The following is a 113,618-nucleotide window of genomic DNA, read 5'->3' as shown; positions in this document are numbered from 1 at the left end:
ACCACCTCGACCCTGCAGCAGGAAGCCGCGCGCAAGCTGGGCTTCACCGCCCAGCGCACCATGCAGGCGGCCCAGAAGCTGTATGAGGGCGTCGACGAGACCGGCGGCCTGATCACCTATATGCGGACCGACGGCGTCTCGGTCAGCCCCGAGGGCCTGGCCCAGGCGCGTGAGGTCATCGGCAAGGAATACGGCCCCGCCTACGTTCCCTCGGAACCGCGCTATTACAAGGTGAAGGCCAAGAACGCTCAGGAAGCGCACGAAGCGATCCGGCCGACCAACATCGCCCGCCACCCCGATTCCGTGCGCCTCGATTCCGATCTGCAGCGCCTCTACGAACTAATCTGGAAGCGCATGGTAGCCTCCCAGATGGAGGCGGCGCGCCTGGACCGCACCACGGTCGAGATCGAGACCTCCGACGGCCAGACGGGCCTGCGCGCCACCGGCCAGGTGGTCACCTTCGACGGCTTCCTGGCCGTCTATGAGGAAGGCCGCGACGAGAAGCAGAAGGGGGCGGAAGGCGACGAGGGCGAAGACGACGCCCGCCGCCTGCCGGCGCTGAAGGAAGGCGCGCGCGCCAAGGTCGACGCCATCCGCACCGACCAGCATTTCACCGAACCGCCCCCGCGCTATTCGGAAGCCACTCTGGTCAAGAAGCTGGAAGAGCTGGGCATCGGCCGCCCCTCGACCTACGCCTCGACCCTGTCGACCCTGCGCGACCGCGAATATGTCCGCGTCGACAAAAACCGCTTCTACCCCGAGGACAAGGGCCGCCTGGTCACGGCCTTCCTGGAGCAGTTCTTCAGGAAGTGGGTCGAATACGACTTCACCGCCGCCCTGGAGACCCAGCTGGACGAGGTGTCGGCCGGCGACCTGAACTGGAAGGTGCTGCTGCGCAACTTCTGGCAGGACTTCCACGCCGCGACCCAGGCCGCCGGGGAACTGCGCACCACCGCCATCCTGGACGCCCTGAACGAAAGCCTGGGCGCCCATATCTTCCCGGACAAGGGCGACGGCTCTGACCCGCGCGAATGCCCCCTGTGCCACCAGGGCCAGCTCAGCCTGAAGACCAGCCGCTTCGGCGCCTTCATCGGCTGTTCGCGCTATCCCGACTGCAAATACACCCGCCCGGTCGCCAGCCCGTCGGCCGAGGACGGTTCGGCCGAGAGCGGCGACCGCGAACTGGGAATCGACCCGGCGACGGGCCAGCCGGTGCAGCTGAAGATCGGCCGCTTCGGCCCCTATGTCGAAATCACGCCGCCGGATGGCGAAAAGCCGAAACGCTCGTCCCTGCCCAAGGGCTGGTCCCCCGCCTCGCTGACACTGGACCAGGCGCTGCGTCTGCTGGCCCTGCCGCGCGAGGTCGGGGTCCACCCCGAGGACGGCAAGCCGATCACGGCCGGCCTGGGCCGCTACGGGCCGTTCGTCCTACACGCCGGCACATACGCCAACGTCTCGGACATCGAGGAGGTGTTCGAGGTCGGCCTGAACCGCGCCGTGGCCCTGCTGGCCGAAAAGCGCGCCGGCCGGGCCGGTCGCGGCGCCGCGGCGGCCCCGCTCAAGGACCTGGGCGCCCATCCCGAGACGGGCGAGCCGATCCACGTCATGGCCGGCCGCTTCGGCCCCTATGTGAAGTCCGGCAAGATCAACGCCACTTTGCCCAAGGGCGCGGCGCCGGAAGACCTGACGCTGGAAGACGCCCTGCCGCTACTCGCAGCCAAGGCCGCCGCCGCGCCCAAGAAGAAGGCCCCCGCCAAGAAGGCGGCCGCGCCCAAGAAGGCGCCGGCCAAGAAGGCCGCGACGGCCAAGAAGGCGGCCCCGAAGAAGGCTGAGGACTAACCCCGCAGGATCTGCAGCCGGTTCGCGCCGGAGCGGACAAAGCCGTGGCGCGCCTCCGCCGCCAGCGCCGCCTCGTCCACGGCCTGGGGCCGCGCCAGGGTGACGCACAGCCGCCCGGCCTTGGTCTCGGCCGCCGTGACATTGGACCGTCCGCCCAAGGCCCGCGTAAGGCGCTCCGACAGGGCCACCTCGGTCGCGCGCGGCGGCGTCGCGGCGGTCGCGGCCAGAGCGGCTCCGCCCATGTGGTCGCGCATCTCCTGGGCCACGGCGTCGGCGATGGGGCCCAGCACCACCTGCAGGCTGCCCGGCGCCGGGGCGATCACGCCGCGTGCGCCCAACCGCTTCAGCGCCGCCTCGTCCACCGCCTCGCGTTGGGCAATCCCCAGCCTCAGCCGCGTGGTGCAGGCCGCCACCGCCGTCAGATTGCCCGCCCCGCCCAGGGCGACGACGAAATCCTCGCCCCGCCCCCCGGCGGCCTTCGGGGCCGCCGACGCCTCGACCGGCTCGTCCTCGCGACCGGGGGTCTTCAGGTTCAGCACCCGGATGAACAGTCGAAACAGGCCGTAATAGAGGCTGAAATAGACCAGGCCGACGGGGATCAGCAGCCACGGCCGCGTCGACTTGCCGAAGTTCAGCACATAGTCGAACAGCCCCGCCGAAAAGGTGAAGCCCAGCCGCACCCCCAGCAGGTCCATCACCACCATGGCTGCGCCCGTCAGCACCGCATGGATGGCGTAGAGCACCGGCGCCAGGAACATGAAGGTGAACTCGATCGGCTCGGTCACCCCGGTCAGGAAGGCGGTCAGGGCCAGGGACGCCAGCATGCCGCCGACGGCCTTCCTGCGCTCGGGCCGGGCGGCGTGATACATGGCCAGGCAGGCGGCCGGCAGGCCGAACATCATCACCGGGAAGAAGCCGCTCATGAAGACGCCCGCCGTCGGGTCGCCGGCGAAGAAGCGGTTCAGGTCGCCCGTTGCCCCTTGATAGTCGCCGACGATGAACCAGGCGACATTGTTCAGGATGTGATGCAGGCCGGTGATGATCAGCAGACGGTTCAGCAGGCCATAGACGAACAGGCCGATCTCGCCCGATCCGACGACCGCCCGGCTGAACACGTCGATGGCGTGGTCGATGGCGGTGAACGACAGCCCCACGATCGCCGCCAGCGCCAGCGCCGCCAGCCCAGAGGCGATCGGCACGAACCGCCGCCCGCCGAAGAAGGCCAGGTAGTCGGGCAGCTTCAAGGTCGAGAAGCGATTGTAGAAGTCGCCCGCGATCAGGCCCGAGACGATGCCGATCGGCACCCCCAGGCGCGCCATCGCCTGATCCTTGAACGCGGTCCCGGCCGCCCCGAGCGCGTCGCCCGTCAGCCCGGCCGTGATCTCCTGCGGCACGGTCAGCAGCACCTTGGACGCCTCGACCGCGATCAGATAGCCGACCACGCCCGCCAGGCCCGCCGCGCCGTTGTTGTCGCGCGCCAGGCCCACAGCCACGCCCACGGCGAACAGCAGGCCCAGGTTGGAGAACACCGCCTGCCCCGCCGCCGAGATGAAGGCGATGTCCAAAAGGTCCGGCTGGCCCAGCCGCAGAAGCAGCCCCGCGATGGGCAGCACGGCGATGGGCAGCATCAGGGCGCGGCCCAGCGGCTGCAGGCTGGACAGACCGATCTTCATGCCACGGCTCCCACGGCGCGGGGTTGGAGAAGCGCGGCCAGCCGCTCGCCGGCCAGGGCGCGCACCGCCTCGGCGCCGTCCTGCGCCAGGGCCTCGGCGGCCAGCGCGCGGCAGTCGTCCAGGGTCAGGCCGCGCACCACAGCCTTGACCTCCGCGACCATCGACGGCGTCGCCGACAGTTCGCGCACGCCCAGGCCGATCAGGATGGGAACGGCCGTCAGGTCCGACGCCAGTCCGCCGCAGACGCCGATCCATTTCAGCGCGCCCGCCCCTTCCACCGACCGGGCGATCAGGCGCAGCACGGCGGGATGCAGCCCGTCTAGCTGCGCCGCCAGCCCCGCGTTCTGGCGATCCATCGCCAGGGCGTATTGCGTCAGGTCATTGGTGCCGAAGGAGATGAAGTCGATGGCCGGGGCCAGCCGGTCCGTGGTCATGGCGGCCGCCGGGGTCTCGATCATCACCCCCAGCAGGGGCGCCGCGCCGCCGGTCTCGGCGACCGCGACGTCCAGCATGGCGCGCGCCTGTCGCACCTCGGCGACCGAGGCGATCATCGGCAGCATCACCGCGACCGCGCCTCTGGATCGCACGCGGCAGATCGCCCGCAGCTGGGTTAGCAGGATGTCGGGCCGGTGCAGGCCGGACCGCACGCCGCGCAGGCCCAGCGCTGGGTTCTCCTCGGGCGGGGTCGGCAGATAGGGCAAGGGCTTGTCGCCGCCCGCGTCCAGCGTGCGCACGATCAGGGGCCGCCCGTCCAGGGCGTCGGCGATGGCCTGATACTCGGCCAGTTGCTCGTCCTCGTCGGGCGCCGTCTCGCGCTCCAGGAACAGGAATTCGGTCCGCAGCAGGCCGCAGCCCTCGGCGCCGCCCGCGACGGCCGGCGCGGCTTCAGCCGCGTCGCCCAGATTGGCGAACACCTCGATGCGGACCCCGTCGGCCGTGCGGCAGTCCTCGCCCGCCAGGGCGCGGGCGTCGGCGCGTCGACGCTCTCGCGCGGCCGCGGCGCTCTGGGCGCGGGCCTGCCGCGCAGCGGACGGGGCGGCGATCATCTGGCGGCCGTCGGCGTCCAGCACCACCAGAACGCCGTCCTCGACCCGCTCCAGCCCGTCGCCCACCGCGACCAGGGCCGGCACGCCCATGGCCGCGGCCAGGATGGCGACGTGCGATGTCGGCCCGCCGCGCACCGTGCAGATCCCCGCCAGCCGCGCGGCGTCCAGCGCCATCAGCTGCGACGGCAACAGGTCGTCGGCCACCACGATCGAACCCGGCCCGATGGCGACGGGCGCCGGCGCCGCTTCGCCCGACAGCGCGATCAGCACCTGGCGTTCCAGGTCCAGCAGGTCGTCGGCCCGCTCGGCCATGCGTGGATCGTCCATGGCGCGGAACAGGGCCGCGCCCGCCCGCGTCGCCTCGCGCCAGGCGAAGCCGGCCCCGCGCCCCTCCGCCACATGGCGCTCGGCCGTCTCGATCAGGCCGGGATCGTCCAGGAAAGCCAGGTGGGCGGCCAGGATGGCGCGGCGATGCGCCCCGCCCCCGGCCGCGGCCCGCTCGATCTGGGAACGCACGGCGGACAAGGCCTGATGCAGCGCCGTCGTCTCGGCCGCCACGCCCCGGCCGGCCTCGGCCACGACGATCTCGCTCTGGCGCAAGCGCACGGCCCGACCGACGACCAGGCCCGGCGCCGCCGTGACCCCGCTCAGGATCAGTTCGCCATCCTCGCCGATGATGGGCGCGGCCTTCACCGACGCGACGACCGTCGCCGTGTGGCCCTGCCCCTCTTCCAGACCCGACAGGATCAACGCCCGCACCGCCTCCAGCGCCTCAGCCGCCTGACGCCCCGACGCCTCCAGCTTCAGTTCGTCGCCGTCCCGGACGCCCAACCCCATCAGGGCGACCAGACTGGCCGCGTCGGCCCGGCGCTCGCCCAGCCTCAAGGTCACCCGTGCATCGAAACCCTTGGCGCAGGCCGCAATCCGGGCCGCGGGGCGCGCGTGCAGGCCATGCGGCAGCGGCGCCCTGACCATCGTCGTCAACGTCTCGCCCTGGCCCTGCACGGCCGCGCCGTCCTCGATCACGACGGTCAGGATCGCCTCCCCCGCCCTGACGCTGCGCCCCGGATCGATCGCCGTCGCCGCGCCGCCGCCGACCACGATCACCGGCGACAGCAGGCTTTTCGCCCCGTCGGCGATGACGTCCAGATCCAGCGTCAGCAGCGGATCGCCCGCCTTCACTTTCGCGCCCTCGGCTGCATGGACCGTGAATCCGGCCCCGTTCAGCGCCACCGTCTCCAGCCCGACATGAATCAGCACCTCAACGCCCTCGGCCGAGCGCACCGTCACCGCGTGGCGACTGGCCGGCAGGCCGACGACGACCCCGTCGAACGGCGCGCGCACCACGGGCTCGGTGGGATCGATCGCGACCCCGTCGCCCACCAAGCCCTCGGCGAAGGCGGCGTCGGGAACCTCGCCCAGCGGCGCCAGCCAGCCCGCCATGGGCGCATGGACGACGACGGATGTCACTGCGCGCCTCCGATCCGCACCCAATCGACGCCCCACATCGGGTCCAGCCCCTGCTGGGCGAAGCGCAGGCACAGGTCGGTTCGCCCGTCCCTCGCCGGCAGGTCGCCGCTCAGAACCGTCACGCCCGGATCGGCCGAGGCCGCCTTCAGCGGCAGCACCAGCGCCGGCTGGCCGTCGCAGGCCTTGCCGACGAACACCTTCAGCTCGCCCTCGGGCGTGGCCGGCGTCGCCAGCCGGATGTTGTCCCTGGCCGCCCCGATCTGGAAGTTGAAGGGGACTTGCCCCACCGCGACCTCGATCCGCTTGCCGCCGCTCAGGTCGGCGCCTTCATAGGTCCAGCACGGGTTCATGATGTCCATCATGAAGACAGAACGGTCACCGCTCACCGGCGCGTCGTCGATCAGCGACAGCACCAGCCCGTCCGAGCAGGTCGTCAGCTGGTGGCTGTAGCGCCGCTCGCCCTCGCCCGGAACGGGCGGCGCGGGCTCCAGCCCGCTTGTCGCATAGTCGATGCCCAGCGTCCGATAGCGCGCCAACTGCGGCTCCAGCCGCGCCCGGAACGCGTCCCAGTCCATCCGGTCGTGCGCGGTCCAGGCCACCTCGGCCAGGGCCGCCACGCGCGGGAAGGCCATGTATTCGACCCGGTCCTCGGTGCGCATGTGCTCGGTGAAGATGTTGGCCTGGACGCCGATCACCCGCTGCGCCTGTTCCGGCGTCAGTTCGTCCGGCGTCGGATCGAAGCGATAGACGTCCTCCAGCGAGGAGACGATCTTGCGCCCCGGCGCGCCGTCGGTCGGGCTCTGGCGATAGTCGAAATACAGCACCGGCCCCGGCGTCATCACCGCGTCGTGGCCCAGCCGCGCCGCCTCGATCGCGCCGTCCACGCCGCGCCACGACATGACGGTGGCGTTCGGCGCCAGCCCGCCCTCGAGGATCTCGTCCCAGCCGATCAGCCGTCGACCGCGCGCGTTCAGATGCTTCTCAAGCCGCCCGATGAACCTGCTCTGCAGTTCTTCCTCGTTCGCCAGGCCCAGCTCGCGCATCCGCGCCTGCGTCCGGGGCGAGGCCTTCCACTGGTCCTTGACCGCCTCGTCGCCGCCGACGTGGACGTATTCGCCGGGGAACAGGTCCATCACCTCGTCGAACACCTGCTCGAAGAAGGCGATGGTGGACTCCTCGGTGTTGAACAGGGTCGGATAGACGCCCCAGTCGGCCGGCACCGCAGGCACGGCCGCGCCCGGCGCATCGGTCACGCCCAGCTCGGGATAGGCGGCCACGGCCGCGCTGGCGTGGCCCGGCACGTCGACCTCGGGCACGATGGTGATGTTTCGCGCGGCCGCATAGGCCACGATGTCGCGCACCGTCTCCTGGGTGTAGAAGCCGCCGTACAGCCGCGGCTGCCCGGTCGCCGGATCGAGGTCGGCGTGCGGCCCGGCTCCGGCCTCGACCCGCCAGGCCCCGACCTCGGTCAGGCGCGGATGCCGCTTGATCTCCAGCCGCCAGGCCTGGTCGTCGGTCAGGTGCCAGTGAAAGACGTTCAGCTTGTGCAGCGCCATCCAGTCGATGAAGCCCTTGATGAACTCGGGCGACTGAAAGTGCCGCGCCGAGTCCAGCATCAGGCCGCGCCAGCCGAAGCGCGGCGCGTCCTCGATGGCGACGGCGGCGATGCGCGCCGGGCCCTGCCCCGCCTCGGCCGTGGCCAGCTGCCACAGGCTGATCCCGCCATACAGGAAGCCGCCGAAACCGCCGGCGGTGATGGTCGCGCCCTGGTCGGTGACCGACAGGCCGTAGGCGTCCTGCGCCTTGTCCGCGCGCCGAAGGGCGATGACGCCGGCGCCGGCCACGCCCTCGCGCACGGCCAGGTCCAGCCCGCGCGTGCGCTTCATCAGATCGGCGAAATAGGTCGCGGCGCGTCGCGCCTCCGCATCACCCGCCGGGACGGACAGCACCGTCGCATTCTCCAGCGTGAAGACGCCGCTCCCCGCCCGCACGCTCTGCGGCTCCGGGATGATCGGCGCTTGCGTCTGGGCCTGCGTCTGAGCGTGGGCCGGCGCCAGGCCGACGCACAGGGCCAGCAGGGCGGCCGCGGTCGTGCGGACGATCGGCGTCATAGGGGATCTCGCTGAAGGAAAGAGCGCGCGGAGCCGAAGCCCCGCGCCAGTTCGGCCTCAGGAGAAGGCCAAGGGGAAACATCCGTCGAAGCGCTCATGGCCGCATCCTGAATACGGAAGCGCGGCCATGGCAATCGGCTTGCGGGGACGACGCGGCGCCGTCCCCGCTCCATCGATCAGAACTCGACGGCCAGGGTCGCCATCAGCTTGCGGCCCGTCCGGTACACGCCGCGCGGCAGGGCCACGGTGTTGGCGTAGCTGTAGTACTCGCTGTCCAGCAGGTTCTGCCCCGACACCGTCAGGCTGACGTTGTCGTTGAACCGGTAGCCCGCCGTGGCGTCCAGCGTGTCCACATCGCGCACGTACAAGGCGTCGCCGCGATCCAGACCGGTGAAATACTTGGACCGCCAGGTGTAGGTCACCCGCGCCGAGAACGGACCGCTCTCGTAGAAGGGGCTCAGGTTGACCTGGTGTTTGGAGTTGAACGGCAGGTCCTGGCCATTGTCCGCCTCGCCGTCGACAAGGGTGTAGTTGGCCAGCACCCCGAAGCCGTAGCCGAAGGTCTGCTGATAGGCGACCGACAGCCCCTTCAGCTCGGCCGACCCCGCGTTCGTCGGGCGGCTGATCTGATAGGTGGTGACCGCGTTCTGGGCCTGGTTGAAGTGCTGTTCCGGCGCCGTCTGCTGCAAGATGTAATTGGAGATGTCCTTGTAGAAGACCTCTGCCGACAGGATGGCCTCGGGCTGGAAATACCACTCGGCCGCCAGGTTCAGGTTGGTGGATTCGTACGGATCCAAGTCCGGGTTGCCGCCGCCGCCGGTCAGGATCTGATCCGAAAGCCAGAAGTAGTTGGACATGTCGGCATAGTTCGGCCGCGCGATCACCTTGGCCGCCGCCACGCGGATGATGACGTCCTCAGCGGCGTTGATGGCGACGTTCAGGCTGGGCAGGAAGTCGTCATACTCCTTGCTGGTGACGCTCCATTCCCAGTCCGCCGCCGTCGTGCCGCAGCCGCTCGCTGTCTGATTGACGCAGACATAACCGCCGCTGTCCGACTCGGTGCGGACGTAGCGCAGGCCGATGTTGCCGCGCAGCAGGTCGTTCTCGAAGTTGGCCTGGCCATAGAAGGCGTTGATCGTCTCCTGCACGTTCCAGTTCTGGGCCGTGAACTCAGCGTTCCCGAAGATGGTCGGCACCGGCGCGGCCTGCCAGGGTCGCAGGTATTCGCCCGCCTCGATGTAGTCGGCCAGGGCGTCGCCATCGACGCTGAAGCGGTTGCGCATCTGGTCGTTCACGCCGTCGAAGCCGTCCAGATAGTTGCCCGGCACCTGACCGGGACTGAACAGGGAGGCGTTGTCCGGCGCGCCATAGATCTGCACCGTCACGCCCGACATCTTCTGGTCGGTCTCGTGCTTGCGGTATTTGTAGCCGAACTGGAACCGGTCGAAGAAGCCGGCGCGATCAAAGCCTAGGTCGACCTGACCATAGGTCTCCTCGTCCGTCGTGGGCTTGGAGACGATGTTGCCGCCCCAGCCGGCGTTGTATCCGTCGGGCCCGACCGACGGATCGCCCGCGCCCCAGCCGCCGTCGAACGAGAACTTGGCCGGATTGCTCAGCACGTCATTGTTGGCCGGGTCGGTGTAGGTCAGCACGCCCGGAGAGCCCGGCGCGCCGCGGAAATCGACTTCGTAATCGGCCCAGTTCAGGAACTCCCCGAACAGCTGGCGCTGGGTGCCGCCGTCGGCCTTGGAGTAGCCCACGTCGCCGGACAGGTCCCAGCCCTCGCCGCGCCACTTGCCGTCCAGGTGATAGCTGTCGGTCGTCATCTCGGCTTCGCGGTACTGGACGTCGAGCACGCTCAGCGCATTGTTGAAGGCGGCGTAGGTGATGACGCCGTCCTCGACCTCGATGTCGGTCAGGGCGCCCAGGCTGTTCCAGGTGTTGCCCTGGAAGGCGAACAGCGACTGGTTGATGTTGTCGTAGGTCGCATCGACGTGCAGCCAGTCGAAGTTCAGGTCCAGCTGCTCGACCGGCCGCCATTGCAGGGCGACGGTGTAGCTGTCGCGTTCGCGCGTCTGGTTGAAGAAGTGGGTGCCGAACGAGTTCAGACCCCGCGCGTCAGGGTTGGCCAGCAGGGTCGCTGCGCAGTCGCCCACGCAGTTGCCGTTGGCGATGGCGTCGGCGCCGGGATTTTCCGGATTGCCGCCGTTATAGTAGCTGGCCGGAATGGTGCCGTAAGACTCCAGGCCGTCGCGGCGCAGGCTGTCCTTGGCGTGCTGGGCCGAGACCAGGACCCCGAAGGTGCGGTTCTCGTTATGCCAGCCGCCCAGCAGCGAATACTGCAGGTCGCCTTCTTCCGAGCGGTCGTTGTAGAGATAGGTCAGCGCGCCGGACGCAGTCGTGGCGCCCGTCAGGTCCAACGGCCGGCGCGTCAGGACATCGACCGTGCCGCCGATCGAGCCTTCGTCGATCCGGGCTTCGGGCGACTTGAACACTTCCACCCGGCCGACGATCTGCGGCGCCAACAGGGCGTAGTTGAAGGTCCGACCCGGCTGATCCAGGATGAACCAGTCGGCCGAGGCGACCGTCTGGCCGTTCAGCAGGGTGCGGTTCAGCGCGGGATCGGTGCCCAGGATGGAGACCTTCTCGCCCTGGCCGAACGCCCGGTCGACGGTGACACCCGGAATGATGGTGATGGCCTCGGCCACGTTGGAGCTGGGGAACTTGCCCACGTCCTCGGCGGTGACGACGTCGATGATGGCGTCGGCGTTGCGCTTGGTGGTCAGCGACTGCTGCAGCGACGCCCGGATGCCGGTGACGATCACCTCGTCCACGGTGCTGACCGGTTCGTCCGCGGTCTGCGCGAAGGCCTGGCCGGACGCGACCAGCGCCAGGGCGCTGACGGATCCGGCAAGCAAGGCATGACGAATACTCATGACGCCAGTTCTCCCCATCAATGGATCTGCCCCCGCAGATCCTGAAAAGCCCAATGCAAGACCAATGCGGTCTGTCCCTCGACCGCGAATGCTGGATTACGCCGCCGTTGAAGGAGAGACTTTCATCAATCCATCACACCGCGCAAGACCAAAATGCGAATTGGGCCTACTCTTTTTTGTTATTGGTACTTGATTGGTCGCATGACATCGGTTCAGATGGGCGCAACAACAGGCCCGGGGGCGGGCTGATCCAGGACGGGGCGACATGTCGTTTCTTGAAGCCATAGGCGCGCTGGACGCGCAGCGTTCGGCGCCGCTGTATCAGCAGCTTCAGCACGCCGTGCGCGAGGCGATCGAACGCCACGCCCTGAGGCCCGACGAGGCCCTGCCGCCCGAACGCGACCTGGCCCAGGAGCTGTCGGTCTCGCGCATCACCATCAGAAAGGCGTTCGACGGTCTGGTCGCCGAGGGCCTGCTCACCCGCCGCCAGGGGGCCGGCACCTTCGTCGCCGCGCGGGTCGAAAAGAGCTTTTCCAAGCTGACCTCCTTCTCCGAGGACATGGCCGCGCGCGGACGCAAGGCTACCAGCTCCTGGCTGAACCGCAGCGAAGGCGCCGTGACGCCCGAGGAATCGCTCACCCTGGGCCTCAGCCCCGGCACGCCGGTCTATCGCTTCAACCGCATCCGCTACGCTGACGGCCTGCCGATGGCGCTGGAGTATTCGACCATTCCCGCCGCCTGCCTGCCGGGGATCGAGACGGTCACCACCTCCCTCTACCGCGCCCTGGCCGAGGCCGGCTATCGCCCCAATCGCGCCCTTCAGCGGCTGCGCGCCGTGCTGTTCAACGCCGAACAGGCCGAGCTTCTGGGCACGACGGCCGGCGCCGCGGGCCTGCTGATCGAGCGCCGCGCCTTCCACAACGGCCAGGCGGTCGAGGTGACGCAATCCTACTATCGCGGCGACGCCTACGACTTCGTCGCCGAACTGAATGACGGACCGGCCTGATGCGCGCCGAGGACACCAGGATGTTCGCCGAGGCGGCCGAGGCGCCGGCCGTGGTCGCCGCTCAGCTGCGCGACAACGCCGGGATCGTCGCGACGGCGGCGGCCCGTCTGCGCGACCACGTCCCCTCCGCCGCCCTGATCTGCGGGCGCGGCAGCTCCGACAACGCCGGCGTCTTCGCCCGCTATCTGATCGAATCCGGAACCGGCGTCCTGACCAGCCCGATGCCGCTGGCGGTCAGTTCGGTCTATGGCCGCACGCCGCGCATTCCCGGCGGGGTGTGTCTGGCGATCTCCCAGTCCGGCAAGAGTCCGGACCTGGTCGCCGCCGCATCGGCCGCCAAGGCGGGCGGCGCCTTCGTCATCGCCCTGGTCAATGTCGAGGGCTCGCCCCTGTCGCAGGTCGCGGACCTGACCATTCCCCTGCGCGCCGGGCCGGAGCTGTCGGTGGCCGCGACCAAGAGCTTCATCGCCAGCCTGATCGCCGTCGCCCATCTGGTCGCCGAATGGACCCAGGACGACGCCCTGCGCGCGGGCCTTGCCGCCCTGCCCGACCAGCTGGAGGCCGCCTGGCGCCAGGACTGGAGCGCCGCCCTGCCCGTCCTGAAGGCCGCGACCAACCTCTATGTTGTCGGGCGCGGCGGCGGCTTCGGCGTGGCGCGCGAGGCCGCGCTGAAGCTGAAGGAGACCTGCGGCCTGCACGCCGAGGCCTTCTCCACCGCCGAGGTGCGCCACGGCCCGATGGCCCTGGTCAGGTCCGGCTTCCCCGTCCTGATGCTGGCCCAGTCCGACGTCACCCGCGACGACGCCGAGGACCTGGCGACCGACTTCGCGGCGCGTGGGGCGAGGGTCTTCCTGTCGGGCCGCGGCGGCGATCCCCGCGTGACCGCCCTGCCCTCCACGCCCGGCCATCCGGCGCTGGAGCCCATCCTGCTGATCCAGAGCTTCTACGGCCTGGCCGCGCGGCTGTCCGTCGCGCGCGGCTTCGATCCCGACCGCCCGCCCTACCTCAACAAGGTGACCGAGACCGTCTGATGGCCGTGAACCTGATCAACGGCCGGGTGGCGACGGCCGGCGGCGTGCGCGACGGCCTCAGCGTCGTCATCGAGCAGGGTCGAATCGTCGCCGTGACGCCGGATCGCCCGTCCTCGGGCCAGGATCACGACCTGCGCGGCCGCCTGCTGGCGCCCGGCTTCATCGACACCCAGGTCAACGGCGGCGGCGGCGTGCTGTTCAACGACGACCCCAGCCCCGAGGGCGTCGCCGCCATCGCCGCGGCGCACCGCCGGTTCGGCACGACCGGCCTCCTGCCCACCCTGATCAGCGACGACCTGGACGTGATCGACCGCGCCGTCGACGCCGTGGAGGCCGCCATCGCGGCGGGCGTGCCCGGCGTGCTGGGCGTCCACATCGAGGGGCCCTTCCTGAACGTCCGTCGCAAGGGCATCCACGACGCCTCCAAGTTCCGCGTGCTGGACGACGACGCCGTGCGCCGCCTGACGCGGCTGAAGGGCGGCCGCACCCTGATCACCCTGGCGCCCGAGATGACCACGCCCGACATGATCGGTCGCCTGGCCCAGGCCGGCGCGCGCGTCGCGGCGGGCCATACCGACGCCGACTATCCCACGATGCGCGAGGCCTTCGGCGCCGGGATCACCGGCGTCACCCATCTGTTCAACGCCATGTCGCAACTGCAGAACCGCGCCCCCGGCGTGGTCGGCGCCGCGCTGGAGAACCAGGACGCCTGGTGCGGGATCATCGTCGACGGCCACCACGTGGATCCCGTCGCCTTCCGGCTGGCGCTGCGCTGCCGCCCGCACGACCGCTTCATGCTGGTGACGGACGCCATGCCCAGCGTCGGCGCCGACAGCGACCACTTCTTTCTTCAAGGCCGCCGAATCACCGTCAAGGACGGGCTCTGCTACGACGAGAGCGGGGTACTGGCGGGGTCGGACCTGGACATGGCCGCGGCGGTTCGCAATGCGGTCGCCCTGCTGGGACTGGACCTGTCCCAGGTCCTGGCCATGGCGTCGGCCTGCCCGGCGGCCTTCCTGGGACTTTCGGACCAGCGGGGCGCGATCGCGCCGGGCCGGGCCGCCGACCTCGTCGCCCTGGACGACGATCTGAAGGTGGTCGAAACCTGGATCGGCGGCGTCCGCGACGCCGCCTGAAGGGCCGTCAGTCCGGCAGATCTTCGGCCAGGATCGCCATTTCGAACATGAACGAGCCTTCCTCGTCCTCGTCCTCGAAGACGACGCCGATGAATTCGTCGCCGACATAGACTTCGGCGGAATCGTTCTGCTTGGGGCGCGGCTTCAGGATGATGCCGCCGGTGTTGAAGGTGCGCTTGAGGTGGCCCTCGATGCGCTTCAGGTCGGTGTCTTTCACGGCGGGCCTCGATGGTCTGGAGTTGGCCGCGGACCCTAAAGGGGTTGGGTCTTCAGGGAAACCCGTCAGATGACGAAGTCGTACACCACGTCGGCCAGCGTGTGGTCCATGGTCCGCGCCGGCTCGGCGGCGGTGGGGCAGCCGACGACGCGCGCCGGCACGCCCGCCACGGTGCAGCCCGACGGCACGGGCTTCAGCAGCACCGAGCCTGACGCCACCTTGGCGTAGTCGCCGACCTCGATATTGCCCAGCACCTTGGCCCCCGCGCCCAGCAGCACGCCCTTGCCGATCTTGGGATGACGGTCGCCGCGCTCGGCCCCCGTGCCGCCCAGGGTCACATTGTGCAGCATCGAGACATTGTCGCCGACCACCGCCGTCTCGCCGATGACGATGCCGGTCCCGTGGTCGAGGAACAGCCCTTTGCCCATGCGCGCGCCTGGGTGGATGTCCAGCTGGAACAGTTCGGAAATGCGGCTCTGGAAGTGGAAGGCCAGGGTCTCGCGCCCCTGGGTCCACAGCCAGTGCGCCACGCGCCAGCCCTGCAGCGCCTGGAAGCCCTTGAAATACAGGAATGGCTGCAACAGGTTGCGGATCGCCGGATCGCGCTCGGCCACGGCCCTCAGGTCCGCCTCGGCCGCCGCGACGATGGCCGGATCGGCGGCGTAGGCGCTTAGGCACACCTCGCGCACCGACATGGCCCCCATCTCGCCGTCCGCCAGCTTGCGCGCGATCTGAAAGCTCAGCGCCCCGGCCAGGTCGTCGTGCGACAGGATCACCGCGTTCATCTGCGATCCTAGCTGCGGCTCCTCGCGCACCGCCGCCTCGGCCGAGGCGCGCAACTGCCGCCACAGCTCCAGGCCGTCGGCTTCGGGGACAATCTCCAGCTTGGCCATCGCGGGCTCCTTTCCCGGCATCATAGCCGCCCCAGCAAGGCGCGCGCCAGCGCCGGGGGCAGTTGGCCGGTCATGGCCATATGGTAGGTCTTGTAGGCCGTCGCCACGGTCATGGCGTCCCGCACCGTCCCCCGGCCGATCTCGTCCAACAGATCGACGAAGGGGACGCGGACCACGGCGATGATCTCGGTCGGGTCCGGGTCGGTCGGCGCCGGGCTCAAGCCCCAGGCCAGCCAGGTCATGGCGATCTCGTCGGTGATGGAGTTGGACAGCTCCATCGTCAGCGCCGGCCGCCAGTGTTCGGCCCTCAGCCCCGCCTCCTCGGCCAGTTCGCGCCGCACCCCGTCGAACGGATCCTCGTCCAGCGGCGCCCCGCCCTCGGGCATCTCCCAGGAGTAGTTCGCCAGGGCGAACCGCTGCTGGCCCACCAGCACCACCGTGCCGTCGTCGTGGATCGGCAGGACGCCGGTCCCGACGTTCTTCGGCCGCATCACCACATAGTCGGCCGCCGCGCCCGTCGGCGCCGTCGCCGAATGCCGGGTTAGCCGCAGCCACGGGTTCTGAAACAGCGTCTCCTCGCCGTCGCTGCGCCAGGCCGGCGGCTTCGCCAGCCCCGCCGCCCATTTCGGTTCGTTCGCGTCCTTCATCCTGCGGGTATGGCGGACGGCGGAGCGAAAGCCTAGCTAGGCGGCATGGTCGAACTCAATCAGCCCCTGCCCCCGCCCGTCCCCTCGGCCGAGTTGCGCCGACGCCTGGCCGAGCGCCGCTCGGCCCCCGCCCAGGCCCTCATCGCCCCCGGTCCGTCCGACGCCGAGCTCGAGGAGATCCTGACCCTGGGCGCCCGCACGCCGGACCACGGCAAGCTGTTCCCCTGGCGCTTCGTCGTTCTGGGCCCCCAGTCCCGCGCCCGCATCGCCGAGCAGCTGGCCGTCCTGGCCGAGGCGCGCGACAAGCCGGCCAAGGATCAGGCCGTGCTGGCCAAGCTGACCGCCGCGCCCGTCACCATCCTGGTGATCTCGGCGCCCGTCCCCAACGCCAAGCCGGTATGGGAGCAGCAGTTGTCGGCCGGCGCCGTCTGCATGAACCTGGAACACGCGGCCGGCGCCTTGGGCTATTCCGCCAGCTGGATCACCGACTGGTACAGCTACGACCCGCAAGGCGCCGCCCTATTCGGCGTGCAGGAGGGCGAGACCATCGCCGGCTTCATCCACATCGGCGCCCTGTCCGAGCCGGCCCTTGAACGCCCCCGCCCCGATTTGTCGCTGAAGGTCACGCGTTTGCCGTAAGGCGGCGTCATAAGATGGCCCTTGTCGGATTCGCCTCGACCGACACCGCCTTCCTCCCCCAAGGCCGCGACATGGATTCCCTGCTGCAAGCCGCCGGCGACTTCGTCGCCCGCAATCACCTTTGGGCCGGGGTCATCCTGGGGCTGATCACCTTCCTGGAATCGCTGGCGGTGGTCGGCGCCTTCGTGCCGGCGACAGGGCTGCTGGTCGCGGCCGGCGGCCTGATCGCGGCGGGCGTGCTGGACCCGGGCAACGTCGTCGTCGGCTGCGTCGTCGGCGCCGTGCTGGGCGACGCCCTGTCCTACTGGGGCGGTCGGCGGTTGGGCGTGCGCTTCCTGCGCCGGCCGGTGTTCGCCCCGCACCGGCGCCGCATCGCCTGGACCCGCCTTTTTTGCCGACGCTACGGCGTGCTGTCGATCTTCGTCGGCCGCTTCTTCGGCCCCTTGCGCGCCTTCGTGCCGCTGATGCTGGGGATCGTGCGGATGCGGCAACGCGCCTTCCAGTTCGGCAATGTCGCCTCGGCCGTGGTCTGGGTGCTGGCCATGCTCGCGCCCGGCTACCTGGCCGCTCAGGGTCTGGCGCGGCTGGAGCTTCTGACCGAGGCGCACGGCCCGACCCTGCTACTGGGCGTCATCGCGGCCGCCATCCTGGCGGTCGCCATCGTCTATCGACTGGTCAAGACGCGCGTGTCGCGCCGTTCCGTCATTCTGCGCGGCGCCCTCGGCAGCCGTTAGGCGGGCTCCGGCTCGGGCCGGTGCACGATCGACACCAGCACCACCGAAATGATCATCAGCAGGAACCAGCTGCCCAGCTTGCCCAGCGACACCATCTCCCACCCGGCCGCCTGTCCCGGATAGGTCCAGGCCCGCGCGAAGGTGCCCAGGTTCTCGGCGAACCATATGAACAGCGCCACCAGGAAATAGCCCAGCAGCAGCGGCATCCCCCGCCGCCGCCGGTCCGCCGTGAAGTAGAACCACCCCGGCCCGAACAGCAGCGCGGTCGCCACGAACAGCGCGATCCGCACGTCGGGCAGCCAGTGATGGGCGAAGAAGTTGACGTAGATCGCCGCCGCCAGCACCCACGTCGTCCACAGCGGCGGATAACGCCGGACCCGGATGTGGAATATCCGCTGCACCCGCGCGATATAGCTGCCCACCGCCGCATACATGAAGCCCGAGAACAGCGGCACGGCCCCGATGCGCAGCAAGCTGTCCTCGGGATAGATCCACGACCCGTGCGCCGTCTTGAACAGCTCCATGATCGTGCCTGCGACGTGGAACAGGAAGATGACCCGCGCCTCCTCCCAGCTCTCCAGCCGAAACGCCAGCATCGCCGCCTGGATCAGCACCGCCCCCACGACCAGGAAGTCGTAGCGGCTGATCGGCGCCGTCTCGGGCCACCACAGGAAGGTGCCGACGATCAGGGCCAGCATCAGCCCTCCGAACAGGCACGCCCACCCCTGCTTCAGCCCGAACCACAGGAACTCATAAGCGTAGCGACGCAGGCGGGACCGGTCGGCCCAGGCCTCGGCCCGCGTCATCAGACGACGCCCCCAGGTTTCAACAGGCAAGCGGCGGGGGGGCGTCATCGCGCTGTCATAAGCGAATGGGGCCGCGCCAGCGAGTCCTGACGGGGCGTGAGACCCTGGTCAGATTCGACATCGTCCTGTGGTAGGGTGCCGTGTCGTCCACCTTGATCCTCGAACATGATCGTCCAACGTCGAGCACGTCCATCGATCGATTGCGTCACTGTGGTCCGCGGCTATTCCGAACGCCGAGGAGAGCAAACCGGACCAGGTGTGATCTTCCCCCTGCCCGGTCGCCCGGCCCAGTTCCTCGAGGTGTATCTGGAGCAGCCCTATCGGGTCAGCGTCGATGGCGGCTCTTTCGCGACCGCGCCGGACGCGGTCTTGGTGGGACCGTCGTCCAGACACACCACCCGCCTATGGATGCAGGGGCCGGTCTCCACCTTCCATATCGCCTTCCAACCCTCCGGATTTCACCGGCTGTTTGGCCTGAACATGAGCGGCTTGGCGGACCGCGCGGCGGCGGCGATCGATCTCGATTTGCCCCCGCTCGACGACCTGGTCGCCCTAATCCGCGCTCGCCGCTCGTTCGAAGCCCGCGTTTCTTCCGTCGAGACTTGGCTACGCCGTCGCCTCGTCGATGCACGATCCCCGGACGCGATGGATCGGGCTGCGCGACTGCTTCGCCGGGCCCGTGGCGCCCCAGACGTCGGCTGGGCGGCTGAACGTGCCGGTGTTTCCAATCGCCATTTCCAGCGGCTGTTCGTCGAACGCGTGGGACTGTCTCCCAAGCTCTACTGTCGTTCCGTGCGTTTCGAGGCGGTGATGGATGCGCGGGACGCCGAGCCCCGATCGAGTTGGACCGAGTTGGCGCATCGGTTCGGATATTTCGACCAAGCTCACCTTCTTCGGGATGCTCATGCCTTCACGGGCGTCTCAGCCAGTCGCTTTCAGCCACAGTTTCAGGCCTTGTCCGATCCTTCCTAGTGCGGGGACCCGGTGTCGCTTCAGACTCCTCCAGCTTTCAAGGAGCCTCGCCATGAACCGTCGAAACGTGATGACCGCAATCGCAGGAGCGCCGCTCGTGTCCGTACTCGCCGCCCCGGCCTCCACCCTGTCCGACGACGACGTCGCCGCCGTCCGCGCCGTTCTGCAGGAATACCAGGCAGCCTGGGCCGCCAGCGACGCCGACCGGATGTATCTGTTGTTCACCGAGGATACCGAGTGGGTGAACATCGTCGGCATGTTTTGGAAAGGCAGGGCCGAAGGCTTGGCCGCTCACCGCGCCTATCTCGGAACGATGTTTCGTGGCGTTCCCCTGACATTGCAGGAGGTGCAAAGCGTCCGATCGCTTGGAAAGGACGTGATCGTGGCCGTGGTGCGATGGTCCGTCGGCGCCTTCACGACGCCGGGCGGAGATGCGCTGCCTGCTTCCGAAGATCGTATGACATTGGTTCTTGTGCGGACCCCGGACGGCCTTCGCATCGCCCAAGGCGCCAATGTTCAGATCGACCCCTTCGCGGCGCGCTTCGATCCGGTGAAGATGCGGTCGAACGCCGGTTAGAGGGCGTTCATCGACCCCGCCGGCCGCCCCGCCTTCACCCCCGCCCGCGATACGTCGGCACGCCTTGATCCGGCAACCACAGGCCTTCCGGCGCCGGACCAGTCTGCCAGAAGACGTCGATGGGGATGCCGCCGCGCGGGTACCAATAGCCGCCGATGCGCAGCCATTTCGGCTGCAGCAGGCCGGCCAGGCGCTTGCCGATGGCCACGGTACAGTCCTCGTGGAAGGCGCCGTGGTTGCGAAAAGCCGTCAGGTACAGCTTCAGGCTCTTGGACTCGACCAGCCAGTCGCCCGGCGCATAGTCGATAACGATGTGGGCGAAGTCCGGCTGGCCCGTCACCGGGCACAGGCTGGTGAACTCCGGCGCCGTGAACCGCGCCAGATACAGGGTGTCCGCGTGCGGATTGGGCACCCGCTCCAGCACGGCGGTGTCGGGGCTGGTCGGCGCGGCGGTCTGGGCGCCCAGCTGGCTGAGGCCGGAAACATCTGTGGTCATCCCCGCCATGTAGTCGCTTGCGCCGCCCCTGAAAATCCTCCTGCCTCGGGGAAGCGGACTACGAAGCAGCGGCGGGCCGTCGCAACCCAGAACTCCAGCGCAAGGCCCGGTGCTCCGCCCGGTCAGGCTCGGCCAAAGCGCGCCGGTGCGCGCAAAAGAATGTTCTTGCTTTGTTCCAATCCTGTGGCATCTTCCCTGTCATGGAAGCCGCGAAGGGAAGAGGCGCGCGTTCGAATGCGACCGGCCGTTACGAGAGCGACAGGCGTGAGAGTTTCGACGACGGCTGGACCGGCGACGACGCCGAAGTCCAGCCGCTGCGCACCGTGCTCACGCCCGAGCACGCGCGCACCATCATCGCCCGGAACGACAGTCCGGACATCGGTTTCGACCGCTCCATCAACCCCTACAAGGGCTGCGAACATGGCTGCATCTACTGCTACGCCCGTCCATCCCATGCCTGGATGGGCCTATCCCCGGGCCTGGATTTCGAGAGCCGGATCTTCTTCAAGCCCGAGGCGGCAGGTCTGCTGGAACAGAGCTTCCTCGCCCCCCGATACCGCTGCAAGCGCATCCACATAGGCGGCAACACCGACCCCTATCAGCCGGTCGAGCGGACGCTGAACTCCACCCGTTCGATCCTGGAGGTGATGCAGCGGTTCAACCATCCGTTCAGCATCATCACCAAGTCGGTGCTGATCGCGCGTGACGCCGACATCCTGGGGCCGATGGGACGGGAAGGCCTGGCCTCCGCCTTCGTCTCGATCACCACCCTGGACCGAAAGCTGGCCCGCGCCATGGAACCGCGCGCCTCCACCCCGGCCAAGCGGCTGGAGGCCATCCGCCGGCTGGCCGACGCGGGTTGCCCCGTCGGCGTGGGCTTCGCCCCCGTCATTCCGGGCCTCAACGACCACGAACTGGAGGCCGTCCTGGAGGCGGCGGCCAAGGCCGGCGCGACCACCGCCATGTACGTCACCTTGCGCCTGCCGCTGGAGATCAAGGACCTGTTTCGCGAATGGCTGGCCGACGCTCGGCCCGACCGGGCCGCCCGCGTCATGTCCCTGGTCCGCCAGACGCGCGGCGGACGCGACTACGATCCCGACTGGTCGCAACGCATGAAGGGAACCGGCCCGGTCGCCGAATTGATCGGGACGCGCTTCAAGGCGGCGATCAAGCGCTACGGCCTGGACGCGCCCCGCAGGCCGCTGGACGAGACCCGATTCCGCGTGCCGCCCGACGCCCGGCCGCAGATGGACCTGTTCGACCTGCCCTCCGCGACAGTTGCCTGACCGGCAATCATCGCGCTAGCCTCGCCGCAAGCAGGAGAGAAGAGGGTCATGCCGAAGCGTTTCCGGATCGTCGGGCTGGTCCTGGCCGCCGCCCTGCCCTTGTCCGCCTGCCTGACGGCGCAGGTGCCTGAGGGCGCCTTCTTCTATCCGGACGCCCGCGTCGCCGCCGAGAAAATCCGACTGGAGCCCGGCGTCGACCTGCCCGCATCGGCCGAGGCCGTGGCCGTGCCCTATCCCGGCGGAACGGTCGGCGTCACCCGCGTGCGCACCGGCCGGGCGGACGCGCCGCTGATTTTGTTCTGCGGCGGCAACCTGTTCCGCCGCGCGGTCTATGGCGGAAACGCGGCCCGGAAGCTGACGCTGTTCGGCGACGTGCTGATGTTCGACTATCCCGGCTATGGCGACACGTCGGGAACCGCCGACTACGCCGGCTTCCACGCGGCGGGAGAGGCGGTCGCAGCGCTGGCCCGACGCCAGGCCGACGCCGAAGGCCGCCGCGTGATCGCCTGGGGCCATTCGTTGGGCGGGCCCGTCTGCGCGCAGGCGGCGCGGGCGATGAACGCCGACGCCCTGGTGCTGGAGGCGACCACGCCCTCGGCGCGGGCGGCGGTGGACGACATGCTGGGTTGGAAACGGGCTTTCGTCCGCGTGCGCCTGGCCCCGGCGCTTGCGGCCATCGACGTGCCCGCCGCGCTCGACGGCTACCCCGGCAAGGTGGTGGTGCTGGAAGCCGGGCGCGACAAGACCCTGCCGCCCAGCCTCAGCCGCGCCCTGGCGCGCGGGCTGGAGGCGCGGAGCGTGGCGGTGGAGCGGCTGGTCTTCCCCAACGCCGATCACCACGACATTGGCGACCAGCCCGACTTCCAGGCCCGGGTCGCGGCCGCCCTGCCCTAGTCGTCCAGCGCGCCGGGATCGATCGCGTTCGTCACCAGGTCGCGCCAGGTCGGATCGCTGGCGTCCACAAGGTCCACGTCGTCCATCAGCGCCACCGCCCCGCCGCCGTCAGGCAGGATCAGGCCCAGCACCTCCATCGCCTCGCCTTCGGCGTTCAGGTGGCTCTCGGCCTGAACCGCCACGGCCGCCTGTTCGCCGTCTTCGTCCCACCAGATCACCGGTTGCGGCAGGTCCATCGCGATCGGGCGCGGATCATCGGTGTCGGCCAGGGCGAACACCGCACGGCGCGCCTGCACGTCGTCCAGCGTGGCGATCGCGCCCGTGAACGGCGTCAGCCGCGTCCAGTCCTCGGCGTCGAACCCGCCGCTGTCCTCGTCGAAAGCGTCGCCCTGCATCGTCCCTACCGCCTGAATATCCCGACCAGTTCGACATGCGCCGACCACAGGAACTGATCGACCGGGGTCGCGCGCTCCAGTCTGAAACCGGCGTCGATCAACACCCGAGCATCGCGAGCGAAGGTCTGCGGATTGCACGACACCCCCACGACCACCGCCGCCTTGGTCCCGGCGATCTGGGCCGTCTGCTCCACGGCCCCGGCGCGGGGCGGATCGAAGACGACGGCGTCGCAGCCCTTCAGGTCGAACGGGGTCAGGGGCCGGCGGAACAGGTCGCGCGCCTCGGCCGTGATCGCCTTCAGGCCCTTGGCCGACCTCACGCCAGCCTTCAGCGCCTCGATCCCCGCCTTGGACGCATCGGCCGCGATCACCGGCGCGACGGTCGCCAGCGGAAAGGTGAAGGTTCCCGCCCCGCAGAACAGATCGGCGATCTTCCTGGCGCCGCGCACCGCATCGACCGCTCGCGACACCATGGCCGCCTCGGCGTCCGGCACGGCCTGAAGGAAGCCGCCGGCCGGCAGGGGCACGGTGGCCGGGCCGAACGCGACCTGCGGCTGGCGCGCCATGACCAGCGTCTCGCCCGCCAGGCTCAGCCGCGCCAGGTCGGCGCGCCCCGCCGCCGCGATCGCCTTCATCTGAGCGTCGCGCGACAGACCGCCGAAACGGCGCTCCACGCCCGTGACGTCGACGTCCAGCCCGGTCAGCGTCCACGTCACGTGCAGCGTCGGGGCCGACTTGGGATGCTCCAGCAGCGGCTCGGCCAACTCGGCCAGCGCCGGGATCGCCCGCATGATGCGCGGATCGGCGACGGGGCATTCCCGCACCTCGACCAGTCGCCACGACCGTCGCGCCTTGAACCCCAGCATCGCCCGTCCATCGGGGCCGCGTCGGGCGTGCAACGCCAGCCGCCGGCGGCTTCCCGCCGGAACCGCCACGGTCGGCTCGATCTCGGTCTCGATCCGCTCGCGCGCCAGGGCCTGCCGCACCTGCTCGCGCTTCCACGCCAGATAAGGCCGGTTCGCCCAATGCTGCAGAGAACATCCGCCGCAATCGCCGTACTGCGGCGAAACCGCGGCGATCCGGTCCGGGCTGGCCTCGACGATCTCCACGGCCTCGGCGCGCCCTTCGACCACCTGCGCGCGCACCGTCTCGCCCGGCAGGGTCAGCGGCGCGAAGACCGGACCGGACGGCGTGTCGGCGATCCCGTCGCCCTGCCCGCCCATGCGGTCGATCCTCAAGGTCTGCATTGGCCGCTTCTAGCCGCCCGCGCGCCTTCCGCTCAAGCGGCCAGGGGCGAAGATGAACGAAGATGAACGGCGCGCTCAACGGCCGTTCACCTCACAGGCGTTAAACCTATGAAACGGACGCGGCGTCGTTAACGTTACGCCGTTGGCTAAACAGGTTCAGGAGCCCCGCCATGTCCAAACGTCTTTTCGCCCGCGTCTCGCTGGCCGCCCTGGCGGTCGGGGCCGCGGCCCTCGTCCCCGCCGTCGCCTCGGCCCAGGGGTATTACTACGACCGCCCCGGTTATGATCCGCGCTGCGAGCAGTATCGCGACGGCCGCACCGGCGCCGGCGCCCTGATCGGCGGCGCCGCGGGCGCAGTGGCGGGGTCTCAGCTGGCCGCGCGCGGTCGCCGCACCGAAGGCAGCATCCTGGGCGGCGTGCTCGGCGCCGTCGTCGGCGGCGCGGCGGGTCGCTCCAGCGGCAACGACTATTGCCGCGGTTACGTCCGTGACGACCGCTACGACGACCGCCGCTACGACGACCGTTATGCGGATCGCTATGATCGCCGCTACGACGACCGCTATCGCGACGACTATTACCGCGATTACCGAGACGAGCGGTACGATCGCCGCGATCGGTATTATGACGGCGGCTACTACAATCAGGGCGGATACTATCGGCCGCAGGGCTACAGCTACGGCTATTCCAGCAGCTATGTCTATAGCCAGCCTACCTACAGCTACGGCTACAGCTATCGCCCCACGGTCGGCTACTACCCGCCCCGCAACAACCCCTATTATCCGCCGGTCTATACCTACAGCTATTCCTACGGATATTGAGGGAACAGAGATCGCGCCACCGGTTCTTTTTCAGCCCCCCTGTCGATCGGTGTCGTGACGGGAGCCGCCGAGGGAGCAATCCCCCGGCGGTTTCTCTTTGCGGGAAGGGTCAGCCCGAGGCGCGACGCGCCCACAGCAGAAACTCGACGTTGCCGTCGCCGCCGGCGATCGGGCTTTCGGTCACGCCCTGAACCCTCCAGCCGGCGCCCTCCAGCCAATCGCTGACACGCCGGACCGCGGCGGCGCGGGCCTCGGGATCCTTGACCACGCCCTTCTTGCCGATGGCCTTGGGTCCATCCGCCTCGAACTGCGGCTTGATCAGGGTGACCAGATCCGCGCCGGGCGCCGCCAGGGCCAGGGCGGCGGGCAGCACCTTGGCCAGGCTGATGAAGCTGGCGTCGCACACGATCAGGGACGGCGCGTCCGGGATCACGGCGGGCGTCAGATCGCGGGCGTCGGTTCGCTCCAGGTTCACGACGCGCGGGTCGGCGGCCACGCTGGGGTGCATCTGGGCGAATCCCACATCCACGGCGAAGACGCGCGCCGCGCCCCGGTCCAGACAGACCTCGGTGAAGCCGCCGGTCGAGGCGCCGATGTCCAGCACCGTCCGGCCCGCCGCCTCGACGGGCCACAAGGTCAGGGCGTGATCCAGCTTCAGCGCGCCGCGTCCGACCCAGCGGTGAGCGGCTTCGGCCTCCAGCAGGGCGTCTTCCGCGACCAGTTCGGACGGCTTGGCCACCGTGCGGCCGTCAGCCCGGACCCGTCCCGCCTCGATGGCGGCGCGGGCCCGGGCGCGGGTGTCGAACAGGCCCCGCGCGACGAGGAGTTGGTCGACCCGGATTTTCACTCCCGCTCATCCCCGCGAAAGCCGGGACCCCGTTCTTTCATCCGATCCGCGCCTCGGATCGGGCGCGGCGCGACCCGCCGCACGACGGAGCGCCCAAGGCGCGGGGTCCCCGCTTTCGCGGGGATGGGCGGAACGGAAATCATCCGATCTCGCTCAACCGCGCCAGGGCGGCCTGGAGCTTGGCCTTGCCGACCTCGGCGGCGGCCAGCTTCTCGCGCTGCTCGTCCACCACCTCGGGCGCGGCGCGGGCGACGAAGTTGGGATTGCCCAGCTTCTTGTTCACGTGGCCGATGTCGCTGTCGAAGGCGGCGATCTCTTTTTCCAGCCGCGTCTTCTCGGCCGCCAGGTCGATGATGCCCGCCAACGACAGGGCCGCCGTGGCGCCGCCCGAGACGAAGGTAACCGCCCCCTCCGGCGCCGCCTCGGCGGTCGCGATGTCCGAGACGCGCGCCAGGGTCAGGATCAGGTCGCGGTGGCGCGCGATCCGGGCTTCGGTCGCCCCATCCGGCGCGACGAAGGTCAGCGGGGGCTTTGCGGACGGCGGCACGTTCATCTCGCCGCGCAGGCCGCGGATCTCGGTGACCAGGTCGACCAGCCAGCCGATCTCGGCCTCGGCGGCGGCGTCGACGAAGCGGTCCGGCAGATCGGGCCATTGCGCGCCGATCAGCAGGGTCTCGCGCGCCGGCCCCTCCTTGCCCAGTTCGGCCCACAGCTCCTCGGTGATGTAGGGCATGACCGGATGCAACAGCTTCAGGATCTGGTCCAGGGTCCAGGCGGTCATGGCGCGGGTTTCGGCCTTGGCGGCCTCGTCCGAACCGTTGAACACCGGCTTGGCCAGTTCCAGGTACCAGTCGCAGAACACGTTCCAGATGAAGCGATAAAGCGCGCCCGCCGCATCGTCGAACCGGCCGCCCTCGATGGCGTCGGATACGGCGCGCTCGGCCTTGGTCAGTTCGCCCCTGATCCAGCGGTTGATGGTCTGTTCGACGGGGGCGGGATCGAAGCCCTCGACGCGGCGCGCCTCATTCATCTGGCTAAAGCGGGCGGCGTTCCACAGCTTAGTGCCGAAGTTGCGATAGCCCTCGATCCGCTGCTTCGACAGCTTGATGTCGCGCGTTCCCGAAAGGATGGCCATGGTGAAGCGCAAGGGGTCGGCGCCCAGTTCGTCGATGATGCCCAGGGGGTCGATGACGTTCCCCTTGGATTTCGACATCTTCTGGCCCTTCTCGTCGCGGACCAGTCCGTTGATGATGACCCGCTTGAACGGGACCTCGTCCATGAAGTGCAGGCCCATCATCATCATCCGGGCGACCCAGAAGAAGATGATGTCCGCCGCCGTGACCAGGTCGCTGGTCGGATAGAAGCGTTCCAGATCCTCGGTCTTTTCCGGCCAGCCCATGGTCGAGAAGGGCCACAGGGCCGAGGAGAACCAGGTGTCCAGGACGTCCTCGTCCTGGGTCAGGGCGACTTCGGAATCATAGTCCGCCATCGCCTGTTCGCGGGCGTCGTCTTCAGTCTCGGCGGCATAGATCTCGCCGTTCGGGCCGTACCAGGCCGGAATACGGTGGCCCCACCACAGCTGGCGCGAGATGCACCACGGCTCGATGTTACGCAGCCATTCGAAATAGATTTTCTCGTAGGACTTCGGCTCGAACACTGTGTCGCCCTGTTCCACCGCCTTCAGCGCCGGCTGGGCCAGGGCGTGGGCGTCGACGTACCACTGGTCCGTCAGCCACGGCTCGATGACCACGCCCGAGCGATCGCCGTGCGGGACCATGTGCCGGGTCTTTTCGATCTCGCGCAGCCAGCCTTCTTCCTCGGCGCGGGCGACGATGGCCTTGCGCGCGGCGAAGCGGTCGAGGCCTTGAAGTTCTTGGGGAATGGCGAGGAGGGCATCCTCCTCGTTCCAATCCGTCTGCATCCAAGCCGCATCTTCAGGCGATTTGGCAAGATCAAGCCGATCACCGTAACTGAGCTGCGCCGTATCAACGATACTTGCATACTCATCCAAGATATTGATGCGAGGCAAGTTGTGGCGCTTGCCCACGCCGAAGTCGTTGAAATCGTGCGCCGGCGTGATCTTCACCGCGCCCGAACCCTTGGTCGGATCGGCGTAGTCGTCGGCGACGATGGGGATGCGGCGTCCGGTGATCGGCAGGATCACGGACCTGCCGACCAGCCCCCTGTAGCGTTCATCGTCCGGATGAACCGCCACGCCGGTGTCGCCCAGCATGGTTTCCGGCCGGGTCGTGGCGACGACGATGAAGTCGCGCGTCTCCCAATCCGTCGCCTTGCCGTCCTCGTCGAAGGCGACGGGGTGCTGATAGGTCACGCCGTCGGCCAGCGGATAGGCGAAATGCCAATAGGCGCCGTCGACCTCGCGCTGCTCGACCTCCAGGTCCGAGATGGCGGTCTGGAAATGCGGGTCCCAGTTCACCAGCCGCTTGTCGCGGTAGATCAGGCCTTCCTTGTGCAACTGCACGAAGACCTTGCGCACGGCGGCGTTCAGCCCCTCGTCCAGGGTGAAGCGCTCTCTCGACCAGTCGCAGCTGGCGCCCAGGCGGCGCAGCTGGCGCACGATGGTCCCGCCCGACTCGGCCTTCCACTCCCACACCTTCTCGATGAAGTCGTCGCGGCCCATGTCGCGGCGGCCGGCGTTCCCCTCGGCCGCCAGCTTGCGCTCGACCACCATCTGGGTGGCGATGCCGGCGTGGTCCGTGCCGGGCAGCCACAGCACCGCCTTGCCCTTCATCCGGTGATAGCGGGCCAGGATGTCCTGCAGCGTATTGTTCAGCGCATGGCCGATGTGCAGGCTGCCCGTCACGTTCGGCGGCGGAATGACGATCGAATAGGCGCCCGCCGCTCCATCGGTGCGGGGCGCGAACAGGCCGCTCTCCTCCCACTGGGCGTAGAGGCGCGGTTCTGCGGCCTGGGGTTCGAAGGTCTTCTCAAGCATCTTGGCTCTTTGTCTTGTCGCTCTTGGGGCGCGGCGCCGGGGCGGATCGAATGCGAAAGGGCGGCCCCGCCGGAGCCGCCCTCGAAATAGTCTCGGATGAGGCGAAGGGCTAGCCGGCGCTGCGGGCGATGCGTTCGACTTCCTTGCGTACCTCGGCCTCGACGATGGCGGGCAGGTTGGCGTCCAGCCAGTCCTTCAGCATCGGGCGCAGCATTTCGGCGACCATGGCCTCGACAGTGTTGCCGCTGACGAAGGGAATGGCGTTCGACCCGGGCGACGGCGCCGGCTCCGGCTTCTTGAACGAGGCGTGCAGGCCGGCGAAGGCCGAGGCCGCGCTGGCGGCCGCGCTTTCGCCCACCAGGGCGTCATAGGCCGGAGCGGGCGCGGGCTCCGGGGCCGGCGACGGGGCGGCGGCCGCTTGCTCGACCGGCGGCGTGTAAACGGGCTCGTCGACCGCTTCCGAGACGTCGAGATCGCCGATGCTTTCGGCCGGCGCCTCATAGCGGTCGGTCAGTTCCAGGACGTCGTCATCCGCCGCAGCCGTCTCGGCGACCGGCTCGGGCGCGGAGGCGGCGATCGGCGCGGCCTCGGCGGGCACGTCCGGCTGCGGCTCGGGCGCCGGCGCGGCGGCGGGTTCGGCTTCGGGCGTGGCGGGGGTGTCGGCCGGCGCCTCGTCCTCGGAGATGATCCGGCGGATCGACGCCAGGATCTCCTCCATCGTCGGTTCCTGGGGGGACTGGTCGGTCATGAGGCACCCTTGCGCGAAGCCTGGCAAGACTCGCCGCGCCCGGCTTCAGGGCCGCTCGCCGCGAACGATTCGACGCCGGATGAGGTTCTTCCGACTCCGTATGGATTGTCGTCGCATCAACGCCCGTCGGAATCAACGGGCGTTTTGGCGAAGCGGCGCCGGAAGCGACCTCAGTCGCGAGGCGCCGTCTGGACCACCTCGCCCTTCAGCTGACGATCGACGGGCGCGTCGGCGGCGTCCACGGCGGACACGATGGGCGGAGAGGCCACGCGATCCAGCGTCTCGACCAGGCCGTCCCACGGCAGTCCGCCGCGATGCTGGACGCGATCGAAGTTGGCGGCCGGATCGTAGGTCTCGATGGTCGGGTTGAGGGTCGGCCCCTCCAGCCCGCCCATCGCCGCCAGCAGCGAGGCGCGCGCGACGTATTCGGCGGCGCGGGCGTTGGCCAGGGCGGTCTGCGCCGAGCGCAAGGTCACTTCCTGGTTCAGCACGTCCAGGGTGGTGCGCAGGCCCACCTGCGCCTCCTGCCGAACGCCCTCGGCGGCCACGCCGGCGGCGCGGACGGCCTCTTCGCCCGCCGCGACGTTCGAGCGGGTCGACAGCACCTGGGCGAAGGCCGAGCTGACGTCCTGCAGGGCGGCGCGGCGCTGGCCCTCGACCGAAATCTGGGCGGCGTTGGCCTGTTCCAGGGCCTGGGCCACCCGCGAGCGGTTCAGGCCGCCCGTGAACAGCGGCACCGACAGGGTCGCCCCGGCGGAGAAGGTGCGGCGGTCCGCCAGTTCGTCCAGATTGCCCAGGTCGGTCGCGGAGCCCCCGTAGGAGGCGGTGGCGCGCACGGACGGCATATATTCGGCGCGCGCGGCGGCCACGGCGGCCTCGGCGGCCTGCTGGTTATACACGGCGGACAGCACGCCGGGGTTGGCGGCCAGGGCCGTTTCCAGCGCCACGTCGAAGTCGGCCGGAATCTCGGGCAAGGTCGGCGCGGCCTCCAGGTCCGCCGGCGCCTGGCCCACCACGGCGGCGTAGGCGGCGCGGGTCGTCGACAGCTGGGCCTGGGCGCTGGCCAGGTCGGCTTCGGACTGGGCCAGGGAGGCTTCGGCCTGGGCGACGTCGGTGCGGGTCACCTCCCCCACCTCGAAGCGGGCGCTGGTCTCTTCCAGTTGGCGCTGGAGGACGGTCAGGTTTTCCTGGCGGATGCGCAGGATTTCCATGTCGCGGGTGACGTTCACATAGGCCTGGATCACTGACAGCATCACCTGCTGTTCGATGTCGCGCAGGTTCTCGCGGCCCGCCAGGACGCTGGCGTTGGCCTGATCGATGGCGCGGGCGGTGCGGCCGCCGGTCCACAGGTTCTGCGACAGGCTGACGCCGACGTTGGCGCCGTCGGTCTCAGACGAGGATGTCGTCACCTGGGTGTCGGGGATGCCGTCGCCGTTGGTGTCCACGAACTGGGTGAGGGCCGGAAAATCGCTGCGCGTATAGTCGACGCCCGCCGAGGCGCTCAGCGTCGGGCGCAGGCCGGAACGGGCCTGGACGACGGTCTCGTCCAGGGCGCGTTGGTTGGCGCGCTGGGCCAGCAGACTGGGGTTGGTCTGATAGGCCAAGGCGATGGCGTCCTGCAGGGTCTCGGCCCAGGCCGGCGCGGCCAGTCCGGCCACCAGGGCGACCACAGCGGCCGAAGCCAGCGCACGAGAGCGATTCAGCATTGTTCGTCCTTCGCCTGACGCCCCCGGGGACGTCGAATGTTCTCCAGCGTAACTGCGGCTTGAACCGACCACACGCCAGTTAAGTTTTTTTCACGCTCGACCGGCCCGAACCCGTCGCGGGCGCAGATCTTAGAGCGCGAAGGTGGGCGCCGGCGTCAGCGCCGCAAGCATGGCGGGCGCGGAATCGAACAGTTCGCGACGCGACAGCCCTTCGCGGCCCTTCACATACAGGGCGGCCTTGCCCACGGCGCTGCGCCGCTCGACCACCACCATCCGACCGCCGGGACGCAAGGCCGCGCCCCACGCCTCGGGGGCGGACACCACCGCGCCCTCGCAAACGATCAGATCCCAGTTCTCGCCGACCGGCTGATCCAGCGGCGCCAGAACCGTCTCGGCGCCCTCGGCCGCCAGGGCGGGAGCGACGATGTCCAGCACCGCCTGGTCCGCTTCCTGCGCGGTGACCTTCAACCCCATGCGCGCCAGAACGGCGCCGGCGTAAGGCGCGGCGATGGCCAGGGCCCGCTCGCCCTCGCGGGCCTCGGCCGCCTGCAGCAGCTTGGCCACGTCCCGGGCCGGCATCAGCTTGCGCTCGCCCGCGATTTCCACCGCCCCGTCGGCATAGGCGGCGAAGGCCCGGTCCGGCGCGCAGAAGGCTTCGCGTTGAACGGTCAGCATGGCGGCGTGGATGTGGCGATCGGTGACGTCGTTCACGCGGACCTGCGAATCGACCATGGCCTTGCGCGCGGCGGTGAAATCCATCTTGGCAGCCTTTGACATTAGTTCCGGGAGGAATTCTGCGGCGCTTATAGGTCCGTGCGTTGCAGCGGACAATCCGATCTGATAGCGAACGCCCCTCGCGATGACCGCCCCCCGTTCCACGGGGTCTCGGCGGCCTGATGGCGGAGTGGTGACGCAGAGGACTGCAAATCCTTGCACCCGGGTTCGATTCCCGGTCAGGCCTCCATCGCAAGCATCAAGAAGGGCGCGGCCGTCGGGTCGCGCCCTTTGCTTTTCGGCCCTTGCCTCAGCCCGACAACGCCGGACTGGTCAGGTGGTGCAGCGCCACCGCGCTGGTCGCCGCCACATTCAATGAATCGAAGCCGCCCTTCATGGGTATGCCCACCGGCCGGCAGCGCGCGATCACCGACGTCGGCAGTCCTGGGCCTTCGGTCCCCAACAGCACGGCGACGGGTCCCTGGCGCCGAAAGCCGGCCAAGGTTTCCCTGGCCGAGGGCGTGAAGGCCAGGACTTCCACGCCGGCCGCATGCAGCCGGTCAAGGATCGCTTCCAGCGGTTCGCCCGTCGTCATCGGCGTGCGCAGCACGGCCCCGACCGAGACGCGGATGGCCTTGCGGTAGAAGGGATCGCAACAGCGGTCATCCAGCAGCACCGCCCGCGCCCCGAACGCGGCGGCGTTGCGAAACAGTCCGCCCATATTGTCGTGATTGCCGATTCCCGCGGCCACGACGAAGACATCGTCGGCCGCGACGCGCGAAATCGCCGCCGCACGCTGGCCGCCCTCGGGCTTTTCACCCAGCGCCAGTATCCCCCGGTGAAGCGGAAAGCCGGCGATCCGGTCCAGCACAGGCTGACTGGCGCAATAGACGGCGGCGCCGTCCGGCCACGCGGCGATCAGGTCCGCTAGCGCGCCGATCCGCTTGTCCGCCACAAGCAGGGCCTGCGGACGGCACAGCGAGGCGGATGACGCCAGCACGCGCACCACCACCTCCCCTTCGGCGATGAACAGGCCCTGGCGACCGGTCAGATCCCGCTCCCTGATGTCGCGAAACGGGGCGACGCGCGGATCGTCGGGGTCTGTGATGGAGATCGGATGATTTTGCACATTTTCCCCGTTGCACGACTCGAAGCCCCGCTGCTATAGGCCCGCCTCCCGAGCATGTTCCGCGGTAGCTCAGTGGTAGAGCAGCCGACTGTTAATCGGCTGGTCGTAGGTTCGAATCCTACCCGCGGAGCCACTCGGTTTTTCCCCATTTGACAATGTCATGCGTCGCGCGTTCCAGCGTCGGCGCCGGCATGAAGAGTCCACGCCGCCGGGCGACGGACGTCGGCGGCCTTCCGCCGCCCCTTTCGTCGGACGACAAGCGGCTGCCGCCCGATTCTTTCCGCTTCGTCATTTGACGGGGGTGCGCCGGGCGGTGAATGTGTCCCGCCGATGCGATGACTCGCACCGTCGTCAAGGGCCGCGGCGCGCGGCCCGCATTCTCGGGGGAGACCAGCTTTGGATAGACGTCGATTTCTCGCCGCCTGCGGCATCGGGGCCGGGGGCGCCCTGCTGCCCGGCTTCGTCGGGCGCGCCATCGCCGCCGAACAACTGGTCGAACCGGTCGACGTGGCGGTCAAGAAGCGCCTGGCCGACGCCGGTCTGAGCGCCGCGACCAACGCCGGCGCCAGCTATTGCGACGTCCGCGTCGGCCGCTATCTGCGCCAGTTCATCATCACGCGCGAAGCCAACGTCCAGAACGTGGTCAACACCGAGTCCATGGGCGTCGGCGTCCGCGTCATCGCCGACGGGGCCTGGGGCTTCGCCGCCACCAACGAGATGACCGCCGAGGCCGTCGCGAACGCCGCGCGCCTGGCCGCGGCCATCGCCCGCGCCAACGCCAAGAACCAGACCGCGCCGGTCCGTCTGGCCCCGACGCGCGGCGTCGGCGAGGTCAGCTGGCGCACGCCGATCCGTCGCAACGCGATGGAGGCCCCGCTGCAGGAGAAGGTCGATCTGCTGCTGGGCGTCAACGCCGCCGCCACCAACGCCGGCGCCAGCTTCGTCAACTCGATGATGTTCCTGGTCAACGAGCAGAAGTATTTCGCCAGCACCGACGGCTCCTACATCGACCAGGACATCCACCGCATCTGGGCGCCCTTCACCGTCACGGCGATCGACCAGACGACGGGCAAGTTCCGCTCTCGCGACGGGCTGTCGGCGCCGATGGGCATGGGTCTGGAATATCTGGACGGCGATGCGGCCGACAAGATCACGGCCCCGAACGGCGTGGTCAGCTACGGCATGTCCTACGACATGACCGAGGACGCGGTCGCAGCCGCCCGCCAGGCGCGGGAGAAGCTGACGGCCGCCTCGGTCAAGCCGGGCCGCTACGACCTGGTTCTGGACCCGAACCACCTGGGCCTGACCATCCACGAGTCGGTGGGCCACCCGCTGGAGCTGGATCGGGTGCTGGGCTACGAGGCGAACTACGCCGGCACCAGCTTCGCCACCCTGGACAAGCGCGAGGCGCGCTTCCAGTACGGCAGCGAGATCGTCAACATCATGGCCGACAAGACCCAGCGCGGCAGCCTGGGCGCGGTCGGCTACGACGACGAGGGCGTCCAGACCAAGAGCTGGCCGCTGATCCAGGACGGCAAGCTGGTCGACTATCAGACCACGCGCGATCAGGCTCATATCCTGGGCAAGGACGCCTCGGACGGCTGCTCCTACGCCGACTCCTGGTCGACGGTGCAGTTCCAGCGGATGCCCAACGTCTCGCTGCAGCCCGGCAAGACCAAGATGAGCGCCGCCGACATGATCGCCAATGTCGAGGACGGCATCTACATCCTGGGCCGCGGTTCCTTCTCGATCGACCAGCAGCGCTACAACGCCCAGTTCGGCGGGACTCTGTTCTACGAGATCAAGAACGGCCGCATCACCCAGCCGCTGGAAGACGTGGCCTATCAGATGCGCACGCCCGAGTTCTGGAACGCCTGCTCGGCCATCTGCGACGAAAGCGACTATCGGATGTTCGGCTCCTTCTTCGACGGCAAGGGCCAGCCCAGCCAGGTCTCGGCCGTCAGCCACGGCTCGTCGACCACGCGCTTCGACGGCATCAACGTCATCAACACCGCGCGTTCGCTCGGCTGATCGGGATCGGGGACACAACAATGAGCATCATGACCGAGACCGAGGCCAAGGCGATCCTGGACAAGGTGATCGCCCTGTCGACCGCCGACGAGTGCACGGCCCAGCTGAACGGCTCCATCGACGGCAACATCCGCTTCGCCCTGAACAACGTCTCGACCAGCGGCGTCGTCAGCAACACCGACCTGGCCGTTCAGGTGGCGTTCGGAAAGCGGGTCGGCGTCGCCACCATCAACGAGTTCTCCGACGAGGCCCTGGCGCGCGTGGTTCGTCGCGCCGAGGACCTGGCCAAGCTGGCGCCGGAAAACCCCGAGTTCGTGCCCGCCGTGGGTCCGCAGCAGTACCGGCCCAGCCAGACCTTCAGCGAGGCGACGGCGGCCATCACCCCCGAACAGCGCGCCGAGGTCGCCCGCGCCTCCATCGCGCCGTGCCGGGCCGAGAACCTGATCGCCGCCGGCTTCCTGCTGGATGGCCAGACCTTCGTCGCCTTCGCCAATTCGAACGGCAACTTCGGCTATCAGCGCGCCACGGGCATGGACTACACCTGCACGGTGCGGACCGCCGATGGCCGGGGTTCGGGCTGGGTCGGGCGCAACCTTCAGGATTCTAGCCGTTTCAACGCCGGCGACGACATCCAGATCGCCATGCGCAAGGCGGCGGCCTCGGCCGACGCCCAGGCGTTGGAGCCCGGCAAATACACCGTGATCCTGGAGCCGGCGGCGGCCGCCGGCCTGATCTCCTTCATGTTCAACTTCTTCGACGCCCGCCCGGCGGACGAAGGACGCAGCTTCCTGTCCAAGGCCGGCGGCGGCAACAAGCTGGGCGAGCAGGTCTATGACCCGCGCGTCAACATCTTCGCCGATCCGTGGCACGACGAGGCGCCGGTCATGCCTTGGGACGACGAAGGCCTGCCGCGCGACCGCCTGCCCTTCGTCGAGAACGGCAAGATCGCCAACCTGATCTACTCGCGCTACTGGGCGCAGAAGCAGGGCAAGACGGCCGTGGGCCAGCCGGGCAACCTGATCATGTCCGGCGGCACGAAGTCGACCTCGGACCTGGTGCGCGAGACCGAGCGCGGCATCCTGGTGACGCGCACCTGGTACATCCGCATGGTGGACCCGCAAACGGTGTTGCTGACGGGCCTGACCCGCGACGGCACCTTCTATATCGAGAACGGCGAGCTGAAGTATCCGATCAAGAACTTCCGCTTCAACGAGTCGCCGGTGATCATGCTGAACAACATCGACGAATTGGGGCGGCCGGTGCGCGTGGCCGGCGACGAGTCCTCGTTCCGGATGATGATCCCGCCGATGCGTCTGCGCGACTTCACCTTCACCTCCCTGTCGGACGCGGTCTGACGACGGGATGGGCGGCGGTCGGCTCACCCGTGCGGACTGCCTGCGACTGCTGGCCGGCGGCGCGCTGGGCTCCCTGGTTTCAGGGCGTCCGGCCGTCGCCGCGCCGACCTACGACTTCTGGTTCACCCGTCTGCGCTACGATTCCGGCGACTGGGACGTGGACCAGCGGATGCCGTCGAACATCCTGACCTCCCTGGTCGACTACACCAACCTGCGGATCGACCCGGAGGAGCGGGTGGTGCGCCTGTCCGACCCGGCGATGCTGAGGGCGCCGTTCTGCTATCTGGCGGGACACAAGCTGGTCGAGTTCAACGCCGCCGAGGCGGCCAATTTCGAACGCTATGTCAGGAACGGCGGCTTCGTCTTCGTCGACGACTGCAACCACGACATCGACGGCCTGTTCGCCACCTCGTTCGAGCGTCAGATGGCGAGCCTGTTCGGCGCCGACGCCCTGAACAAGCTGCCCAACGATCACGCCCTCTATCGCAGCTTCTTCCAGTTCGACGGCCCGCCGGCCACCAGCTTCGAGCTGAACGGCTGGGGCGACGACCTGGTGCACGACTATCTGAAGGGCATCGTCGTGAACGGCCGGCTGGGCGTGCTCTACAGCAACAAGGATTACGGCTGCGAGTGGGACTACGACTGGCGCAACAAGCGCTTCCTGGCCGAAGACAACACCAAGTTCGCGGTCAACATCGTGATCTACGCCCTGACCGCCTGACCCCTCCCCGCCTGGAACTCCCATGACCGACACGCCCAGCGAAGCCGAAATCAAGGACCGTCTCGACCAGCTCGGTCGCCTGCGCCAGGCGATCGGTCAGGCCATCGTCGGTCAGGAGCAGGTGGTCGAACAGCTGCTGGTCGGCCTGCTGGCGGGCGGCCACTGTCTGATCGAGGGCGTCCCCGGCCTGGGCAAGACGCTTCTGGTGCGGACCCTGGGTCAGGCGCTGGCGCTGGACTTCCACCGCGTCCAGTTCACCCCCGACCTGATGCCCAGCGACATCCTGGGCACCGAGGTGCTGGAAGAGGATCACGGCACGGGCCATCGGCGCTTCCGTTTCCAGCCGGGCCCGGTCTTCACCAACCTGCTGCTGGCTGACGAACTGAACCGCACCCCGCCCAAGACCCAGGCCGCGCTGCTGGAGGCGATGCAGGAGCATACCGTCAGCTACGCCGGCGTGACCCATCGGCTGGCAGAGCCCTTCTTCGTCCTGGCGACGCAGAACCCGCTGGATCAGGCGGGCACCTATCCCCTGCCGGAAGCGCAGCTCGACCGCTTTCTGCTGAACATCCGGGTCGGCTATCCGACCGCCTCCGAAGAGCGCGCCATCCTGGTCCAGACGACCGGCGCCGGCGGCGCCGAAGTCCCGCAGGTGATGCAGGGGCCGGACATCGTGGCCCTGCAGAAATGGGTGCGTCAGGTCCATGTGGGCGACGGGCTGATGGACTGGATCGTCGCCCTGGTGCGGGCCACGCGGCCGGCGCCCGACGCGCCGGCCGTCGTGCGTGACTACGTCCGCTGGGGCGCCGGTCCACGCGCGGGACAGGCCCTGATCCTGGCGTGCAAGGCCCGCGCCCTGCTGCACGGGCGTCTGGCCGCGACGCGCGAGGACGTCCTGGCCCTGGCCGCGCCAGTGATGCGCCACCGCATCCTGCTGTCCTTCGCCGCCGAGGCCGAGGCCAAGAGCGCCGACGCCGTCATCGCGGACCTGCTGACGACCCTGCCCGCCCCCGCCTCGGACTGAGGCGCCGATGTCGCCGCTCGACCTGCCTGCCGATCTGCGCAGCCGCCTGCGGCGGCTGTCGCTGACGCCGCGTCGGCCGGCGATGCTGTCCGCGGCCGGCCAGCACGACAGCCGCAATCGCGGGGGCGGGTTGGAGTTCGCCCAGTATCGGCCCTACGAGCGCGGCGACGACCTGCGCCGGATCGACTGGAAGCTCTACGCCCGGTCGGACCGCTTCTTCGTACGCGACGCCGAACGCGAGAGCCCGGTGGCGATCTGGATCGTGCTGGACGCCAGCGCCTCCATGAGCCAGGCGGACCTGGCGACGCCGCTGTGGAGCCGGTTCGACGCCGCACGCCGCCTGGCCGCCAGCCTGATCCAGGTGGCTCTGCAACAGGGCGACTGCTTCGGCCTGATGGTCGCCTCGGCCGGCGCGCCCGTCGTCATCGAACCGGGCGCCGGCGCGCGCCATCGCGACCGGCTGTCGTTGGCGCTGGCCCCGCTTCAACCCGGGGGTGTCGCCCACTGGACGCGCGATGTGGCGGTGTTGGGCCAGCGTCTGGGCCCAAGCGATCTGATCCTGTTTCTGAGCGACGGGTTCGACGAAGACTGCGTCGCCGGGGCCGAACGGCTGGCCGCCTCCGGTCGCGACGTCGCCCTGATCCAGATCCTGACCGCCGACGAACGGGACTTCCCCTTCGACGACGGCTATCGCTTCGAGGATCCCGAGTCTGACGGCCATGTGGTCGGCGACGGACGCGCCCTGCGCGCCGGCTATCTGGCCCGCATGGCCGAGGCGCGGGCCGCCCTGGTCGCCCGCCTGGACGCCCACGGCGTGCGCCACGCCCTTCATGTGGTCGACGAGCCGGCGGACCGTCCCATACAGGCCCTGTTCCGCGAGGCGACGCGGTCATGAGCCCGGCCCTGCTCGCGCCCTTCGCCCTCGTCGCCCTGGCGGCGCTGGCGATCCCCGTCGTCATCCACATCGCCCGGCGAACCCAGACGCGCACGGTCGCCTTCGCCGCCCTGCGCTGGCTGAAGCGCGATCCCAGGTACCGCCGACGCCTTCGGATCGACGAACGGCGGCTGCTGGCCGCCCGATTGGCGCTGCTGGCCGCGATCGTCCTGGGCCTGGCCCAGCCCGTGCTGCGCGGCCTGGCCGACGACCGTCCGGTCTTCGCCGTCGCCCCTGGCGTGGACCCGGCCCGCCTGCCCGCGCCGCGACAGGACAACGCCCGGCGGATCTGGCTGGCCCCTGGCTTTCCGTCTCTCGACAACGCCCCGCCGACAGGAGGCGAGGGTCAGGACCTCGTCAGCCTGATCCGGCAACTGGACGCCGACCTTCCCCAGGGGACGCCGCTGGAACTGGTCGCGCCGTCGGTCCTGGACGGCGTCGATGCGGAACGCCCGCGCCTGTCGCGGGCGGTCGCATGGCGCGTGGCGGATCCCGCCCCCGCATCGGCGCCGGCTTCCTCCCCGCCGCCCCGCCTCACGGTCCGCTACGCCCCGGATGCGGAACGCCAGGCCCGGTTTTTCCGGGCCGCCGTCTCGGCCTGGACGGCGCCGGACCTGCGGCCCGCCTTCGACGCCGCCTCGACCGACAAGGCGCTGGGCGCCGACCCCGGCGCGCTGGTGTGGCTGGCGGCCGGCGCTCCGTCCGCCGAGGTCGTCGCCTGGATCCGCGCCGGGGGCGTGGCCCTTCTGTCCTCCGACGCCGTCCTGCCGTTCGAAGGCGAGGCCGTCGCCGCCTGGCGCGACGACGCCGGCGCGCCCTTGGCGATGCAGGGCCTGGTCGGCAAGGGGCGGGTCGTGCATCTGACGCGGCCGCTGACGCCGTCGGCCATGCCCGCCGTGGCCCAGGCCGACTTTCCCGACGCGCTTTGGCGGCTGCTGGCGCCGTCGCCGCAGCCCGCGCGCGTCGCCGCCGTCGATCACGCCCCGCTGACGGGGGGGCCGGCTCCTCGGCTTCCGGCCTTGGACGCAAGACCCTGGCTGGCTGTGCTCGTCGCCCTGCTGTTCGCGGTCGAGCGCTGGCTCGCCACCCGCCGACGTCGAGCGGTCGCGCCATGACCGCACGCAAACCCTCGCTCCAGCAGCAAGCCCTTCGGCTTCAGAACGCCGCCCGCCGCCGCGCGGCCCTGGACACGCTGGCGATCGGCCTGCCGCTGACGACGGGCATTGTGCTTCTGTGCCTGCGGATTTTCGGTCCGGAGGTCGCGGCCGCCGTCGCCGTCGGCCTGCTCCTGGCGACTTCGATCACGGCCGCCTGGCGGATCCGCCGTCTTGACCGGGCGTGGCTCGTCGCCCGACTGGACGCCGGCGCCCCGCCGTTGGAAGACAGCGCCGACCTGCTGTTCCGCGACCCCGCCGCGCTGAAGGGGTTCGCCGCCCTGCAACGCGGCCGCCTGGAGCGCCGAACGGACGCTCTGGAGCGAATGGATCTGCGGCCGCCGTGGTCGCGCCGGCCCATCGTCAGCGCTGTCTTGGTCGGCGCGGCGATCGGCCTGGCGGCGGCCATCTGGCCTTCCACGCAGCCGGTCGATGCAGGGCGCCGCGTCACGCCCCATTCAGCCGGGGCGCCGAAGGTGACGCGCACCCGCCTGCGGATCGTCCCGCCCGCCTATACGGGGCTGCCCGCGCGCGAGCAGCCCGCGCTGGACGCCCGCGCGCCAGAGGGATCACGTATCGAGTGGGTGATCGACATGGCGCCCGGGCCTGACGCCGCACAGCTGGTCTTTCCCGGCGCGGCGGCCGTGACGCTGGCCCGCCGGGGCGGCGGCTGGCGGGGCGCGACGACCCTGACCGCCTCGACCCTCTATCGCCTGGAGGCCCAGGGGCTGGAGCGCCAGCGACTGCACCGGCTGAACGCCGTCATCGACGCCGCCCCGGTCGTTCGCATCGTGGAGCCCGACGCCCAGTTGGTCCTGACGCGCCCCGGCCAGACGCGCTGGACCCCGGTGTTCGAGGTCACGGACGACTACGGCGTTGCGCCCGGCGCGGTGCTGCGCATCGCCGTGACCCGGGGCGAGGGCGAGAACATCACCGTCAAGCATCGCACCCTGCCGCTGACCGGTCGCGGCGACGGCCGGCGCAAGCGTTTCTCCGTCACCCTGGATCTGGCGCGCGAGGGCCTGGCGCCGGGCGGCGACATGATCGTGCAGCTGGCGGCGCGCGACAATCGCGCCCCGGCTCCGCAGACGGTCGACGGCCCCAGCGTGATCCTGCGCTGGCCGTCGGCCCAGGGGCTGGAGGGCGGCCTGGACGGCATGGTCCGCCAGACCCTGCCCGCCTACTTCCGCAGCCAGCGGCAGATCATCATCGACGCCGAGGCGCTGATCGCGGATCGCCGCCGGATCGGCGCCGACCGGTTCCAGAGCCGCTCCAACGCGTTGGGCGCCGACCAGGCTCAGTTGCGCCTGCGCTATGGCCAGTTCATGGGCGAAGAGGCCGAGGGCGGCGGCGCCGGCGGAATCGCGCTGCCGACAAACGACGCGCCCTCGCGCCCGGCGCTTCCGACCAACGACGCCCCCGCGCCGGCCCCGGCGGCGGCCGAGGCCGATCACGATCATGCGGATCACGACCACGCCGATCACGACCACGCGCATGACGCCGGACCGCCCGCCTTCGGCTCGCAGATGGATGTGACGGCGCAGTTCGGCCACGTCCACGACACGCCGGAGGCGGCGACGCTGTTCGACCCCGGCACGCGCGACACCCTGCGCCAGGCGCTGAACGCCATGTGGGGCTCCGAACGCGCCCTTCGCCAGGGTCTGCCGGAAGACGCCCTGCCCTACGCCCACCGCGCGCTGGAGCTGCTGAAGGAGGCCCAGCAGGCCACGCGAATCTTCCTGGCGCGCACCGGCGCGAACCTGCCGCCCGTCGACCTGTCGCGCCGCCTGAGCGGAGACCGCGACGGGATCGTCGGCGGGGCGTTCGCCGCCCTGCCGGACCGGACCGCCGACGCCACGGCCGCCGACGTCTGGCGCGCCCTTCAAGAGCGGCCGGGCCCGACGGGGCCCCTGAGATTGGACGCGCTGGATCGCTGGGTTCGCGACAACCGCGGCCGGCTGCAGGACCCGCTGGCGCTGACGGCGGCCATCGACACCGTCCGCAACGAACCCGATTGCCGGCCGTGCCGCGCCCGGCTGCGCGCCCTTCTCTGGACCGCGCTGGATCGGCCGCCGCCCGCCGTCCAGCGTCGCACGGCGCCGGACGCGCGCGGGCGGCGCTATCTGGAGGCCCTGCAATGACCGGGGCCGCCTCCATTCCCGTTTGGGTCGGCGTCGCCATCGGCCTGATCGTGGCGATCAGCCTGGCGCGGCTGATCCTGTGGCGACAGGCGGCGCCCGTCGACCAGCGTTCGTCCCTGTGGCGGCTGGCCCTGCTGATGACGCTGAACGTCGCGGCGGGCGCGCTGCTTTATCTGACCCTGTTCCCGCCAGCCACGTCGCTGCGGGCGGGCGCCCTGGTGGTGGCCACGCGGGGGGCGCCCGGCGTTATCGCGACCGGACCGGGGGACAGGCTGATCGCCCTGCCCGAAGCCGGCGCCGTGGCGGGGGCCGAACCGGCGCCGGACCTGGCCACGGCCTTGCGACGGTTTCCCGACGCCGCCCGCCTGCGGATCGTGGGCGGCGGGCTGGAACCGCGCGACCTGCAGCCCCTGCCTGTTCCGACGACCTATGCGCCGCCCCCCCTTGCGCGAGGCGTCATCGAAGCGGCCCTGCCCGCACCGGTCGCCCCAGGCGGAACGTTCAGCGTGGCGGGGCGGGTCGGCGCCCTGCCCTCCGGCTCGATCGCCCTGGTCGATCCGTCCAACGCGGTGGTGGATCACGCCGCCGTCGTCGCCGGCGGCCGCTTCACGCTGCGATCCAGCGCGCGGGTGGCGGGTCAGGCCCTGTTCGCCCTTCGCCTGCAGGACGCCGCCGGCCGCACGGTCGAGCAGATCGCCGTGCCCGTCGACGCCCACCCTGCGCCGCGTCCTCGGGTCCTGGCCCTGGAAGGCGCGCCCAACCCCGAGACCAAATATCTGCGCCGGTGGGCCCAGGACGCCGACGTCGATCTGCGCCTCCAGGTCGATCTGGGCGGGGGCCTGCAGATGGGCGACCCGCCGGGGGCGCTGACGGCGGCCCGTCTTCGCGACGTCGACCTGCTGGTCATCGACGACCGGCGTTGGGAAGGCCTGTCCCCTCAGGCGCGCGCGGCCGTGACGGCGGCGGTGCGCGACGGGATGGGCCTTCTGCTGCGGCCGACCGACGCCCTGTCCGGCGCCACGCGTCGCGAATGGGCGGCGCTGGGCTTTCCGCTGAGCGGCGGCGGCGACGCCCGCGAGGTGGAGTTGCCCCCCGCCCCGGCGTCGACGACCAGCGGCGACGCCGCCGTGCGCGCCGAGACGCCGGCGCCCCTGGAACGGCGCGACTTCACCCTGTCCGGATCCGATACGGCGTCCCTACTGCGCGCCGCGGACGGAACCGAACTCGCGGGGTGGCGCCCGCTGGGTCTGGGCCGGGTCGGCGTCTGGACCGTCGCCGACAGCTATGTGCTTGTCCTGACCGGCCGGGGCGATACGCACGGCGCGCTGTGGAGCGCGCTTTTCTCCGGCCTGTCACGGCCCGAGCCGAGCCGCAGGCTGCACGTCGACGGCTTCTCGACGGCGGGCGTGCGACTGGTGGCGTGCGCGGTCGCCGCGAACACGATCGTCGTCGATCCGGCCGGACGAGAAAGCCGTCTGCTGGTCGATCCCGCAACCGGCGACCACGCCTGCGCCGCCTACTGGCCGCAACGCGCGGGCTGGCACATGGCGCGGACGCCGGACGGCGCGCAGACCGCCTTCTATGTTCACCCGCGTGACGCGGCGCCGTCGCTTCGGGCGTTCCAGGCGCGCGAGGCCACCCGCCAATTGGCCGCCGTTTCAGCCCCCCGGCCCGCCGCCGCGGCGGCCGACCGGCACGGACGCGGCGCGGCCTGGCCCTGGTTCGCCGCGCTGCTGGCCGTCCTCGCGTTTCTGTGGACAATCGAGCGCTGGCGGCCGAAGCGGACCGCGCCTGGGGACTGAGGCCCGGCGCGGTGGGCGATTTCGCTTGCATAATCATATAAGGATATCCTTATATGATGCCATGACCCTGACCGCGGATCAAACCGTCGAAGCCCTGCGCGCTGCTGGCGAACCGACCCGCCTGCGCGTGCTGTCGCTGCTGGCGGGGGAAGAACTGTCGGTCATGGAACTGTCCCGCATCCTGGACCAGAGCCAGCCGCGCGTGTCGCGCCACCTGAAGCTGATGACGGATGCGGGCCTGATCGAGCGCTTTCCCGACGGCGCGCGCGTCTATTACCGCCTGTCGCACGACGCCCAGGCGCGGCGACTGATCGATACGGTCCTGGATATCCTGGCCGACGACGCCGGCGAGGCCGACCACCGTCGCCTGGATGAGGTCCGCAAGGATCGCGAGGAAGCCGCCGCCGCCTATTTCGAACAGATCGCCCCCCAATGGGACAGGTTGCGCTCTCTCTACGTCAGCGAGAATGCGGTCGAGGCGGCGCTGGAGCAGGCCGCCGGTCCCGGCCCGTTCGAACGCGTGGTCGATCTGGGCACCGGTTCGGGCCGGATGCTGACCCTGTTCGGCAAGAAGGCGAAGATGGCGGTGGGCCTGGACCTGAGCCAGAACATGCTGAACATCGCCCGGACCAATGTGTCGAAGGCCGGGCTGGACAAGGTCGAACTGCGCCACGGCGACATCTTCGCCACCCGCCTGCCGGTCCACAGCGCCGATCTGGTGATCGTGCATCAGGTGCTGCACTACCTGGCCGATCCCGCCGCCGCCGTGGCCGAGGCCGCGCGGCTGGTCAGCCCGGGCGGGCGCCTGCTGATCGTCGACTTCGCGCCGCACGACTTCGAACACATGCGCGAGGCGCATCAGCATCGCCGTCTCGGCTTCGCCGACACCGAGATCGCCGGCTGGCTGAAGGAGGCGGGCCTGACCAGCTTCGCCCCCATCGCCCTGCCGCCCGACCGCGAGGGCCTGACCGTGACCATCTGGACCGGCGAACGCCCCGCCGTCCCCTCAGCCGTCCAAGATCGAAAGACCGCCTGATGGCCAGCCTGTCCGAAGCCCGCGCCCTGCTGCTGTCGCCGCTCGGTCCGGTCGCCCGCGCCGGATCGAACCATGCGCCCGTGCGCGTGTCGTTCGAGTTCTTTCCGCCCAAGTCGGATGACGCCGAGGCCAGCCTGTGGAAAGCGATCCGGCGGCTGGAACCGCTGAACCCGGCCTTCGTCTCAGTCACCTACGGGGCGGGCGGCTCCACGCGCGAACGCACGCACCGCACGGTCCAGCGCATCATCGCCGAGACCGCCCTGCGCCCCGCCGCCCACCTGACCTGCGTCGAGGCCAGCCGCGACGAGGTCGACGAGGTCATCGACAGCTACAAGGCCATCGGCGTCGACCACATCGTCGCCCTGCGCGGCGACCCGCCGGGTGGAGACGGAATCGGCGGCGTGTATCGACCGCGCGCCGACGGCTACGCCAATGCGACCGAACTGACCGCCGCCATCGGCCGCGCCGGCGGGTTCGAGGTGACGGTCGGCGCCTATCCCGAGAAACATCCCGAAAGCCCGTCGATCGACCACGACATCGACGTGCTGAAGGCCAAGGTCGACGCCGGGGCCACCCGCGCGGTCAGCCAGTTCTTCTTCGACATCGACGCCTTCCTGCGCTTCCGCGACCGGGTGCGGGCGGCGGGCGTGACCATTCCGCTGATCCCCGGCGTCATGCCGGTGTCGAACTTCAACGGCCTGAAGCGGATGAGCGCCGCCTGCGGCGCCGCGGTGCCCGACTGGCTGGCGGCCCATTTCGACGGTCTGGACGACGACCCCGAGACCCGCAAGCTTCTGGCCGCCTCGGTCGCCGCCGAAACCTGCGCCCGGTTGCAGGAAGAAGGCTTCAGCGACTTCCACTTCTACACCCTGAACCGCGCCGACCTGGTCTATGCGATCTGCCGGGTGCTGGGCGTGCGTGAACAGAAGGCGGTCGCCCAATGACGCCCCCCCCCGCCCGCGCCGACCGCATCGCCGCCCTGCATGCGGCGGCGAAGGAACGCATCCTGGTGCTGGACGGCAGCTGGGGCGTGATGATCCAGCGGCGCGGCCTGAGCGAGGCCGACTTCCGCGCCGATCGCTTCGTCGCCGCCAACGGCTATGACGAAAAGCAGCAGATGAAGGGGAACAACGACATCCTCTGCATCACCCGGCCCGACATCATCGCCGACCTGCACGAGCAGTATTACGCCGCCGGCGCCGACATCTCCGAGACCAACACCTTCTCGGCGACGACCATCGCCCAGGAAGACTACGCCCTGGACGAACAGGCGGTGTGGGACATCAATCTGGAAGGCGCGAAACTGGCGCGCGCCGCCGCCGACCGCTGGACCGAGAAGCAGCCGGACAAGCCCCGCTTCGCCGCCGGCTCCATCGGTCCCCTGAACAAGATGCTGTCGATGTCGTCGGACGTGAACGATCCCGGCGCCCGCAGCGTGACCTTCGACCAGGTCTATGAGGCCTATCGCCATCAGGTGAAGGCGCTGAACGAAGGCGGCGTCGATCTGTATCTGATCGAGACCATCACCGACACGCTGAACTGCAAGGCCGCGATCAAGGCGATCAAGGATCTGGAGGACGAGGGCATGGACGCCCTGCCCATCTGGATTTCCGGCACCATCACCGACCGTTCGGGCCGCACCCTGTCGGGCCAGACGGCCGAGGCCTTCTGGAACAGCGTGCGTCACGCCAAGCCCTTCGCCGTCGGCTTCAACTGCGCCCTGGGCGCCGATCTGATGCGCCCGTTCATCGCCGAACTGAGCCGCGTGGCCGACACCCTGGTCGCCGCCTATCCCAACGCCGGCCTGCCCAACGCCATGGGCCAGTACGACGAGCAGCCGCACGAGACCGCCCACTTCATCGAGGAATGGGCCGCCTCCGGCCTGGTCAACATCGTCGGCGGCTGCTGCGGCACCACGCCGGATCACATCCGGCACGTGGCCGAAGAAGTCGCGCCGCTGAAGCCCCGCGCGGTCCCGGAGCGGCCGGTGGCGCTGCGCCTGTCGGGGCTCGAGCCGTTCGAGTTGGTGGCGTGAGACACGAATGGACAAATCCTCCCCCGCCCTGCGGGGGAGGGGGACCGCGGAGCGGTGGAGGGGGCGACAATGCCTCCGCCGTCTGCCGCCTCGCTCGAATCAATATCCCGGAAGCGCAGGCATCTCATTTGCGTCCGCCCCCTCCACCACGCTTCGCGCGGTCCCCCTCCCCCGCTTCGCAAGGGAGGATCTAGATGCGTCCCGTCTTCATCAACGTCGGCGAACGCACCAATGTCACCGGCTCGGCCAAATTCCGCAAGCTGGTGGTCGAGGGCGATTACGCCGCCGCGCTGGATGTCGCGCGCCAGCAGGTCGAGGCGGGCGCCCAGGTCATCGACGTCAACATGGACGAGGGTCTGCTGGACGGCGTCGTCGCCATGCGGACCTTCCTCAACCTGATCGCGGCCGAGCCGGACATCGCCCGCGTGCCGGTGATGATCGACTCATCCAAATGGGAGGTCATCGAGGCCGGGCTGAAGTGCGTCCAGGGCAAGCCCATCGTGAACTCCATCTCGATGAAGGCGGGCGAGGCCGAGTTCCGGGAGCAGGCCGTCAAATGCCTGCGCTACGGCGCCGCCGTCGTGGTCATGGCCTTCGACGAGGCAGGCCAGGCCGACACGGCCGCCCGCAAGATCGAGATCTGCACCCGCGCCTACCGCATCCTGGTCGACGAGGTCGGCTTCCCGCCCGAGGACATCATCTTCGACCCCAACATCTTCGCCGTGGCGACGGGGATCGAGGAGCACGACAACTACGCCGTCGACTTCATCGAGGCGACGCGCGAGATCAAGCGCACCCTGCCCTACGCCCGCATATCCGGCGGCGTGTCGAACGTCTCGTTCAGCTTCCGCGGCAACGAGCCGGTGCGCCGGGCGATCCACTCGGTCTTCCTGTACCACGCCATCAACGCCGGCATGGACATGGGGATCGTCAACGCCGGCGACCTGCCCGTCTATGACGACATCGACCCGACCCTGCGCGAGGCGGTCGAGGACGTGATCCTGAACCGGCCGCAGCGGACCAACGTGTCCAACACCGAGCGGCTGGTGGACATGGCCCCGTCCTACAAGGGCGAAAAGGGCGCGGCCAAGGCCGTCGATCTGAAATGGCGCGACGCCCCCGTCGGCAAGCGGATCGAGCACGCCTTGGTCAACGGCGTCACGGAGTTCATCGAGGCCGACACCGAAGAGGCGCGCAGCCAGGCCGAGCGCCCCCTGCACGTCATCGAAGGCCCGCTGATGGACGGGATGAACGTGGTCGGCGACCTGTTCGGCTCGGGCAAGATGTTCCTGCCGCAGGTGGTGAAGTCGGCCCGCGTAATGAAACAGGCCGTGGCCTACCTCGAGCCCTTCATGGAGGCGGAAAAGGCCGGCCAGCCCCGCTCTTCCAACGGCCGCATCCTGATGGCCACCGTCAAGGGCGACGTCCACGACATCGGCAAGAACATCGTCGGCGTGGTTCTCCAGTGCAATAATTACGAGGTGGTGGACCTGGGCGTCATGGTCCCCGCCGACCGCATCCTGGACGAGGCCAAGGCCCGGAATTGCGACATCATCGGCCTGTCGGGCCTGATCACGCCGTCGCTAGACGAGATGGTCTTCGTCGCCGCCGAGATGGAGCGGCGCGGCTTCGACATTCCCCTGCTGATCGGCGGCGCCACGACCAGCCGCACCCATACGGCGGTCAAGATCGAGCCGGCCTATCAGCGCGGATCGACCACCTATGTCGTGGACGCCAGCCGCGCCGTCAGCGTGGTCTCTGGCCTGCTGTCGCCGACCGAAAGGGCCCGAAACGAGCAGGCGACCCGCGACGAATACATCCGCATCCGCGAACAGTATGCGCGCGGCCAGGACGTGAAGGCTCGCGCCAGCCTGCAGCAGGCGCGGGACAATCGCTGGCGGCCTGCGCAGGGTCAGACGCCCGCCCCGCCGCCGTCCTTCCTGGGCGTGCGCGCCTTCGACGCCTGGGACCTTCAGGACCTGGCCGACCACATCGACTGGACCCCCTTCTTCGCCAGTTGGGAGTTGATCGGCCGCTATCCCCTGATCCTGGAGGACGAAATCGTCGGCGAGGCCGCGCGCGACCTGTTCGCGGACGCCCAGGCCATGCTGAAGCGGATCGTCGACGAGCGCTGGTTCACGGCACGCGGCGTCGTCGGCTTCTGGCCCGCCAACGCGCGCGGCGACGACATCGTGGTCTGGAGCGACGAGACCCGCGCGACCGAGCTCGCCCGCTTCCACGGCCTGCGCCAGCAGATCGCCAAGTCGAACGGCAAGCCGAACCTGTCGATCTCCGACTTCGTGGCCGAGAACGGCGCGGACTATATCGGCGCCTTCGCCGTCACCGCCGGACACGGCGAACTGGAGAAGGCGGCCGCGTTCAAGGCGGCGGGCGACGACTATTCCGCCATCCTGGCCACGGCTCTCGCCGACCGCCTGGCCGAGGCCTTCGCCGAGCGGATGCACAAGGAGGTTCGCACCACCTTGTGGGGCTATGCGCCCAATGAAGCGGCGTCGGTCGAGGATCTGATCGCCGAGAAATACCAGGGCGTCCGTCCCGCCCCCGGCTATCCGGCCCAACCGGACCATACGGAAAAGGCGACCCTGTTCCGCCTGCTGGAGGCCGGGCCGAACGCCGGCATGGCCCTGACCGAAAGCTTCGCCATGACCCCGCCGGCCTCGGTTTCGGGCCTCTACTTCGCTCACCCGGGAAGCCACTATTTCGGCGTCGGCAAGATCGACCGCGACCAGGTCGAGGACTACGCCGCGCGCAAGGGATGGGATCTGGCCACGGCCGAACGCTGGCTGGCGCCGATCCTGAACTACGATCCCTACGCCCGCAAACGCGAAACGGCGGCCTGACCGAAGCCGGGCCGCCGTCGACAATCCGAGCCCGGACCGCGATCAGTCCGTCGGCGTTGCGTCCTGAAGCCCAACCTCGGCCGGCGTGGCCGGCGGCGTGGTGATGTTGTCGCGAATGCGCCGTGCGGCGTGCTCGCAACGTCCCGGCAGGCCGAAGAACAGCCCGAAGGCCTGGCTGCGGCTGGTCTCGTCCGCATTGGCGAGCAGAGGCGCCCATTGGGCCTTGGCCGCGGCGGCCGCCCTTTGGGCCTCGGCCTTGGCGGCGGCGGACTGACGGGGCTCGGCCGCGACCAGGGCGCTGCGGAAATCCTGCGCCTCCAGCCGCCCCAGTCTGACCAGTTCGGTGTCCTCGGCCGAGCGATCCGTCAGGGTGTCGCCCAGATCGGCGTGACCCGTCACCAACGCATCGCACCACGCCACCAGCGGATAATCCTGCGTCGGCGCCCCGCGCGGCAGAGGATTGGAATAGGCCAAGGCTTCGCGCAGGCGCACGGAATCGGCGGACTCGGAAACGGACGAAGCCGTGGCGATGGGGCCATCGCCGGGCGGGGTTTGTTGCAAGGTGAACGCGGCGGTGATCGCCAAGGCCAGAAACATGCAATCCTCATTCAGGGCGGCGTCGAACTCGCTTCAAACGCAAGGAGAGCTTGAGCGTTGCCAATGGCCGTTTGGAGGCGCGCCAAAAGAAAAAGGGCGGACCTTGCGGTCCGCCCTTCGCTCGTATCGATCCGCTCTTAGAAGCGAGCCTTCATAGCGATGTTAAAGGTGCGGCCGAACACTCGATACAGTTGCGTGTCCGTGTTCGCCTGTCCGTAACCGACACCCGAAGCGGTTTGCTCAGGCATACGATCAAAAACATTACCGACGAACGCCGTGATCTGGAGATTATCACTCACGTTGTAACGTGCTGAGAAGTCCAGATAGTTGGAGGACGGCGTGTAGACCGGGCTACCATCATTGTAATTCGGACCAAAGGCGATGTCCTCCAGCTGCGGGATGTAGTTCCAGCGGGTGAAGAAAGTGAAGTCACCGATGTCATACGAGACGGACAGCACCGACTTCCAATCGAAGATCCCGCCCCCGATGTAAGCCACGGCCGTGCCAGCATACTCGTCACCGTCATAGTCCAACGAGTCGACGTAGGTGAAGAGCTCGTTGATACGGAAGCGGCCCGGCAGGCCGACGTCAGCACCATCCAACACGAAGTCCAGTTGGAAGTCGTAACCCTTGGTACGCTGGTAGCCAAGGTTGGTGCGGGTGGTGTTCACAAAGTCGATTTGACCCGTTAGCGGATCACGGACGACGCGCGAGCAACCTTCGGCCGAGGCATCCAGCGATCCGTAGCAGTCATTGATCCAGTAACCCGCGCCCAGCGACGCCACCAGGTTGGTGATGTCGATGTCGTAGTAGTCGACTGAAGCGCGAATGGTGCCGACAGGCGACTGCGGCTGGAAGACCAAACCGATCGTGGTGGTTTCGGCCTCTTCCGGCGCAAGGTTCGGGTTACCAAACGCGAACGCCTCGACCTGAGTATTCGCTTGGGTGAAGCCGGTGAAGTCGTAACCACCCGCCTGGGCCGAGCAGAATGCCAGCAGTTGGGCCGACGGGTTCGCAGCCGACCGGCAGGGATCGGTGTAGCTGGCGAAGCCTTGGTCGCCGTTCTGGAACAGTTCGAACACCGAGGGCGCACGGACCGCAGTATTGTACATCGCGCGGACCTTCACCCAGTCCACCGGCGACCATTCGGCGCCGAGCTTGTAGGTCTCTTGCCCGCCGATGGTGTTGTAGTCGGAGTAGCGCGCCCCGGCTTCCAGTCCCAGGTAGTTGAAGAAGGGCAGGTCCGCCAACAGCGGCACAGCCACTTCGGTGTACACTTCGGAAACATCGACCGAACCGGCTTGGTTCTGGATTGCGTTGAAGCCGAAGATGTTACCGGTGCGTTGCATGTCATCGACGCGGAAGTCCGCCTTCGACTCGCGATACTCCGCACCGAACACCGCCGAAACGGGGCCCGCCGGCAGGTTGAACAGCGAGCCGCGCACGAAGCCCGCGACGCGCTTTTCGCGAATCTCCGTGGTGGCGAACGTCGGCACGGTCAGGAAGTTGACCATCGCGTCCGTCAATGTGCCTTCACCAAACAGATCGAGCGGCACGCATCCGGGCAGAAGGCCGACCAGCGCATTACCTGCGAGATCTTGGCATCCCGCCAAGCCTTGCGCCAGAGCGGTACGGTTGGTCGAGTTTTCGCCGGTCGAGGTAAAGTTGTTCAGGCCGTAGCTGGCCGTCAAGCTCCAGTCCCAAGTATCCGAGAACTTGCCCGTCAGGGTGCCCAGCATGGAGAGGGCGTTATTTTCTGACTGGCCGGTCCGCGCGCCGACTTCGTTCATTCGGCGGTCCATGGTGAAGGACGACAGCGGGTTCGGACGCGATTGCAACGCCGCCCACAGGTCCGGATGGTTGGTCGAGATCAGCGATCGCATGGCCGGCGTCAGGGTGACCTGCAGACCCGTCGCGGGCGTCGGAGCCAGCGAGACCTGCTGGGTGCTGTTGACGTAGTTCAACTGCACACGCAGACGGATGTCATCGGTGATGTCGTAGTGACCGATCGTCGAGATCGTGAAGCGCTCGGCCGGGATGACCAGATAGTTATCGGGGGCGAAGTTATAACGGCTGGACCCCGCGGCACGATCCGGAACAGCGCACGCGCCCGCGGTTGCCAGCGGCGTCAGGGCACCCGACGTATCGAACGAGAGGTTTCCGGTGTTGTAGGGGGTCGCGTTCGGCACGCCATCGCAAGTCGTGTCGTACCCGCCCGCCGCGAAGTTGGTGTTGCCTGTGGCGCCGACCGCACCCGCCAGTCCCCTGAACGGGTTCGCAGCGTTGTTATAGATCGTACCCCAAGCCGACGTAGCCGAACCGCCGGACACATAAGTGCCCAGAGCGCCGTTGTTGACCGCATCCAGCCATTCAGCGGCTGTGTCGACCACCGGGTAGGTTCCGTCGGCAGCGACCACAACAGCGCCCGAAACGGCGGAATAGTCGAACTCGCTCTGATAAGTCCCTTCGCGCTTGTAGTAGCTGGCGTAGGTGGTCAGGTTGCCGCGACCGTTGGCGAAGCTGCCGCCGAACAGGCCGTTGATTTCATACTCCGGCGAGTTGCCTTCGAAGTCGGAGCCGTAGCTCACGTTCATCTCGGCGCCTTCGAAGTTGTCCTTCAGAATGAAGTTCACGACGCCGGCCAGGGCGTCAGAGCCGTAAACGGCGGAGGCGCCGCCGGTGACGACTTCGACACGCTCGATCAGCGAGGCGGGAATGGTGTTCAGATCGACGACGCCGGTGGTCGACGAGGCGGGCACGCGCTCGCCGTTCACCAGAACCAGCGTACGTTGCGCGCCGAGGCCGCGCAGATCGACGGTGGCGAACTCTTCGCCGCCCGCGTTGTTCGAGGTGTTCATATTGCCGGCGACGACCGACGGCAGTTGGTTCAGAAGGTTTTCAACCGTCAGCGTGGCGGTCAGCTCGATCGTCTCCGACGTGACCGTCGTGACCGGACTGATGGCGGCGAAGTCCTGACGCACGATGCGCGAGCCGGTGACGACGACGTCTTCAACGGTCGCCTGATCGTCCGACGTTTGGGTTTCCTGCGCGAAGGCCGGGCTGGCGGCTGCGGCCATGATCGCGCCGCTAATCATGGTGGTCGCCAGCAGGCTTCGACGATACTTCAGATTGCTCAAGACTTGTTCTCCCGTGATGGCGAGCCCCGTCGGAAATCCGAACGCTCCCCCGCCAAAAGCCGATTACCCGACGCCAACGTCGGGTTGGTTGCAGACCATACGAACGCGCCGCTGAAGTCCAGCATCTTGGCCAATTTTGAACACAGTCGTCGCCACTCTGTCGCAAACGCGCCACACTCTGGTCGCGGATGGAGGCCCTGAGAGACCAGATTGGGCGTCCCCCTTGCCCACCCGGCCACCGGCCGCCAACGTGATGAGGTGAACGATGCCGAAAACAGGTCTGAAAATGCCGCGTTATTCATTTCTGATGGCGGTGGTCGCTTCGTCGGCTATTGCGGGCTCGGTTTCGGCCCAGACAGCCCCTTCCAGCGAAGTTTGGGATCAATTGATTCGTTGCCGGTCGGTGCAGGACGTCACCGCTCGATTGTCCTGCTACGACGATGCGACCGCCGCTTTCGAAACCGCAACGAGATCCGGGTCCGTCGTGGTTCTGGATAGAGCCGAAGTCGAGGCGTCGCAGCGGCAGGCCTTCGGATTCGACATCAACGTCCTCAATCCTTTCGCGCGCGAGGGGCGGCCAGAGGAAATCTCATCCATCACCTCTGCACTACGAAGCGCCAGGCAGGTGGGCGCAGGCCAGAAGTGGCTGGTGACGCTGGAGGACGGCTCAACCTGGCTTCAGATCGATTCGAGCTCGCCGTATGTTCGGCGGCAAGCGGGCCAGGAAGTCCAGGTGCGACGCGCTTCGCTCGGCAGTTTCATGATGACCGTAGGTTCAAGCAGCGCTTTTCGCGTGCGGCGCCAGACCACCGACTGACGTCTCTATCGCACGATCCCCACCCGCGCCGCATAGGGCGCGGGTTCCGGGGTGCAGGAGGCGACGACCAGTTGCGCCGCCATGAGACACAGGACCGCGGCGGCGATGGGCTGGAGCCGATTTGAGACAGCAAGGGCGATCGAACGGGCCATGACGGGCGCTCCGGCGAAGGTTTCCGACTCGTTAACGCAAGGGCCGCGCCAGACGCCCGGCGGGCGCCCATGATCCCCTTCGTGCGGGACTTCGACTTCGCCTACGGGCGGACGGATCAGGTGTCGCCGCTGATCCAGCGGCTGGTGGCGCCCAATCCCGGACCGTTCACCTTCACCGGCACCGGCGTCTATATCGTCGGGCGGACCGAGCCCGGCGCCCGGGTGGCGGTGATCGACCCCGGCCCGCGGGATCCCGCGCATGAGGGGGCGCTGCGGGCGGCGGTGGAAGGCCGCACCGTCAGCCATGTGCTGGTCACGCATACGCACCGCGATCACGCGCCGCTGGCGCGGCCCCTTGCGGAAAAGACGGGCGCGATCGTGCTGGCGGCCCGCCCGCCCGTCCGCGAAACCCACGCCTCGGGCGGCCTGGACGAGGAAGAGGATGCGGACTTCGCCCCGGATAAAATCCTGGTCGGCGGCGAGGTCATCGAGGGGGATGAGTGGACGCTCGAGGCCGTCGCCACCCCTGGCCATGCGTCGAACCATCTGGCCTTCGCCCTCAGGGAGGAGAACGCCCTGTTCAGCGGCGACCATGTGATGGGCTGGTCGACCACGGTGGTGGCCCCGCCCGACGGGAACATGCGCGCCTATCTGGCCAGCCTCGACGCCGTGATCGCGCGGGATTTCGCCACGATCTGGCCGACGCATGGGCCGCCGATCACCGAGGTCGCGCCCTTCCTCGCCGCCTATCGGGCCCACCGGCTGGAGCGCGAGGCCCAGGTTCTGGCGCGGCTGGCGGCCGGCGACCGGACGGTCGGAGAGATGGTCCCGGTCCTTTACGCCGCCGTCGATCGGCGACTGTGGCCCGCGGCGTCGCTGTCGGTCCTGGCGCACCTGATCAAGCTGGTGGAGGACGGGGTCGTCGAGGCCACGCCGCAGGCCGCGTTCTCGGCCGAATTCCGCCTGATCTAGCGGGCGGCCGCCTCGAGGGCGTCGGCCAGCTTGCCGGCCAGTCGACAGGCGGCGCCGCCGTCGGGGCGGATCCGGTCGCGGGCGGCGACGCGGATGTCGGTTCGGCCGGGCCGGATCCGCACCACGGCGTCATGGGCGAAGCCGAACCAGGCGCCCTCGTGCACGCCCTCGACTTCGAAGGTGGTGGCCCGCACGACGGGGAAGCCGGCGTCGACCAGGGCCGAGGCGGCCTGCTGCGCCAGCACCTGGGTCGGGATCGAGCGGGCCGCCGGGCAGGCGTCCGATCCCGCCGGCGTCTGGCCGCGATGAAGGGCCGCCAGACGCGAGAAGGCCGGCGGCTCGGCGCCGTTGCTGGTCACGTCGCGAGGCGTGTCCGCGGCCAGGCTGGCGGCCTGAACCTGGAATCCGGCGACGGCGGCCCCGGCCATGACCAGGGCGGCGACGGCGTAGAGCCCCCTGCCCTTCAGATCGCGGAACGCGAGCCCGGCGACGACCAGCGCCGCCGCCAGGGCGACCCAGGCCAGCCCTCGCGCGACGGTCCAGGTCAGGACGTCATAGGCCAGGCCCACGTCGACGCCGCCGAAGCGCGTGGCCGCCACCGCCGCGACGATCACCACCAGCGGCGCGGCGGCCAGGGCCGTCAGCCAGGGCAGGACGGCGGGCACGGGTTTGCTGGACGGCATCGGCGCTCCGGATTCGAGGTCAGGCCGGCAGACGGTAGTCCTTCAGCCGTTCGCGCAGAAGCTTCTTGTCGATCTTGCCGGTGGCGCCCAGCGGGATTTCGTCCAGGGCCACAACGTCGTCCGGCATCCACCATTTGGCGATCTTGCCCTGCAGGAAGTCGAGATGCTCCTGCTTGTCCAGGGCCTCGCCCTCCTTGAGCTTGAGCAGCAGCACCGGGCGTTCGTCCCATTTGGGGTGGGCCGCGCCGATGACGGCGGCCAGCTCGACCTTGGGATGGCCCACGGCGATGTTCTCGATCTCGATGGAGCTGATCCATTCGCCGCCCGACTTGATGACGTCCTTGGAGCGGTCGGTGATCTGCATGAATCCCATGTCGTCGACCGTGGCCACGTCGCCGGTGTCGAAGAAGCCTTCGCCGTCGACGATGGAGCCCTCCTCGCGGAAATAGGCCCGGGCGACGGTGGGGCCCTTGACCATCAGGTGGCCAAAGGTGTGGCCGTCGTGATCCAGGGTCCGGCCGGCGTCGTCCTTCAGCTTCAGCTCGACGCCCAGCGGCGGCGTGCCCTGTTTGACGCGCCACTTCAGCTGCTCCTCGAACGGCAGGCTTTCCAGCTCGGGCGTCATGTTCGACAGGGTGCCGATGGGCGAGGTCTCGGTCATGCCCCAGCCCTGCAGCACCTCGACGCCATAGTCGTCGTGGAAGGCGCGGATCAGGCTTTCGGGCACGGCCGAGCCGCCGATCAGCACGCGCTTGACCGTCGACAACTTCAGCCCGTGCTCGCGCATGTGCATCAGAAGCCCCTGCCAGACGGTGGGCACGGCGGCGGAGAAGGTGACCTTCTCGGTCTCCAGCAGTTCGTAGATGGAGGCGCCGTCCATCTTGGCGCCCGGCATGACCAGCTTGGCGCCCGCCGCCGGCCCGCCGAAGGCGATGCCCCAGGCGTTGGCGTGGAACATCGGCACCACCGGCAGGATCACCTCGCTGGGCGTGGCGCCCAGGACGGTCGACTGAAGACCCAGAAGCGTATGGATGAAGTTGGACCGGTGCGAATACAGCACGCCCTTCGGATTGCCGGTCGTGCCCGAGGTGTAGCAGAGGCCGCAGGCGGTGTTTTCCTCGAAGTCGCCCCAGACGCAATCGGTCGACTGGCCGGCGATGACCGCCTCATAGGCTTCGGCCCTGGGCAGCTTGGTCTGCGGCATGTGGGCCGCATCGGTCATGACGATGACGCGCTCGACCTTGGGGATGTGCGGCAGGATGGCTTCGAGCAGCGGCACGAAGGTCAGGTCGGTGAAGATGACCCGGTCCTCGGCGTGGTTGATGATGTAGATCAGCTGCTCGGGGAACAGGCGCGGGTTCAGCGTGTGGCACACCGCGCCGATGCCCATGACGCCGTACCAGGTCTCGATGTGCTTGTCGGTGTTCCAGGCCAGGGTGGCGACGCGGTCGCCCGGCTTGATTCCCCAGCCCTTCAGGGCGTTGGAGACGCGCCTGGCCCGCTCGTGGATGGCGGCGTAGGTGGTGCGGACGATCGGCCCCTCGACCGAACGGGTCACGACCTCGCGGTCGCCGTGCCAGTTCTTCGCGTGGTCGATGATCTTGTCGACCGTCAGCGGCCAGTCCTGCATCAAGCCCAGCATCGTCGTGTCCTTGTCCCTTGGCGTGCGTCTGCTTGGGTGCGACGCTTGATGGCGACGCTATCTTGGTGATCGTCGTTAAGCAACGTGACGCAGGGTCAGGTTCGGCGCGACGGATCGTCCGCGATGGCCTTGCGGCGAAAGCCGATCTAGAAGGCGCGACATGGCCATATTGATCGCGATCACGGGGGGCTCCGGCTCCGGCAAGAGCACCCTGGCCGAGGCCCTGGTCTCGGCCCTGCCGCCCGGCAAGGCCGTGCTGGTGCGCGAGGACTCCTACTACCGCGACGCCGCCTCCCTGCCCGGCTTCGACGCCGCGACCTTCGACTTCGACGACGTGGCGGCGCGCGACCATGACCTGATGATCGCCGACCTGTCTGAGTTGAAGGCGGGGCGGCCGGTGACGGCGCCGCTGTATTCCTTCATCCATCACGGCCGCGAGCCGGGCGGGGAGCCGATCCCGGCGGCGGAGGTGGTGGTGGTCGAGGGCACCCACGTCCTGTGTACGCCGGAACTGACGGCCCTGTTCGACATCCGCGTCTTCGTCGACACCCCCGCCGACATTCGCTTCATCCGCCGCCTGCTGCGCGATCAGGAGGAACGCGGCCGGTCGGCGGACTCGGTCGTGGCGCAATATCTGGCGACGGTGCGTCCGGGCCATGAGCGCCTGACCGAGCCGTCGCGAACCCACGCCGACTTCATCGTGGCGGACGCGACCGCGGCGGTGCGTCTGGAGGATCCGCAGGCGGTGGTGCGCCTGGCCGCGCCGGTCCTGGCCCACCCGCTGCTGCAGCCGCTGCTGGAGGGCTGAGGGTCAATCGTCGACGACGCCCCGCTCCAGGGCGTCGCGCGCCCTCTTCTCAGCAATGATGCGATCCAGCCGCTCGCACTGGATCCAGAGTTCGCGCCGCAGGCGGGCGTCTTCCGCCATCTCCTCGGCGCTCTGCTTGCGAGGGGGCGGCAGGCCGCGTCCGGGCTTGGGGCGGCGGGGTTTGGGGCTGGCCATGACGGCTCCTTTCCAGACATGCGTGTTCCCCCCCGCCGTTCCCGGCGGAGTCGATGGAGGGCTGGGCGGAGCGCCGGGCCTTCGCCCGGAGTTCTGAGATGTGAGTACCGTTTCGACGAGGGCTGGACGCTCCGCGCGAAGGATTGGCCTGCAAGCTCGGGGCGCCGAGTGGTGGCGGTCTTATCGCCTAACCCCATAAGCCTGCGGCGGGCCGGCGGGGTCTGCGAAACCCCGTCCGGGTGCGGCCGAGTATCCCCCTCGACCCTCCGCCTCGCGCGTCCGGTGCGCCGGCCGGCGAGGCGGCGCGGGCCGTTCCAGACCCGCCCCCGCTTCCTCCGCTCCCGCCGCCGCAAGGTCGCAGGCCTTACGAGCCCTCCGGTGCGACGGGACGAGGAAAACATGGCACGGTTTTCAGCTCAGGCGGGCTGGAGGGGGCGAGAATCCGGCAAGCCGCTGGAATCGTTGCGGTCGCGGCAGCGTCACTTGGAGAGTTGGCGGGTTTGGCCTGACATCCTCTCCCGCGTTTCCGTTCACCGAGACGGCGCGCGCAAGAGCACCCGCCGGCGACGGTGTCAGTGCAGGGTGCGGAACTTCAGCGTGCCGGGGACGGCCTTCAGGACGCCCAGCGCCTCGCGATCGTAGTCGCGGTCGACGTCGGTGATGACGTAGCCGACCCGCTCGCTGGTCTTCAGGTGCTGGCCCAGGATGTTCAGGCCCGCGGCCGCCAGCGCCTGGTTCAATTCGGCCAGGACGCCCGGCTGGTTGCGGTGGATGTGCAGCAGCCGGTGCGCGCCGGACACCTCGGCCAGCTGGACGTTCGGCAGATTGACGCTGAAGGTCGTGTCGCCCCGGTTGAGATAGCCCAGCAACCGCTCGGCCGCGAACTCGGCGATGGCTTCCTGCGCCTCTTCGGTGGAGCCGCCGATGTGCGGCGTCAGGATCATGTTCCTGAGCCCCTGCAGCGGGCTTTCGAACGGATCGGCGTTGGTGCGCGGCTCCTCGGGGAAGACGTCCACGGCCGCGCCGGCGATCCGGCCCGACCCCATCGCCTGGGCCAGGGCGCCGACGTCGACCACATGGCCGCGCGACAGGTTCAGGAACAGCGCCCCCTCCTTCATCCGGCCGAACTGGGCCGCGCCGAAGATGGCCTTGTTCTCCGCCCGGCCGTCGACGTGCAGGGTCACGACGTCGCTCTCGGCCAGCAGGGCGTCCAGGGCGCGCATGCGCCGGGCGTTGCCCAACGCCAGCCGCTCGGACAGGTCGTAGAACAGCACCCGCATGCCCAGGTTCTCGGCCAGCACCGAAAGCTGGCTGCCGATGGCGCCGTAGCCGACGATTCCCAGGGTCTTGCCGCGCAGTTCCCGGGAGCCCGTGGCCGACTTGTTCCACTTGCCCAGGTGCATGGCCGCCGACTTGTCCGGCACGTCGCGCATCAGCACGATCATCAGGCCGATGGCCAGCTCCACCACCGAGCGGGTGTTGGAATAGGGGGCGTTGAACACCGCCACGCCATGATCGGCGGCGGCGTCCAGATCGATCTGGTTCGTGCCGATGCAGAAGGCGGCGACGGCCATCAGCTTGTCGGCCTGTTCCAGCACGCGGCGCGACACCGTGGTCTTGGAGCGGATGCCCAGCACGTGCACGCCCCTGACCGCCTCGATCAGGTCGTCCTCGTCCAGGGCGCCCTTCATCGTTTCGACCGTGTAGCCCGCCTCCTCCAGCCGCTCGACGGCGGCGGGGTGAATGTTCTCCAGCAGCAGCATCCTCATGCGGCTGCGGGGAAAGGACCAGCGGCCCGCCAGCCCCTCGGCGTGAAGCACCTCGTCCAGGGAGGCGGCCTCGGCGTCGGCGGCCTCGACCACGGGCGCGCGGCGGACGACCTCGGTGAAGGCGTAGAAGGCGTCGGCCGCCCCCGCCAGCTTGACCTCCGCGTCGTTCCAGCCGTCGCCGACCATCACCACCCGGCCCGTCAGGTTCAGGCCGTGGATGGCCCGCGGCTTGCCCTCGGCGTGCGACAGGGGATTGGCGCCGTCCACGCCCGTCACGCGGCCGTCGTCGTCATAGACCAGGTCGTTGCACAGCACCCGATCGGCGGGCACGCCCAGGGCCTGGGCGACCGGGGCGATCACCTCGCGAAAGCCGCCCGACAGGATGACGACTTCGACCGCCCCCGTCTGGAAGAAGCCCAGGTTGCGGCGCACCGACGCGGTCAGGCGGTCGGGCGCCTGGGCCGCCAGCGTCGCCACGTGATCGCGGGTCAGGGGCAGCAGCGCCAGCCGCTGACGCAACGCCTCGCCGAAGCCGATCTCTCCGCCCATCGCCTGGTCGGTCAGGGCCGCGATGCGCGCGCGGGTCGCCTCGGCGTCGGGCGCGCCGGCCAGGGCGATGTCGGCCAGCGCCTCCAGCGTCTCGAAGTCGACCAGGGTCGAATCGAAATCGAAGATCATCGTGGGGCGCGCGCTCATGGCCGCCCTCTTAGCGACCTTCGCAGGCGCCGCAAAGCCAAGGCGTGCTAAAGACTGACGCCAGCTGCGCTCAAATCATGCCGCCCGCCTGGCTCGACAGCCGATGGGCGGCAAGGAAATGTCAGAAACGGACGATGCGGCGCACGCGGCTGTCGGGACGACGGCTTTCCAGCAGGGCCGCGCCGACGGCCGCCGCCAGGGTGGCCACCGCGATCAGGGCGCCGCCTTCCCGACGATGATCGTGGGCGTAGGCCGCCGCCTCGTCGGCGTACCGGCGCGCGGTCTTGCCGTGCTTCTTCGCCGCCTTCCTGGAGCCCTTGCGCGCGGCGCGGAACCAGTCGCCGGCATGGTCGCGGGCGTCCTCGGCCACGTCGACGGCGCGATGGCGGGCCTGGCGCGCATAGTCGCCGGCGCGGTCGCCGAAGTCCTCGGCGCCGTGGCGGAAGGCGTCCATCGCGTCATGGAAGCGGCCGCGCAGTTCGGAGGCGTCCACCCAGCCGCGCGGGTCCATGCGGGTCTTGATGCGCTGGTAACGGGTGGGTCCGGTGCGCTGCGAGAGATAGACCGCCGCAGCGGCGCCCAGGACGATCAGGGCCAGGCCGCCGGCCGTCACGCCGGGGTGCTTGCGGACTTCTTCCATGGCGTCGAAATCGCGGATCATGGGATGTTGAACCTCTCGAGTGGTCGTCTGGAGCGAAATCGTTTTCGCGTCAGCGAAGGAGCGAACCGGAGCAGAAACGGTTCCCCGATCCGGCCAAGCTGGCGAAAAACGCGATCCCAGGCGCGCGACGCCCGCCGGCGCGACCGGGGGCTTACCATCGCCGTCCCGGGCGCCTAAATAGCCGCGATCCCGACATGACGACCAGCAAGGACGCCGCCGTGACCGATCACGCGCCCCATTCCCCCGTTTCCGACGACCTGGCCGCCGCCTTCCAGATCGAGGGCTGGCCCGTGCGCGGCCGCCTGGTCCGCCTGGGCGCCGCCATCGACAAGATCCTGAAGGCCCACGCCTATCCGGAACCGGTCGCCAGCCTGCTGGGCGAGGCCTGCGCCCTGGCGGCGCTGGTGGGCTCCAGCCTGAAGTTCGACGGCCGGCTGCTGATCCAGGCCCAGGGCGACGGTCCGGTGCGTTATGTCGTGGCCGACTACGGCACGGACGGCACGCTGCGCGGCTACTGCCGCTATGACGAGGCCGAGGTGGCGGCGGCCTCGCAGGGCTTTTCGCGGCCCGGCGCGCAGACGCTGCTGGGCAAGGGCGTCTTCATCATGACGCTGGACCGCGGGCCCGACTTCGAACGCACCCAGGGCATCACCCCGATCGAGGGCGAGAGCCTGTCGCTGTGCGCCGAACACTATTTCGAACAGTCCGAACAGGTGCCGACCAAGGTCCGCCTGGCCGTCGGCTCGGTCCAGACCGACGCCGGGGTCCAGTGGCGGGCGGGCGGCGCCATGATCCAGGTCATCGCCGGCGACGCCGCGCGCGGCTCGACCGAAGAGGTGTGGGAGCGCACGCGCGCCCTGTTCTTCACCCTGGGCGACGACGAACTGATCGATCCGACGATCAGCCCGGAAACCCTGCTGTTCCGCCTGTTCCATGAGGACGGCGTCCGCCTGGAGGGCGCCAGAACCCTGTCGGCCGTCTGCCGCTGCTCCAAGGACCGCATCGCGGCGGTGCTGGCTTCGTTCGAGCCGAAGGAGCGCGACGACATGGTCGAGGCCGACGGCAAGATCCGCGTCACCTGCGAATACTGCGCGACGGTCTATGAACTGGAGCCCGACGACGTGGTGACGGCGCAGATCTGAGACCTGCCTCAGACCAGCATGAAGACGGCGTCGCCGAAGTTGCGCATGACGTCGGACATCGCCCCTCCCCTGCATGACTCGTGTCATGAGGCGACGGCGAAGGCGGACGGATGCGCGTTGCGGGAATTTGACGCGAAGCTTGCGCTCGCGGTCCGCGATCAGCCTTCCAGATCGAGCGAATAGCCGGCCGAGCGGACGGTGCGGATCGGATTGGCGCTGTCGTCGCCGATGGACAGGGCCTTGCGCAGGCGGCCGACGTGGACGTCCACGGTGCGCGCCTCGACATAGACGTCGGAGCCCCAGACCGCGTCCAGCAGCTGCTCGCGGCTGAACACGCGGCCGGGATGCTGCATGAAGTGGTCCAGCAGGCGGAATTCGGTCGGCCCCAGATGGACCTCCTGGCCCGAACGCTTCACCCGGTGCGAGACGCGGTCGATGACGATGTCGCCGTGGTTCAGCCGGTCGTCGGCCAGACCGGGCCGGATGCGGCGCAGGACGGCCCGGATGCGGGCGATCAGTTCGACCATCGAGAACGGCTTGGTCAGATAGTCGTCGGCGCCCGTGTCCAGCCCGCGCACCCGGTCGCTTTCCTCGCCGCGCGCGGTCAGCATGATGATCGGCAGGTTGCGCGTCTCGGCCTTGCCGCGGATGCGGCGGCAGACCTCGATCCCCGACAGCTTGGGCAGCATCCAGTCCAGCAGCACCAGGTCCGGCAGCCGTTCCTCGACCTGAAGCATTCCCTCCTCGCCGTCGGAGGCGACGGTGACGTCGTAGCCTTCCTTTTCGAGGTTGTACTGAAGCAGGGTCGCCAGCGCGTCCTCGTCTTCCATCACAAGGATATAGGGCTGCACGTCGGTTCTCCGGTCTCGGCTCAGTGCGTGTCGGTGGACAGGTTGGGGGTCGGAGACTCGTCCTCGGCCGTCGGCATGGCGCGCGGACGGTCGCCGACGATCTCGTCGCCGGTGATCTCGTAGTGGACGGTCTCGGCGATGTTGGTGGCGTGGTCGCCGATCCGTTCCAGGTTCTTGGCCATGAACAGCAGATGGGTGCAGGCGCCGATCGTGCGCGGGTCGCCCATCATGTAGGTCAGCAGTTCGCGGAACAAGGCGTTGTAATGCTCGTCCACCTCGTCGTCGGTCTGCCAGACGGCGACGGCGCGGTCGATCTCGGAGGCGGTGTAGGCATCCAGCACGTCGCGCAGGCGGTTGGACACCAGCCGCCCCATCCGCTCGATCGAGCGGGTCAGCGGCTGCATCGGCTCGACCTCGGCCAGGATCAGCGCGCGCTTGGCGATGTTCTTGGCCAGGTCGCCGGTGCGCTCCAGGTCCGAGGCCATCTTGATCGCGCCCAGCGTCTTGCGCAGGTCGCTGGCGACCGGCTGGCGCAGGGCGATCAGCCGGATGGCCTTCTTCTCGATATCGCGATGCAGCGCGTCCAGCTTCAGGTCGCGATCGACCACCGCGCGCGCCAGGGCGATGTCGCGTCGGGCGACGGAATCGATGGCGTCCGCGACCTGGGCCTCGGCCAGGCCGCCCATGCGGGCGACCTCGGCCGTGATCTGGTTCAGTTCGTCGCCGTAGGCCTTGACCGTGTGCTGGTTCATCGGATTAGCCGAAGCGTCCCGTGATGTAGTCGAGCGTGCGCCGCTCGCGCGGATTCTGGAAGATGGTCTCGGTGTCGCCGGTCTCGACCAGGCGGCCCATGTGGAAGAAGGCGGTGCGCTGCGACACCCGCGCGGCCTGGGCCATCGAGTGGGTGACGATGACGATGCAGAAGCGCTCGCGCAGTTCGTCGATCAGCTCCTCGATGCGCGCGGTGGCGATGGGGTCCAGGGCCGAGCAGGGCTCGTCCATCAGGATCACTTCCGGGTTCACGGCGATGGCGCGGGCGATGACCAGGCGCTGCTGCTGGCCGCCCGACAGGCCCATGGCCGAGGACTGGAGGCGGTCGGCGACCTCCTCCCACAGTCCGGCGCGCTTCAGGGCGCTTTCGACCACGCCGTCCATCTCGGACTTGGCCGAGACAAGGCCGTGAATCTTGGGTCCGTAGGCGACGTTCTCGTAGATCGACTTGGGGAACGGGTTCGGGCGCTGGAAGACCATGCCGACGCGGGCGCGCAGCAGCACCGGGTCGATCGAGCGGTCGTTGATGTCCTCGTCGTCCATGGCGATCCGCCCCGTGACCTTGGCCCCCGAGATGGTGTCGTTCATGCGGTTCATGGTCCGCAGGAAGGTGGACTTGCCGCAGCCGGACGGGCCGATCAGGGCCGTGACGGTCTTGTCCGGGATGTCAAGCGAGACGTCGTACAGCGCCTGCTTGCCGTCATAGAAGACCGACACGTCGCGCGCGGCGATCTTGATCGGTCCGCTCGGCGGCGTGTCGACCACCGTGGGGCCGGGCGCCGGTTCGGCGTCCTCCATGCGGGGCTCGGGCCGGTCGGGCGTCTGGGCGGGCGCGGCCTCGGGCAGCACCTGCCCGCCCATGCGCGGAGCCTGCGTCGGGTCGCCGCCGTCGTTGTGGCCGTCGGGTGCGCGGAAGATTCGGAACTTCATTCTCTTACCACCGACGCTCGAAGCGCCGCCTCAGGATGATGGCCGCCGCGTTCATCACGATCATGAAGGCCAGCAGGACCATGATCGCGGCGGCGGTGCGTTCGTGGAACGCCCGCTCGGAGGCGTTCTCCCAGATGTAGATCAGCGACGGCAGGGCGCCGACCGGCTGGTCGATGGCGTGGGGCACGCCCGGCACGAAGCTGACCATGCCGATCAGCAGCAGCGGGGCGGTCTCGCCCAGGGCGTGGGCCATCGAGATGATGGCGCCGGTCATGACGCCGGGCATGGCCAGCGGCAGGACGTGACTGAACACCGTCTGGGTGCGGCTGGCGCCCATCGCCAGGGCCGCCTCGCGAATCGACGGGGGCACCGCCTTCAACGACGAGCGCGTGGCGATGATCAGGGTGGGCAGGGCCATCAGCGCCAGCACCAGGCCGCCGACGATCGGGCTGGCGCGCGGCAGGTGCATCCAGTTGATGAACAGCGCCAGGCCCAGCAGGCCGTAGACGATCGAGGGCACCGCGGCGAGGTTGTTGATGTTGACCTCGATGATGTCCGTCAGCTTGTTCTTGGGCGCGAACTCCTCCAGCCAGACGGCGGCGCCGACGCCCAGCGGAATGGCGATCAGGGCGGTGACCATCAGCATCAGGGCCGAGCCGACCACGGCGCCCAGGACCCCGGCGATCTCGGGCTGGGTGGAATCGCCGTTGGTGAACAGGGCGGTGTTGAAGTGCGAGCCGATCACCCCTTCGGCCTTCATCCGGTCCAGCCAGGCCAGCTGACGGTCGTTCAGGCGCCGCTGCTCCTGCGGCACGTCGCGGGAAATCTCGCCCTTCAGATACAGGTCGGCGTCGTCGGACAGCGGCGCCGCCAGCGGCACCGTCTCGCCGATCACGTCGCCGCGGCGGGCCACCAGGTCGGCGGCCACGAACTTCAGCTCCGACGAGAACAGGCCGCGCATGTCGCGCGAGACGTCGCCGCGGGCGTCGTCGGCGATCCCCCAGCGCGCCAGCTGCTGCTCGGCCGCCATCTGCTCGAAGTTGGAGCCTTGCGGATAGGCGCGGTCGACCTGGGCGGGGTCCATATAGACCGGGACCGTCACCGTGTGGGTGTAGAAGGCGGTGTGCCCCTGCTCGACGATGCGTCCTAGCAGGATGACCAGGAAGACCACGGCCGCGCCGATGGCCAGCTGCCCGTACAGCTTGAAGCGGGTCTCGCGCGCGTGACGACGCTTCAGCCCCGCGCGCAGCCGCGCGAGACGCTTGTCCAAGGCCGCGCCGACCTGTTCGGGGGTCGCGTCAGTCATACTGCTCTCGATAGGTCTGGACGATGCGCTGGGCGACGATGTTCAGCATCAGGGTGACCAGGAACAGGGTCAGCCCCAGGCCGAACGCCGACAGGGTCTTGGCGCTGTTGAACTCCTGGTCGCCGGTCAGCAGGGTGACGATCTGCACCGTGACCGTGGTCACGGTGTCCAGCGGATTGAAGGTCAGGTTGGCGGCCAGGCCCGCGGCCATGGTCACGATCATGGTCTCGCCGATGGCGCGCGACACCGCCAGCAGCAGGGCGCCGGCGATGCCCGGCAGGGCCGCGGGCAGCAGCACCCGCTTGACCGTCTCGGACTTGGTCGCGCCCATGGCGAAGGACCCGTCGCGCAGGCTCTGCGGCACGGCGTTCAGGATGTCGTCCGACAGCGACGACACAAACGGGATCAGCATGATGCCCATGACCGCGCCGGCCGTCAGCGCCATCTGGTTCTGCACCAGCGCCAGATACTGGCCAAGGCCGTCCAGCGGCCCGCCGATCAGGAACAGGCCGATCTCGTTGAAGAAGACGCGCAGCGCCGGCCCCACGGTCAGGGCGGCGAAGAAGCCGTAGACGACGGTCGGCACCCCGGCCAGGATCTCCAGCACGGGCTTGATGACCGCGCGCGCGGTGCGGCCGGCGTATTCCGACAGATAGATGGCCGACAGCAGGCCGATGGGCGCCGCCACCAGCATGGCGATCAGCATGATCAGCAGGGTCCCGGCGAACAGGGGCACGGCCCCGAAGGCGCCGCTGGAGCCGACCTGGTCGGCGCGGATGGCGATCTGCGGGCTCCATTGCGTGCCGAACAGGAACTCCGTCACCGGCACGTGCTGGAAGAAGCGGAAGGCGTCGAAGGCCAGGGAGGCGATGATGCCGATGGTCGTCAGGACCGCCACCGCCGAACAGACGAACAGCGCGCCCCAGATCCAGCCCTCGACCCGGTTGCGGGCCCGCACGTTCGGGCGGATCTGGCTGAAGGCGAACAGGCCGCCCATGATCGCGGCCAGAACGGCGGCGACGGCGGCGCCCCATTGCAGGGTGCGCTCGACCCGCACCATGCGGCGCGCCTCGACCGGCAACTGCTCGGCCAGGGGGCGTTCCCAGATCTGCAGCGCGGGCTCGCCCCGGCCCAGACGGTGGGCGTCGGCGAAGAAGGCCTCGCGGCGGAAGGGTTCGAGCGCGGCGACGGCGTCGGGCGTGCCGGCGGCGGTCAACTGGCGCTCGATCGGCGCGGCGAAGATCCCCGCCAGCATCAGCACGACCAGCGCCGGCGCCGCGACCCAGATTAGGGCGTAGGCGCCGTGCTGGGCCGGACGCGAGTGCGCGCGGACGCCCCGAAACCGGCCTTGCGCCAGCGTCCGGCCGCCCACGAAGGCGGCGGCGGCCAGCGCTGCGAGAATCAGCAGGAGAATCCAGATCATTCGGGGCCCGGTGCGCGTGCGCGAATCGTCGGAATCCCGAAAGCCCGGGACCGACCTGGCGCGTCTTCTGCCCGCGAATGGTCAGCGGATTAAGACGGCTCCATGACAGTTCGGTTACAGCGACGCCGGGATGGAGGCCTGGGTCGAGGGGGCGTCGGCGCGCCGCTTGCTCGCCATCGGGAACCAGGCGGTGAAGGCCGCGCCCTGGCCCGGCGCGCTTTCCACCACCAGGCCGCCCTGGTGGCGGTTCATGATGTGCTTGACGATCGCCAGCCCCAGGCCCGTGCCCTGCCGCTCGCCGCTTTTCTGGCCTTCGACGCGGTAGAAGCGTTCGGTCAGTCGCGGCAGATGCTCGCGGGCCATGCCCGGCCCGTGATCGCGCACGGTGACGGCCGCATAGACGAGGCCGGCCGTGCGGTCGGGCGTCACCAGCGGCAGGCGCGTCGCGCCGGGCATCCGCGACGCCCAGGCCTCGTCGAACGACAGATCGGCGCGGACGGTGATCTCGACCACGCCCCCCGCCGGCGAATATTTGACGGCGTTGTCGAGCAGGTTCTGCACCACCTGGACGATCTCGTCCCGGTCGCCGCTGACCGACGCCCGCGCCTCGCCCTGGTCAAGCACCACGCTGACGTCCTTGCTCCGCACGATAACGCTGACCGCGTCGACGACGTCGGAGGCGGCGCGGTCCAGGTCGACGCGGCCCGACGGCGGGATGTGCTCGTTGAGCTCGATCCGGCTGAGCGACAGCAGGTCGGCGACCAGCCGGCTCATCCGGTCGGCCTGGGCGGCCATGATGTCCAGGAACCGGTCGCGCGCCACCACGTCCTCTCGCGCATGGCCCTTCAGCGTCTCGATGAAGCCGCTGAGCGAGGCCAGCGGGGTGCGAAGCTCGTGACTGGCGTTGGCCAGGAAGTCCACGCGCATCATCTCCATGCGGCGCACGTCGGTCTCGTCGCGCAGGACGACCAGGGCCAGCCCCTCGTTCGCCCCGCCCAGCGGCCGGGTCCAGGCGCGCCAGCGGCGATCCCTCTGTCCGCCGGTGGTGTAGTCGGTCGCGCGCGACACGCCGCCGAACAGCGCCTCGTCCACCGCCTCCAGCACGCCCGGCTCGCGGATGACCTGGACCAGCAGGCCGCCCTGCCGCTGCACGCGCAGCAGATCACGCGCCGCCTGGTTGGCCAGGACGATGCGGCGTCCGGCGATGTCGTCGGGCTCTCCGCCGCTGACGATCAGCACCGGGTCTTCCAGCGCCTCGAACACGCGGTCGAGCAGGTCGACCGAGGCCGCGGGCGGGACGGCGGCCGCTCCGTCCTCGACGCGGACGGGCTCGACCTCCTGCCGTCCCGGCGCGTTCAGAAGCCAAGCCGCCCCCGTCGCCACCGCCGCCCCGCCCACCAGCCACGGCGCCAGCTGGGGATGGATGACCGCAAGGCCCAGCATCACCCCGACCGCGATGGCGACCGTGGCGCCGATCGTCCACAGGCGCGACGTCGAGATCGGCGCGACGGGCGATGGCGAAACCTCATAGGGCATGGTCGGGACGAATCTCGGAGACGGCGACGGACAAAGGCCATCCTTGCACGGATTTCATGACGGCGCTTAGACAGCGCGCGGGTCGGAAACCGTACCGTCGTACCTTTTCTTTAGGACTTTGCGGTGAAGCTGGGCGCAGCGAGGGGATGCCGTGCAGAGGTTCCTGGAAAGCCTGAGTCAAAGCCACGATTGGCGGCTGATCGTCCTGGCGGCGACCGTCTGCGTCGTCGGACTGAGCGCCGCCTTCTGGTTGATGAACCGCGCCTGGACCTGGGGCGGGGATCGCGGGCGTCGCCCCGGCCTGCTGGCCGCCGTGACGGCGACCGGCGCCGTGTGGACCACCCACTGCCTGATCATGCAGAGCTATGTGGTCGCCATCGACGCCCATGTCGCCTATGCGCCCCTGCCCACCCTGGCCTCCTTCCTGCTGTGCGCAGCCTCCGTGGGCCTGGCGATCGCCGTGACCTTCCGCGAGGACAGCCGGCGCATGAAGGCCGTTGGCGGCGGGCTGGGCCTGCTGGGCGTCGGCGTGATGCACTATGTCGGCCTGGCGGGGCTTCGCGCCTCGGCCACGTTGCAATGGAACCCCTGGCTGATCGCCCTGTCCTTCGTCGCGGCCGTGGCGCTGAGCGCCGGGGCCGGCTTCGCCTATCGTCGCGGGCCGCGACGCAGCCTGGCCGTGCTGGCCCTGTTCGACGCCGCCGCCATCGTGCTGCTGCATCTGCTGGGGCTGTCGGCGGTGACCATCACGCCGGACGAGGTCGGCGCCGCCGTCTCGGGCCTTTCCCCGGCGACCCTGAACGCCCTGACGCTGGTCGCCGTGATCGGCATCGCCTGGGCGGTGGGCCTGACGGCGTGGATGAACCACCTCTCGCGCCAAGGCGCCCTGAAGCAGATGCGCGAGGCCGTCGACGCCATGCCGGACGGCCTGGCCTTCTATGACGCCGACGACCGGCTGGTGCTGTGGAACGCCCGCTACGCCGAGGTCAACCGAGAGATGGAAACGCAGCTGTGGGTCGGCATGCCGTTCCGCGAACTGCTGCGGATCGGCCTCAAGGAAGGACGCTACGCGGACGCGCTGGGGCGGGAGGACGCCTGGCTGACCGAACGGCTGGCCGAGCGCCGCAAGCTTTCGGCGACGCTCGAGCAACGCATCGTCGGCGACCGGGTCCTGAGGATCCAGGATCGGCGCACCGCCGAGGGCGGCCTGGTCACCGTCTGCACCGACATCACCGACCTGAAGCGCGACGCCGCCGCCCTGGAAGAGGCGCGCGACGCCGCCCAGACCGCCAACGTCGCCAAGAGCCAGTTCCTGGCCAACATGAGCCACGAGATCCGCACCCCGCTGAACGGCGTGATCGGCCTGACCCAGGCCCTGGCCAAGACCGAGCTGAACGCCGAGCAGCGCGAGATGCTGGACCTGATCCAGGCGTCCGGCCGCAGCCTGCAGACCCTGCTGAGCGACATCCTGGACCTGGCGCGGGTCGAGTCCGGCAAGCTGGAACTGACCGAGGACGCCTTCCATCTGGCCGGCGCCGTGCGCGAGGCCGCCCAGCTCTACGCCGAGAACGCCCGCCAGAAGCGACTGGACTTCCACGTCGACATCGACGTGGACGACGCCCTGTGGATCCGCGGCGACGCCGTGCGGCTGAAACAGGTGCTGACCAATCTGATCTCCAACGCCGTGAAGTTCACCTCGCAGGGGTTCGTCAGCGTCACCCTGCAGCAAGGGCCCGAGCGCGACGGCGCGCCCACCCTGCGATTCGCCGTGGAGGACACCGGCATCGGCTTCGACGCCGCCACCCGCGCGCGGCTGTTCACGCGATTCGAACAGGCGGACGGGGGCATCACCCGCAAGTTCGGCGGATCGGGCCTGGGCCTGTCGATCTGTCGCCAGCTGGCCGAGATGATGGGCGGCGACCTGGACTGCGAAAGCGCGCCGGGCGGCGGTTCGTCCTTCATCCTGACGCTGCCGATGAAACGCTGCGCCCCGCCCGTCGCCAGGGACCAGGCCGACGAGCCCGTCATCGCCGCCCCCGCCCGCGTCCTGGTGGCCGACGACCATCCCACCAACCGCCGGGTCATCGAATTGATCCTGGCGCAGGCGCCCGTCGAGATCGTGATCGCCGAGAACGGCGCAGAGGCCGTCGAAGCCTGTCGTCGCCAGGATTTCGACCTGATCCTGATGGACATGCAGATGCCCGTGATGGACGGGCTGACCGCCACGCGCGAGATCCGCCTGCATGAAACGGCCATGGGCGCGCCGCGGACGCCGATCGTCATGCTGACGGCCAACGCCATGCCCGAACATATCGCCGCCGGACGCAGCGCCGGCGCCGACCGGCACCTGGCCAAGCCCTTCAACGCGGCGGAATTGCTGGCCATGGTGGCCGATCCCGCCGCCCTGGGGCGCAATCAGGCGCAGGCCGCCTGAAACCGACCTTAGGCGGTTGCGCGTCCGGCGCGATGCGTGTAATAGCCCGCGCTCTTGAATTCGAGGGTTCACACCCCCCGCCGCGCGGGCCCTTTCGTCAGCGCGGCGTTTCCGTTGTTTGTTGAGGCAGCCAGATGGCCGAGATCATTCTGAACGTGGACGTCCGTGAAGGCGTCGGCACCGGCGGCGCCCGCGCCGTGCGTCGCGCCGGCGGCGTGCCCGGCATCCTGTACGGCGGCGACAAGGCCCCGGTCGCCGTGTCGGTGAACGAGAAGGACTTCAAGAAGTCCCTCTACACCGGCAAGCTGCTGGGCCACCTGGTGACGCTGAAGTACGGCGACGAGACCCAGCCGGTCATCGCCAAGGACGTGCAGTTCGACCCCGTGTCGGACCGTCCGGTCCACTTCGACCTGATGCGCGTCGACGAGAAGGGCACCATCAAGATCGAGGTGCCGGTCCACTTCAAGAACCTGGAAGACGCGCCGTTCAACCGTCAGGGCGGTTCGCTGGAGATCGTCCGCCACGCCGTGGAAGTGTCGGTTCGCGCCGACCGCATCCCGGAAGAGCTGGTCGTCGACCTGATGAACCACAAGATGGGCGACACCATCCGCATCTCGGACATCGACCTGCAGGGCGCCGAGCCGACCATCACCGACCGCGACTTCGTGATCGCCACGATCAAGGTCTCGTCCGCCGCCCTGTCGGCCGCCGCCGATGAAGCCGCCGACGCCGAGACCGCTCCGGTCGCGACCGAAGAGAAGAGCGAAGACTAAGCGTCCCGCCCTTCACCAAGATCACGCCCCGCCCGGTCCGCCGCGGCGGGGCTTTTCTTTGACCGGCGCAGACGGCAAGAGGACGCCATGATCATCATCGCGGGGCTCGGCAATCCGGGCGCGAAGTACGAAAAGAACCGGCACAACATCGGCTTCATGGCGGCCGACGAGATCGCGCGCCGCTGGCGGTTCGGCGCCGAGCGGGCCAAGTTCCAGTCGATCGTCAGCGAAGGCGAGGTCGAGACGGCCGAGGGCCCGGTCAAGGTCCTGCTGATGAAGCCCCAGACCTATATGAACGAAAGCGGCCGCGCGGTCGGCGAGGCGGCGCGCTTCTACAAGATCAAGCCCAGCGAAATCATCGTCTTCCACGACGAGATCGACCTGGCGCCCGGCCGCTTTCGCATGAAGACCGGGGGCGGCGCGGCCGGTCAGAACGGCATCCGCAGCCTGATCAGCCACCTGGGTCCCGACTTCCGCCGCGCCCGGATGGGCGTCGGCCATCCGGGCGACAAGCATCTGGTGATGCCCCACGTGCTGGGCGACTTCCACAAGGCCGAGCAGCCGTGGCTGAACGCCCTGCTCCAGGCCTGCGCCGACGCCCTGCCCTTCGCGGCCGTCGGCGACGACGAGCGGTATCAGGGCGAGGTCATGCGCCTGGCCCCCGCGCCGAAGTTCAGCCCCCGGCAGGCGGCGCGCGGCGAACTCTAACGCCATCGGCGTGTTCCCCTTTCGCAAGGAGAACCCGCCATGCCGACGAAGAAATGGTCCCAGCACGTCACGGAAACCAGCGACGCCCTGGACGTGAAGCCGCACCTGTTCGAATCCGACGATCCCAAGACGATCGCGCAGTCGCTGAAGCGCAGCGCCGAGCACAGCCATCGCCGGAAGGGCACGCCGTTCCAGTCGGCGATGTCCATGCTGACCTTCTACATAAACCGCGCGGGCCGAAATCTGCCGGACAAGCAGGTCGAGGTGCTGGAACGCGCCAAGGACGAGTTGCGCGAGGCGTTTGGACGCGCGCCCAAGGCGTCGCACTAGGCCTGGCGGCCGAAAGGCCCTAAAGGCGATCCGTGACCCGCAGCCAGGCCGACAATTGGTCCGTCGCCCGATCGCTCGCCTTCCTGGCGGCGGTGTTCGCGCTCGCGCTCGGCACCCTGCTGCCGTTCGCCGCCCTGGCGGCGGCGCGCCCGGGCCATCCGCTGGTCATCTGCTCGGCCGAGGGCCCGCAGACCATCCAGGTCGGCGGCGTCGACGGACCGGTCCGGAAGGACGTGGGGGCCAAGTGCGCCGCCTGCGTCGCGCCCCTGGCCGCCGCCCTGCCGGCGCCGCCCGCGCCGGAGCCTGCGCGCCTGATCCGCCGCCTGGAGGCCGCAGCCTATGCGCCCGCCGCCGCCAGCCCCCCGCCGCCGGCCCGCGCGCCGCCGCGCCCGCCCTCCACCGCCCCGCCCCACGCCTGAAGCCGGACCCGTGAACCGCGCGCGGCCCCGCCGTGCGCCCGATCGACCCTGCCTTCGGGAACCCCCATGTCTTTCACACCCCCCGCGGCGCCGTGCGCGCTGCTGGCCGCGGCGAGCCTCGCCGCCCCCGCCCATGCCCATGCCCTGGCCCAGGCCTCGGCCCAGGCCCTGCCCCCGGCCGCCTCGCCCGTCGCCGAAGTCGATTCGGTGATCGTCACCGGCGCGCGCAATCCCGACGATCCCGCCGTCGTGGCCGAGGCGCGCGATCGGCTGAGCCGCACGCCCGGCGCCGTCGCCGTCGTCGCCGCGGAAAGTTACGAGGACCGCTACGCCCTGGCCCTGTCCGACACCCTTCGCTCGGTGCCCGGCGTCTTCGCTCAGCGCCGCTGGGGCGAGGAGGTCCGGTTGTCGATCCGGGGCTCCGGCATCGGCCAGAGCGTGCATCTGCGGGGCGTCCTGCTGGCTCAGGACGGCGTGCCGATCAATGCGGCGGACGGCTTCGGCGAGTTCCAGGAACTTGATCCGCTGATCGCCCGCTACACCGAGGTGTACAAGGGCGGCAACGCCCTGCGCTTCGGGGGCGCGGCGCTGGGCGGGGCGATCAACGTCGTCACCCCCACCGGCCTGAACACGCCCTATGACAACCTGCTGCGGTTTGAGGCGGGATCGTTCGAGACCCGCCGCCTGCACGCCGCCAGCGCGCGCCGTCACGGCGACTGGGACCTGTACGCGGCCGGGACCTGGTCGGGCGGCGACGGCTTCCGCGACCACCAGGAGGCCGACGGCAAACGCCTGACGGTCAGCGTGGGGCGTCAGCTGGGCCAGGATCGCGAGGTGCGGCTGATCGTGCAGGGCAATGCGCTGGACCAGGACCTGTCGGCGGGGGCGACGCAGAAGGATGCGTTGACCAATCCGCGCGCGGCGACGCCGGGCGCGGTGTCGTTCAACTATGGCCGCAACGTCGATTCCCTGCGCACCACGCTCCAGACCCGCTGGCGCTTCAGCGACAGCCTGGTGTTCGAGGGCGGAATCTATGGCTCCGACCGGGACCTTTACCACCCGGTGCCGGTGGTGGTGGACAACCACTATCGGACCTATGGCGGGTTCGGGCGGTTCGACTGGAACGGCCGGCTGATGGGCCTGCGCGCGGACGCCTTCGCCGGGGCCTACTACCGCACGGGCGATACGGACGCCCGGGTCTTCACCAACATCGGCGGCGGCCAGCGCGGGTTCAGGATCGGCGACACCCTGCAGCAGGCGTCCGGTTTGGACGTGTTCGCCGAAGGCCGCCTGTTCGTGACCGACCGCTTCGCCGTCATCGGCGGCGGCTCGTGGGGCCGGGCCGGGCGCGACCTCGACAACCATCTGAACCCGGCGAACGACGCCGACACGACCTACGACTGGTTCGCCCCGCGCATCGGCCTGCTGTGGGAGGACGACAATGGATCGCAGGTCTATGCCAACCTGACCCGATCGGTGGAGCCGCCCAGCTTCTACGACCTGGTCCAGAGCCCGGTTCCGCAGTTCGTGCCGCTGGACGAACAGAAGGCCTGGACCGCCGAGATCGGCGCGCGCGGCCGGCGGGGCCCCTTCCGGTACGACATCTCGGCCTATCGCGCCGCGCTGAAGGGCGAACTGCTGAACTATGTCGTGACCGCCGACATTCCGGCCGCGACCTTCAACGCCGGCGACACCGTGCACCAGGGGATCGAGGCCGGCCTGGACTGGCGGTTGATGGAGGGGGGACCGGGACGCCTGACCCTGCGCCAGACCTATACCTGGTCCGACTTCTTCTTCGACGGCGATCCCGTCTATGGGGACAACCGGCTGCCGATCATCCCGGAGCACGCCTATCGCGCCGAACTGAAATACGATCATCCGGCCGGCTGGTTCGTCGCGCCGGCGGTCGAGTGGGTTCCGCGCGACATCCACGTGGACTACGCCAACACGGTCAAATACCCCGGCTACGCCACGCTGTCGCTGAACGCGGGGATCGACCTGCCCCGCGGCGTGACCGTCTTCGCCGACCTGCGCAACCTGACCAACGAGAAATACATCTCGAACGCGGGCGCGGTCGTGGACGGCGTCACGGGGGCGCAGGATGTCTATCAGCCGGGCGAAGGCCGGGCGGCGTTTGTCGGCATGAGGGTGACGTGGTGAGCGCGACCGAAAACCCGGCGTCCGGAGACCTGTCCGGCGCCTACCGGGCCGTCTGGCGCTGGCATTTCTATGCGGGCGTGCTGGTCATGCCCTTCCTGATGCTGCTGGCGCTGACGGGGGGCCTCTATCTGTTCAAGGACGAGATCGACCAGACGGTCTATCGCTCCCTGATCCAGGTTCCGGCGCGCGCGGCCCAGGCGGACCCGGACGCCTGGGCCGCGGCGGCGGCGCAGGCGGGCGGCGGCCGCGCGGCGAACGTGCTGCTTCCGGCGGCGCGGGACCAGGCCGTGCGGGTCCGGGTCGACCGCGCCGACGGATCGCAACGAACCGTCTTCGTCGACCCCCACACCGCCCGCGTCACCGGCGTGACGGCCTATGGCGGCGTCACCGAAACGATCAAGCGGCTGCACTCGCTCAGCCTGTTCGGCCCGGCGATGAACCTGGTGGTCGAGATCGTCGCCGGCTGGGCCGTCATCCTGTTCGCCACGGGGCTTTATCTGTGGTGGCCGAGGGGGCGGGCGGGCGTGGCGGTCCTGGCGCCCAGGACAGGCGACGCGCGACGGCGGCCGTTCTGGCGCGACCTGCACGCCCTGACCGGCTTCTACGTCGGCGGGGTGGTGCTGTTCCTGGCGGTGACGGGAATGCCGTGGTCGGCCGTCTGGGGCGACCGATTCCTGAACCTGATGCGCGAGAGCGGCCTGGGTCGCCCGCCCGCCCCGGCCGCCGCCAGCGCCTGGAGCCACGCCAAGCCGCACGACACGCCCGCCGGCGTGGGCTGGACGATGGAGCACGCCGTCATGCCCGGCCCCATGGCCCACGATCCCAGCCTGGGCCGCGTCGTCGCCACTGCGGACGCCGGCGGCCTGCCCCGACCCTATATCGTCAACATCCCCCAGAGCCCCGACCTGGCCTGGACGGTGGCGCGCCAGACGCGCAGGGCCGAGGACGCCCGCACCCTGTACGTCGACGGCCAGACCGGCGCGGTGAGGGCCGACATCCGCTGGAGCCAGTTCGGCGTCGGCGCCAAGGCCTTCGAATGGGGCGTCGCCGTGCACCAGGGCCTGCAGTACGGCCAGATCAACCGCATCGTCATGCTGCTGGGCTGCGTCGGCGTCTGGGTCCTGGCGATCAGCGGGCTGGTCATGTGGTGGAAGCGCCGCCCGCCCAGCCTGTCGCGCGCGCGCCTTGGCCAGGTGCGCCTGGGCGCCCCGCCCGCGCCGCCCGGCCCGCGCGTCCGCGCCGCGGTGCTGGGCATCGTCATTCCGCTATCGATCCTCTATCCCCTGACCGGCTTGAGCCTGATCGCCGCCTTGTCCCTGGACTGGGCGATGCGACGGTTGCGCGCCCGGTCCGTCATCGCCTGAAAGGAGACCCGACCATGAAACGCCTTCTCATCCTGGCCGCCGCCCCGCTCGCGCTCGCGGCCTGCGGGCCCGCCGCCCAGCCCGCCGCCGAGAGCCCGCCCGCCGCGGATCAGGCCGCCGCCGTCGTCGTGACCGACGCCTGGTGTCGCGCGACGCCGAACGGCGCGCGGGCCGGCGGATGCTTCGCCACCTTCACCGCCCGCACCGACGACCGGTTGACCGGCGGCTCCACCCCCCGCGCCGCCCAGCTTCAGATCCACGAGATGACCACCGAGGGCGGCATGATGAAGATGGGCCCGATCGAGGGCGGCCTGCCCCTGCCGGCCGGCCAGGCCGTCGCCCTGGCGCCGGGCGGAAACCACATCATGCTGATGGAGTTGACCCAGCCGCTGACCGACGGAGAGACCGTGCCCCTGACGCTGTCCTTCGCCGCGGCGCCGGCCGTGACCGTGCAGGCCCAGGTCCGCCGGGTCACGCCGGGCGGCGACGGCCACCACGGCTAGGGCGTCCTGCGTCATGCGGTCCGGGCGAAATATCTGAACCTTGGCCGCATGACAGCCGTTGGGAGGGGACGTCTCTGGAGTCCCCTCATGTCCTTTCGCAAAGACCGCCTGTCCCGCCCCATCTATCACTGGGCCAAGACCGTCCTGCCCGAGATGTCGGCGACCGAGGCCGAGGCCATCGAGGCGGGCGACGTCTGGTGGGACGCCGAACTGTTCACCGGCGCGCCGGACTGGGAGGCCTTCCTCGACATTCCGCCCGCCGAGCTGACCGAAGCCGAGCAGGCCTTCATCGACGGCCCGGTCGAGCGGCTGTGCGCCATGCTGGACGACTGGAAGATCACCTGGGAGGACCAGGATCTGCCGCCGGAGGTCTGGGCCTTCCTGAAGCGCGAACGCTTTTTCGGCATGATCATCCCGAAACGCTATGGCGGGCTGGAGTTCTCGGCCTACGCCCATTCCGAAGTCGTCCGGAAGATTTCGACCCGCTCCACCTCCGCCGCCGTCACGGTGATGGTGCCGAACTCGCTAGGGCCGGGCGAACTGCTGATGCAGTTCGGCACGGACGAGCAGCGCGATCACTGGCTGCCGCGCCTGGCCAACGGCCGTGAAATCCCGGCCTTCGGCCTGACCAGCCCCGAGGCCGGTTCCGACGCCGCCTCCATGACCGACGAGGGCGTGATCTGCGAGGGCGAATATCAGGGCCGCAAGGTGCTGGGGATGCGGCTGAACTGGAGAAAGCGCTACATCACCCTGGGCCCGATCTCGACCGTGCTGGGGCTGGCGTTCAAGCTGCGCGACCCGGACGGCCTCCTGGGCGGCGAGGAGAACCTGGGCATCACCGTCGCCCTGGTCCCGACCGACACCCCGGGCGTGACCATCGGCCGTCGGCACCTGCCGTCGATGCAGGCCTTCATCAACGGGCCGAACGAGGGTCATGACGTCTTCCTGCCGCTGGACGCCGTCCTGGGCGGACGCGAGCGGATCGGCCAGGGCTGGATGATGCTGAACGCCGCGCTGGCGGCCGGGCGGGGCATCTCCCTGCCCTCGCTGTCGTCGGCCGGCGCGGCCCTGGCGGCGCGCACCACCGGAGCCTACGCCCGCGTGCGCCAGCAGTTCCGCATCCCCATCGGCGAGTTCGAGGGCGTGCAGGAGCGCCTGGCCCGCATCGCCGCCAACGCCTATCTGCTGGACGCCGCGCGGCGCTTCACCTGTTCCGGCCTGGCGCTGGGGCATCACCCGTCCGTCGTCTCGGCCATCATGAAGCATGGCGCGACCGAGCGGATGCGGGTGGCCGCCAACGACGCCATGGACGTCCACGCCGGCAAGGCGGTGATCGACGGGCCGAACAACTATCTGGGCAACTTCTATCGCGCCGTGCCGGTGGGCATCACGGTCGAGGGCGCCAACATCCTGACGCGCAGCCTGATCGTCTTCGGCCAGGGGGCGATCCGCGCCCATCCCTATATCCTGAAGGAAATGCAGGCCCTGGCCGAGCAGGACGTGGAGAAGGGCCTGGCCCAATTCGACGCCGTCTTCTGGACCCACGTCGTCCACACCCTGCGCACCGCGCGCCGCGCCTTTACCAGCGCCTGGACCGACGGGCTGTTGGGCGAGGCGCCGACCGGGGGGGCGGCGCGCCGCTACTATCGCCGCATGGGCCGCTACGCCGCCGCCTTCGCCCTGGCCTCGGACATGGCGCTGCTGACCATGGGCGGATCGCTGAAGCGGCGCGAGATGCTGTCGGCCCGCTTCGGCGACATCCTGTCCGAACTCTACATGATGAGCGCCGCCCTGAAGCGCTGGGAGGACGAGGGCCGCCAGGCCGAGGACCTGCCGCTGCTGGACTATGTGATGCAGGACGGCTTCCTGACCATCGAGCGGCGGCTGAAGGAAATCCTGGACAACTTCCCCAACCGTCCGGCCGCCTGGCTGCTGAAGGTGTTCGTGCTGCCGTTCGGGGTCATCCGCACCGGGCCGCGCGATCACACCGTGCGCGCCTGCGCCCGCCTGATCCTGGAGCCGTCGGCGACGCGCGACCGCCTGACCGAGGGGGTCTATATCGGCGACGAGGCGGTGGGCCGGCTGGAGCAGGCCTTCGACCTGGTGGTGCGGACCCAGCCGATCCACGACCGGCTGAGGGCGCGTCGCATCCGCGATTGGCGCACGGCGGCCGAACAGGGCCTGCTGACGCCCGAGGAGATGGCGCTGCTGAAGGACGCCGACGACGCCGTCGCCGACGTGGTCGCGGTGGACGACTTCGCCCCGGAAGACCTGGCGCGGGGCGCCCGTCCCCGCTCCGTCCCCCATGCGGCCGAATAGCGCCTAGCGCGAGACGAGCGAGCCTTCGACCGTCAGGGTCGCGTCGGCGTTCTCGACCACGCTGAGGCTCTGGACCTCGACGCCCTTGTCATGAAGGGCCGACAGCCAGCCGAAGGCGGCGGCCGTCTGGACGCCGGTCAGGCTGAAGCCCAGGGCGCCGTCCGCGGCCATGCCCATCACCGGCGTGACGCCCGCCTGGGCGCTGGCCGCGTCGACCGCCGCGCGGATGTCGCCGGCGGCCGCCGCCTCCGACGGCGCCCGCTGGGCTGCGCGCTGGACCAGGATCAGGGCGTTCTCGGCGCGAAACCGATCGCGCGCGGCCGCTTCCCGCCACGCCCAGGCGGGGCGCACCACCGCCAGCCAGACCAGCACCGCCAGCACGGCCAGTCCCATCACGGCCAGCATCCGCTGCTCGCGCAGGGTGCGACCCTCCCACCAGGCCAGGGCCGTCGACGTCAGGCGGTTCATGCCGGGCCTCCCACGATGACTTCGCTGACCACGCGGCCGCCGTCCTCGACCGTGCTGGTGTCCGACAGGCCGAGGCCGCCCGCCTCCACGGCGGCGCGCAGGGCGTCCAGATCCTGGAACGCCGGATAGCTGACGGTGGCGCGCAGGCCCTGCTCGGGGTCGGCCGACAGGCCGTCCAGCTCGGCGCCCTCCACCTGCTCGACGGCGGCGAACAGCGCCGCGGCGCCCGCGGTGAAGCCGCCGGGCGGCGGCGCCACGGACAGACGCCGCTGAATCTCGCCGATCGGATCGTCGGCGCGCGCCGCCTCGGGCCAGGTCTCGGCGATCAGGGCGCGGGTTCGCCGGTCCGCGCGGTCGGCGGCCAGACTGTCGCGCGCGGCGTGCGCCAAGGTCAGCACCAGGGGCGAAGCGACCACCGCCGCCGCCAGCACGGCCGCCAGCCGCCAGCCGCCCCGAGACGCCGCGCGGGGCCGGACCAGGGCGGTCAGCAGATCGACGGGCGGATGGAGAGCCGTCGCCGCCAGCCGGTCCTCGACCGCTTCCTGGCCGTCGATCCAGGTCACGCGCCGGTCGCCGGCCACCGCCGCAACCAGGTCGGCCTGCACCGAGGCGGCGAAGGCCCCGCCCCGCAAGGCGACGTCGCCGCCATAGCGGATGGCGTTCAGCTGGCCCTCGGCTTCGGGAACCGGCGGCGTGAGGCAGTCGGGAACCAGGGCCGCCGGCTGGACGCCCAGCGCCCGCAGATAGTCGAGCCAGGCTTCCAGCAGCACGCTCGACACGGCCGCGACCAGGCGCGGGCCGCCGTCCGGCCCGGTCGGCCCCAGGGCCACGGCCAGACGCTCGGGATCGCCCGCCAGTTCGCCCTTCAGGGCCCAGCGCGCGGCGGCCCGCACCTGGTTGGCGCCGCCGACCGGCAGGTCCAGCCAACGCACCAGCACGTCCGCGCCGGGCGCCACCGCCACGGTGCGAAGGTCCGGCGTCGGATCCGGCGCCTCCAGGCTCAGCGATCCGCGCTGCAGCACGCGCCCGCGCGGGTCGACGATCAGGAAGGGCGCCGGCAGGGCCGCCGTGGGCGGAATCAGGACGAGGCGGGTCTGGGTCATTCTTCAGGAATCCAGCGTCGGATGACGGTGCGCACGCCGCCGTCGGGGGCGGCGTAGAGAAGGGCGGTGCGGACCGCGCGGGCGCCGCCGTAGTCGACATCGACGCGCAGGTCGAAAAAGCGGGTCAGCAGGGACGCCTGGCCGCGCATGGTCTCGTCGGCCGCCACGCCGCGCAGGGCGGGCTGGGCCCAGAAGGCGTCCATCGTGGCCCAGCCGCCGGGCGGCCGCGCCGCGATCGCGGCCTTGGCCTGGTTCAGCCCCAGGGCGCCGCCGGTCATCATGACCAGCAGGGGCGCCTGCTCCGCCGTCAGGGTGTTCAGGTTGATCGGCGACACGCCGCTGACCGGCAGGGCGCAGATCAGCGGGCGCAGGCGGCGATAGAGCGCCTCGTCCATGCCGGCCACGGCGCGCATCTCGCTGACGTCGGCCAGCATGACGCCGCCGGTGCGGTACGGCGTGGCCAGGCCGGCGTAGCGCGCGTCCTCTCCCCCGCCCGGCGAGACGTCGGCGTCGCCGTCCATCCAGTCGGTCAGGGCCCCCGCCAGCGCCGTCATCCGGCCCCGAGGCGCGCCCAGCGCGGCGCCCAGGGCCACGAAGCGCGCCTGGGCCTCCGGATTGGCGACCAGATCCTCGTCCTGGCCCACCACCAGGCTGTTCAGGTTGAAACAGGCCTGGCCGTCGGTCACGACCGCCCGGATCGAGCCCTCGTCGATCGGAAAATCGAGCACGCGCCCGTTCCAGCGCGGCTCCAGCGGGGTGCGGGCGGGATCGACGGCCATCAGGTCGGCGATCTGGCGGCGCGCCAGGGCCTCGGCGCCGGCGGCGTACCACTGGGCCTGCGCCTGCGTCTCCACATTGGTGGTCCGGCGCACGGAAAAGCGGATGTCGTCCAGGATCAGCACGGCCACCGCCGCCATCACCGCCACCAGCAGCAGCACGGTCAGAAGGGCCATCCCCTGTCTGTCGGCCGCGCGCCTCATCCGGCGGACACCGCGAACAGCTGGTCGACCCGGCCCAGGCCGTCCAGCGTCATGACGATCCGAACCGCCTGCGGCAGGGGCCGGTCGCGGCTGGACAGGAAGGCCGGCGCCTCGGACCCGTCCTGGATGAAGGTGACGGCGACGTCGCTGACGCCGCGGTACAGCACCTGCGGCGGACCGGCCCGCGCGCCGTCCAGATAGGTCGAGGCGCGCCGTTCCAGCCGGTTCTCGACCACCCGGTATTCCACGCGCTGGAGGCCGGGCCGGGCCGCACCGTCGGGATTGCTCCATCCGGCCCGGACCAGCGTCAGCACCGGATCGCCGGGAACCGTCTGGCCCATGAGGGCGCGCGGCAGGGGGCGGCCGGTCGGCGCGCGGGTCCGGCGCGGCGCGGCCTGGGCCAGGTCCGCCTTCAGCAGGGCGCGCATCCTTTGCAGTTCGGCGATGCGCTCGGCGTGCTCGTGCACGATGAAGCGGGTGTCGATCGTGCGCGCCAGCACCAGGGCGCCCGCCGCCGCGATCAGGGCGAAGACGGCCAGGGCCACCAGCACCTCGACCAGGGTGAAGCCCCCGCGCGCGCGCCTCATGATCCCGCGCTCCGGAACAGGGTGCGATCCGCCGCCAGGCCGTCGTCGTCATAGACGGCGATGTCGATGCGGCCCATACCCGGCACGGCCGTGCCGCTGACCGTGCGCCGCCAGCGCCAGGCCTGACCGGCCATCTGGACCTGGCCCGAGGTTTCTCCCGTCGGCAGGCTCTGGGCGGTCATGGCCTCGACCGCCAGGTTCTCGGCGACCACGCCCCCCAGGGTCCGCGTCTCCACCCGGGCGGCCGAGCGCACGCCCTCGCCCGACAGGTTCAGCAGCGCCATCGCCGCCAGGGCGAAGACCGCCAGCGCGACCAGAAGCTCGATCAGGGTGAAGCCGCCGCGTTCAGCCATCGACCGCCACCTCTCCGGCGGCGTCGACGCGCACCGACACGACCTGGCCCTCGCGCGACAGCTCGACCTGGGCCGGTTCGGCCCCGCCGGTCTCGTCGAAGACGATGCGGACGCCCCGACGCGGCGCGCGCACGTCCTCGCCCCACGCCTGGGGCGCGAACGGGCCGTCCAGCGGCGTCCACGCGTCGCCGTCGAAGCGGGCGAACGCATACCCTTGCGCGTCGGTCGAGGCCGACACCATGCGGTTGGTCAGTATGGCCTCCTCGCGCGCGCGAACCAGGCGGGCGGCGAACCGCTCGGCCGTCTCGCCGACGGCGGGCCGGGGGTCGGGCATGGACAGCACCACCGCCCCCGCCGCCAGGCCGATGACCACCAGCGTCATCATCAGCTCGACCAGGGTGAAGCCGGCGCGCATTGTGTTTGCGCTAGCGCTCGCCGCGCGGCGGCTCGCTGCTTGAGCGCGGACGGGTTGGTTTGCGCCAGCGCTCGCCGCGCGGCGGCTCGCTGCTTGAGCGCGGGCGGGTTGGTTTGCGCCAGCGCTCGCCGCGCGGCGGCTCGCGGCTTGAGCGCGGGCGGATTGGTTCGCGCCAGCGCTCGCCGCGCAGCGGCGCGCGGCTGGGGCGCCAGTGTCAGGCCTGCCAGTTGCCGAGGTCGGCGTCATCGCCCTCGCCTCCCGCCTTGCCGTCCGCGCCGAAGGAGAAGACGTCGAACTGGCCGCCGTGGGCGCTGCGGCGACGGTACTGGTAGGGGTTGCCCCAGGGATCGGTCGGCAGGCGCCGCACATAGCCGCCCTGGCGATAGCGCTCCGGTCGGGTCAGGTCCGACGGCGGCGAGACCAGCGCCTGCAGGCCCTGCTGGTCGGTCGGGAAGGTCAGGTTGTCCAGCCGATAGGTCTCGATGGCCTGTTCCAGCACCGAGATGTCGGCCCGCGCCTTGCCCAGCATCGCCTTGTCCTGGCTGGGCAGGACGTTCAGGGCCACGACGGTGGCCAACAGGCCGATGATGACGATGACCACCATCAACTCCACCAGGGTGAACCCCTGGCGGTTCATTCTTGCGCTACCGCGCGCCGCGCGGCGGCGCGCGGCTTGAGCGCGGGGATTTCCTGTCGCGCCCCGCTGGGCCGCGCGGCGGCGCGCCATGGCGAACGTCCTCAAGCAGCGAGCCGCCGCGCGGCGAGCGGTAGGACCAAAAAACATGAGCGACTCCCTCACCCCATCGCCAGGGTGTTGATCTGAAGGATGGGCAGCAGGATCGACAGCACGATCAGGGCGACCACGCCGCCCATCACCACGATCACGGCCGGCTCCAGCAGGCTGAGCATCACGGCGGTGAAACTGGCGAACTCGCGTTCCAGATAGTCGGCGGCGCGTTCCAGCATCGGCTCCAGCCGGCCGCTGCTCTCGCCCGAGGCGGCCATATAGACCAGAATCGGCGGAAAGACGTCGGCGCGGCGCATGGCGGCCGACAGGCCGCCGCCTTCGCGCACCGCCTCGGCCATGCTTTCGGTCGCCTGACGCAGGGCGTGGTTCGACACGGTGCGGGCCGTGATGGTCAGCCCTTCCAGCACCGGCAGGCCGGCGGCGATCATGGTCGACAGGGTGCGGGCCATCTTGGCCCCGTGCAGGTCGCGCGTCAGCCGCCCGACCAGGGGCGCGCGCAGCCGCCAGCGGTCGAAGCGCAGGCGAAGACCGGGGTTCCTCAGGGCCATGACGCCGCCCGCGACCAGGCCCGCCAGGCCCAGCACGATCAGCCAGCCCCAGGTGCGCATGACGTCGGACAGGCCGATGACCAGGCGCGTCAGCAGCGGCAGGGTCTGGTTCATGCTGTCGAACTGGTCGACCACCTTGGGCACGACGAAGACCATCAGCGCCGTCACCACGCCCAGGGCGACGACCGCCAGGACGGCCGGATAGACCAGGGCGGTGACGACCTTGCCGCGCACCTGCTGGTCGCGTTCCATATCGTCGGCCAGCCGCTCCAGGATCGGTTGCAGCGTACCCGACCGCTCTCCGGCCGAAACCATGGCGCGGTACAGCGGCGGGAAGGCGCGGCCATGCTGGCCCATGGCGTCCGCCAGGGTCCGCCCTTCCAGCACGCCGGCGTGAACCCCTTCCAGCACCCGGCGGACGACCGGCCGATCGGCCTGCAGCGCCAGCGTCCGCAACGCCTCCTCCAGCGGCGAGACGGACACCAGCGTGGCCAGCTGGCGGGTGGTCAGGGCCAGGGCCTTGGCCGACAACCGGCCGCCGGACCGCGCCGGGCGATCCCCCCGCGCCGCCATGCGGGCGGGCGTGACCTCCAGCGGCATCAGCCGGCGCCGCCCCAGCAGGCCCCGGGCGGCGGCCTCGTCGGCGGCGTCCAGGGCGCCCGAGACCGTACGGCCCGCGCCGTCGACGGCCACATAGTCGAACGCCGCCATCAGGCCGCCTCCGCCGGATCGGTCGCGGTTTCCTGCCGGGCGACGCGGACCGCCTCCTCGACCGAGGTGACGCCCGCCAGCACCAGGTCGCGCGCCCGGTCCGACAGGGTTCCGCCCTGCTTGAAGGCGGCCTCGACCAGGGCGTCCTCGCCGGCCTCGGCGGCGATCAGGCGGCGGACCTTGTCGGTGACCTTGAGCACCTCGTACAGGCCGACCCGGCCGATATAGCCGGTGTCGGCGCAGTGGGCGCAGCCGTGCGGCCGCCAGATCGTCACGCCCGCCTTGGCGCCGATCAGCCGGGCGCTCGGCTCGTCGGCCTTTTCGGCCATGCGGCAATGCGGGCACAGCCGCCGCACCAGCCGCTGGGCCACGACCAGCCGCAGGGTCGAGGCCAGCAGGAAGGGCTCGATCCCCATGTCGCGCAGACGGGTCACGGCGCCCGCCGCATCGTTGGTGTGGACCGTCGACAGCACCAGGTGCCCGGTCAGAGACGCCTGGACGGCGACGCCCGCCGTCTCCACGTCCCGGATCTCGCCGACCATGACCACGTCCGGATCCTGGCGCAGGATGGCGCGCAGGCCGGCGGCGAAGGTCATGCCGACCTTGGGGTTCACCTGGGTCTGGCTGACGCCGTCGATGGCGTATTCGACCGGGTCCTCGACCGTCAGGATGTTGCGCGCGCCGTCGTTCAGCAGCGCCAGGCCGGCGTAGAGGCTGGTGGTCTTGCCCGAGCCGGTCGGTCCCGTGACCAGGATGATCCCGTTGGGTTCGGCCAGGGCGGCGCGGAAGGCCGCCAGGGCGTCGTCCGCCATGCCCAGCCGGTCCAGCGTCAGGCCGGCCTGATCCTTGTCCAGGATGCGCAGCACCACCCGCTCGCCCCCTCGCGACGGCAGGGTCGACACCCGCACGTCCAGCGTCTTGCCGCCCAGGGCCAGGGGGATGCGGCCGTCCTGCGGAATGCGCTTCTCGGCGATGTCCAGCCGCGCCATGACCTTGATGCGCGACACCAGCAAGGGCGCGATGCGGGGATTGAGGCTCAGCGCCTCGCGCAGCACGCCGTCGATCCGCATCCGCACCACCAGCGCCGACTCGTAGGTTTCCAGGTGGATGTCCGAGGCCCCGGCCCGCACCGCCTCGGCGATGATCCCGTTGATCAGGCGGATGACCGGCGCGTCGTCGGCCGTGTCCAGCAGGTCGGCGGCGGCGGGGATGTCGTCGATCAGGCTGTCCAGCCCGGCCGGCATCTCCAGGTCGTCGTCGGCGGCGTTCAGGTGGTCCCCGGCGTAGATTTCCGACAGTTGCCGGTCGAAGGCGGCGGGGCTCAGCGGCTCCACCGACAGGGGGCGGCCCAGGGCGCGCCGCGCCTCGATCAGCGCGATCGGGTCGGCCCCCTCGCGGACGCCCACGCGCGCGATCTCCCCGGCGTCCAGCAGCAGGACGCCGTGACGCTTGGCGAAGCCGTACGGCAGGCTGGGGCTGACCAGGGTGATCATGATCTCAGGACCCGGCGGGCGCCAGAGGCCGGGCGTCGACCGGCGCCACGGGCGCGATCACGGTCGGCTCGCCGCTGGCGGGGGCGGCGGGCGGCTGGGTGCGCATATAGTCGCGCACCAACGCATCCAGGCTGGGCTCGCGGTCGGGCTGAACGGCCAGTTGCTGGTCGCGCATATAGCCCCACCGGTCGGCGGCCAGCCCCTGCGCCTGATCCGGCGTGCGAATGATGGTCGGGCGCAGGAAGACCATCAGATTGGTCCGTCCGCGCTGGCGGCTGGTCGAGCGGAACAGGGCGCCGACGCCGGGGATGTCGCCCAGGCCCGGCACCTTGTCCTGACGCAGCCGGTCGTTCTGGTCCAGCAGGCCGCCGGCCACGGCGATGTCGCCGTCGTCCACCACCAGCGTCGTCTCCAGCTCGCGCTTGTCCAGCACCAGGTCCGAGGCGCCGGTGCTCAGCACGCCGTTGATGGCCGACACCTCCTGGCGCAGCGTCAGGGTGATCGAGCCGCCCGCGTTGATCTGCGGCTTGACCGTCAGCCGCACGCCGATGTCCTTGCGGTCGGTGGTCGTGAACGGGTTGGAGTTGCCGTCCAGCAGCGTCTGGCCGGTGGTGATCGGCACTTCCTGGCCGACCAGGAAGGTGGCCTCCTCGTTGTCCAGCGTCATGATCGACGGGGTCTGGAGCAGGTTCGATCCCTCGTCGGTCTTGGCCGCGTTGATGATGAAGCCGAAAAGGCCGTCGCCTACCTTGCCGCCCGCCCCGCCGACGAAGCCGTTGGCGCCCAGGAGGGTGTTCAGGGCCAGGTTCTGTAGCTGCTCGCGCAGGGGATCGTCCGCGTCCAGCTGGCCCGAGGCGACGCCGCCGGCGATGGGAACCAGGGGCGCCGCGCTGTCGGAATAGTTGGTCAGGCCGACGCCGTTCTCGCCGCCGTACAGCCACTGGACGCCCAGTTCGCGCACGGCGTTGTCGCTCAGTTCGACGACGATGGCCTCGATCAGAACCTGCTGGCGGCGCACGTCCAGCCGGCGGATCACGTCCGCCAGGGTGCGCTGCATGTCGGCCGGCCCCGAGATGACCAGGGCGTTGGCGCCGGGGAACCGCGCGATGGTGGCGCGCTGGCCGGTGGCGGTGATGGTGGTCGAGCCGATCGGGCCGGCGTCCTGGTCGTCGGCCTGGGTCAGGCCGGGGCGCAAGCCGCCCCCGGCGGCGGCGCTGCCGGTCGCGCGCGCCGTCTGCAGGCGCGGCGTCTGCGAGGCGCCGTCGCCGCTGACCGGCTGGCCGACGATCTGCTGCAGCACCGGCAGCAGCTGCTCGGCGTTGGCGTGTTCCAGGAAGACGACGTTGACGTCCTGGGCCGACTGGGACCGGCCGTCCAGGTCGTGGATCAGGCCGCGCACGCGCGTCAGGGCCTGGCCGTCGCCGCGCAGCACCAGGGAGTTCGAGCTTTCGACCGGCGTGACCGACACCATCCCCTGCCCGCCGCCGCCCGGCGCGGCCAGCACCGATTGCAGCACGCCCGCGATCTCGCGCGCCGAGGCGTTCTCCAGCGTCACGACCTCGTAGCTGGAGCGATCGACGTCGATCCGCGCGATCAGGGCGCGCACCCGCGCCAGGTTGTCGGCGAAGTCGGCGACCACCACGCTGTTGGCGCCGGGATTGGCCAGCACCTGCCCCTGGGCGCCGACCAGCGGCCGGATGGTCTCGGCCGCCGAGGCGGCGTCGATGTTGCGCAACGGGAAGACCTCGGTGGAGAAGCGCTCCGCCCCGACGGTCGACGGTCCCTGGGCGGCGCCCTGGGCCGGGCTGATGCGATAGGCGCCCGACTGGGTCGGGGTGACCACCAGGCCGTTGGCGCGCAGGGTCGACAGGAAGACCTCGAACAGCTGGGCGCGGCTCAGCGGACGGTCGCTGGTCACCGTCACCGTGCCGGACACCGCCGGATCGACGATGAAGGTGCGGCCGGTCGTGCGCGCCACGTCCTGGATGAAGGCGCGGATGTCGGCGCCCTGGACGTTCAACGTCTGCCGGGCCTGAGCCAGGGCGGGCGCGGCCGCCAGCGGCCCCTGCGCGGCCAGGATCGCCGTCAGGGCGCCGACCAGGGTGTTGCGGATGCGGGCGTTCATGGACGCGTCCTTATGGTGGTGGTGCGCATCTCGCCGTTGCGCTCGTACTGAATCTCGGCCGAAGGGGCGCTGGCCAGTTGACCGCGCAGGGCGCCGATGGCCTGGGGGCTGTCCAGCGCCGTCCCGTTGACCGACAGGATGACGTCCCCGGCCTGCAGCCCGGCCGCGCGCAGCTCCGAGGCGTTGCCGGCCGAGGAGACGGTGAAGCCGTTGACGCCCAGCCCCTGCAGGCGCGGACGCAGCGACGCCTGGGCCATCAGGCGCTGGGGATCCACCACCGCCGCCGCGGGGGTGGACGCGGGCGCGGGCGCGGGGGTGACGACCTGTTCCGTCGCGGGCGGCGGCGGGGGCGGCGCGGCGCCGGCCGGGACCTCCGAGAAGGCCAGCCGAGACAGCGACTGTCCCCGCGCCAGGGTGACGAAGTCCGGACCGACCGCCTGGAGCACCAGGCCGGGCATGACCTCCTCGCCCACGCCCACGGACAGTTGCCGGCCGTCGGCCAGGCCGATGATGGCCGAGCCGCCGCCCTGCCCGCCGGCGCGCACGCCGAACAGGCGAAGCTGGCCGGCCTCGTCGCCCGAAGCGCCTTCCAGGCTGGACGGCGCGCCGGTGCGGAAGAAGGCGTCGAAGCGCGACAGCACGCCCATGTCGACGGGGCGGCTCGGCGCCGCCGGGGCCGCCTGCAGAGAGGGCTGGGGCGCCAGGAAAATCCACGCGAGCCGGCCGGCCTGCACGAGCAGCAGCAGCGCCAGCGCCGCCGGGACGATCCGGCGCCAGGGCCAGGCCGCCAGCGATTGGCGCATGGTCTCCGGCCTGATGTTTCGCAGTGTCGCGATCACGGCGCCCGTCCAAACGGCCCCCCGAGGACCGACAGCGCCATTAGACCAATCGTCCGTATGCGGGCCTCACGGCTGCATGACGAGGCGGAGAACTTGTCGTGACGATTGAGGGGTACGCGGACGAATATTCACAAAAGAAAACGACCGGAAAGCCGTCGGGCCTTCCGGTCGTCTGGTCGGTCGAAAGCCGGGATCAGAAGCGGGCGGTCAGGCTGACCGAGGCGCTCTGGCCCAGTTCGTAGTTGTTGATGCGGATCTTGTTGCCGCGTTCCTGGTACTCGTCGAAGTCCGTCCCCAGCAGGTTGCGCAGTTCCAGGGCGAAGCCCAGGTCGCGGTCCATGACGGTGAAGTCCTTGCGATAGACGAAGTCCAGGAACACGCCCGGCTCCTGCACATAGTCCGGTTCGCGGCTGGCGCCGGTTCCCGCGCCGCGGGCGGTGATCCGCTCGCTGACGTAGTTGACGATGACGGTCGCCTGCGACCGCGCCGTGTCGTCTTCCCAGCCCAGTTGCAGGTTGGCGACGTGCTCGGACTGGCCTTGCAGGCGGCTGCCGTCCTGGATGAAGAAGTCCGCCGGTTCGGGCGAACCCGCGCCGCCCAGCGTCAGGACGGTGTCGCCGTCGCCGACGCTGACCTCGGAGTCCGACCAGGTGTAGTTGGCCTGGACCAGCCAGCGCTTGTTGGAGACGAAGGCGTTCTGATCCGGGAATTCGAAGTACTTCTTCACCTCGAACTCGGCGCCGTAGATGGTCGCCTCCGGCGCGTTCAGGAACGACTGCTGGCGCTGGTTGCCGACGTCGACGATCACGGCTTCGACCGGCTTGTCCAGGTTCTTGTAGAAGACGCCGGCGGTCACGAACTGCTGGCGGGCGAAGTACCATTCGTACCGCGCGTCCAGGTTCAGGATCTCGGTGTCCACCAGATAGGGGTTGCCGATGAAGATGCGGTCGCTTTCCGGGTCGGTGTAGGCCTGCGGCGCCAGCTCGCGGAACTGCGGGCGGCCGATGGTCTTGGACGCGCCCAGACGCAGCTGCTGGTCCTCGGCGAAGTTCCAGGTGCCGGTGAAGGACGGCAGCCAGTACTGTTCGTCGATCTCGGTCGGCTGGTAGGGCGTGGCGCCGCCGAACAGGTCGCGCGGGGTGACGCTCTGCTGGCCGTCCTCGAAGCGGACGCCGACGGTGGTGCGGACCAGCGGGATCAGTTCCGCGTCGGCCATCACATAGGCGGCGTTGACCTGAAGCTCGGCGTCATAGGCGCTGGCGCCGTTGATGCCCGCGATCTCGCGCAGCTGCAGGGTGCTGGGGTTGATGTTGTAGTCCGAGAACAGATAGTCGATGCGCGACTGGCGCTGTTCTTCCGTCAGGCCGTTGACCGCCTCGAACTGCAGGTCGTGACGCACGGCGTCGCGATTGTTGTCGAAGGACGACACCCCGGCGCTGAAGACGACCTCGCGGGCGTTCGACAGCGGCACGGTGTAGGCGACGTCGGCCCCGCCCGAGACGATGTCGTCGTCCAGTTCGCTGAACGAGATCAGATTGCCCTGAACGTTGTGGATGAAGTTCCCGTCCGCGTCGACGCCGTACTGGAAGCGCGATTCATAGGGCGCGTCGCGCGACGTCTTGGCGTAGGCCGCGCGCCAGTCGATTTCCAGCATGCCGTCCATGAAGTGGTGCTCGCCGGCCAGTTGGCTGGTGAACAGCTGGCGGACGAACCATTCGGTGTAGTCGTTGCGGATGATCCCGCCGCCGGCGTCGAAGTCCGGACCGGCCGTCGAGCGCGCTTCCTTGGTGGTGTTGCGGACGTACAGGTTCGTCCACTTCACCTCGTGGTCGTCGGTCGACAGCGACAGGCCGCCCAGGAAGTTCAGGCGGATGTCGTTCTGGTTCGACTGGACCGCATAGGTCGAGACCGGCACCAGGTCTTCGCCCTGGAACTGCCCCTCTTCCTGCACGCCTTCGCGGGCGCGCCAGCTGTTGTCGTAACCGGCGACCGCGATGACCCCCAGCGTGCCCAGGCCGGTGTCCTGCGAGAAGCCGCCGGCCAGTTCCAGTCCGCCGTCGATCGGGGTCTTCTCGCGCTGCAGCAGCCGCAGCGGCGCATTGACCAGCGACTGGCCCATGGCCTGCAGCTCGTCGGCGCTGAAGTTGGCGCGATTGATCTGCAGACCGGTGTCGAAGGCGATCGCGATCTGGCCCGGAACCTCGCGCGTGTCGTCGTCGAAGCCGGTGAAGTCGGTGCGCGACCCGTAGTAGATCAGGTTTTCCTTGCCCGTCGACTCGGTGTTGCCGCCCAGCGACAGCTTCATCGTGAAGAACGGATCGGCGGGCGCGTCGATGGTGTGCAGGTCGATGACGCCGCCGCCGAACTCGCCGGGGAAGTTGGGCGAATAGGTCTTCTGGACGGTCACGCCGTCCAGGATGCTGGACGGGAACAGGTCCAGCGGCACGACGCGCTGCAGCGGCTCGGGGCTGGGCAGCGGCGAACCGTTCAGCAGGGCCGAGGAGTAACGCTCGCCCAGGCCGCGCACATAGATGAAGCGCCCCTCGACGATCGACAGGCCGGTGACGCGGGTCAGGGCGGCGGCGGCGTTGCTGTCGCCAGTGCGCTCCAGGTCTTCCGACGTCAGGAAGGCCGCGACCTCGGAGCTTTCGCGGTTCGGTTCGGGGATGTAGCGGCCCAGGACCACGATCTCGTCGACCGTCGCAGGCTCGGCCTGTTCGGCGGGGGTCTGCTGGGTCGGCGCGGTTTCGGTTTGAGCGAACGCCAGACCCGGCGCGATCATCGCGCTGGTGGCCAGCAGGACCCCGCTCAGGGTCATCTTAAATTTCTTCATGGTCTGAGCCTTGGTTCGAGAGACGGCGGCGCCCGAAAGGGGCGGCGGCGGCCCCGCGAAGGGACCGCCGCCTGCTTCAGCTCAATCAGCAGGTCGAACCCGAGGTCAGGCCGCAGGTCCAACCCTGCCACCAGGTGTCGGTCGCGTTCTGGACGGCGCCGATGTAGGTGGTGGTGTCGAAGAAGGAATAGACCGTCTTCGCATCGACCGGCGTCACGGCGTTCTCGTTCGCGCCGTTGATGAAGGCCAGGTTCTGGTTGGTGATCGTCGTGCCCGAGGCCGGGGCCGTCAGGGTCGAGGTTCCCATCGCCGTCACATTGGTGTTGCGGGCGTTGGTGAACACCGCCTGAGAGCGGGCGGCGTTGGCCGGGCGGTAGGAGATGCCGCAGGACATGTAGACCGAGCGGATCGTCGGGGTGGAGCCGCCGTCGAAGCTGGTCTGGGTGTCGGTGTCGGCGATGTCGAAGCAGCCGGCGGCCGAACCGGCCGTGCTGGTGGCGACGATGTTCACCAGGGTCGGCTGGGTGCCGGTGTCGAAGTGCATCACCGTGTGCGCGTCGATCGGGGCGTTGCGGCCGACCAGGGTCCAGTTGGCGATCTTGGGCTGCGACAGGTAGCGCGAGGCGTAGGGCGTCGACGCCGGGGCCGAGGAGAACTCGAAGCCCGCCGAACGGCTGGTGGAGTTCGGCGCGCGCTGGGTCACGATGCCGAACTGGGCGCCGCCGCGCCAGCCGGTGTCGGTGTCCAGGCCGTCGTCGTCGGCGCCGTTGATGACGATGTACTTCAGGTTGGCGTTGCCGCCGAAGATCTCGATGCCGTCGTCCGACGAGTTGTAGGACTGGACGTGGTCGATGACCGTGCCCGAGCCGACGCCGGCCAGGGTCAGGGCCTGCAGTTCGTTGCCGGTCGAGATCTCGAAGCCCGAGTACTTGATCTGCACGTAGCGCAGACGGCCCGAGTTATCGGCCGGGGTGTTGCCGCCGTAGAAGGCGTTGGTGCCTTCGACCTGGCCGGTGCAGGTGACCGGCGCGGTCAGCTGGCAGTTGGCCTGCGGCGCGCGGCCGGCCAGGACGATGCCGCCCCACTGGCCTTGCGAGCCTTCGGTGGTCGAGCCTTCGACGTTCTGGCGGCTGGTGAAGATGATCGGGTTGGTCGCGGTGCCTTCGGCGAAGAGCTGCGAGCCGCGGTTGACCAGCAGGTAGTCGCCGCCGCCCGAGGCGAACACGCGCACGCCCGGCTCGATCGTCAGGATGCCCTGGCTGCCGGTGGTCGAAGCGGGGTCGACGCCGCGGTCGGTGCCGACTTCGGTGCGGCCGGTGATCGAGTAGATGGTGCCGGCGCGGACCGCCAGGGTCAGGTTGCCGATGATCTGCTGCGGCAGTTGGCAGACGCGCAGGGTGTTGTTGGCGATGGTGCCGACGTTGGCCAGGCCCGTGGGGCAGTCGGCCGCGGGCGTGCCCGGCGTCGGGGTCGTCGGATCGCCGCCGCCGCCGCCGCCGCCGCCGCCGAAGTCGCCTTCGCCCGGCGAGGCCACTTCGGCCGAGCCGCAGGCGGCGAGCGCGAGGGCGCTGGCGGCGACCACGAGCAGGGATTTCATGTGTTGGCCGGTCATCATCAGTCCACCGTGTCTGATCTAAAGAGCTATGACAGGGGACAGCCGAGCCCATGCCCGACCGTGACGACGCATCGCCCCCTCCTGCCCGGTCCGGATCAATAGTCAGTGCACGTGACGGTGCTTGCGCCTCTTCGTGAAACTTAGCCGGAAGTTTTGCGCAGGTTTGGGGGCGGTTTTGCGAATATCCGTCCGGTGACGGCGCACGTGTCACACAAGCCGGGCCAGGCGACGAGGCTTGGCTGCCGCAGACAAAACTGCTACCTTGGATTGCAATGCGACGCCGTTCCCGCCACCCTGACGCCTGGTCGCGTCGCCAGACCGCGCTGCTCGTCGCCCTGGGCGCGGGGATCTGGCTTCTGGTCGCCGCCGGGGCCTTTCTGCTGGCCCGCTGGCTGACGGCCTAGTCGCCGCCCCACAGGGTCAGCCGCACCGGGGCGGACTGGCCGCCGATCGACAGCGCGCCCTGGATCACCGGCGTCTGGTCGCCCAGATTGCGGCGGGCGGTGGCCAGGGTGCCCTGATCCAGCCGGCCGGTCAGGGCCACGGTCACGCCCCGCCCGCCCAGCCCCCGGAAACGGATCGCCTCGTCGGTGACCTGATAGGCCTCGGGCCCGACGCGGATCACGCCCTCGCGCGTCCTGAGGGACACCACGACCGGCGCGGACCCGCCCCGCCCCTGCTCCCAGGCCTCCAACGCCGACGGCTGGCCGATGAAGACGCTTTCCAGCGCCAGGCCGTCGATCTGGACCGGCGTCAGCGGGCGATACTCGCCGGAGACGTCCTCGCTCAGCGCATGCCGAAACGCCTCGCCGCCGCCGGCCTGGTGGGACGGCGCGGCGGCCCGCTCGCAGGACGCCAGCGCCAGGCAGGCGGCGGCGATCAGAACCCGCCGTCTCATCGGTCCAGCGCCCGGTCCAGGGCGCGGAACGAGTCGATCGCCAGGGCGGCCGAACCGGCGAAGACCGACGGCGTGATGCGCTCGAAATCGTCGCTGGGGCGGTGATAGTCGGGGTGATAGTCGACCCCGAGATAAAGGAAGGGCACGCCCGCCGCATGGAAGGCGCCGTGATCGGAGGCGTCGACCCAGTTGTTCTCGCCCTCGTCCTGCGGCGTATCCTTGCCGAAGGCCAGCGACACCGCGCCCTGGGCCGGCAGGGCTTCGAGGATCGGGCGCAGGGCGGGGTGCTGATAGGTCCCCGTCACCCACAGATGGCCGTCGGTCTCGGCCCGCGCGATCATGTCGAAGTTCAGGTTCAGGCTCATGGCCGACAGGGGCACGGGCGGCGACGACACGAACTCCTTGGCGCCCAGCAGGCCCCGCTCCTCTCCGTCCAGGGCGACCAGCAGCACGCTGTGGTCGGGCGCCTGGGCCTTCAGCGAGGCGGCCAGCGCCAGCAGGGTCGCCACGCCCGAGGCGTTGTCGTCCGCGCCGTTGTAGATCTGGCCGTCGTTGACGCCGACGTGGTCGTAGTGGGCGGTGACGACGATGTAGCGGTCGGCCACGCGGGCGCCGGGGATCAGACCGATGATGTTCACGCCGTCGAACGTCCTTGTCCCCTCGCGCGTATGACCCTGGGCCTGGAACGGCTGAAGCCGCCCGAACGAGGCCGGCGCCACGCCCAGCGCATCCAGCCGCGAGACGATGTAGGCGCGCGCCTTCGCCCCGCCCGCCGAGCCGGTGTCGCGCCCTTCCATGTCGTCGGCCGACAGCAGCCGGACGTCCTCCAGCAGCCGCGGATCGGCGACGGGGGCCGCCGTCGCCGTCTCGACCGGCGCGGGCCGGCTGGCGTTCGGCGGCACGCAGGCGGCCAGCGACAGGGCGGCGGTCGCCAGCAGCAGCGCGCGAAGGGTCGAAGCGGTCATGCGGTCTCCAGGATTGCGGCCGCAGCCTAGCGTCCGGCCGGCGCGGCGTCAGCATACGGATGCGTCATTCCGCGCGCGGACTTCACGCCCCGCGCCGGGGTGGTAAGGAAGCGGATGGCCGCGAATCCTCTCATTCCCGTCGAAGACCTGTCGCCCCAGGCGGCCGAGATCGATCTGGCGCGGCTGGCGGCCGAGATCGCGCGGCACGACGCCCTGTACGGCGAGGCCGCGCCCGAGATTTCCGACGCCGACTACGACGCCCTGCGCCAGCGCAACACGGCTGTCGAGACCCGCTTTCCCGACCTGGTGCGCCCGGATTCGCCGTCCAACAAGGTGGGCAGCGCCGCCTCCAGCCAGTTCGCCGAGGTGCGCCACGGCGTGCCCATGCTGTCGCTGGACAACGCCTTCGACGAGGGCGAGGTGCGCGACTTCGTCGCCCGGATCGCCCGGTTCCTGAAGCTGCCGGCCGACGAACCCATCGCCTTCGTCGCCGAGCCCAAGATCGACGGTCTGTCCGCCAATCTGCTCTATGTCGACGGCCGGCTGACCCTCGGCGCCACGCGCGGCGACGGCCGCACGGGCGAGGACGTGACCGCCAATCTGAAAACCATCGCCGACGTGCGCCCGTCGCTGAAGGGCGACGGCTGGCCCGACCGGATCGAAATCCGCGGCGAGGTCTATGCCCCCAACGACGCCTTCGCCGCCTTCAACGCCGCGGCCGAGGCCGAGGGGCGGCGCACCTACGCCAATCCACGCAACTTCGCCGCCGGCTCGCTGCGCCAGAAGGACGCCGCCGTCACGGCCGGGCGCCCGCTGGCCTTCTTCGCCTACGCCTGGGGCGAGCATTCCAGCGACTTCGCCGAGACCCAGTGGGAGGCGCTGCAGAAACTGAAGGCCTGGGGCTTTCCGGTCAACGACCGCTCGCGCCGGGTGGAGGGGGCCGAGGGCCTGCTGGCGGCCTATCGCGAGCTGGAGCGGGATCGCGCCGCCCTGGGCTATGACATCGACGGCGTGGTGTACAAGGTCGACCGGCTGGACTGGCAGCGACGCCTGGGCTTCGTCGCCCGCAGCCCGCGCTGGGCCATCGCGCACAAGTTCCCGGCCCAGCAGGCGACGACCGTGCTGGAGGGGATCGACATCCAGGTGGGACGCACCGGCTCGCTGACGCCCGTGGCGCGGCTGCATCCGGTGACGGTCGGCGGCGTGGTGGTCAGGAACGCGACCCTGCACAACGAGGACGAGATCGCCCGGTTGGACGTGCGCATCGGCGACACCGTGCGCCTGCAGCGCGCCGGCGACGTCATCCCCCAGATCCTGGGGATCGTGCCCGAACTGCGCCCGGCCGACGCGCTTCCCTACGTCTTTCCCGACCGGTGCCCCGTGTGCGGATCGGAGGCGGTGCGCGAGGGCGACGAGGTCAAGCGGCGCTGCACCGGCGGCCTGATCTGCGACGCCCAGATCGTCGAACGCCTGAAGCATTTCGTCGGCCGCCGCGCCTTCGACATCGAGGGCCTGGGCGAAAAGCAGCTGGTCGCCTTCCATGCGCGCGGCTGGATCCGCGAGCCCGCCGACATCTTCCGCCTGGCGCGCGACGAGGCCAAGCTGGCCGAACTGGCCCAGGACGACGGCTATGGCGAGACCAGCATCCGCAACCTGATCGCCGGCATAGAGGCGCGGCGGGTCATCAGTCTGGACCGCTTCCTGTTCGGCCTGGGCGTGCGCGAGATCGGCGAGCAGACCTCGCTGGTCCTGGCCCGCGCCTTCGAAAGCTGGGCGGCGCTGAAGGCGGCGTGCCTTCAGGCGGCCGCGGGAATTCCCTCGGCCGCCTGGGTCGAACTGGCCGGCGCCCATGCGGTTTCGCCCCGCGTCCTGGCCCTGATGGCCCAGGCCGCGCCGCCCGCCGCCGATCCCTGGCCCGAGGCGACGATGGACATGAAGATCGGCCAGGCCTTTCCCGGCATGGCCGCCCCCGCCCGGCGCGCGCTGGCCGCCATGACCGACGACTGGGCGGGCCTGGTCGAACTGGCCCGCGTCGCCCGCGAGGAGGCGCCGTCGGAGATGCTGAACCAGATCGGCGGCGTCGCCGGCGTCGGCCCCGTGGCGGCCCTGGCCCTGGCGCACTTCTTCCACGAGCCGCACAATCTGGCGGTCGTGTCGGCCCTGGAAGCCGAGCTGACCCGCATCGTCGACGTCGAACGGCCCCAGGCCGACACCCCGGTCGCGGGCAGGACGGTGGTCTTCACCGGCTCGCTGGAACGCTTCACCCGCGACGAGGCCAAGGCCCGCGCCGAAAGCCTGGGCGCCAAGGTGTCCGGCTCGGTGTCCAGCAAGACCGACTATGTGGTGGCCGGTCCAGGCGCGGGCTCCAAGCTGAAGGAGGCCGAAAAGCACGGCGTCCAGGTGCTGACCGAGGACGAATGGCTGGCGCTGATCGGCGGCTGAAACTTGACCTAACGTCCGGTTTTCGTTGGAGATCGGCGCCGGATTGGGCCTTGTTTTGAACCGAAAGCGGGATCACCCTGTTGTTCAACGGGCCGGCCGAAGCCGTCCCGAACGAAGGGAACGACCATGAAGACCAAGATTCTGATGGCCGCCGCCACGCTGGCGGCCGCCCTCGCCTCCCCGGCCCTGGCGGCCGACCCGACCGGTCTGTGGCAGACGCCGACCAACGGCGGCCAGGTGCGCATCGCCCGGTGCGGCCAGGCGCTGTGCGGGACCCTGGTGACGTCGAACCACATCCGCGCCGACGCCAACGCCCGGGACGAGCACAATCGCAACGCCGAACTTCGCGGCCGCACCCTGCGCAACCTGCCCATGCTGACCGGCTTCACCGGCGGCCCGACCGAATGGCGGGGCGGCTCGGTCTATAATCCGGCCGACGGCGGCACCTATCGCGGCACCATCACCATGCAGAACGACAACACCCTGCGCCTGCGCGGCTGCATCGTCGCGCCGCTGTGCAAGACCCAGACCTGGACCCGCATCCAGTAGTCCCGCGTCCCTGACAGACCAAGGCCCGGCCGGAGCAATCCGGCCGGGCCTTTTTCATGCGCCGCCAGGCTCAGCGATCAAGAGCCGCGCGCGCCGCCTCGGCGTAGCGGTGGCCGGCCGCCGCGTTCTTGGGAAAGACGGCCTCGATGCGGGCCAAGTCGTCGGGCGTCAGCGACAGATCGACCGCGGCGACGTTCTGCTCCAGCGTCGGCAGGCGCCGCGTGCCGGGAATGGGGACCAGGTTCGGATCCTGCGCCAGCACCCAGGCCAGGGCCAGCTGCGCGGCCGTGACGCCCTTGTCGGCGGCGATGGCCTTGACCGCCTCGACCAGGTCCAGGTTCTTCCGGAAGTTCTCGCCCATGAAGCGCGGATTGCTGCGGCGGAAATCGTCCGGCGCCAGGTCGTCCACGGACCGGATGTCGCCCGACAGGAAGCCGCGGCCCAGCGGGCTGTAGGGCACGAAGCCGACGCCCAGTTCGCGGCACAGGGCGAACAGCGCGTCCTCCGGCTCTCGGCTCCACAACGAATATTCGGTCTGCAAGGCCGTGATCGGGTGAACCGCGTGGGCCTTGCGGATCGTCTCGGGCGCGGCCTCGGACAGGCCCAGGAAGCGAACCTTGCCCGCCGTCACCAGGTCGGCCATCGCCCCGACCGTGTCCTCGATCGGCGTGTCGGGATCGACGCGGTGCAGATAGTAGAGATCGACGTGATCGACGCCCAAGCGCTTCAGACTGTCGTCGATGGCGCGGCGGACATTGGCCGGGCTGCCGTCGGTCATCAGGCGGCTGCGGTCTTCGTTGTAATTGATGCCGAACTTGGTCGCCAGGAAGGCCTGGTCGCGCCGGTCCTTCAACGCCTTGCCGACCAGCACCTCGTTGGCGTGGGGGCCGTACATCTCGGCGGTGTCCAGCAGGGTCACGCCCAGGTCCAGGGCGCGGTGGATGACGGCGATCGACTGCGCCTCGTCCGCGCCGCCGTAGAAGGCGCTCATGCCCATGCAGCCCAGGCCGATGGCGGAAACCTCAGGGCCGTCGCGGCCCAGCGTGCGCGTCTTCATGGGCGCTCTCCTGTCGATGGGGAAACCGGCGCGAGGCGCCGTCGACAGGAATTGGGAAGGGAAAGGTCGGGCTTCAACCCGTGCATCGCCGGCGTTTGTCCGGGCGATGGTACCGCCTCTCAGGCTTGAACTGAGGACCTCCGGCTCCACAAACCGGCGCTCTAACCAACTGAGCTAAGGCGGCCCGCGCATCGCGAGGCGCGTTGTCTAGCGGTCGGCGAAGGACCGATCAAGCCGAAGAGTGCGTCCGCGCAAACAAAAACGCCCCGGCGCAAGGCCGGGGCGTTCTCGTGGTTTGGACCGTTCGGCCTACTGGAGACGGAAGCGCACGGTGAAGCGCGCCTGGCCCCCTTGCGCCACCCCGTCCACGGTGCCGGGCGCAAACCGCGCCGACCGCATGGAGGAGAGCGCTTCGCGACCGAAGCCGGCGCCCGAAGGCGTTTCCGACACGATGCTGCAGTTCGTCGGAGCGCCATTGGCCTGGACGGTGCAGAGCAGCACGACCGTGCCGTCCTCGATACCGCGCTCTTGAGCGCGGGCCGGGAATTCCGGACGCGGCTGGCGCGACCAGGACACGTTCGTGACCACGGCCGGACGGGCCGGAGCCGGCGGAGCGGGCGGAGGCGGAGGACCGGGGACGATGACGGGCGGGCCCGAATATTCGACGCGGTTTTCCTTCTTCGTCGGCTCGATCGGCAGCGTGACCGGCGGCGGCGGAGCTTGGGTGTTGATCACCGGCTCGCGCACCTGGAGCTTCGGCGGCGGAGGCGTGTCCGGCGGCGGGGGCGGCGGGGGCGGAGGCGGCGGAGGCGGCGGGACCGGCTCGACCAGCTCAACCTCGACCGACTCGTCGACGTAGTTGAACTCCTTCAGCTTGAACTTCGCCTGCTGCAGATAGAACAGGAGAAGGGCGAAGAGGATGGTGACGACCAGCAGGCAGACCAGCAGCACGGGCGTCGAGACCCCCATGAAGCCCTTCTGCTTCGGCGCGTCATAACGACTGCGGTGATAAGTGACGTCTGTCATTGCACCTCGCGCCTATTGCGTCGACTGGTCTTCGCCGACCAGGGCGACACTGTAGAAGCCGTTGTCCTGCAGGGCGTTCATGACTTGCATGAAGTCGCCGTAGCGGACGTTCTGGTCGCCGCGGATGAAGATCCGCTCGTCGGCGGGGTTACGGCTGCCGATCTGGTCGGTCAGGTCCTGCCCCAGCGAACCCACGTCGGTCCGGAAATCGCCCACGAAGACGTCGCCGTCGTTCTGGATCGAAATATAGACCGGCTTCGGCGGATTCGGGGCCGGCTTGGCGACCGCGATCGGAAGTTCCACTGGCACCGACACGGTGGCGAGCGGAGCCGCCACCATGAAGATGATCAGGAGGACCAGCATGACATCAACGAAAGGCGTAACGTTGATCTCGCTGTTGGCCTCGATCTGGTACTTGCCACCGCCGCCGGATGAAAGCTTGGCGGCCATCTGGATTACGCCCCCTTGTCGAGTTGACGCGAGATGCCGTTGATCAGTTCAGCGTTGAAGCCGTCCGCACGGGTGCCGTAGGCGGCGATGCGGGTGTTGAAGTAGTTATAGAAGATAACCGCCGGGATAGCGGCGAAGAGGCCGATACCCGTGGCCAGCAGGGCCTCGGCGATACCCGGGGCGACGACGGCCAGGTTGGTCGTGTTCGACTCCGCGATGCCGATGAAGGAGTTCATGATGCCGTACACGGTGCCGAACAGACCGACGAACGGACCGGACGAACCGACCGAGGCCAGGAACTGCTGACCGCCCGAGATGCGCTTGGCCAGACCGGCCTGAACGGCGGTGACGGCGGCTTGGACGCGGGCCAGGGTGTCGTGGCGGTGCTCGCCGGTGACCGACAGGCCGGCCTGACGCGACAGGTCGACTTCTTCGGTGGCGGCGGCGGCCATGTCGGCCAGCGGGTTGCCTTCATACTCTTCGGCGGTCGCGATCGCCTTCATGTCGGCGATGGTGCGGGCGCCGCGGAAGTTCTCCAGGAAGGAGTCGGTCTTGCGGTTGAGGGCGCCGAACTCGAACAGCTTGATGAGCAGCAGGGTCCACGAGAAGATCGAGGCCAGCAGCAGGCCGGCCATGACGACCTTCACGACCACGGTCGCTTCCATGAACATGGAGATCGGGGTGATGCCGCCGCCGTGACCGCCGCCGACGGCTTCGCCGACGGACGCGGGATCGGTTTCCGGAGCCGCAGCGGCGGGCGCCGCCGGAGCCATCGCCGTTTCGGCGGCCGGAGCGGGCTCGGCCGGCGCTTGCGCCAGAACCGGCGTGCTCGCCATGAGGACGGCGGCGCCGGCCATGGCGAGAAGGATGTTCGTCTTTTTGCTGTTCAGCATAATTCGCCAGTTCCTGCTTGGTCTGACTCGTGGAACCAAAGGTTCGGCCATGTCACCGGCCGTCCCCCAACCTGAAATGTTTCCTTCGGCGTCCCTTGTCCCAATGTGGAACCCGACCCGCCGAAAACGAGCGAGGACCCGTCCGGTTGCCCGGCTGGCCCCTCCTCCGATGGCGAGTGTCGGAAACCATTCCCTCGACCCGCCGAACTCCACCCAGAAAGTTTACTCTGGGAAGGCGTCCCGAAACCCTTTGGCGAACCGTTACCAGAGCGTCAAGGGCGAAGAGCGCGGATTCGCCGCCGGATGGTTCAAGGGCGAAGTCTTGCTCAGCACGTCATTTAGGCGGCCGATCACGACATTTTCGTGATGCGGCGACGGCGAACAGCGCAAGCTTGTTCGAAATCGGCGTGAAGGGGGCAAAATGATGCGGGAAAAATGGTGCCTGGAGGCGGATTCGAACCACCGACACGCGGATTTTCAATCCGCTGCTCTACCAACTGAGCTATCCAGGCGCCGCTCGGCGTCGCGAGAGCGGCGTCTATAGGCGAGCCGCTTTCGGGTGTCCAGCGTCGGATTCAGTCCTTTTGCGGTTCTTCGTCCGCGCCGTCCGACGGCTCCCCCGCAATGACGTAGGAGCCGGCGAACCAGCGCTGCAGATCCAGGTCCGAGCAGCGGCGCGAACAGAAGGGCTTGTACTTCGGATCGGCGTCCGCCTTGCGGCAGATGGGGCACAGGGCCATGCGTCAGTCCTCCTGGATACGGCCGCGCCCCGGCGCGACGGACGGGTCAGCGACCACGGCCGCGCGGGGCCCCAGGGCGGCGACCAGCGGCGTCGCGACCGCCGCCTCCTCGGGGGCGCAACGCGCGACGACGCGCGCGGTCGCCGTGTCCGTCAATATATGGCGCCTCAGGTCGCGGACCAGGGCCTGGGCGTGGGTGCGGCCGCTCGGGCTCAGGACCTCTTCGACCGGGGTGCGGGTCCACGGCAGGGACAACTGAGCCAGGCCGAACCGGCTGACCGGCCCGAACGCCGCCTGCGAATCCTCTGCGAAGGCCGCGCGGACGGCGCGGGACAGCGCCTCTCCGTCGCGTCCGTCGCCGATCGCATCGACGATCACCAGGCCGCCCCACGCCTTCAGGCCGATCAGCCGGGCGGCCTGGCGCAGGCCCTCGGCGTTGGCGCGCGCCCGACCCTTGGCCGGGTCGCGGCCGGGCGCGGGGGCGTAATCGATATCCACGGCGACCAGGGCGCGGGTGCGCTGGACCGCCAGGTCCAGCCCGTGGCCGGGAAACGCATGGACCTCGGCCAGGGCCTCCGATTCGGCCTCGCGCGAGGCGTCGATCGCGGGGACGCCCGTCAGGATCGGCGCGCCGGGCGCGAGGCGGCGCAAGGTGTCGGCGATCGAAGGACCGGGTTCGAGCAGGCGCGGCGCCCCCTCCCCCGCACCCAGGCGGCGAACCGCCGCACCCTTGCCGCCGCGCGGCTCGGCGACGACGACCACCTCGACCCGCGCGCCCTGCGCCAGCGAATCGTTCCGGCCCAGGGGAAGAAAGGCGTCGGCTTCGGCGCCCAGGTCGACGAAGGCGCCGCGCAGGCCCGGATTGACCTGCGTCACCCGGCCGACCGATCGCGCGCCCAGGCGATGCTGGGGCGCGTCCGCGTCGCGATGGATCAGGAGATGGGTGTAGCGGCCGCCGCGCGCGATCACGCCGCGCATCTCTCCCGGCGTGTCGTCGAGAAAGACCTCCGGATCGGTCGGGCCGGTCATGGCCGCCAGCCGACGCCGTTCAGCAGTTGCACGGTCTCATAAAGCGGCAGCCCCATCACGGCGGGATGACTGCCGACGATGCGCTGGACGAAGGCGCCCGCGGGCCCCTGGATGCCGTAGCCGCCGGCCTTGCCTCGCCAGTCGCCGGTGGCGACATAGGCGTCGATCTCGGCGTCCGACAGCGGCTTGATGCTGACGCGGGTCTCGCTGACCCGCACCGACAGGCGGCCGTCGCGAACCACGGCCACGCCGGTGTGCACGCGGTGATTCCGCCCGGACAACAGTTTCAGAAAGCGCACCGCCTCCGCCTCGTCGGCCGCCTTTTCCAGAAGACGGCGGCCCACGGAGACCACGGTGTCAGCGGCGACGACGACGGCTTCGGGCCGCCGGGCCGCCACCGCCCGCGCCTTGGACACGGCCAGGCGCTGCGCCAGACGCGGCGGCGTCTCGCCCTTCAGCGGCGTCTCGTCGATGTCGGCGGGGTCGATGTGGTCGGGACGAATCCCGACCTGCGCCAGCAGTTCGATGCGGCGCGGGCTGGCCGAGGCCAGCACCAGTTCGGGACGGCTCACGCGAGCCCGCCCTTACTTGAAGCGGTAGGTGATGCGGCCCTTGGTCAGGTCATAGGGCGTCATCTCGACCAGGACCTTGTCGCCGGCCAGCACGCGGATGCGGTTCTTGCGCATCTTGCCGGCCGTGTGGGCGATGATTTCGTGATCGTTCTCGAGCGTCACGCGAAAGGTGGCGTTCGGCAGCAGTTCGCTGACGGTGCCGGGAAACTCGAGCAGTTCTTCCTTAGCCATGCGGCCTCTCACGCCCGTCGAAAACGACATCGGCCCCACGCCGGGCGGGCGCGTGGGGCGGAACGGACGGGCCTAATGCCCGAAAATGCACAGATAGTCGAGGTCAGCCGCGACGGTAGAGGGCGCACACCAATGTGAAAAGCCGGCGCGCCGTCTCCCGGTCCAGGGCGACCTTGCCCTCCAGCCGCTGGGTCAGCTGGTCGGCGCCTTCGTTGTGCAGCCCCCTGCGGCCCATGTCGACGGCCTCGATCTGGCTGGGCGAGGAGCCGCGCAGCGCCTCGTAATAGCTGTCGCAGATCAGCAGATAATCGCGCAGCACTGTCTTCAGCGGCGTCAGGCTCAGGGCGTAGGTCCGCGAGAAGGCCGGCCCGGCGATGTCGAACACCAGCCGGTTGTCCTGCAGCGACAGCTTCAACGAATACGGCCCGCCTTCGGAATCGACGGGCTGGAAGCTGTTCTTCTCGACCAGGTCGAAGATGGCCACCCGCCGCTCGTGCTCGATCTCGGCGGTGGCGGCCGGCAGGGTGGCGGCGTCCAGGTCCACCGAGGTCAGGACGTGCGGGCCGCTCATGCCTCCGCCTCGCCCAGGTGGGTGGGGGCCACCCGCGCCGGCCAGCGCTCGGAGATGTCGGTGACCACCGCGTCCAGGCATTCGACGTCCACCCGCAGGTCGCCGCCGCCGGCGAACATCAGGATGACCCGCCCGCCCGGCGCCTCGGTCGGCAGGAAGTCCAGCGCCAGCAGTTCCAGCGAAGCGTCGGGATTGCGCGGCAGGCGGCGGCTCTTGACCGCGGTCACGTCGCCGAACTGCATCGCCGAGCGGACGCGCGTGCCGCCGCACTCCCAGCAGAAGCGACTGAAGGCGATGGTGACGGTGCGCGCCTGCTTCTCCCAGACGATGTCGATGGGGCGCAGGATCGCATCCTGCAGCGCCGCGGAGATGATCTGCAGATCGTCGGCGTCCTCCGCCAGCAGACGCAGCGGCTCGACCGGCGCGTCGGAAGCGGGCGCGGAGGCGTCGATGTCAGTGCTCATCACCCGTTTCCTTGATCCGGCGAATCGAAGCCCCGCAGGCGCCGAGCTTCTCTTCCAAACGCTCGAACCCGCGATCCAGATGATAGACGCGGCCGACCGTCGTCTCACCTTCGGCGACAAGGCCGGCGATGACCAGACACATCGATGCGCGAAGATCGGTGGCCATCACCTGGGCGCCGTGCAGCGCCTCGACGCCGGTGACGTGCGCCTCGCCCGCGTGCACGGCGATGTCCGCGCCCAGCCGCGCCAGCTCCGGCACGTGCATGAAGCGGTTCTCGAAGATGGTCTCGCGAATGGTGCTGACCCCCTCGGCCGTGGTCATCAGGGCCATGAACTGGGCCTGAAGGTCCGTGGCGAAGCCGGGATAGATGGCCGTTTCGACGTCGACCGCCTTCAGCCGCTGCTTCGGGTCGCGGCGGATCACCACCCCGTCGTCGGTCGGCGTAACCTCGACGCCCGCCTCGACCATCTTGTCGGTCAGGCCCGCGATCAGGTCCGCGCGCGCCTTGGTCAGCCGCACCTGCCCGCCCGCCATGGCCGCCGCCACGGCGTAGGAGCCCATCTCGATCCGGTCGGGGATCACCGACCAGGTGGTCCCGCCCAGCGAGGGCACGCCGGTGATGGTCAGGACGTCGGTGTCGATCCCGTCGATCCGGGCGCCCATCGCCGTCAGGCAGCGCGCCAGGTCGCCGATCTCGGGCTCGCGGGCGGCGCGGCGCAGGACCGTGGTCCCCTCGGCCAGAACGGCGGCCAGCAGCGCGTGCTCGGTCGCGCCCACGGAGACGAACGGAAACTCGATCTCGGCGCCCCTCAGCCCCTTGGGCGCAGTGGCCGAAACATAGCCCTCCTCCAGTTCGATCGCCGCGCCCAGCGCCGTCAGCGCCTGCAGGTGCAGGTCCACCGGACGCGCGCCGATGGTGCAACCGCCCGGCAAAGAAACCTTGGCGTGGCCGGTGCGCGCCAGCAGCGGCCCCAGCACGTTGAACGAGGCCCGCATCTGGCGAACCAGGTCGTACGGCGCGAAGGTGGAGGTCAGCTCGGCGGCGTGGAACAGGCTTTCCTGACCGTCCGGGCCGTCGGTCTCGGTGACCTCGACGCCGAACTGGCGCAGCAGCTGTCCCAGGAACCGCGTGTCCGCCAGACGCGGCATGTTGGTCAGCCGCAGCGGTTGATCCGTCAGGATCGAGGCGGCCATCAGCTTGATGGCGGAATTCTTGGCGCCGCTGACGGGAATGTCCCCGTGAAGCTGGGCGCCGCCCTGAATGGCGATGCTGTCCATGACGTCCTTGAAGCGCCCGGATCGAACGCCGGGGGATCGCCTCTCTAGCAAGCGGCCGCACCGGCGGGAAAGGCCGCGGACCGATGAACTTCAGTTGCGGTCCTTGAGCGGCGCCGCCGGCCGGGGCGCCTTGCGGCGCCGCAGGTTCTCGCGCAGCGCCGAGGCCAGCCGCGCGGCCCGTTCCATCCGCGCCTTGTCCGCCGCCGAAGGCGCTGATGATTCGGACGGATTCGGCGGCGTCCCGGCGTCGGGCGGCGTATCGGCGTCATGCGGCGGCTGGCTCATGGCGCGATCATGGCGCGATCCGGGGTTCTGTCCAAACTTTCTTTGCTCAGGTCAAAAACGGGCTTCCATCGCCGGAAGGGTTTGGCTATACGGCCGCTTCCTCAGTCGGGGCCGCCGTAGCTCAGTGGTAGAGCGCATCCTTGGTAAGGCTGAGGTCGGCAGTTCAATCCTGCCCGGCGGCACCATCTGAGACTGAAAAGGCCCGGCGATCCGCCGGGCCTTTTTCGTTTGCGCCGCCGCTCAATCGGCCAGCAGACCGCCCCGACCGGGAGAATTCGGCCAAGAGTCGCGGTCGTCGTCGCGATCCTTGGACCAGGAGAAGCCCATCGACAGGGTGCGGCTGTCGCCGCCGTCATAGCCGCGATAGCGCCCCAGGCCATACGTCGGGCCGTAGGTCGGGCCGAACGCGCCGGGATAGCCCCAATAATAGGGCTGGTTGCGGCCCTCGCGGTACGCCAGGTCCAGGCGGCCGTTCTCGCCCACCGGCAGGGAGACGGCCGCGCCGTAGCTGCGATAGCCGCCGGTGCCTATGCCCGCCTCCACCATGCCGTGGATCTCGCGATCGTCGCTCGGCGCGGCGGCCACGGCTTCCTCGAAGGACGGCGCCCGTTCGCGCGCAGCCAGCCAGCGCTGGATCTGCTCCTCGGTGGTCATGCCGTGCGGCGTGGCGTCCTGGGCCGTCGGAGCGGGCGCCGCGACCGGCGCCGGCGCCGAAGCCGCGGCGGCCAGGTCCAGCGCGCCGGTCGGCGCCGTGGTCACCACGCCGTCGGGATCGGCCAGGGCGGCGATGGTCAGCAGGCTGGCGATCAACATGGTCGATACTCCTTACGCTGACGCCATCCTATCACGGCGATTGCGGCCAAGGTCAGGCCTTTCCGTCGCCCCGGCCCAGCGGGTCCGGCAAGGGCTCGCCCTCGGGCACGAAGGTCAGCGCGACCGAGTTGATGCAGTAGCGGTCGCCGGTCGGCGGCGGCCCGTCGGGGAAGACGTGGCCCTGGTGGCTGTCGCAGCGGGCGCAGCGGGTCTCGACCCGCACCATGCCGTAGCTGGTGTCGCGCACCGCCCGGACGTTGGCGGGATCGACCGGCTCGGTGAAGCTGGGCCAGCCTGTGCCGCTTTCGAACTTGGCGCCGCTGCGGAACAGCGGCAGGCCGCATTCGCGGCAGCAGAAGACGCCCGCGCGCTTTTCGCCCAGCAAGGTTCCGCAGAACGGCGCCTCGGTGCCGTGCGCCAGCAGCACCCGCTTCTCCTCCGGCGACAGATCGGCCTCCAGCCGGGCGCGCTCTTCGTCGGTGGGCGGCGTCAGGTCGAAACCCGAGGGGGACGGCTGGGCGGGGCGCGTGTCGGTGTCGGTCATGACACGCAAATAAGAAGGGCCGGACAGAGGTTCCACCCCTGCCCGGCCCCCGCCTGCAAGATCAGGCCTGGCGGCGCGCCTAGAACAGCGTGCCCACCCAGGTCCGCACGGCCGCCTCGTCGGTCGGATTGCCGGTGTAGGCCAGGCCCTGGGCCGGCGTGAACGGCGCGTCGTTGCCCCGCTCGCGCGTCATCCAGGCCTTGTGGCCGTAGCTGAGCTCCGCATAGTTCGACGGCAGGCGCAGCACGGTCGGCTCGATGAAGATCGAATCCTCGGCCGTCGCCGATCCGGCCAGGCGCACGTTCGGCAGGCGCGTCAGCAGGTCCAGCGTGTCCAGGCAGCCGCTGGTGCAGCCGCCGTCGACCAGCACGATCACCGGCCCCTGCACAGGGTTAGCCGCGCCCGTGTCCGGCACCGACGGGCGGCCCGGCAGGGTGAAGGTCGCCTGATTGGCCGCCAGGGCCGAATCGAAGGCGGCGACGATGGCCTGGGTCTGCTCGATGATCGGCGCCGATTCCTGGACGAAGCGCGGATCGGCCTGCATCCGGGCCAGGGTGTCGACGAACCACTGGCGGTTGGCCGGGGTGGCCCGATAGGTGACGGAGCCGGCCTCGGGCTGGCGGCTGACGGTGAACTCCGGCGTCCAGATGCGGTTGGCCAGGCCATAGCCGCGCGACGTGGCGTTCAGCGCGGCGCCGTTGGCCCCGCGCAGGTCGATGACCACGCCCTGCGGCCCGCGGATCGCCGGCAGCTGCGCCTCGACCGCGGCGTAGAAGGCGTCCCAGCCCGCGTCGTCGGCCAGGCTGTGGACGTGGATCCAGGGACGGCCGTCGACGGTTTCGACCGCCAGCGGATTGGCGCCGGGCGTATAGACGCTGGCGCGGTAGGCGGCTTCCATCGCCGCGCGGTCGACGGTCTGGGGCGGCAGGCGATAGTCGCGGGTGCGACGGCCCTGCTTGAACTGGCATTCCCCGGTCGGAACGCCGCCGGCGAACGGGTTGTTGCGGTTCCACAGCAGATAGGGCGCCGTGCGCACCTTGCCCGCCTCGGTCGTCAGGTCGCCTTCCCAGCGGTCCAGCTTTTCGGAGGCCATCTGGGCGGCGGTTTCCTCGCCGCAGCCCACGAAGACGGCGCCGACCGGCGGCAGGCCCCGCACGCCCGGCTGCACATAGGAGACGACGTATTCGCCGTTGCGCCAGGCCGTCGCCAGCCCCGGCCAGCCGATGGCGAAGAACGGCCCCAGGCCGTCATAGGTCGGGCGGATGGCGATGTTCGAATCACGGAAGCCGTTGGCGTAGAACCGCATCAGATAGGCGTGGCTGTCGCCGCTGTTGACGCGGCCGACCTGACCCAGGGCCTCTTGCAGGCCGGCGTCGATCCAGGCGCGGAAGTCCTCGCTGGCGGCGCCGGGAACCACGGCGGCGGGATGGTTGGCGGCCAAGGCGTCGTGCGCGGCCTGAAGGTCCTGCTGCGCCAGCGCGCGGAAATCCTGGGCCGAGGCGGCGCCGGCGGCGAGAGCCACGGCCAGGGCCGAGGCGGCGGCGAACATGCGGGTCATGGGGGAACTCCTGAAGCCTGCTCACGAAGGGGGCGACGACGTTAAAGCTTAACGTCCCCACGCTTGCCAACCCCGCAGGCCGCCTTTTCGCCCTCGCATCGCCCCGGATGCGGCGATGCGGCGCGGCCTACAGGGGCGGCGTCGCCGGCGTCGTCGGGCCGAACAGGCGGCGGAAGCTGTCGTGCAGCGCGCCGTCCGCCTCGTCCATCGCCGCCAGGACGCCCAGGTCGACCAGGCTGGTCACCCCATGCTCCTGGATGCCGCACGGCACGATGCCGCCGAAGTGGGACAGGTCGGGTTCGACGTTCAGGCTGACGCCGTGGAAGGTCACCCATTTGCGGACCTTCACGCCGATGGCGGCGATCTTGTCCTCGCGCGCCCAGCCCGCGCCCTTGCGTTCGACCCACACGCCGACGCGGCCGTCGCGCACGCCCGCCGGGACGCCGAAGGCGGCCAGCGCCTCGATCAGCCAGCCTTCCAGCCCGCGCACGAAGGCCCGCACGTCGCGCCCGCGCCGGCCCAGGTCCAGCATCACATAGGCCACGCGCTGGCCGGGGCCGTGATAGGTGAACTGCCCGCCCCGCCCCGTCCGGTGGACCGGGAAACGCCCGGCGTCCAGCAGGTCCTCGTCCCGCGCCGAGACGCCGGCGGTGTAGAGCGGGGGATGCTCCAGCAGCCACACCATCTCTGCCGCCTCGCCCGCGGCGATGGCGGCGACGCGCGCCTCCATGAAGGCCTCGGCGGCCGCATAGTCGACGGGGGCGGCGGAGACCGCCCATTCGACCGGACGATCGTCGTCGCGAAACAGCGTCCTGGACGGGGGACTTAACGGCTCGGCAAGCATGACCCTTCAATGTGGGCGGCGGGGCGGTTGCGCAAGGGCGCGCGCCCGAGTGAACCGGATCGCATCTTGAGCCAGATCGAAGCTGTCGACGTCGAAATCTCCGTGGTGCTGGGCCGGTCGGTGCTGCCGATGTCCCAATTGCTGCGCATGGGCCGCGGCGCGGTGATTCCGCTGGACGCCTCCGAGCGGGACGAGGTGTGGATCCTGGCCAACAACCACCCGGTGGCGCGCGGCGAGATCGAGATTCGCGACGACCGCATCGCCATCACCGTGACCCGCCCCGCCGACGTCTATGACTTCATGGCCGGCGCGGCCTGACGGCCCGTCCCGGCGACGTCGTTGCTGGCACTAGACACCCGCCGCCCACTCGTCTATTCGCCGCCGCTCCGATGCGAGCGGTCGTGGCGGAATTGGTAGACGCGCAGCGTT

At 69.9% G+C, this 113,618-nt stretch carries 102 protein-coding genes and 6 tRNA genes (2 of these 108 cut by a window edge); 44 read left to right on the top strand and 64 right to left on the bottom strand.

Annotation, left to right across the window (positions count from 1 at the left end; all coding sequences use genetic code 11):
* Positions 1-1,839, top strand: the 3' portion of a protein-coding gene (topA, locus tag M8231_RS05820; RefSeq protein ID WP_250202436.1) for a type I DNA topoisomerase. 777 nt of this gene lie to the left of the window's left edge; only the last 1,839 of its 2,616 coding nucleotides appear in the window; the start codon falls outside the window, past its left edge; its stop codon occupies positions 1,837-1,839.
* Here topA and nagE read toward each other — a convergent pair.
* The 4 genes from nagE to M8231_RS05800 form a co-directional block, all read right to left on the bottom strand.
* Positions 1,836-3,512 (bottom strand): N-acetylglucosamine-specific PTS transporter subunit IIBC, encoded by a 1,677-nt coding sequence (nagE, locus tag M8231_RS05815; protein ID WP_249750818.1) that lies wholly within the window; start codon positions 3,510-3,512, stop codon positions 1,836-1,838. The two genes, topA and nagE, sit on opposite strands and share 4 nt — an antisense overlap.
* Positions 3,509-6,028: a phosphoenolpyruvate--protein phosphotransferase gene (ptsP, locus tag M8231_RS05810; protein WP_250202435.1), complete on the bottom strand. Its 2,520-nt coding sequence runs from the start codon at positions 6,026-6,028 to the stop codon at positions 3,509-3,511. The genes nagE and ptsP overlap by 4 nt, the downstream gene beginning before the upstream one ends.
* Complete coding sequence (locus M8231_RS05805) at positions 6,025-8,139, bottom strand: beta-N-acetylhexosaminidase (RefSeq protein WP_249750820.1); 2,115 nt, start codon at positions 8,137-8,139, stop codon at positions 6,025-6,027. Before M8231_RS05805 ends, ptsP begins: the two co-directional genes overlap by 4 nt.
* A gap of 176 nt (positions 8,140-8,315) precedes the next feature.
* Positions 8,316-11,075, bottom strand: a complete 2,760-nt coding sequence (locus M8231_RS05800; protein WP_249750821.1) for a TonB-dependent receptor — start codon at positions 11,073-11,075, stop codon at positions 8,316-8,318.
* Positions 11,076-11,340: 265 nt separating this feature from the next.
* Here M8231_RS05800 and M8231_RS05795 point away from each other — a divergent pair, with 265 nt between their 5' ends.
* From M8231_RS05795 to nagA, 3 genes are read left to right on the top strand one after another with little or no spacing between them, the layout of a single operon-like run.
* Positions 11,341-12,081, top strand: a complete 741-nt coding sequence (locus M8231_RS05795) for a GntR family transcriptional regulator (protein WP_249750822.1) — start codon at positions 11,341-11,343, stop codon at positions 12,079-12,081.
* Positions 12,081-13,112, top strand: a complete 1,032-nt coding sequence (locus tag M8231_RS05790; RefSeq protein ID WP_249750823.1) for an SIS domain-containing protein — start codon at positions 12,081-12,083, stop codon at positions 13,110-13,112. Before M8231_RS05795 ends, M8231_RS05790 begins: the two co-directional genes overlap by 1 nt.
* Positions 13,112-14,248, top strand: coding sequence for an N-acetylglucosamine-6-phosphate deacetylase (gene nagA / locus M8231_RS05785; protein ID WP_250202434.1), 1,137 nt, complete (start codon positions 13,112-13,114; stop codon positions 14,246-14,248). The genes M8231_RS05790 and nagA overlap by 1 nt, the downstream gene beginning before the upstream one ends.
* 7 nt (positions 14,249-14,255) lie before the next feature.
* Here nagA and M8231_RS05780 read toward each other — a convergent pair whose 3' ends face one another.
* From M8231_RS05780 to M8231_RS05770, 3 genes are all read right to left on the bottom strand, one after another.
* Positions 14,256-14,465, bottom strand: coding sequence for a DUF3126 family protein (locus tag M8231_RS05780; protein ID WP_249750824.1), 210 nt, complete (start codon positions 14,463-14,465; stop codon positions 14,256-14,258).
* 65 nt (positions 14,466-14,530) lie between these two features.
* A complete protein-coding gene (cysE, locus tag M8231_RS05775) occupies positions 14,531-15,358 on the bottom strand; it encodes a serine O-acetyltransferase (protein WP_249750825.1) in 828 nt (275 codons plus the stop codon).
* A 20-nt stretch (positions 15,359-15,378) separates the two neighbouring features.
* Positions 15,379-16,005: an NUDIX domain-containing protein gene (locus M8231_RS05770; RefSeq protein WP_249750826.1), complete on the bottom strand. Its 627-nt coding sequence runs from the start codon at positions 16,003-16,005 to the stop codon at positions 15,379-15,381.
* Between the two features lie 45 nt (positions 16,006-16,050).
* On the opposite strand from M8231_RS05770, the gene M8231_RS05765 reads away from it, so the two are divergent.
* Together M8231_RS05765 and M8231_RS05760 are read left to right on the top strand one after the other, a co-directional pair.
* Complete coding sequence (locus M8231_RS05765) at positions 16,051-16,644, top strand: nitroreductase family protein (RefSeq protein WP_249750827.1); 594 nt, start codon at positions 16,051-16,053, stop codon at positions 16,642-16,644.
* Between the two features lie 14 nt (positions 16,645-16,658).
* Positions 16,659-17,378 carry a DedA family protein gene (locus M8231_RS05760; protein ID WP_249750828.1) on the top strand — a complete coding sequence of 240 codons (720 nt, stop codon included), beginning with the start codon at positions 16,659-16,661 and terminating at the stop codon, positions 17,376-17,378.
* On the opposite strand, the gene M8231_RS05755 is transcribed toward M8231_RS05760, so the two are convergent.
* Positions 17,375-18,232: a DUF817 domain-containing protein gene (locus M8231_RS05755; RefSeq protein WP_431307127.1), complete on the bottom strand. Its 858-nt coding sequence runs from the start codon at positions 18,230-18,232 to the stop codon at positions 17,375-17,377. The genes M8231_RS05760 and M8231_RS05755 overlap by 4 nt on opposite strands.
* A gap of 117 nt (positions 18,233-18,349) precedes the next feature.
* On the opposite strand from M8231_RS05755, the gene M8231_RS05750 reads away from it, so the two are divergent.
* Complete coding sequence (locus M8231_RS05750) at positions 18,350-19,156, top strand: helix-turn-helix domain-containing protein (protein ID WP_250202433.1); 807 nt, start codon at positions 18,350-18,352, stop codon at positions 19,154-19,156.
* A gap of 52 nt (positions 19,157-19,208) precedes the next feature.
* Positions 19,209-19,733 (top strand): SgcJ/EcaC family oxidoreductase, encoded by a 525-nt coding sequence (locus M8231_RS05745; RefSeq protein ID WP_249750831.1) that lies wholly within the window; start codon positions 19,209-19,211, stop codon positions 19,731-19,733.
* A gap of 34 nt (positions 19,734-19,767) precedes the next feature.
* Here M8231_RS05745 and queF read toward each other — a convergent pair whose 3' ends face one another.
* Entirely contained in the window at positions 19,768-20,229 is a 462-nt protein-coding gene (gene queF, locus M8231_RS05740) for a preQ(1) synthase (protein ID WP_249750832.1), read from the bottom strand.
* A gap of 200 nt (positions 20,230-20,429) precedes the next feature.
* Here queF and M8231_RS05735 point away from each other — a divergent pair, with 200 nt between their 5' ends.
* Together M8231_RS05735 and M8231_RS05730 are read left to right on the top strand one after the other, a co-directional pair.
* A complete protein-coding gene (locus M8231_RS05735) occupies positions 20,430-21,515 on the top strand; it encodes a PA0069 family radical SAM protein (protein ID WP_250202432.1) in 1,086 nt (361 codons plus the stop codon).
* 48 nt (positions 21,516-21,563) lie between these two features.
* Positions 21,564-22,409 (top strand): alpha/beta hydrolase, encoded by an 846-nt coding sequence (locus tag M8231_RS05730; RefSeq protein WP_250202431.1) that lies wholly within the window; start codon positions 21,564-21,566, stop codon positions 22,407-22,409.
* Here M8231_RS05730 and M8231_RS05725 read toward each other — a convergent pair.
* Together M8231_RS05725 and M8231_RS05720 are read right to left on the bottom strand one after the other, a co-directional pair.
* The gene (locus M8231_RS05725) at positions 22,406-22,804 is read right to left on the bottom strand and encodes a hypothetical protein (protein WP_249750834.1); all 399 of its coding nucleotides are present in this window, start codon (positions 22,802-22,804) and stop codon (positions 22,406-22,408) included. The two genes, M8231_RS05730 and M8231_RS05725, sit on opposite strands and share 4 nt — an antisense overlap.
* A 5-nt stretch (positions 22,805-22,809) precedes the next feature.
* Entirely contained in the window at positions 22,810-24,051 is a 1,242-nt protein-coding gene (locus M8231_RS05720) for a class I SAM-dependent RNA methyltransferase (protein WP_249750835.1), read from the bottom strand.
* A 170-nt stretch (positions 24,052-24,221) separates the two neighbouring features.
* Here M8231_RS05720 and M8231_RS05715 point away from each other — a divergent pair, with 170 nt between their 5' ends.
* Complete coding sequence (locus tag M8231_RS05715) at positions 24,222-24,869, top strand: glycine zipper 2TM domain-containing protein (protein ID WP_249750836.1); 648 nt, start codon at positions 24,222-24,224, stop codon at positions 24,867-24,869.
* 109 nt (positions 24,870-24,978) lie between these two features.
* On the opposite strand, the gene M8231_RS05710 is transcribed toward M8231_RS05715, so the two are convergent.
* The 5 genes from M8231_RS05710 to M8231_RS05690 all read right to left on the bottom strand — a co-directional run bounded on the left by M8231_RS05710 (position 24,979) and on the right by M8231_RS05690 (position 31,885).
* A complete protein-coding gene (locus M8231_RS05710; protein ID WP_249751833.1) occupies positions 24,979-25,710 on the bottom strand; it encodes a TlyA family RNA methyltransferase in 732 nt (243 codons plus the stop codon).
* Positions 25,711-25,855: 145 nt separating this feature from the next.
* Positions 25,856-28,672, bottom strand: a complete 2,817-nt coding sequence (locus tag M8231_RS05705) for a valine--tRNA ligase (RefSeq protein ID WP_249750837.1) — start codon at positions 28,670-28,672, stop codon at positions 25,856-25,858.
* Positions 28,673-28,781: 109 nt separating this feature from the next.
* Positions 28,782-29,420 carry a DUF2497 domain-containing protein gene (locus M8231_RS05700; RefSeq protein WP_249750838.1) on the bottom strand — a complete coding sequence of 213 codons (639 nt, stop codon included), beginning with the start codon at positions 29,418-29,420 and terminating at the stop codon, positions 28,782-28,784.
* Positions 29,421-29,590: 170 nt separating this feature from the next.
* The gene (locus tag M8231_RS05695; protein ID WP_249750839.1) at positions 29,591-31,126 is read right to left on the bottom strand and encodes a TolC family outer membrane protein; all 1,536 of its coding nucleotides are present in this window, start codon (positions 31,124-31,126) and stop codon (positions 29,591-29,593) included.
* A gap of 129 nt (positions 31,127-31,255) precedes the next feature.
* On the bottom strand, positions 31,256-31,885 hold the full coding sequence (locus M8231_RS05690; RefSeq protein WP_250202430.1) for a protein-L-isoaspartate O-methyltransferase family protein: 630 nt from the start codon (positions 31,883-31,885) through the stop codon (positions 31,256-31,258).
* A 131-nt stretch (positions 31,886-32,016) separates the two neighbouring features.
* Between M8231_RS05690 and M8231_RS05685 the strand changes: the two genes are divergently transcribed.
* A tRNA-Cys gene (locus M8231_RS05685) sits at positions 32,017-32,090 on the top strand.
* Positions 32,091-32,150: 60 nt separating this feature from the next.
* Here M8231_RS05685 and M8231_RS05680 read toward each other — a convergent pair.
* A complete protein-coding gene (locus M8231_RS05680; RefSeq protein WP_250202429.1) occupies positions 32,151-32,969 on the bottom strand; it encodes a TrmH family RNA methyltransferase in 819 nt (272 codons plus the stop codon).
* Positions 32,970-33,027: 58 nt separating this feature from the next.
* On the opposite strand from M8231_RS05680, the gene M8231_RS05675 reads away from it, so the two are divergent.
* The 13 genes from M8231_RS05675 to metH all read left to right on the top strand — a co-directional run bounded on the left by M8231_RS05675 (position 33,028) and on the right by metH (position 50,063).
* A tRNA-Asn gene (locus M8231_RS05675) sits at positions 33,028-33,102 on the top strand.
* 263 nt (positions 33,103-33,365) lie between these two features.
* On the top strand, positions 33,366-35,000 hold the full coding sequence (locus tag M8231_RS05670) for a TldD/PmbA family protein (RefSeq protein ID WP_250202428.1): 1,635 nt from the start codon (positions 33,366-33,368) through the stop codon (positions 34,998-35,000).
* Between the two features lie 20 nt (positions 35,001-35,020).
* Positions 35,021-36,355, top strand: a complete 1,335-nt coding sequence (locus tag M8231_RS05665; RefSeq protein WP_249750841.1) for a TldD/PmbA family protein — start codon at positions 35,021-35,023, stop codon at positions 36,353-36,355.
* 7 nt (positions 36,356-36,362) lie between these two features.
* Entirely contained in the window at positions 36,363-37,076 is a 714-nt protein-coding gene (locus M8231_RS05660) for a DUF4159 domain-containing protein (RefSeq protein WP_249750842.1), read from the top strand.
* A 22-nt stretch (positions 37,077-37,098) separates the two neighbouring features.
* Positions 37,099-38,100 carry an AAA family ATPase gene (locus M8231_RS05655; protein ID WP_250202427.1) on the top strand — a complete coding sequence of 334 codons (1,002 nt, stop codon included), beginning with the start codon at positions 37,099-37,101 and terminating at the stop codon, positions 38,098-38,100.
* Positions 38,101-38,107: 7 nt separating this feature from the next.
* Positions 38,108-38,995: a DUF58 domain-containing protein gene (locus tag M8231_RS05650; protein ID WP_249750843.1), complete on the top strand. Its 888-nt coding sequence runs from the start codon at positions 38,108-38,110 to the stop codon at positions 38,993-38,995.
* Positions 38,992-40,149 (top strand): BatA domain-containing protein, encoded by a 1,158-nt coding sequence (locus M8231_RS05645; protein WP_250202426.1) that lies wholly within the window; start codon positions 38,992-38,994, stop codon positions 40,147-40,149. Before M8231_RS05650 ends, M8231_RS05645 begins: the two co-directional genes overlap by 4 nt.
* Positions 40,146-42,329: a DUF4175 family protein gene (locus M8231_RS05640; RefSeq protein WP_250202425.1), complete on the top strand. Its 2,184-nt coding sequence runs from the start codon at positions 40,146-40,148 to the stop codon at positions 42,327-42,329. The genes M8231_RS05645 and M8231_RS05640 overlap by 4 nt, the downstream gene beginning before the upstream one ends.
* Complete coding sequence (locus M8231_RS05635) at positions 42,326-44,131, top strand: hypothetical protein (RefSeq protein ID WP_250202593.1); 1,806 nt, start codon at positions 42,326-42,328, stop codon at positions 44,129-44,131. The genes M8231_RS05640 and M8231_RS05635 overlap by 4 nt, the downstream gene beginning before the upstream one ends.
* 61 nt (positions 44,132-44,192) lie before the next feature.
* Complete coding sequence (locus tag M8231_RS05630) at positions 44,193-45,167, top strand: ArsR/SmtB family transcription factor (RefSeq protein WP_249750849.1); 975 nt, start codon at positions 44,193-44,195, stop codon at positions 45,165-45,167.
* Positions 45,167-46,111, top strand: a complete 945-nt coding sequence (gene metF / locus M8231_RS05625) for a methylenetetrahydrofolate reductase [NAD(P)H] (RefSeq protein ID WP_250202424.1) — start codon at positions 45,167-45,169, stop codon at positions 46,109-46,111. The genes M8231_RS05630 and metF overlap by 1 nt, the downstream gene beginning before the upstream one ends.
* Complete coding sequence (locus M8231_RS05620) at positions 46,108-47,202, top strand: homocysteine S-methyltransferase family protein (RefSeq protein ID WP_250202423.1); 1,095 nt, start codon at positions 46,108-46,110, stop codon at positions 47,200-47,202. The genes metF and M8231_RS05620 overlap by 4 nt, the downstream gene beginning before the upstream one ends.
* A gap of 194 nt (positions 47,203-47,396) precedes the next feature.
* Positions 47,397-50,063, top strand: coding sequence for a methionine synthase (metH, locus tag M8231_RS05615; RefSeq protein WP_250202422.1), 2,667 nt, complete (start codon positions 47,397-47,399; stop codon positions 50,061-50,063).
* A gap of 42 nt (positions 50,064-50,105) precedes the next feature.
* On the opposite strand, the gene M8231_RS05610 is transcribed toward metH, so the two are convergent.
* Positions 50,106-50,660 carry a hypothetical protein gene (locus tag M8231_RS05610; RefSeq protein WP_249750851.1) on the bottom strand — a complete coding sequence of 185 codons (555 nt, stop codon included), beginning with the start codon at positions 50,658-50,660 and terminating at the stop codon, positions 50,106-50,108.
* Positions 50,661-50,797: 137 nt separating this feature from the next.
* Entirely contained in the window at positions 50,798-53,797 is a 3,000-nt protein-coding gene (locus M8231_RS05605; protein WP_250202421.1) for a TonB-dependent receptor plug domain-containing protein, read from the bottom strand.
* A 265-nt stretch (positions 53,798-54,062) separates the two neighbouring features.
* Here M8231_RS05605 and M8231_RS05600 point away from each other — a divergent pair, with 265 nt between their 5' ends.
* Positions 54,063-54,614: a hypothetical protein gene (locus tag M8231_RS05600; RefSeq protein WP_249750853.1), complete on the top strand. Its 552-nt coding sequence runs from the start codon at positions 54,063-54,065 to the stop codon at positions 54,612-54,614.
* 5 nt (positions 54,615-54,619) lie between these two features.
* Here the strand turns inward: M8231_RS05600 and M8231_RS05595 are convergent, their stop codons facing one another.
* A complete protein-coding gene (locus tag M8231_RS05595) occupies positions 54,620-54,766 on the bottom strand; it encodes a hypothetical protein (protein ID WP_249750854.1) in 147 nt (48 codons plus the stop codon).
* A 69-nt stretch (positions 54,767-54,835) separates the two neighbouring features.
* Between M8231_RS05595 and M8231_RS05590 the strand changes: the two genes are divergently transcribed.
* Positions 54,836-55,738, top strand: a complete 903-nt coding sequence (locus tag M8231_RS05590; RefSeq protein ID WP_249750855.1) for an MBL fold metallo-hydrolase — start codon at positions 54,836-54,838, stop codon at positions 55,736-55,738.
* On the opposite strand, the gene M8231_RS05585 is transcribed toward M8231_RS05590, so the two are convergent.
* Both M8231_RS05585 and M8231_RS05580 read right to left on the bottom strand, forming a co-directional pair.
* On the bottom strand, positions 55,735-56,421 hold the full coding sequence (locus tag M8231_RS05585) for a DUF1499 domain-containing protein (protein WP_250202420.1): 687 nt from the start codon (positions 56,419-56,421) through the stop codon (positions 55,735-55,737). The genes M8231_RS05590 and M8231_RS05585 overlap by 4 nt on opposite strands.
* Positions 56,422-56,440: 19 nt before the next feature.
* On the bottom strand, positions 56,441-58,063 hold the full coding sequence (locus tag M8231_RS05580) for a long-chain-fatty-acid--CoA ligase (RefSeq protein WP_249750857.1): 1,623 nt from the start codon (positions 58,061-58,063) through the stop codon (positions 56,441-56,443).
* Between the two features lie 160 nt (positions 58,064-58,223).
* Between M8231_RS05580 and udk the strand changes: the two genes are divergently transcribed.
* Positions 58,224-58,871, top strand: coding sequence for a uridine kinase (gene udk, locus M8231_RS05575; protein WP_250202419.1), 648 nt, complete (start codon positions 58,224-58,226; stop codon positions 58,869-58,871).
* A gap of 3 nt (positions 58,872-58,874) precedes the next feature.
* Here udk and M8231_RS05570 read toward each other — a convergent pair whose 3' ends face one another.
* The 3 genes from M8231_RS05570 to M8231_RS05560 all read right to left on the bottom strand — a co-directional run bounded on the left by M8231_RS05570 (position 58,875) and on the right by M8231_RS05560 (position 62,192).
* Complete coding sequence (locus M8231_RS05570; protein ID WP_249750858.1) at positions 58,875-59,066, bottom strand: hypothetical protein; 192 nt, start codon at positions 59,064-59,066, stop codon at positions 58,875-58,877.
* Between the two features lie 572 nt (positions 59,067-59,638).
* Entirely contained in the window at positions 59,639-61,531 is a 1,893-nt protein-coding gene (gene serA, locus M8231_RS17065; protein ID WP_249750859.1) for a phosphoglycerate dehydrogenase, read from the bottom strand.
* A gap of 121 nt (positions 61,532-61,652) precedes the next feature.
* Entirely contained in the window at positions 61,653-62,192 is a 540-nt protein-coding gene (locus M8231_RS05560) for a hypothetical protein (protein WP_249750860.1), read from the bottom strand.
* Between the two features lie 218 nt (positions 62,193-62,410).
* Here M8231_RS05560 and M8231_RS05555 point away from each other — a divergent pair, with 218 nt between their 5' ends.
* The gene (locus tag M8231_RS05555) at positions 62,411-63,334 is read left to right on the top strand and encodes an Hsp33 family molecular chaperone (RefSeq protein ID WP_250202592.1); all 924 of its coding nucleotides are present in this window, start codon (positions 62,411-62,413) and stop codon (positions 63,332-63,334) included.
* Between the two features lie 158 nt (positions 63,335-63,492).
* On the opposite strand, the gene phoB is transcribed toward M8231_RS05555, so the two are convergent.
* From phoB to M8231_RS05525, 6 genes are all read right to left on the bottom strand, one after another.
* A complete protein-coding gene (phoB, locus tag M8231_RS05550) occupies positions 63,493-64,185 on the bottom strand; it encodes a phosphate regulon transcriptional regulator PhoB (RefSeq protein ID WP_249750861.1) in 693 nt (230 codons plus the stop codon).
* A 20-nt stretch (positions 64,186-64,205) separates the two neighbouring features.
* A complete protein-coding gene (phoU, locus tag M8231_RS05545) occupies positions 64,206-64,937 on the bottom strand; it encodes a phosphate signaling complex protein PhoU (protein ID WP_249750862.1) in 732 nt (243 codons plus the stop codon).
* A gap of 4 nt (positions 64,938-64,941) precedes the next feature.
* Positions 64,942-65,886: a phosphate ABC transporter ATP-binding protein PstB gene (gene pstB / locus M8231_RS05540; RefSeq protein WP_250202418.1), complete on the bottom strand. Its 945-nt coding sequence runs from the start codon at positions 65,884-65,886 to the stop codon at positions 64,942-64,944.
* A gap of 4 nt (positions 65,887-65,890) precedes the next feature.
* The gene (gene pstA, locus M8231_RS05535) at positions 65,891-67,192 is read right to left on the bottom strand and encodes a phosphate ABC transporter permease PstA (protein ID WP_250202417.1); all 1,302 of its coding nucleotides are present in this window, start codon (positions 67,190-67,192) and stop codon (positions 65,891-65,893) included.
* Positions 67,185-68,615: a phosphate ABC transporter permease subunit PstC gene (pstC, locus tag M8231_RS05530; protein ID WP_250202416.1), complete on the bottom strand. Its 1,431-nt coding sequence runs from the start codon at positions 68,613-68,615 to the stop codon at positions 67,185-67,187. The genes pstA and pstC overlap by 8 nt, the downstream gene beginning before the upstream one ends.
* A gap of 114 nt (positions 68,616-68,729) precedes the next feature.
* A complete protein-coding gene (locus M8231_RS05525) occupies positions 68,730-70,151 on the bottom strand; it encodes a sensor histidine kinase (protein ID WP_249750865.1) in 1,422 nt (473 codons plus the stop codon).
* Positions 70,152-70,302: 151 nt separating this feature from the next.
* Between M8231_RS05525 and M8231_RS05520 the strand changes: the two genes are divergently transcribed.
* The 9 genes from M8231_RS05520 (at position 70,303) to M8231_RS05480 (ending at position 81,161) form a co-directional block, all read left to right on the top strand.
* On the top strand, positions 70,303-72,585 hold the full coding sequence (locus M8231_RS05520; protein ID WP_249750866.1) for a hybrid sensor histidine kinase/response regulator: 2,283 nt from the start codon (positions 70,303-70,305) through the stop codon (positions 72,583-72,585).
* A gap of 134 nt (positions 72,586-72,719) precedes the next feature.
* A complete protein-coding gene (locus M8231_RS05515; protein ID WP_249750867.1) occupies positions 72,720-73,358 on the top strand; it encodes a 50S ribosomal protein L25/general stress protein Ctc in 639 nt (212 codons plus the stop codon).
* A gap of 87 nt (positions 73,359-73,445) precedes the next feature.
* A complete protein-coding gene (gene pth / locus M8231_RS05510; RefSeq protein WP_249750868.1) occupies positions 73,446-74,066 on the top strand; it encodes an aminoacyl-tRNA hydrolase in 621 nt (206 codons plus the stop codon).
* Between the two features lie 39 nt (positions 74,067-74,105).
* Entirely contained in the window at positions 74,106-74,396 is a 291-nt protein-coding gene (locus M8231_RS05505) for a DUF3175 domain-containing protein (RefSeq protein ID WP_249750869.1), read from the top strand.
* A 32-nt stretch (positions 74,397-74,428) separates the two neighbouring features.
* Positions 74,429-74,815 (top strand): hypothetical protein, encoded by a 387-nt coding sequence (locus M8231_RS05500; protein WP_249750870.1) that lies wholly within the window; start codon positions 74,429-74,431, stop codon positions 74,813-74,815.
* Between the two features lie 66 nt (positions 74,816-74,881).
* Complete coding sequence (locus M8231_RS05495) at positions 74,882-76,975, top strand: TonB-dependent receptor family protein (protein ID WP_249750871.1); 2,094 nt, start codon at positions 74,882-74,884, stop codon at positions 76,973-76,975.
* Positions 76,972-78,339, top strand: a complete 1,368-nt coding sequence (locus M8231_RS05490; RefSeq protein WP_249750872.1) for a PepSY-associated TM helix domain-containing protein — start codon at positions 76,972-76,974, stop codon at positions 78,337-78,339. Before M8231_RS05495 ends, M8231_RS05490 begins: the two co-directional genes overlap by 4 nt.
* A gap of 14 nt (positions 78,340-78,353) precedes the next feature.
* Positions 78,354-78,842 carry a copper chaperone PCu(A)C gene (locus M8231_RS05485; RefSeq protein WP_250202415.1) on the top strand — a complete coding sequence of 163 codons (489 nt, stop codon included), beginning with the start codon at positions 78,354-78,356 and terminating at the stop codon, positions 78,840-78,842.
* Between the two features lie 87 nt (positions 78,843-78,929).
* A complete protein-coding gene (locus M8231_RS05480; protein ID WP_250202414.1) occupies positions 78,930-81,161 on the top strand; it encodes an acyl-CoA dehydrogenase in 2,232 nt (743 codons plus the stop codon).
* A gap of 3 nt (positions 81,162-81,164) precedes the next feature.
* Here M8231_RS05480 and M8231_RS05475 read toward each other — a convergent pair whose 3' ends face one another.
* The 13 genes from M8231_RS05475 to M8231_RS05415 form a co-directional block, all read right to left on the bottom strand.
* On the bottom strand, positions 81,165-81,629 hold the full coding sequence (locus tag M8231_RS05475) for a type II secretion system protein M (protein ID WP_249750875.1): 465 nt from the start codon (positions 81,627-81,629) through the stop codon (positions 81,165-81,167).
* Positions 81,626-82,732 carry a type II secretion system protein GspL gene (gene gspL / locus M8231_RS05470; RefSeq protein ID WP_250202413.1) on the bottom strand — a complete coding sequence of 369 codons (1,107 nt, stop codon included), beginning with the start codon at positions 82,730-82,732 and terminating at the stop codon, positions 81,626-81,628. The genes M8231_RS05475 and gspL overlap by 4 nt, the downstream gene beginning before the upstream one ends.
* Positions 82,729-83,685, bottom strand: a complete 957-nt coding sequence (gspK, locus tag M8231_RS05465; protein ID WP_250202412.1) for a type II secretion system minor pseudopilin GspK — start codon at positions 83,683-83,685, stop codon at positions 82,729-82,731. The genes gspL and gspK overlap by 4 nt, the downstream gene beginning before the upstream one ends.
* A gap of 23 nt (positions 83,686-83,708) precedes the next feature.
* The gene (gene gspJ, locus M8231_RS05460) at positions 83,709-84,299 is read right to left on the bottom strand and encodes a type II secretion system minor pseudopilin GspJ (protein ID WP_250202411.1); all 591 of its coding nucleotides are present in this window, start codon (positions 84,297-84,299) and stop codon (positions 83,709-83,711) included.
* Complete coding sequence (gspI, locus tag M8231_RS05455) at positions 84,296-84,652, bottom strand: type II secretion system minor pseudopilin GspI (RefSeq protein WP_249750878.1); 357 nt, start codon at positions 84,650-84,652, stop codon at positions 84,296-84,298. The genes gspJ and gspI overlap by 4 nt, the downstream gene beginning before the upstream one ends.
* Complete coding sequence (locus M8231_RS05450; protein ID WP_249750879.1) at positions 84,645-85,067, bottom strand: GspH/FimT family pseudopilin; 423 nt, start codon at positions 85,065-85,067, stop codon at positions 84,645-84,647. The genes gspI and M8231_RS05450 overlap by 8 nt, the downstream gene beginning before the upstream one ends.
* Positions 85,068-85,281: 214 nt before the next feature.
* Positions 85,282-85,704 carry a type II secretion system major pseudopilin GspG gene (gene gspG / locus M8231_RS05445; RefSeq protein ID WP_249750880.1) on the bottom strand — a complete coding sequence of 141 codons (423 nt, stop codon included), beginning with the start codon at positions 85,702-85,704 and terminating at the stop codon, positions 85,282-85,284.
* A gap of 158 nt (positions 85,705-85,862) precedes the next feature.
* Positions 85,863-87,074 (bottom strand): type II secretion system inner membrane protein GspF, encoded by a 1,212-nt coding sequence (gene gspF, locus M8231_RS05440; protein ID WP_249750881.1) that lies wholly within the window; start codon positions 87,072-87,074, stop codon positions 85,863-85,865.
* Positions 87,074-88,567, bottom strand: coding sequence for a type II secretion system ATPase GspE (gspE, locus tag M8231_RS05435; RefSeq protein ID WP_249750882.1), 1,494 nt, complete (start codon positions 88,565-88,567; stop codon positions 87,074-87,076). The genes gspF and gspE overlap by 1 nt, the downstream gene beginning before the upstream one ends.
* 4 nt (positions 88,568-88,571) lie before the next feature.
* Positions 88,572-90,692 (bottom strand): type II secretion system secretin GspD, encoded by a 2,121-nt coding sequence (gene gspD, locus M8231_RS05430; RefSeq protein ID WP_250202410.1) that lies wholly within the window; start codon positions 90,690-90,692, stop codon positions 88,572-88,574.
* Positions 90,689-91,495 carry a type II secretion system protein N gene (locus M8231_RS05425; RefSeq protein ID WP_249750884.1) on the bottom strand — a complete coding sequence of 269 codons (807 nt, stop codon included), beginning with the start codon at positions 91,493-91,495 and terminating at the stop codon, positions 90,689-90,691. The genes gspD and M8231_RS05425 overlap by 4 nt, the downstream gene beginning before the upstream one ends.
* A gap of 229 nt (positions 91,496-91,724) precedes the next feature.
* Entirely contained in the window at positions 91,725-94,364 is a 2,640-nt protein-coding gene (locus tag M8231_RS05420; RefSeq protein ID WP_249750885.1) for a TonB-dependent receptor domain-containing protein, read from the bottom strand.
* A gap of 85 nt (positions 94,365-94,449) precedes the next feature.
* Positions 94,450-95,961, bottom strand: a complete 1,512-nt coding sequence (locus M8231_RS05415) for a hypothetical protein (protein ID WP_249750886.1) — start codon at positions 95,959-95,961, stop codon at positions 94,450-94,452.
* Between the two features lie 290 nt (positions 95,962-96,251).
* Between M8231_RS05415 and M8231_RS16880 the strand changes: the two genes are divergently transcribed.
* Positions 96,252-96,383, top strand: a complete 132-nt coding sequence (locus tag M8231_RS16880) for a hypothetical protein (RefSeq protein WP_283843746.1) — start codon at positions 96,252-96,254, stop codon at positions 96,381-96,383.
* On the opposite strand, the gene M8231_RS05410 is transcribed toward M8231_RS16880, so the two are convergent.
* Together M8231_RS05410 and M8231_RS05405 are read right to left on the bottom strand one after the other, a co-directional pair.
* On the bottom strand, positions 96,380-96,877 hold the full coding sequence (locus M8231_RS05410) for a hypothetical protein (protein ID WP_250202409.1): 498 nt from the start codon (positions 96,875-96,877) through the stop codon (positions 96,380-96,382). The two genes, M8231_RS16880 and M8231_RS05410, sit on opposite strands and share 4 nt — an antisense overlap.
* Complete coding sequence (locus M8231_RS05405; RefSeq protein WP_250202408.1) at positions 96,874-97,842, bottom strand: M28 family peptidase; 969 nt, start codon at positions 97,840-97,842, stop codon at positions 96,874-96,876. Before M8231_RS05405 ends, M8231_RS05410 begins: the two co-directional genes overlap by 4 nt.
* A gap of 114 nt (positions 97,843-97,956) precedes the next feature.
* On the opposite strand from M8231_RS05405, the gene ligA reads away from it, so the two are divergent.
* Positions 97,957-100,284, top strand: a complete 2,328-nt coding sequence (ligA, locus tag M8231_RS05400) for an NAD-dependent DNA ligase LigA (RefSeq protein ID WP_250202407.1) — start codon at positions 97,957-97,959, stop codon at positions 100,282-100,284.
* Positions 100,285-100,410: 126 nt separating this feature from the next.
* The gene (locus tag M8231_RS05395; protein ID WP_249750887.1) at positions 100,411-100,833 is read left to right on the top strand and encodes a DUF2147 domain-containing protein; all 423 of its coding nucleotides are present in this window, start codon (positions 100,411-100,413) and stop codon (positions 100,831-100,833) included.
* Between the two features lie 70 nt (positions 100,834-100,903).
* Here the strand turns inward: M8231_RS05395 and M8231_RS05390 are convergent, their stop codons facing one another.
* The 14 genes from M8231_RS05390 to M8231_RS05320 form a co-directional block, all read right to left on the bottom strand.
* Complete coding sequence (locus M8231_RS05390) at positions 100,904-101,890, bottom strand: aldo/keto reductase (RefSeq protein ID WP_249750888.1); 987 nt, start codon at positions 101,888-101,890, stop codon at positions 100,904-100,906.
* Positions 101,891-101,997: 107 nt separating this feature from the next.
* Positions 101,998-102,074: transfer RNA gene (locus M8231_RS05385), tRNA-His, on the bottom strand.
* A gap of 125 nt (positions 102,075-102,199) precedes the next feature.
* Positions 102,200-102,916 carry an energy transducer TonB gene (locus M8231_RS16875; protein WP_283843747.1) on the bottom strand — a complete coding sequence of 239 codons (717 nt, stop codon included), beginning with the start codon at positions 102,914-102,916 and terminating at the stop codon, positions 102,200-102,202.
* Between the two features lie 12 nt (positions 102,917-102,928).
* On the bottom strand, positions 102,929-103,366 hold the full coding sequence (locus M8231_RS05370) for an ExbD/TolR family protein (RefSeq protein ID WP_249750889.1): 438 nt from the start codon (positions 103,364-103,366) through the stop codon (positions 102,929-102,931).
* A 5-nt stretch (positions 103,367-103,371) separates the two neighbouring features.
* Positions 103,372-104,259 carry a MotA/TolQ/ExbB proton channel family protein gene (locus M8231_RS05365; protein ID WP_249751840.1) on the bottom strand — a complete coding sequence of 296 codons (888 nt, stop codon included), beginning with the start codon at positions 104,257-104,259 and terminating at the stop codon, positions 103,372-103,374.
* A gap of 436 nt (positions 104,260-104,695) precedes the next feature.
* Positions 104,696-104,771: transfer RNA gene (locus M8231_RS05360), tRNA-Phe, on the bottom strand.
* 63 nt (positions 104,772-104,834) lie between these two features.
* Positions 104,835-104,999, bottom strand: a complete 165-nt coding sequence (locus M8231_RS05355) for a DNA gyrase inhibitor YacG (RefSeq protein ID WP_249750890.1) — start codon at positions 104,997-104,999, stop codon at positions 104,835-104,837.
* Between the two features lie 3 nt (positions 105,000-105,002).
* Positions 105,003-106,028, bottom strand: coding sequence for a ribonuclease E/G (locus M8231_RS05350; protein ID WP_250202406.1), 1,026 nt, complete (start codon positions 106,026-106,028; stop codon positions 105,003-105,005).
* The gene (locus M8231_RS05345; protein ID WP_249750893.1) at positions 106,025-106,600 is read right to left on the bottom strand and encodes a Maf family protein; all 576 of its coding nucleotides are present in this window, start codon (positions 106,598-106,600) and stop codon (positions 106,025-106,027) included. The genes M8231_RS05350 and M8231_RS05345 overlap by 4 nt, the downstream gene beginning before the upstream one ends.
* 12 nt (positions 106,601-106,612) lie before the next feature.
* A complete protein-coding gene (gene infA, locus M8231_RS05340) occupies positions 106,613-106,831 on the bottom strand; it encodes a translation initiation factor IF-1 (RefSeq protein WP_008261544.1) in 219 nt (72 codons plus the stop codon).
* Positions 106,832-106,934: 103 nt separating this feature from the next.
* Positions 106,935-107,402: a UPF0262 family protein gene (locus M8231_RS05335; protein ID WP_249750894.1), complete on the bottom strand. Its 468-nt coding sequence runs from the start codon at positions 107,400-107,402 to the stop codon at positions 106,935-106,937.
* Positions 107,399-107,866, bottom strand: a complete 468-nt coding sequence (locus M8231_RS05330; protein ID WP_249750895.1) for a DUF2948 family protein — start codon at positions 107,864-107,866, stop codon at positions 107,399-107,401. Before M8231_RS05330 ends, M8231_RS05335 begins: the two co-directional genes overlap by 4 nt.
* Entirely contained in the window at positions 107,856-109,145 is a 1,290-nt protein-coding gene (gene murA / locus M8231_RS05325; RefSeq protein ID WP_249750896.1) for a UDP-N-acetylglucosamine 1-carboxyvinyltransferase, read from the bottom strand. Before murA ends, M8231_RS05330 begins: the two co-directional genes overlap by 11 nt.
* Positions 109,146-109,235: 90 nt before the next feature.
* Complete coding sequence (locus M8231_RS05320) at positions 109,236-109,430, bottom strand: hypothetical protein (RefSeq protein WP_250202405.1); 195 nt, start codon at positions 109,428-109,430, stop codon at positions 109,236-109,238.
* Positions 109,431-109,540: 110 nt separating this feature from the next.
* Between M8231_RS05320 and M8231_RS05315 the strand changes: the two genes are divergently transcribed.
* A tRNA-Thr gene (locus M8231_RS05315) sits at positions 109,541-109,615 on the top strand.
* 55 nt (positions 109,616-109,670) lie between these two features.
* Here the strand turns inward: M8231_RS05315 and M8231_RS05310 are convergent.
* The 4 genes from M8231_RS05310 to lipB form a co-directional block, all read right to left on the bottom strand.
* A complete protein-coding gene (locus tag M8231_RS05310) occupies positions 109,671-110,243 on the bottom strand; it encodes a hypothetical protein (protein WP_249750897.1) in 573 nt (190 codons plus the stop codon).
* 52 nt (positions 110,244-110,295) lie between these two features.
* Positions 110,296-110,787 (bottom strand): peptide-methionine (R)-S-oxide reductase MsrB, encoded by a 492-nt coding sequence (msrB, locus tag M8231_RS05305; RefSeq protein WP_249750898.1) that lies wholly within the window; start codon positions 110,785-110,787, stop codon positions 110,296-110,298.
* 79 nt (positions 110,788-110,866) lie between these two features.
* The gene (locus M8231_RS05300; protein WP_250202404.1) at positions 110,867-112,345 is read right to left on the bottom strand and encodes a hypothetical protein; all 1,479 of its coding nucleotides are present in this window, start codon (positions 112,343-112,345) and stop codon (positions 110,867-110,869) included.
* 127 nt (positions 112,346-112,472) lie between these two features.
* The gene (lipB, locus tag M8231_RS05295) at positions 112,473-113,189 is read right to left on the bottom strand and encodes a lipoyl(octanoyl) transferase LipB (protein WP_249750900.1); all 717 of its coding nucleotides are present in this window, start codon (positions 113,187-113,189) and stop codon (positions 112,473-112,475) included.
* Between the two features lie 66 nt (positions 113,190-113,255).
* Between lipB and M8231_RS05290 the strand changes: the two genes are divergently transcribed.
* Both M8231_RS05290 and M8231_RS05285 read left to right on the top strand, forming a co-directional pair.
* Positions 113,256-113,507, top strand: a complete 252-nt coding sequence (locus M8231_RS05290) for a FliM/FliN family flagellar motor switch protein (protein ID WP_250202403.1) — start codon at positions 113,256-113,258, stop codon at positions 113,505-113,507.
* 77 nt (positions 113,508-113,584) lie between these two features.
* A tRNA-Leu gene (locus tag M8231_RS05285) sits at positions 113,585-113,618 on the top strand; it runs 51 nt beyond the window's last position.

This window comes from Brevundimonas albigilva, from assembly GCF_023573565.1.
GTDB classification, from domain to species: Bacteria; Pseudomonadota; Alphaproteobacteria; order Caulobacterales; family Caulobacteraceae; genus Brevundimonas; species Brevundimonas albigilva.
Note: the sequence above shows the minus strand (reverse complement) of the source record. Positions and strands in the feature narration are given on the sequence as shown.

Bases quoted from the DNA above. Each gene is read 5' to 3' on its own strand.
- nagE (WP_249750818.1), bottom strand. From the start codon at position 3,512: ATGAAGATCGGTCTGTCCAGCCTGCAGCCGCTGGGCCGCGCCCTGATG.
- M8231_RS05805 (WP_249750820.1), bottom strand. From the start codon at position 8,139: ATGACGCCGATCGTCCGCACGACCGCGGCCGCCCTGCTGGCCCTGTGC.
- M8231_RS05800 (WP_249750821.1), bottom strand. From the start codon at position 11,075: ATGAGTATTCGTCATGCCTTGCTTGCCGGATCCGTCAGCGCCCTGGCG.
- M8231_RS05795 (WP_249750822.1), top strand. From the start codon at position 11,341: ATGTCGTTTCTTGAAGCCATAGGCGCGCTGGACGCGCAGCGTTCGGCG.
- M8231_RS05790 (WP_249750823.1), top strand. From the start codon at position 12,081: ATGCGCGCCGAGGACACCAGGATGTTCGCCGAGGCGGCCGAGGCGCCG.
- nagA (WP_250202434.1), top strand. From the start codon at position 13,112: ATGGCCGTGAACCTGATCAACGGCCGGGTGGCGACGGCCGGCGGCGTG.
- cysE (WP_249750825.1), bottom strand. From the start codon at position 15,358: ATGGCCAAGCTGGAGATTGTCCCCGAAGCCGACGGCCTGGAGCTGTGG.
- M8231_RS05770 (WP_249750826.1), bottom strand. From the start codon at position 16,005: ATGAAGGACGCGAACGAACCGAAATGGGCGGCGGGGCTGGCGAAGCCG.
- M8231_RS05765 (WP_249750827.1), top strand. From the start codon at position 16,051: ATGGTCGAACTCAATCAGCCCCTGCCCCCGCCCGTCCCCTCGGCCGAG.
- M8231_RS05760 (WP_249750828.1), top strand. From the start codon at position 16,659: ATGGCCCTTGTCGGATTCGCCTCGACCGACACCGCCTTCCTCCCCCAA.
- M8231_RS05755 (WP_431307127.1), bottom strand. From the start codon at position 18,232: ATGACGCCCCCCCGCCGCTTGCCTGTTGAAACCTGGGGGCGTCGTCTG.
- M8231_RS05750 (WP_250202433.1), top strand. From the start codon at position 18,350: ATGATCGTCCAACGTCGAGCACGTCCATCGATCGATTGCGTCACTGTG.
- M8231_RS05745 (WP_249750831.1), top strand. From the start codon at position 19,209: ATGAACCGTCGAAACGTGATGACCGCAATCGCAGGAGCGCCGCTCGTG.
- queF (WP_249750832.1), bottom strand. From the start codon at position 20,229: ATGACCACAGATGTTTCCGGCCTCAGCCAGCTGGGCGCCCAGACCGCC.
- M8231_RS05735 (WP_250202432.1), top strand. From the start codon at position 20,430: ATGGAAGCCGCGAAGGGAAGAGGCGCGCGTTCGAATGCGACCGGCCGT.
- M8231_RS05730 (WP_250202431.1), top strand. From the start codon at position 21,564: ATGCCGAAGCGTTTCCGGATCGTCGGGCTGGTCCTGGCCGCCGCCCTG.
- M8231_RS05725 (WP_249750834.1), bottom strand. From the start codon at position 22,804: ATGCAGGGCGACGCTTTCGACGAGGACAGCGGCGGGTTCGACGCCGAG.
- M8231_RS05720 (WP_249750835.1), bottom strand. From the start codon at position 24,051: ATGCAGACCTTGAGGATCGACCGCATGGGCGGGCAGGGCGACGGGATC.
- M8231_RS05715 (WP_249750836.1), top strand. From the start codon at position 24,222: ATGTCCAAACGTCTTTTCGCCCGCGTCTCGCTGGCCGCCCTGGCGGTC.
- M8231_RS05705 (WP_249750837.1), bottom strand. From the start codon at position 28,672: ATGCTTGAGAAGACCTTCGAACCCCAGGCCGCAGAACCGCGCCTCTAC.
- M8231_RS05700 (WP_249750838.1), bottom strand. From the start codon at position 29,420: ATGACCGACCAGTCCCCCCAGGAACCGACGATGGAGGAGATCCTGGCG.
- M8231_RS05695 (WP_249750839.1), bottom strand. From the start codon at position 31,126: ATGCTGAATCGCTCTCGTGCGCTGGCTTCGGCCGCTGTGGTCGCCCTG.
- M8231_RS05690 (WP_250202430.1), bottom strand. From the start codon at position 31,885: ATGGATTTCACCGCCGCGCGCAAGGCCATGGTCGATTCGCAGGTCCGC.
- M8231_RS05665 (WP_249750841.1), top strand. From the start codon at position 35,021: ATGAGCATCATGACCGAGACCGAGGCCAAGGCGATCCTGGACAAGGTG.
- M8231_RS05660 (WP_249750842.1), top strand. From the start codon at position 36,363: ATGGGCGGCGGTCGGCTCACCCGTGCGGACTGCCTGCGACTGCTGGCC.
- M8231_RS05655 (WP_250202427.1), top strand. From the start codon at position 37,099: ATGACCGACACGCCCAGCGAAGCCGAAATCAAGGACCGTCTCGACCAG.
- M8231_RS05650 (WP_249750843.1), top strand. From the start codon at position 38,108: ATGTCGCCGCTCGACCTGCCTGCCGATCTGCGCAGCCGCCTGCGGCGG.
- M8231_RS05645 (WP_250202426.1), top strand. From the start codon at position 38,992: ATGAGCCCGGCCCTGCTCGCGCCCTTCGCCCTCGTCGCCCTGGCGGCG.
- M8231_RS05640 (WP_250202425.1), top strand. From the start codon at position 40,146: ATGACCGCACGCAAACCCTCGCTCCAGCAGCAAGCCCTTCGGCTTCAG.
- M8231_RS05635 (WP_250202593.1), top strand. From the start codon at position 42,326: ATGACCGGGGCCGCCTCCATTCCCGTTTGGGTCGGCGTCGCCATCGGC.
- M8231_RS05630 (WP_249750849.1), top strand. From the start codon at position 44,193: ATGACCCTGACCGCGGATCAAACCGTCGAAGCCCTGCGCGCTGCTGGC.
- metF (WP_250202424.1), top strand. From the start codon at position 45,167: ATGGCCAGCCTGTCCGAAGCCCGCGCCCTGCTGCTGTCGCCGCTCGGT.
- M8231_RS05620 (WP_250202423.1), top strand. From the start codon at position 46,108: ATGACGCCCCCCCCCGCCCGCGCCGACCGCATCGCCGCCCTGCATGCG.
- metH (WP_250202422.1), top strand. From the start codon at position 47,397: ATGCGTCCCGTCTTCATCAACGTCGGCGAACGCACCAATGTCACCGGC.
- M8231_RS05610 (WP_249750851.1), bottom strand. From the start codon at position 50,660: ATGTTTCTGGCCTTGGCGATCACCGCCGCGTTCACCTTGCAACAAACC.
- M8231_RS05600 (WP_249750853.1), top strand. From the start codon at position 54,063: ATGCCGAAAACAGGTCTGAAAATGCCGCGTTATTCATTTCTGATGGCG.
- M8231_RS05595 (WP_249750854.1), bottom strand. From the start codon at position 54,766: ATGGCCCGTTCGATCGCCCTTGCTGTCTCAAATCGGCTCCAGCCCATC.
- M8231_RS05590 (WP_249750855.1), top strand. From the start codon at position 54,836: ATGATCCCCTTCGTGCGGGACTTCGACTTCGCCTACGGGCGGACGGAT.
- M8231_RS05585 (WP_250202420.1), bottom strand. From the start codon at position 56,421: ATGCCGTCCAGCAAACCCGTGCCCGCCGTCCTGCCCTGGCTGACGGCC.
- M8231_RS05580 (WP_249750857.1), bottom strand. From the start codon at position 58,063: ATGCTGGGCTTGATGCAGGACTGGCCGCTGACGGTCGACAAGATCATC.
- udk (WP_250202419.1), top strand. From the start codon at position 58,224: ATGGCCATATTGATCGCGATCACGGGGGGCTCCGGCTCCGGCAAGAGC.
- M8231_RS05570 (WP_249750858.1), bottom strand. From the start codon at position 59,066: ATGGCCAGCCCCAAACCCCGCCGCCCCAAGCCCGGACGCGGCCTGCCG.
- serA (WP_249750859.1), bottom strand. From the start codon at position 61,531: ATGAGCGCGCGCCCCACGATGATCTTCGATTTCGATTCGACCCTGGTC.
- M8231_RS05560 (WP_249750860.1), bottom strand. From the start codon at position 62,192: ATGATCCGCGATTTCGACGCCATGGAAGAAGTCCGCAAGCACCCCGGC.
- phoU (WP_249750862.1), bottom strand. From the start codon at position 64,937: ATGAACCAGCACACGGTCAAGGCCTACGGCGACGAACTGAACCAGATC.
- pstB (WP_250202418.1), bottom strand. From the start codon at position 65,886: ATGAAGTTCCGAATCTTCCGCGCACCCGACGGCCACAACGACGGCGGC.
- pstA (WP_250202417.1), bottom strand. From the start codon at position 67,192: ATGACTGACGCGACCCCCGAACAGGTCGGCGCGGCCTTGGACAAGCGT.
- pstC (WP_250202416.1), bottom strand. From the start codon at position 68,615: ATGATCTGGATTCTCCTGCTGATTCTCGCAGCGCTGGCCGCCGCCGCC.
- M8231_RS05525 (WP_249750865.1), bottom strand. From the start codon at position 70,151: ATGCCCTATGAGGTTTCGCCATCGCCCGTCGCGCCGATCTCGACGTCG.
- M8231_RS05515 (WP_249750867.1), top strand. From the start codon at position 72,720: ATGGCCGAGATCATTCTGAACGTGGACGTCCGTGAAGGCGTCGGCACC.
- pth (WP_249750868.1), top strand. From the start codon at position 73,446: ATGATCATCATCGCGGGGCTCGGCAATCCGGGCGCGAAGTACGAAAAG.
- M8231_RS05505 (WP_249750869.1), top strand. From the start codon at position 74,106: ATGCCGACGAAGAAATGGTCCCAGCACGTCACGGAAACCAGCGACGCC.
- M8231_RS05495 (WP_249750871.1), top strand. From the start codon at position 74,882: ATGTCTTTCACACCCCCCGCGGCGCCGTGCGCGCTGCTGGCCGCGGCG.
- M8231_RS05485 (WP_250202415.1), top strand. From the start codon at position 78,354: ATGAAACGCCTTCTCATCCTGGCCGCCGCCCCGCTCGCGCTCGCGGCC.
- M8231_RS05480 (WP_250202414.1), top strand. From the start codon at position 78,930: ATGTCCTTTCGCAAAGACCGCCTGTCCCGCCCCATCTATCACTGGGCC.
- M8231_RS05475 (WP_249750875.1), bottom strand. From the start codon at position 81,629: ATGAACCGCCTGACGTCGACGGCCCTGGCCTGGTGGGAGGGTCGCACC.
- gspL (WP_250202413.1), bottom strand. From the start codon at position 82,732: ATGACCCAGACCCGCCTCGTCCTGATTCCGCCCACGGCGGCCCTGCCG.
- gspK (WP_250202412.1), bottom strand. From the start codon at position 83,685: ATGGCCCTTCTGACCGTGCTGCTGCTGGTGGCGGTGATGGCGGCGGTG.
- gspJ (WP_250202411.1), bottom strand. From the start codon at position 84,299: ATGAGGCGCGCGCGCGGGGGCTTCACCCTGGTCGAGGTGCTGGTGGCC.
- gspI (WP_249750878.1), bottom strand. From the start codon at position 84,652: ATGGCTGAACGCGGCGGCTTCACCCTGATCGAGCTTCTGGTCGCGCTG.
- M8231_RS05450 (WP_249750879.1), bottom strand. From the start codon at position 85,067: ATGCGCGCCGGCTTCACCCTGGTCGAGCTGATGATGACGCTGGTGGTC.
- gspG (WP_249750880.1), bottom strand. From the start codon at position 85,704: ATGAACCGCCAGGGGTTCACCCTGGTGGAGTTGATGGTGGTCATCGTC.
- gspF (WP_249750881.1), bottom strand. From the start codon at position 87,074: ATGGCGGCGTTCGACTATGTGGCCGTCGACGGCGCGGGCCGTACGGTC.
- gspE (WP_249750882.1), bottom strand. From the start codon at position 88,567: ATGATCACCCTGGTCAGCCCCAGCCTGCCGTACGGCTTCGCCAAGCGT.
- gspD (WP_250202410.1), bottom strand. From the start codon at position 90,692: ATGAACGCCCGCATCCGCAACACCCTGGTCGGCGCCCTGACGGCGATC.
- M8231_RS05425 (WP_249750884.1), bottom strand. From the start codon at position 91,495: ATGCGCCAATCGCTGGCGGCCTGGCCCTGGCGCCGGATCGTCCCGGCG.
- M8231_RS05420 (WP_249750885.1), bottom strand. From the start codon at position 94,364: ATGAAGAAATTTAAGATGACCCTGAGCGGGGTCCTGCTGGCCACCAGC.
- M8231_RS05415 (WP_249750886.1), bottom strand. From the start codon at position 95,961: ATGAAATCCCTGCTCGTGGTCGCCGCCAGCGCCCTCGCGCTCGCCGCC.
- M8231_RS16880 (WP_283843746.1), top strand. From the start codon at position 96,252: ATGCGACGCCGTTCCCGCCACCCTGACGCCTGGTCGCGTCGCCAGACC.
- M8231_RS05410 (WP_250202409.1), bottom strand. From the start codon at position 96,877: ATGAGACGGCGGGTTCTGATCGCCGCCGCCTGCCTGGCGCTGGCGTCC.
- M8231_RS05405 (WP_250202408.1), bottom strand. From the start codon at position 97,842: ATGACCGCTTCGACCCTTCGCGCGCTGCTGCTGGCGACCGCCGCCCTG.
- ligA (WP_250202407.1), top strand. From the start codon at position 97,957: ATGGCCGCGAATCCTCTCATTCCCGTCGAAGACCTGTCGCCCCAGGCG.
- M8231_RS05395 (WP_249750887.1), top strand. From the start codon at position 100,411: ATGAAGACCAAGATTCTGATGGCCGCCGCCACGCTGGCGGCCGCCCTC.
- M8231_RS05390 (WP_249750888.1), bottom strand. From the start codon at position 101,890: ATGAAGACGCGCACGCTGGGCCGCGACGGCCCTGAGGTTTCCGCCATC.
- M8231_RS16875 (WP_283843747.1), bottom strand. From the start codon at position 102,916: ATGACAGACGTCACTTATCACCGCAGTCGTTATGACGCGCCGAAGCAG.
- M8231_RS05370 (WP_249750889.1), bottom strand. From the start codon at position 103,366: ATGGCCGCCAAGCTTTCATCCGGCGGCGGTGGCAAGTACCAGATCGAG.
- M8231_RS05365 (WP_249751840.1), bottom strand. From the start codon at position 104,259: ATGCTGAACAGCAAAAAGACGAACATCCTTCTCGCCATGGCCGGCGCC.
- M8231_RS05355 (WP_249750890.1), bottom strand. From the start codon at position 104,999: ATGGCCCTGTGCCCCATCTGCCGCAAGGCGGACGCCGATCCGAAGTAC.
- M8231_RS05350 (WP_250202406.1), bottom strand. From the start codon at position 106,028: ATGACCGGCCCGACCGATCCGGAGGTCTTTCTCGACGACACGCCGGGA.
- infA (WP_008261544.1), bottom strand. From the start codon at position 106,831: ATGGCTAAGGAAGAACTGCTCGAGTTTCCCGGCACCGTCAGCGAACTG.
- M8231_RS05335 (WP_249750894.1), bottom strand. From the start codon at position 107,402: ATGAGCGGCCCGCACGTCCTGACCTCGGTGGACCTGGACGCCGCCACC.
- M8231_RS05330 (WP_249750895.1), bottom strand. From the start codon at position 107,866: ATGAGCACTGACATCGACGCCTCCGCGCCCGCTTCCGACGCGCCGGTC.
- murA (WP_249750896.1), bottom strand. From the start codon at position 109,145: ATGGACAGCATCGCCATTCAGGGCGGCGCCCAGCTTCACGGGGACATT.
- M8231_RS05320 (WP_250202405.1), bottom strand. From the start codon at position 109,430: ATGAGCCAGCCGCCGCATGACGCCGATACGCCGCCCGACGCCGGGACG.
- M8231_RS05310 (WP_249750897.1), bottom strand. From the start codon at position 110,243: ATGTTGATCGCCAGCCTGCTGACCATCGCCGCCCTGGCCGATCCCGAC.
- msrB (WP_249750898.1), bottom strand. From the start codon at position 110,787: ATGACCGACACCGACACGCGCCCCGCCCAGCCGTCCCCCTCGGGTTTC.
- M8231_RS05300 (WP_250202404.1), bottom strand. From the start codon at position 112,345: ATGACCCGCATGTTCGCCGCCGCCTCGGCCCTGGCCGTGGCTCTCGCC.
- lipB (WP_249750900.1), bottom strand. From the start codon at position 113,189: ATGCTTGCCGAGCCGTTAAGTCCCCCGTCCAGGACGCTGTTTCGCGAC.